Origin of the sequence: Pseudomonas oryzagri, from assembly GCF_020831405.1 — a bacterium.
In the GTDB taxonomy this organism is placed as follows: Bacteria; Pseudomonadota; Gammaproteobacteria; order Pseudomonadales; family Pseudomonadaceae; genus Geopseudomonas; species Geopseudomonas oryzagri.
Genome location: NZ_JAJHPU010000045.1, coordinates 1 through 115,343 on the forward strand (window position 1 = coordinate 1; position 115,343 = coordinate 115,343).

Genomic DNA, 115,343 nt, shown 5'->3' on the forward strand with positions numbered 1-115,343 from the left:
AATTTGTGACAGCTCTGGCAGCTCGATCAGCGCTGGATGGCGGTTGTGTATAACGCCGAGCGCTCCGCGTGGGAGCCCGAGGCCCTGGACGCTCTGCGTCCATCGACCGCGGGAGCGGCCGGCGATGCGTGCCCACGCGGAGCGTGGGCACGATCATGAGCCGCTACTGGCCCCGCGCCAGCGGGCAAGTGGGTAGAATCATCCATCCCTGCCACGGACAGCCCCATGCTCAACATCTTCCTGCTGCTGGCCAGCGCCCTGGTCAGCCTGTCGCTGTCCGCTTCCCCGTTGTCCTTCACCCGCGATGTGCAGCCGATCCTCACCCAGAAATGCGTGGCCTGCCATGCCTGCTACGACGCGCCCTGCCAGCTCAATCTCGGCAGCGGCGAGGGCATCCAGCGCGGCGCCTCCAGGGTATCGGTCTACAACGGCGCGCGTACCCAGGCGCAAGCGACCACGCGGCTGTTCGTCGATGCGCGGGATGAGGCCGGCTGGCGCGCACGCGGCTTCCATTCGGTGCTTGGCGGCGGCGATGCCGCGCTGGTGGCGCGCATGCTGGAGCTGGGGCGCCGGCATGCGCCGCTGCCGGGCGCGAAGCTGGCGGAGGATCTGGATATCGGCATCAACCGGGCCAACCAGTGCCCGCAGCCCGAGCAGTTCGAGGCCTTCGCCGCCAAGAATCCCGGCGCCGGCATGCCCTTCGCGGTCAGCGGCCTCACCGACGACGAGTACGCCACCCTGCGCCAGTGGCTGGCCGAGGGGGCGACCCTGGATGGCCAGCCGCCGCAGGCCAATGCCTCCGAGGCGGCGCAGATCGCCAGCTGGGAGGCACTGCTCAACCGTCCCGGCGCGCGCGAGCAACTGGTGGCGCGCTGGCTGTACGAGCACCTGTTCCTCGCCCACCTGTACTTCGACAAGGGCGCCAGCGGCCGGTTCTTCGAACTGGTGCGCTCGCGCCGGCCTAGCGGCGAACCGGTGGACGTGATCGCCACGCGGCGCCCCAACGACGATCCGGGCACCGCCGTCTTCTACCGGTTGCGGCCGATCCAGGGGGTGATCGTCCACAAGACCCACATCACCTACGCGCTCACCCCGCGCAAGCTCAAGCGGGTCGAGGACTTGTTCTTCGCCGGCGACTGGGCCGCGGACGAGCTGCCCGGCTACGGTCCGCAACGCCGCGCCAATCCGTTCGAGACCTTCGCCGCCATCCCGGCGCGGGCGCGCTACCAGTTCATGCTGGACGACGCGGAGTACTTCGTGCGCACCTTCATCCGCGGCCCGGTCTGCCGCGGACAGATCGCCACCGACGTGATCCGCGACCAGTTCTGGACGCTGTTCCAGGATCCCGGTCACGATCTGTACGTCACCGATGCCGCCTACCGCGAGCGGGTGACGCCGCTGCTGACGCTACCGGGGCTGCACGACGACCTGGCGCAGCTGCCGCTGCTCTGGCGTGCCTACCTGAGCAAGCGCAACGCCTATGCGGCGGAGCGCCGCGCCGCCTATGCCCAGGCGCCGCGGCCCAGTTGGTCGCACATCTGGGCGGGCAACGACGACGCGCTGCTGACGGTGTTCCGCCAGCACGACAGCGCCTCGGTCAGCAAGGGGCTGATCGGCGCGGTGCCGCAGACCCTGTGGTGGATGGACTATCCGCTGCTGGAGCGCACCTACTACGCCCTGGTGGTCAATTTCGACGTGTTCGGCAACGTCTCCCACCAGGCGCAGACCCGTCTGTATTTCGACCTGATCCGCAACGGCGCCGAGCAGAACTTCCTGCGCCTGATGCCGGCCGCAGAGCGCGAGGCGCTGCTCGACGACTGGTATCAGTACAGCGGCAAGCTCAAGCTGTGGCTGAACTACGCGGCCATCGACCAGCAGACGCCCAGCGGCCTGCACCTGCCGGAGGGCGATGCCAAGGGCGCCTTCGCCGCCCGCCTGCTGGAGCGCTACGGCACCCTCAACGCCCGGCCCGACCCGTTCAACCGCTGCGCGGAATGGCGCTGCTACCGGCCCGGCGTCAGCACCAACGTGCAGCAGATCGACCAGCGCCTGAGCAGCTTGGCGGCCAGGCCGCTGGCGGTGCTGCCGGTCATCGAGTTCCTGCCGGAGGCGACGCTGCTGCGCGTCGAGCTGGATGGCGGCGGCCGCGAGGTGTACAGCCTGCTGCGCAACCGCGCGCACAGCAATGTGGCGTTCATGATCGGCGAGTCGCTGCGCTACCAGGCGGAGAAGGACACCCTGACCCTCTACCCGGAGGTGCTGACCAGCTACCCGAACTTCCTGTTCAGCCTGCGCGAGGGCGAGGTCAACGCCTTCGTCGCCTCGCTGCAGCAGGCGCGCAGCGCCGCCGACTTCGAGCACATCGTGCAGCGCTGGGGCGTGCGGCGCAGCGACCCGCGCTTCTGGAGCCTGTTCCACGACCTCGCCGCGCATATCCGCGAGCACGAGCCGGTGGAGGCGGGAGTGCTGGACATGAATCGTTATCAGAACCTGTAGCGATCCCTCTCGCGGCGCTCCGCGCCAGGAGCGGGAAGCACCGCGCGCCGCGGAACCATTCGGGCAGGAATCGGGTCAGTTTGGTGGGGTATTCCTACCAAAATGCTAGGACTTTATCCGCGCCCACGCATCGCGTACACTGCGCCCATCTTTGCGAGGAGTTCCCATGAGCGCCATCACCTTCACCGAAGCGGCCCAGGCCTACCTGGCCGATCTGCTCGAGAAGCAGAACACCCCGGGCATCGGCATCCGCGTGTTCATCACCCAGCCGGGCACCCAGTACGCCGAGACTTGCATCGCCTATTGCAAGCCGCACGAGCAGAAGCCCGAGGACACCGCCCTGGCGCTGAAGGCCTTCACCGCCTGGCTCGACGCGGTCAGCGTGCCCTTCCTCGAGGACGCCGTGGTCGACTACGCCACCGACCGCATGGGTGGCCAGCTGACCATCAAGGCACCGAACGCCAAGGTGCCGATGGTCAATGAGGATAGCCCGCTGACCGAGCGCATCAACTACTACCTGCAGACCGAGATCAACCCCGGCCTCGCCAGCCACGGCGGCATGGTCAGCCTGGTCGACATCGACGACGGCGGCGTGGCCATCCTGCGCTTCGGCGGCGGCTGCCAGGGCTGCGGCATGGTCGACACCACCCTCAAGGACGGCGTCGAGAAGACCCTCATGGAGCGCATCCCCGAGCTCAAGGGCGTGCGCGACGTGACCGACCATACCAACAAGGAAAATGCCTACTATTGAGGCATATTCCTCCTCGTTCGACGAATTACCAGGGGAGTCTCGCCTCCCTTGGTAATTTCGCATATCACGAAACCATCTAAGTTATCCGCCTCGCCTTTGCTAGTTTCATTTCTGCAGCGCCAATGTCTCCTTGGAGAGTATTAGCGAATGACCAGGATGGAACATGCACATTCAAAGGCTTCGTCGGTTGCTCGTCGTCGATTGCGCGGATGAATTCTCCTCGCTTGTTTTCAGGCTTCGCCAGGCCGGTTGGGAAGTAGTTGTCAGTACGCTCGACGAGGCATTCAAGCAGCCGGCGGAAGTTGGCCTGATTCATCTCGGGCCTTATCGGGATGACTTCACGGCGCCGAGCCAACTGGTTGGCCGGCATCCCGCGCTGTGGATCGCGGTGGTATCGCCGGGGGATCTGCTGAACAGCAACCTCGGTCCCTTCATCGGCGAGTGGTTCCACGACTATCACACCCTGCCGCTCAATCTCGATCTGTTGCAAGGCGTTCTCGGCCATGCCCTGGGCATTGCCATGCTGCGCCGGCCCGTGCGACTCGGCGCCGAGGATGGCCAGTTGCTGGGCAGTACGCCGGCGATGTGCGAGCTGCGCACGCTGCTCGCCAAGCTGGGGCCCACCGAGTCGCCGGTGCTGATCCGTGGCGAAAGCGGAACCGGCAAGGAATTGGTGGCCCAGGCGTTGCACCGTCTGTCGCGCCGCGCCAGCGAGCCGTTCATGGCGATCAATTGCGGTGCCATCCCCGAGCATTTGATCCAGTCGGAGCTTTTCGGCCATGAGAAGGGCGCATTCACCGGCGCCCACCAGCGCAAGATCGGGCGGATCGAGGCGGTGGATGGCGGCACCCTGTTTCTCGACGAGATCGGCGATCTGCCCTTGGATCTGCAGTCCAACCTGCTGCGCTTCCTGCAGGAGGGGCAGATCGAGCGGGTTGGCGGCAGCCAGCCGATCCGGGTGAACGTCCGCGTGCTGGCGGCCACTCACGTCGACCTGGAACAGGCGGTGGAGCGGGGCGCTTTCCGCCTGGATCTTTATTACCGTCTGAACGTCCTGCAGGTGTACACCAGTCCGCTGCGCGAGCGCCTGGCCGATGTGCCGGAGCTGGCCCGGCACTTCGCCCGCCTGTACGCCCCCGAGGTCAATCGGCGGCCGCGGCCGTTCAGCGAAGCGGCGCTGTGGACGATGTGCGAGCACGACTGGCCGGGTAACGTGCGCGAGCTGGCCAATCGGGTGCGGCGCGGCCTAGTGCTGGCCGAGGGGCAGCTGATCGAGGCCGAGGATCTGGGCTTTGCGCGAACGGATGTGGCGCTGCGGACCGACTACAGCCTCGAGGATTACAAGCTCAAGGCCGAGCGGCAGGCCCTGAGCGACGTGCTGCTGCAGTACTCGCAGAATCTCAGCCGGGCGGCGAAGGCCCTTGGCGTCTCGCGTCCCACCTTCTATCGCCTGCTCAACAAGCACGGCATCCGTTGAATGCGCGCGCCGGCCTGCCGCCGGGCCCGGGCCGGCAGGCGGTACGGGCCTCAGAAGTAGTAGGGGAACTTGAGGCTGAAGGAGAAATCCGGGGCGTCCGGGGTCAGGCCGACCGACAGGTTGGGCACCATGGTCAGCTTGTCGCTCAGCGCGAAGGTCATGCCGATGTTGAAATAGGCGGCGTTGGCGTCGCTGCTGGCGACCGTCTGCCAAGAGCTGCCGTCGGGCTTGATGCGGCTTTTCTGGCTGATCAGCTGCGAGTAGGAGAAGGACAGGCTCATGCGCTCGTTGAGGGCGAAGGCGGTGCCCAGGCCGTACTGGAACCAGTCGCCGAGCTTGACCTTGCCGCCGAGCTTGGTTCCCTGCTGGGCGCTGATGTCGTCGAAGGATTCCTCGAGGTTGTGGGTATAGGACAGGTTGCCGAAGAGGACGGCCGGATCGACGGTCTTGACCAGCGAGATGCCCGGCGTGATCGACCACACGCCGTTGCCGGTGGGCAGCTCCTCGGGCACGGTGAGGTTGTCGTTCTCCGCCGAGGGGACCAGCTTGATGCCGTAGGGCTCCTGGCCGGTGGGCGCCTTGACCCGCAGGCTGAACACCGCATCCGGCCAGCCGGGGCTTTCGTCATGGAACTTGTAGGCCACCCCGGCGCTGACATCGCCGAGGGTCGGTTCGCGGTCGACGGTTTCCGAGGAAATCTGCGAGGTGGAGCCCCCGGCGCCGGCCGACTCGTAGGTGGTTTCGCGATAGTTGATCGGCGCGTTGAGGTCGAACTGCCAGCGGTTGCCCACGTTGTAGCGGCCGGTCAGGTCGAGGGTGAAGTTGTCGGACTCGATCTGGTCGACGCCGATATTGCCCAGGAAGATGGCATCCAGGGCGAGGAAGCCGTTGAGGAACATCTGCCGGGTATCGTAGTGGCTGTAGGTCAGGCCGGTTTCCACGCTGAACCTGCCTTCGCCGAAGAAGCCGCTGGCCTTGTCGTAGATGTCCTCGACACTGCGCGACGGCGTGTTGTCCTCGCGCAGGCTTTCGCCGTAGCCGCTCGCGCCTTTCGAGGTGGCTGTCGCAGGCGCGGCGGGGGAGCGGGCGAGGCGCTGGGGCTGGGGAGTGGCGGGTTGCGCCTCCACCTCGCGCACCCGCTGCTCCAGCACCATCAGGGCCTTCTGCTGCGCTTCGTAGCGCTGGCGCAATTCGCGCAGTTCCTGCTGCAGTGCGGCGAGTTCTTCGTCGGTGGCCGCCTGCAGGAAGGGGGCCGGCAGCAAGGCAGCGATCCCCAGGGCAATGGACAGCGAGCGAGAGCGTGGCATGGGGCAGTCCCTGTCTTTTCGAATACGGGGTCAGAATAGTTCAATACCCTGCGGGTCGTAGGGCACCCACCTGGCCCAGGTTGATCTGTACCTGGTCGCTGCTCAGGCTGCGCTCGCGCAGCACCACCTCAAGCGCGGTCACGTTGCTCACGGCGTTGCGCGAGCCACCGATATTGGTGTGCTGCTGCAGGCCGCCGTTGCCCAGGTTCTGCACGCTAGAGCCCTGGCCCGCCGCCTGGATCGCGATCTGCAGGCCGCCGCCGCTGGGGCTGATGCGCACGCTGCCGGCACTGGTCATGCTTTCGATGGCGCCGGTGAGGGGTTGCCCTCCGCCGTTCGTCGCCGACGCGGCCTCCCCCCGACGGACGGTGATGGTGAGGTCGTTGCTGGCGCGGTTGAAGTCGCCCGCCGCGCGAACGCTCTGGCTCACGCCATCGACCAGCGCCAGTCCTTCGCCGCCGATGACCTGGCCGTTACCGGCGGCCGGCGGGGGCTGCTCGCCCTGGCGGGTCACGATCGAGGCGGTGAATTGGGGCTCGAACATGCCTTCGCTCATTTGCATGCCGACCCGGCCGCCGAGGACCTGACCCTGGGCATTCTCCCATTGGCTGCTCATGGTTACGCCGAAATGGACGATGAGCCCCGGCATGACGAAGCGGCCGCGCAGCTGCGCAAGCTCCTCGTCGCTTACCTCGATGGGCTGGAGCGGGTCGCTGGCGTGCGCCGGAATACCGGCGGCGAGGCAGCAGGCCACCAGCAGTACCTGAAGTTTCATGTGGACCTCCGCAGGCTTTCTGTCCAGGCCCTTGCAGCTGGCCTGGAGTAGTCGCTGTCAGAAGAAGTCGCTCTGGATGAAGCCATGCTCCATCAGCTCGGCGTCCTTGACCGGATGGAAGCCGTTCAGCCGATTCCTGGCCGTCAGGGGCTCGGGAGGGCTGAGCAGGGCATTGGTCCGGTCGTACTCGGGGCCGATCACGGCGAACACGATGCCGTTCCAGCCGTTGGTGAATTCTTCGAGGGGGTAGCGTTTGTGGCCGAGAACCGGGTCGCCGATATAGGCGTAGCCGTTTCCCGTTCTCTGCAGGACCACGAAGTGCTTGTAGCCGCGCACCTCCTGCAGAACGATGACCGGCACCTTGAGTCGGGCGAGCCCCTCGGCAGACACCCGATAGCCGCGGGCGCGCATGCCCAGGCTCTCGATGTAGCGCTTCATGTCGAGCATGGAAAAGCCCTGGTTGCGGACCAGCTCGTGATCGGCGCCGATCAGCATGCCGTTGATCACGAACGTCTCGTCTACATCCAGGCGATAGGCCTGGCGCAGGATGGTGGCCAGGGCGGCCGCGCCACAACTGAAGTCGGTTTTCTGCTCGACCAGATTGCTGAAGCGCCGTTCGCGGATGCTCTCGACCTGCTTGAATGCAAGCGTGCCTCCCGGCAGTACGGCAAAGGGGGTTTGCGCGGCTGACAGGACGCCGCTCGCGCAGCACAGCAAACAGAAGATGGCCAGGCGCATGGCAGGCACTCTCTCGACCAGGAGGGGGAGCCCTGCTGGGCAGGGCTCCCGTTGGATGGCGACTATGGGTTATTCACTGCAGGCATCGCAGCCCACAGCGATACTCATGGTGTTCATCTGCTGGTTGCTGGTGCCGGCAGCGATGTTGACACCCATGTTGCCGCTGGCGCCGTTGAGTGCGTCAGACAGGCTGACGGTGTTGGTCACCGGGGTGAGGAAGGTATAGCCCTCCGTCAAGGTCACGCTGGTTGCCAGGCTGGTATTTTCCACCTCCTCGATATCCCGGTTGGCGGTGCGGCTCTCGCTGGTGTCTTCGCTGGCAGAGGCGCTGGCCTCCTCGCTGGTGCTGGTGTCGGAGGAGAAGTCGGCGCTCCACTCGCGGGACTCGTCGCGCGTCGAGCTGGACTCCTTGTCTACGTTCGCGGTGACGTCGAGGGAGCTTGACGACTCGCGGGCCGAACTCCTCGAGGCATCGACGGTGACGCCGACATCGAGCTCGGCATCGAGGCTGCTGCTGGAAGTGCGCTCGACGCTGTCGTCGTCCCGATCGACGCCGCTGAAGGTGCTGGTGTCGAGACTGGCGCTGGCACTGGCATCGATATCCAGGCTAGCGCTCGACTCCGAGGAAGAGCTGTGGGACTTGTCCACGGTAACCGACTTGTCCAGCGACGCGCTGTAGGTCTTCGACGAGGACCTCGACGAGTCGTAGCTGGCGCTGGCCGAGGCCGTGGTGCTGCTCGACGAGTCGCTTGCAGACTCGGTCGCAGTGCTTGCGTTGTAGGTCGAGTCGCCCGAGTCGTCCAGTGTGTAATTTCTGCTGGAGTCCCTGGTGGTTTCGGTGGTCGTCTCATAAACGGCACTGGTGGCACGGTTGTCGACCGTGTTGCCGCTCATGTTCTGTTCGCCACCACCCTCGGCGCTGACTTCCCAGCCCCGGGCCGTGGCGATCGCCAGAGCGTTCCCCTGTTGATTGAGGTCGCCGGCGGCCATGTTGAGGCCGACGTTGCCGGATGCGTCGTTGCCAAAACCGCTGGCATCGATGCCATTGACATTGGAAACCTGGGCCACGCTACCGTCGTTGTCCTGGTCGATGGTGATCGCGGCGGTTGCCGTGCCGAAGACGAAGTCCTCGTCGGCGGTAGCGATTACCACATCGTTGCCCTGCTGGTTCAGGCTCCCGGCTGCGAAGTTGGCGCCGACGTTGCCGTCGTTGCCCTCGAGGGAGTCGGAAAGCTCGACGGTGTTCTCCGTGCCCTCGTTGGACACGGTGTTGTCGCCGCCCACGTACTGGTCGCGGCTAACCGATGCGGTAGCATCGCCAGCCCGGCGATCCAGCAAGGGATCGTCATCGTCCCCGTTTTGGGCCTGGACCGCGAGCGCCATTGCCGCAGCAATGGCGAACACTAGCGGTTTCAGGGTCGTTGATACTTTCATGGTGGTTCTCCTTGCATATATGCAGCACACGTTGGGCATGCATCGGGTAACGCGTCATTCCATTACCCTGATGCTGACGGTGTTCGCCGTCCTGTTGCCCACCCCAGCACTCTGGTTCAGCTGAACTACACCACCGCTCCCGGCGAAAGCCTGCCTGTCGATGGCGACGGCACGCTCACCCGGGCCAGATTCATCTGCACCTGAGTTCTTCGAAGACACCACGACCTGTTGCGCAAGGATGCTGTCATCCACGCTTTGCGCCGCAGAACTGATGCTCACTCGAAATGAATTGATCTGTTGAGTGCCGGCGCCTGCCGACTGATTGACGCCCAGAACTCCGGAACCGCTGCTGAAGGCGCTGCCGCCAATGCGTGCCTGCGCGTTCAAGGATTTGTCGACACCGTTCAGTTCCTGGTACTGGCGAAACCGGGTGGTGGCACTGGCGCTCGCGCCAATCGCCAGGGCGCGCCCGTTGATCTGTTGCTGTTGGCTGCCGGCCGCCTGGTTGACCGACAGCGCGCCCTGGTAGCTGGCGCCGCTGTTGGTGATCAGCGCCTGGTTCTCGACCAGTGCGGGTTCGGCCAGGGCCAGCAGGGGCGCGCTCAGCACGGCGAGCAGACTGATGCGATGCATGTCAGCGATCTCCCGAGAGCATTTTCAGGGGCGCCAGGCCTTGCTGGAGGCTGCGATTGACCTGGTTGGAAATGCCGGATCCGGCACTGCCCGCACGCCCGGCGCTCATGCCCGGCAGGCCCTGAGCCGCGCTCGCGCCGGAAGTCCCCAGGCCGGGAAGCTGGCCGTCGGGCAGGATCTGGCGTTGCAGCCCCGATCCGCTGGTGACCCGGGCGAAGTCGCTGTCGCTCAGCTCGAAGGTGTTCACGGCGCGATCGACGGCCGGGGAGGTGTTGGCGTTCGCCGTACGTGGGTTGGGGGCGGGTGCGAGGACCGGGCGGGTAGCGGTCTGGGGTTGGACCGGACGGGTCAGGACGATGATCCCATCGTCCGCCCGGGAGGCGGGGGCCATTCCGTAACCCAGCGATACCAGCAAGATGAACGACAGCGTGCGAGCGAACGTTGAAGCGTTTCGATCCATGGCGGCGGTTCCTGCGTAATGCAGACCTGGTTGCGTGGCGGGTCTATCGCAGGAGCCGTGCCAACTTTTTATATTTCAATTAAATCAATACGTTGCAGTTTTTGAAGAGTTGCCCGCCCTGGAAACTGTCAAATCCGTAAGACACATGAACGGAGTTGTTCGGTGACTGGAGCAGCAAATCCGCGGCTTGCAGGGCAAACGGGGCTGTAGCACGCCTGAGACACGCCACCCGCGAAACAGCCGTGAAACAGCGCGAGCGAAGTATTTAAAGGCCGCGCTCTGTATCATGCATGCAACACCTACTCATCGATGCAACACCGCAGGAACGCCATGCGCCGGACGCAAGGAGAAAACATGCGCCCCTTCACCGATACCCGTCCACCGCATCTGGCCCGGCTGCTCGGTCTGTGCGGCCTCATCCCGTTCATGAGCGCGGCACTGAGCGTCTGGGTAATCCCGGGCGGCTGGCAGCCGCTGGTGGTGGCCTCGCTGCTCAGCTATTCGGCGGTGATCCTCGCCTTCCTGGGGGCGATCCACTGGGGGCTGGCGATGCGCGGCGAACAGGACGACGTGCGTGCGCAGATGCAGTTGGGCTGGTCGGTGATTCCGCCGCTGCTCGGCTGGGCGGTGGTGTCGCTGGCGTCCTTCGGCCTGCCGGCGGCCCTGGCCATTCCGCTGTTCGTGCTGGCCTTCATCGGCATGGACATGGCCGATCTGCGCGCGGTGCGCCTGGGGTTGGCGCCGATCTGGTACCGGCCCCTGCGCAAGCCGCTGACCGTCGCTGTGGTCCTCAGCCTGCTGGTCGCCTGGGTCGGAGTGGTGGTGGGCTGAGCGAGGTGGCTTGCCTGATGGCTTCACCGGGGCGATTTCGGCGCCCAAGGCGCCGAAACTGCGTTGCAAGGCACTAGCAGGTCAGCTGGTCGGCCTGGCGGTACAGCATCAGCAGCTTGCGGGTCACCGTCTGCTGCAGGTCGTTGCGCTCGAACGCCGACAGGTGTGGCAATTGGGTCAGCTGCAGGCGGTGCAGGTGCAGATAGGGCATGCGCTGATCGAACTCGCGCAGGTCGCCCTTGACCAGCACCGGCAGGAACACGTCGCCGCTTTCCTTCAACTTGCTGATGATCTGGGCCAGGGCGCCCTTGAACGGGCGGGCCTGGAGCAGCTCGCCCTTGGGACCCAGGCGGGCCAGCAGCAGGCCCTTGTGGTTCTGGAATTGCCCGGGCAGCACGCACAGACCGGTCTTGCGCACCGAAAGGGGCGAGATGTGGTTCAGGGTGTCATGGAAGGCGTAGGGGTTGGGCAGCACCACCATCTTGCGACCGATCTCGGTCGGGAAGTGCAGGCCGTAGTTGGTGTACAGCTGGCTCACCGATTCGGAGTAGACGCATAGTCGGTTCTCGAACAGGCGGATGAAGCGCTCCGCCAGATCCCGCTTCTCCAGTTGATCCAGATCCCAGATCAGGTCCGGGTTCGGCTTATTGCTCAGGTCGACTTCCTGGAAGCTCATGCGTGCACTCGTTACAGCTGGGCAGTGGGGGGCGTCTCGTCCCGGTACCGTACGGATCGGGAGGGGCGGACGGCAGGGAGTATGCGCAATCAAAATGATATTTCACCAGCCGTCTTCGCCAGATTTGCGATCAAAGTCGTTCCTTTGTGCACCCAAGGAAGCAGCGGTATGCGTGGCTGATCCCGATCAAGACGCTTTGCCGCGGGACCTGCAGCCGACTGTCGGCTCTGATAGGATGCCGGCCGGCCGCCCGGGGTCGGGCTGGCACGAGTTCGAAGGGCATAAAGGCGCGCATGGCGCGCGTGACGGGAGTGATTTCATGGAATTGTGGACCGCCATTCAGGCGCTGATTCTGGGCATCGTCGAGGGACTGACCGAGTTCCTGCCGATCTCCAGCACCGGTCACCAGATCATCGTGGCCGACCTGCTCGGCTTCGGCGGCGACCGCGCCAAGGCGTTCAACATCATCATCCAGCTCGGTGCGATCCTCGCCGTGGTCTGGCAGTTCCGCCAGCGGATCTTCGACGTGGTGCTCGGCCTGCCGCGCGAGCGCGCGGCGCAGAAGTTCACCATCAACCTGCTGATCGCCTTCTTCCCGGCGGTGATTCTCGGCGTGGCCTTCGCCGACCTGATCGAGCACTGGCTGTTCAACCCCATCACCGTGGCCAGCGCGCTGGTGATCGGCGGCCTGGTCATGCTGTGGGCCGAGAAGCGCCAGCATGCCATCGAGGTGCATGCGGTGGACGACATGAGCTGGAAGCACGCCCTGAAGATCGGCTGCGCGCAGTGCCTGGCGATGATTCCCGGCACCTCGCGCTCGGCCTCGACCATCATCGGCGGCCTGATCTTCGGCCTGTCGCGCAAGGCGGCCACCGAGTTCTCGTTCTTCCTCGCCATGCCGACCATGGTCGGCGCCGCCGTGTACTCGGGCTACAAGCACCGTGCGCTGTTCGAGAGCGGCGGCGACCTGCCGGTGTTCGCCCTGGGCTTCGTGACCTCCTTCATCTTCGCCATGCTGGCCGTGCGCGCGCTGCTCAAGTTCATCGCCACCCACAGCTACGCGGTGTTCGCCTGGTATCGCATCGGTTTCGGCCTGCTGATCCTCGCCACCTGGCAGATGGGCATGATCGACTGGAGCACCGCGCAGGGCTGACGCGCGCGGGACAAGGCCATGGAACAGCGCGGCGTATTGAAAAGCTGGAACGACGACAAGGGATTCGGCTTCATCCAGCCGGAGAAGGGCGGCGAGCAGCTGTTCGCCCATATCTCGGCAATGCGCGGCGAACGTAGGCCTGCGCCCGGCGATACGCTGGTGTATGTCGCCGAGCGGGACGCGCAGGGACGATTGCGGGCAAGGCACATGCGCTTCGACGAACTGAGCCTCGATCGTCCCACCATCCGCCGCAAGCCCCGGCCAGTGGCCGCCAGTGCCGAGCCGCAAGCGCGCCGGGAGCGGGCCGGTTCACCCGCCATACGCAATCTGCCGCTCAAGCTGGCGCTGTTCGCCGGGCTCTGTGCTCTGCCCTTGGCCGGCGGCTGGCGGATGTTGCAGGTCTCGGGCTTCGCCTGGCCGCTGATCGGCTATGGGCTGCTCAGCATGATCAGCTTCTTTCAGTACCAGGCGGACAAGAACAGTGCCGAGACCGGGCGCTGGCGGACGCCGGAAAGCTCCCTGCATGCCGTCGAGTTGCTCGGCGGCTGGCCCGGCGCGCTGCTGGCGCAGCAGGCGTTCCGCCACAAGACGCGCAAGGTTTCGTATCAGCTGGTGTTCTGGGCAATCGTCGGGTTGCACCAGGCGTTCTGGATCGACTGGCTGCTGCTGGGCGGACGCTTCATCCGGCAATTGCTGCCGCAGCTGGCCGCCTTCCTTTAATGCACAAGGGGCGCATGGCGCCCCTTGCAATCACCGGCAAGTGCCGCCCGAGCGGGCGGCGCGGTTTCAGGCAGCGACGCCCTGGCTGCGCAGGTAGTCGTCGTAGGTGCCGCTGAAGTCGGTCACGCCGTTTTCCGACAGCTCGATGATGCGGGTGGCCAGCGAGGAGACGAACTCGCGGTCGTGGCTGACGAAGATCAGCGTGCCCGGATAGTTCTCCAGCGCCAGGTTGAGCGCCTCGATGGATTCCATGTCGAGGTGGTTGGTCGGCTCGTCCATCACCAGCACGTTGGGCTTCTTAAGGATCAGCTTGCCGAACAGCATGCGGCCCTGCTCGCCACCGGAGATCACCTTCACCGACTTCTTGATCTCGTCGTTGGAAAACAGCATGCGACCGAGGGTGCCGCGCACCAGCTGTTCGCCGCCCTGGGTCCACTGGCCCATCCAGTCGAACAGGGTGACATCGTCGGCGAAGTCGTCGGCGTGGTCCTGGGCGAAGTAGCCGACGTCGGCGCTCTCGGTCCACTTCACTTCGCCGGCCATCGGCGCCATCTCGCCGACCAGGGTGCGCAGCAGGGTGGTCTTGCCGATGCCGTTGGGGCCGATGATGGCCACGCGCTCGCCGGCCTCGATCTGCAGGTTCAGGTTCTTGAACAGCGCGGTGCCGTCGAAGCCCTGGCTGACGTGCTCGAGGGTCACCGCCTGGCGGTGCAGCTTCTTGGTCTGCTCGAAGCGGATGAACGGGCTGACGCGGCTGGACGGCTTGACCTCTTCCAGCTGGATCTTGTCGATCTGCCTGGCGCGGCTGGTGGCCTGCTTGGCCTTGGAGGCGTTGGCCGAGAAGCGGCTGACGAAGGTCTGCAGTTCGGCGATCTGCGCCTTCTTCTTGGCGTTGTCGGCCAGCAGGCGCTCGCGGGCCTGGGTCGCCGCGGTCATGTACTCGTCGTAGTTGCCCGGGAACAGGCGCAGCTCGCCGTAGTCCAGGTCAGCCATGTGGGTGCACACGCTGTTCAGAAAGTGACGGTCGTGGGAAATGATGATCATGGTGGAGTTGCGCGCGGTGAGCACGCCTTCCAGCCAGCGGATGGTGTTGATGTCCAGGTGGTTGGTCGGCTCGTCGAGCAGCAGTACGTCCGGATTGGAGAACAGCGCCTGGGCCAGCAGCACGCGCAGCTTCCAGCCGGGCGCCACGGCGCTCATCGGGCCGAAGTGCTGGTCCAGCGGGATGCCCACGCCGAGCAGCAGCTCGCCGGCACGCGACTCGGCGGTGTAGCCGTCCATCTCGGCGAACTGCACCTCGAGGTCGGCGACCTTCATGCCGTCGTCCTCGGTCATCTCCGGCAGGCTGTAGATGCGGTCGCGCTCGGCCTTGATGTTCCACAGCTCCTCGTGGCCCATGATCACCGTGTCGATCACGGTCATGTCCTCGTAGGCGAACTGGTCCTGGCGCAGCTTGCCGAGGCGCACGTTGGGCTCGAGCATCACCTGGCCGGCGGACGGCTCCAGATCGCCGCCGAGGATCTTCATGAAGGTCGACTTGCCGCAACCATTGGCGCCGATCAGGCCGTAGCGGTTGCCGTTACCGAACTTCACGGAAACGTTCTCGAACAGCGGCTTGGCGCCGAACTGCATGGTGATATTGGCGGTGGAAATCACGAGTCTGTCCTGCAGGCTGAGGGCGCGGGGGCGCAAAAAGGAGGAGATTGTAGCGTTTTACGTCACCTGCGGCAGCCCGTAGCTGGCGCCGATTCGCAATCTTCACGCAGGCTGTGACGATCCGGCACGAATGGTGCAGTATGATGGCGTTTTCAGATCAATAGGTTACGGCGGTTATCTCATGGACATCACAGCAATGCTGCGCATCCTGGCTAGCCAGGACGGGTCGGACCTCTACCTCTCCACCGGAGCACCGCCCTGCGCCAAGTTCAACGGCGTGCTGCGCGCCCTGAGCAAGGACGTGCTGCAGCCGGGCGATGTGGCGAAAATCGCCCAGGAACTGATGGATCCCGAGCAGCGGGCGGATTTCGAGCGCGATCTGGAGATGAACCTGGCGATCTCGCTGAACAACATCGGTCGCTTCCGGATCAACATCTTCAAACAGCGCAACGAGGTCTCCATCGTCGCGCGAAACATCAAGCTGGATATCCCGCGTTTCGAGGACCTCAAGCTGCCGCCGGTGCTGCTCGACGTGATCCTGGAAAAGCGCGGCCTGGTGCTGTTCGTCGGCGGCACCGGCTCGGGCAAGTCCACCTCGCTGGCTGCGTTGATTGACCACCGCAACCGCACCCACAGCGGGCACATCATCACCATCGAAGACCCGGTGGAGTACGTGCACAAGCACAAGAAGTCGATCATCAACCAGCGCGAGGTGGGCGTGGATACCCGCAGCTTCCACGCCGCGTTGAAGAACACCCTGCGTCAGGCGCCGGACGTCATCCTGATCGGCGAGATTCGCGACCGCGAGACCATGGAGCACGCCCTGGCCTTCTCCGAGACCGGCCACCTGGCGATTTCCACCCTGCACGCCAACAACGCCAACCAGGCGCTGGACCGCATCATCAACTTCTTCCCCGAGGAGCGTCGCCCGCAGCTGCTCAACGACCTCGGCAACAACATCAAGGCCTTCGTTTCCCAGCGCCTGATCAAGACCGTCGACGGCAAGCGTCGGGCCGCGGTGGAAATCCTGCTGGGCACCGCGACCATCCGCGACCTGGTCAAGCGTGGCGACTTCAACCTGATCAAGGAGGTCATGGAGAAGTCGCGACCCCTGGGCATGCAGACCTTCGACCAGGCGTTGATCGACCTGGTCCACGAAGGGGCGATCGACGAAGAAGAGGCGGTGAAGAACGCCGACTCGGCGAACAACGTGCGACTCAAGCTCAAGCTGCATCGCGATGGCGAGAACGGCCAGGCCAAGGCCGACGACACCTCGACCTGGAGCCTGGAGCCGACCATGGAAGAGGAAGAGGAGCTGCCGCAGGTCTGAAGCCTGGCCACTCGAAGACCAACGATGCCGGAGTCGACGCCAGTCGACTCCGGCATTTGCGTTTCAGCGGCGGAGTTTCAGCGGCGGAAATAGACCAGCACCAGGTGCCAGCCGAACTGGGTGCGCAGCGGACCGTGGACCTGGTTCAGCGGCTTGCGGAACACCACGTTCTCGAACGGCTTGACCATCTGCCCCGGGCGGATTTCGCCGAGGTCGCCGCCGCGCTTGCGCGAGGGGCAGAACGAATGGCGGCGGGCCAGGGTGGCGAAGTCCTCGCCCTTGGCCAGGCGTTGCTTGAGCTGCTCGGCTTCGCCGATCGTCTTGACCAGGATGTGGCGAGCCATGGCGACGGCCATCGGAGACTCCTCGGGTGATTGCAGGGGCGCGCAGTGTACCCCAAGCGCCGGCCTTTGCCTGCGCCGGCGGGCGGGGCTCAGCCCGGGCGCTGGCGGGTCCTGTACAGGGAGTACAGCACCCCGCCGGCGAGCAGGGCGAAGGTGACGCCCAGCGACAGCGCCGCCGGGATCGGCCCGAGGATCCCGGCGAGGAAGATCTTCGCGCCGATGAACACCAGCACCAGGGCCAGGGCGTATTTGAGGTAGACGAAACGGTGCAGCATCGCCGCCAGGGCGAAGTACAGGGCGCGCAGGCCGAGGACCGCGAAGATGTTCGAGGTGTAGACGATGAAGGTGTCCTGGGTGATGGCGAAGATCGCCGGGATGCTGTCCACCGCGAACAGCAGGTCGGTCAGCTCGATCATCACCAGGGCGAGCAGCAGCGGCGTGGCCTGGCGCTGTGGCTGGCCGTTGGCATCCGGCAGATGGACGAAGAAATGCGCGCCATGCAGCTCGTCGGTGACCCGCAGGCGCTGGCGCAGGAAGCGCTGTACCGCGTTGCGCGCCAGGTCCGGGGCGTCGTCGGGCGAGCTGCGCAACATGCGCACGCCGGTGCCGAGCAGGAACAGGCCGAACAGCTGGAGGATCCAGGCGAAGCTGTGGATCAACGCCGCGCCCAGGCCGATCATCAGCGCGCGCAGCACGATCACGCCGAGAATGCCCCAGAACAGCACCTGGTGCTGGTAACAGCGCGGGATGCCGAGAAAGCCGAAGATCGCCGCCATCAGGAAGATATTGTCCAGCGATAGCGACTTTTCGATCAGAAAGCCGGTATAGAACTCCAGCGCACGGTCGGCCCCCATCTGGGACCAGACCCAGACGCCGAACATCAGGGCGACGCTGATATACCCGGCGGACAGCCACAGGCTTTCCGCGATGCCGATCTCCCGCCGCTGGCGATGCAGCACGCCGAGGTCGAAGGCCAGCAGGCCGCTGACCAGCAGGAAGAAGCCGAGCCACAGGCCGGTGGCGGTGCCGAGCAGCTCGGTGTCGAGAATGGCCTGCAGCGTGCGCATGGCCCCTCCCTGCCGCATGGGTGCAGTCGGTGACACCGACATGGCGGGGTGCGACCGTCAGAGGGGCCCGGCGTCGTCAGCCTGTGCGGGAGGCCGGGTTGGCCGTTTTTCGTACAGGCCAGCCATGACCTTAGGCCTGCCGGCCGGCGGGAGCAAGCGGCAGCCGCTGCCCGGTAGCCGGGCAACGTCCATGGCGGGTCAGTAGACCCACACTTCGACGCGGCGATTCTTCTTGCGTCCGGTCTCGCTGTCGTTGGAGGCCACCGGCATGGCGTCGCCCAGGCCGCTGATGCTGCGCAGCAGCACGCCGGACTTCACCAGTTCGCGCTGCACCGCCATGGCGCGCAGCTTGGAGAGCAGTTCGGTGCGAGCGGGGTCGTTGTTGCGCGGATCGGCGAAACCGACCAGGACCACCTGGCTCATCATCTTGTTGTTGTCCTTCAGGTAGCGCACCACGCGGCGCACGTCGCGCAGGGCCTTGCTGTCCAGCTCGGCGCTACCCTCGTCGAAGCGGAAGTTGACCGCCAGACGCTGGGCATGATCGATCAGTTCGCGATAGGCCGGCGGCATCTCGCCGTTCGCCTCGACCTGCATGGCCTTGACCGTCTGGCTGACGAAGCCGTTCCTGGCGACGATCTCCTGGCCGCTCGGGCTGTGGGCGAAGCGCACCAGCGCCTGGGCCCACAGGTTGCTTTCGCTGGGCTTCATGTAGAAGAACAGGCGGCGCGACAGCGGATAGTCCTCGGTGGCCACCAGCTCGGCGGTCGGCGGCATCGGCTGCGAGTCGCCGGCGCTGATCGCCAGCGGCTTGGCCTGGCGGATGTAGGGCAGGCCGATGAAGCCGATGCCCTGCGGGTCCCTGCTCACCGCATCGGACAGCTGGTTGCTCGACTCGAAGCGCTGGGCGCCGGCGGCAAGGCTCTTGCCGTGGCTGGCCAGCACCAGCTCCTTGAAGGTGTCGAAGGTACCGGAATTGTCGTCGCGGGCGTACAGGCGGATGGCGCCGCCGCGGCCGCCGAGCTCTTCCCAGGTTTTCACCTCGCCGGCGAATACCTGGGCCAACTGCTCGACCGACAGGGATTGCAGCGGGTTGGCCGGGTGGAGGATCACCGCCAGGCCGTCGATGGCGATCACCTGCTCGCCCTCGGGGCTCTTCAGATCGCCCAGAGCGGCGAGGCTGGCGGCCTCGCTGTCCTTGATCGGTCGCGAGGAGGCGGCCAGCGCGGCGCTGCCCTGGCCGAGGGCGACGAAGCCGGTGCCCGAACCGTGGGCGGCGACCTCGATATTGACCATGCGGCCCTGGGCATCCTGACCGGTCACGCGCTGTTCGTTGAGGCCGCTGTCCTCGATGCGCACGTTGGAGAAGCCTTCCTTCTCCAGCAGGCCGCCGACCAGCGCCGGGCCGAGCTTGGCGCCGATGGTGTTGGAACCCTGGATGTGCAGGGCCGGCTGGCCGCTGGCCGGCAAGGGCAGGGCGGCGAGGGTGGTAAGGGGCGCGGTGAGGGCCAGAAGCCCGCCGAGCAGCAGGCGGGCGGTACGAGCAGGAGAGAGGCGCAGCATGGCGACAGGGAACCTTGTTGGTCAGGTCTGGGATGCCGCGCAGATTAAGTCAGTGCGATGACCGTTCTGTTACATGCCGGGCTTTCGAGTGTGAACTGGTTCACGCCAGCTCGAGCCACACCGGGGCATGGTCCGAGGGCTTGTCCATGCAGCGCACGTCGTAGTCGATGCCGGCGCTGCGCAGGCGCGGTCTGAGCCCTGCCGAGGCGAGGATCAGATCGATGCGCAGACCGCGCTTGGGTTCGTCCTCGAAGCCGCGGCTGCGATAGTCGAACCAGCTGAAGCGGTCGCATACCTCAGGGTGCAGTTCGCGGTAGCTGTCCACCAGGCCCCAGGCATGCAGGCGGGCCATCCACTCGCGCTCCTCGGGGAGGAAGCTGCACTTGCCGCTGCGCAGCCAGCGCTTGGCATTCTCCGCGCCGATGCCGATATCCAGGTCCTGCGGCGAGATATTGAAGTCGCCCATCACCACCAGGGCCTGCTCGGGGCTGAACTGCTCCTCGAGCAGGCGCTGCAGGTCGGCGTAGAACTGCGTCTTGGCCGGGAACTTGACCGCATGGTGGCGGCTTTCGCCCTGCGGGAAGTAGCCGTTGAACACCTGCAGCGGCTGACCCTGGGCATCGGTGAAGGTGGCGCCGATGAAGCGGCGCTGGGACTCCTCGCCGTCCCAGGGAAAGCCCTTGACCAGGTTCTGTGGCGCCTGACGCGACAACAGGGCGACGCCATAGTGGCCCTTCTGGCCGTGGTACTCGACGTGATAGCCGAGCGCCTTGATCTCGGCGCACGGGAACTGTTCGTCGGCCACTTTGGTTTCCTGAAGGCCGATCACGTCCGGCTGATGGCGCTCGATGAGTTCGATGAGTTGATGAGGACGTGCACGCAATCCATTGATATTGAAAGAAACTAATTTCATGAGGCGAGAGTTCCGGGACCTGAGCAGGAGCCGGCGATGCTAGCCGATCGAGGCGTTTCGAGTAACAGCGCAAAGTGCGTGGATTTGCTCTTCGGGGTGCGTGCTAGTCTTCTGGCGATAGGTGCGGGCGATCCGCAAGCCGGCACAAGAGCCGCGCAAAAGTTTGCGGCAAGCTAGATAATTTGCGTGCAACCTACTGATCTAAAAGGAGAAAGCAATGAGCCAAGTGACCCTGAAAGGCAATCCGGTGCGCGTCGACGGCAATCTGCCGCAGGTTGGCAGCCAGGCTCCGGCCTTCCGCCTGGTCGGGTCGGATCTGTCCGACCACACCCTCGCCGACTTCGCCGGCAAGCGCAAGGTGCTGAACATCTTCCCGAGCGTCGACACCCCGACCTGCGCCACTTCGGTGCGCAAGTTCAACTACGAGGCGGGCAACCTGGACAACACCGTGGTGCTGTGCATCTCCGCCGATCTGCCGTTTGCCCAGAAGCGCTTCTGCGCCAGCGAAGGTCTGGACAACGTGATCAACCTTTCCATGCAGCGTGGCCGCGAATTCCTCAAGGACTATGGCGTAGCCATCGGCGAAGGCCCGCTGGTCGGCCTGGCCGCCCGCGCGGTGGTGGTGCTCGACGAGCACGACAAGGTCCTGCACAGCCAGTTGGTCAACGAAATCGCCGACGAGCCGGATTACGAGGCAGCGGTCGTTGCCCTGGGCGGCCGGGCCCCGGAAACCAGCAACCTGTAAGTTGTCGGTCGTTCCTGGTTGCTCATCGAGCCGCGGGCAACCAGGAACGACCCGCCGTGGGGCAAGACTTCCAGCGCTACGGAGTTTGTCCCCGTCGCCGAAGCCCATCGGCTTCCCCCTTCCGGGTCTGGCGCCTGCCGCTACCACGCCCCCTCGGCAATTCCCTTCTTCTCCCGCGCCGCTCCCTCGCGGTGCCGCCGCGACGGCACTGCGCAAACCCGTTCCCGCCGTACCGCATGCGCCATCCCTGCCACTTGTCAGGGCGCGAACCGCCTGCGCGGCATGCAGCCTTTGCTCCATCAGCTAGCGTTTAAGGGCGGAGTCGCATTCAAGGAGACACGGAGAATGGCCAAACGAGAGAAAAAGAAAGCGGCGAGCCTCGCAGAGACGAAGGAAAGACTGAGCCGCAGCGAATACGAGGAAGAGCTGAAGAAGCTGCACGTCGAGCTGGTCAAGTTGCAGCAATGGGTGGTGGCCAAGGGCCTCAAGGTGTGCATCGTCTTCGAGGGGCGCGACGGCGCGGGCAAGGGCGGCACCATCAAGGCGATCACCGAACGGGTGAGTCCGCGGGTATTTCGCGTGATAGCGCTGCCGGCGCCATCCGACCGGGAAAAGAGCCAAATGTATGCCCAGCGTTACCTGCGCCACCTGCCGGCGGCCGGCGAGGTGGTGATCTTCGACCGCAGCTGGTACAACCGCGCCGGCGTCGAACGGGTGATGGGCTTCTGCACCGAGGAGCAGGTGGAGCGCTTTCTCGTCGTGACGCCGCTGTTCGAGAAGCTGATGGTCGAGTCGGGAATCATCCTGCTCAAGTACTGGCTTGAAGTGAGCGCCGAGGAGCAGCAGCGCCGCCTCGAGGATCGCATCAACGACGGCCGCAAGATCTGGAAGCTGTCGCCCATGGACCTCAAGTCCTTCAGCCGCTGGGACGAATACACCCGTGCCCGCGACGACATGTTCGCCGCCACCGACAGCGACTGGGCGCCTTGGTATATGGCGCTTTCGGAGGATAAGCGGCGGGTACGCCTGAACATCATCAGTCATCTGCTCGAGCAGATTCCCTACGAGGATCTGACCCGCAAGACCAAGGTTAAGCTGCCCAAGCGCACCGAGATCGGTCGTTACCGGTCGATGGCCTATCCGTTCAAGATGGTGGAGGAGCGCTTCTGAGCCGCCTTTCCGACGGGAGGGAAGCCGTTCGGCAAACGCCTGCCGCCAGCCAGGGCTCTCGGGCCCTGGCTGGCGGACGACGCTCCTCAGCGGTAGGTCAGGCCCGCTTGCTCGGTGGTGACACGGGTGCCGGCACTGCCCTGGACGATCGCCTCGATTTCCGGCAGTGAACCGATGACCGCCACCTTGCCGGTGTTGCGGGCGAACTCGCAGGCGGCCTGCACCTTGGGCCCCATGGAGCCGGCGGCGAAGCCGAGGCGCTCCAGTTCGTCCGGGTGCGCCTGGGCGATGGCCTTCTGCGTGGGCTTGCCCCAGTCGACGTAGGCCGCGTCGACGTCGGTGGCGATCACCAGCAGGTCGCTGTTCAGCTGTTCGGCCAGTAGCGCCGAGCACAGGTCCTTGTCGATCACCGCCTCGATACCCTTGAGCGTGCGGCCCTCATACATGGTTGGGATGCCGCCGCCGCCGGCGCAGATCACCACCGAGCCCTTTTCCAGCAGCCACTGGATCGGGCGGATCTCGAAGATCCGTTTGGGTCGGGGACTCGGCACCACGCGGCGGAACTTGTCACCGTCGGGGGCGATGCTCCAGCCTTTGTCCCTGGCCAGGCGCTCGGCTTCTTCCTTGCCGTAGACCGGGCCGATCGGCTTGCTGGGCTTCTGGAACGCCGGGTCGGCCGGGTCCACCTCGACCTGGGTGAGGAGGGTGGCGAAGGGCACTTCGAACGGCAGCAGGTTGCCCAGCTCCTGTTCGATCATGTAGCCGATCATGCCTTCGGTTTCGGCGCCCAGCACGTCCAGCGGGTAGGGGTTGCTGGCATCGTAGGCCGCGCCCTGCAGGGCCAGCAGACCAACCTGCGGGCCGTTGCCGTGGGCAATCACCAGTTCGTTGCCGGCCGCTACCTTGGCGATCTGCTCGCAGGCGACGCGCACGTTGTCGCGCTGATTCTCCGCGGTCATGGCCTCGCCTCGGCGCAGCAGGGCGTTGCCGCCCAGAGCTATGACTAATCGCATGCGGGTTCTCCTCTCAGACATCCGCCAGGGTCGATACCAGAATCGCCTTGATGGTGTGCATGCGGTTCTCGGCCTGCTCGAAGGCGATGCAGTAGGGCGACTCGAAGACGTCCTCGGTCACCTCGATGCCATTGGCCAGGTTCGGATACTGCGCGGCGATCTGCTTGCCGACCTTGGTCTCGCTGTTGTGGAAGGCCGGCAGGCAGTGCATGAACTTGACCCGCGGATTGCCGGTGGCCTTCATCAGCTCCATGTTGACCTGGTAGGGCAGCAGTTGCTTGATGCGTTCGCCCCAGGCCTCCACCGGCTCGCCCATCGACACCCACACGTCGGTGTGCACGAAGTCCACGCCCTGGACCGCCTCCCTGGCATCCTCGGTGAGCAGCAGGCGGGCGCCGCTGTCCTCGGCGAACTTCTGGCAGGCGGCGACGTGTTCGTCGCTCGGCCACAGCGCCTTGGGCGCGGCGATGCGCACGTCCATGCCCAGCTTGGCGCCGATCAGCAGCAGCGAGTTGCCCATGTTGTTGCGCGCATCGCCCAGGTAGGCGTAGCTGATCTCGTGCAGCGGCTTGTCGCTGTGCTCGCGCATGGTCAGCACGTCGGCGAGCATCTGGGTCGGGTGGTACTCGTCGGTCAGGCCGTTGAACACCGGCACCTCGGAGTACTGCGCCAGCTCCTCGACGATCTCCTGGCTGAAGCCGCGGTACTCGATGGCGTCGTACATGCGGCCGAGCACGCGGGCGGTGTCCTTCATGCTCTCCTTGTGGCCGATCTGCGAGGAACCCGGATCGATGTAGGTGACGTTGGCGCCCTGGTCGTAGGCGGCCACCTCGAAGGCGCAGCGGGTGCGCGTGGAGGTCTTCTCGAAGATCAGCGCGATGTTCTTGCGCTTGAGATGCTGTTGTTCGGTGCCGGTGTACTTGGCCCGCTTGAGGTCGCGGGACAGGTCGAGCAGGTAGCGCAGTTCGCGGGTGGTGTGGTGCATCAGGCTGAGCAGGTCGCGGTTGTGCATGTTGAAAGCCATGACGGGTCACCTCTTGGCAGTTTGAACGTGAACCAGTACGGGTGGATGGACAACAGCAAGTGCGGCGGCCGGCAGCCGCCGCGTTTGGTCTCAATAGGCGATCGGGTCGCGGATGATCGGGCAGGTCATGCAGTGGCCACCGCCACGGCCTCGACCCAGTTCGCCGGCACTGATGGTGACCACCTCCACGCCGGCCTTGCGCAGCAAGGTGTTGGTGTAGGTGTTGCGGTCGTAGCCGACCACCACGCCGGGGGAGAGGCAGACCACGTTGTTGCCGTCGTCCCACTGCTCGCGCTCGGCCTCGTAGGTGTCGCCGCCGGTCTCGACCACGCGCAGTTTCTTCAGGTTGAGGGCCTCGGCGACCACCTGGAGGAAGTGCTTTTCCTCGCGGCGGATGTCCAGGGCGCCCGGCTTGCTGTCGTCGGGACGAAGGCTGAACGGCACGATCTGGTTGACCACCTCCGGGAAGACGGTGACCAGGTCGCGGTCGCAGAAGGTGAACACCGTGTCCAGGTGCATGGCGGCGCGCGACTTGGGCAGGCCGGCGACGATCACCCGCTTGGCCGCGCCCTTGGCGAACAGCACTTGGGCCACCTGGCCGATGGCCTGGCGGGAGGTGCGCTCGCCCATGCCGATCAGCACCACACCGTTGCCAATCGGCATCACGTCGCCCCCTTCGAGGGTGGCGGCGCCATGGTCTTCGTCCGGATTGCCCCACCAGATATCGAACTCGGCGTTCACGAAGTCCGCGTGGAACTTGTAGATCGCCGTGGCCAGCAGGGTTTCCTGACGGCGAGCCGGCCAGTACATCGGGTTCAGGGTCACGCCGCCGTAGATCCAGCAGGTGGTGTCGCGGGTGAACTGGGTGTTGGGTAGCGGCGGCAGGACGAAGCTGGCGTTGCCAAGGAAGTCGACGAGCATCTTCAGCACGCTGCTCTCGCCCAGGCCCTTCAGCACATCGGCGGCCGAGACGCCGCCGATCAGGAAGTCGGCCAGCTGACGGGCTTCCAGGCCTTCCAGCCAGCTGCGGATTTCCTCGCCGTAACCGACGCCGATCAGGTTGGGCGACAGCTTGCGGTCGAGGATCCACTTCAGCGCTTCCGGGTTCTGCACGGTCTCGGTCAGCAGCTTGTGCATCTCCACCACCTCGACGCCGCGGTCCTGCATCTTGGAGATGAAGTCGAAGTGATCGCGCTTGGCCTGCGACACCCAGAGCACGTCGTCGAACAGCAGTTCGTCGCAGTTGCCCGGCGTCAGGCGCTGGTGCGCCAGGCCCGGCGAGCAGACCATCACCTTGCGCAGCTTGCCGGCCTCGGAGTGAACGCCGAGTTTTATCTTGGACATTGTGGACCCCCTTCTCGTGGTGGTTGAAGCCGGCGTACAGGCCGCGGGCGGCAGGGCCCGCCGCGCTGGCTACGCCAATGAAATCCAGTCCTTCACGGTGGCACCTTCCGCTTTGCTGCGTCCGCGGCAGGCCTTGGTCCTGATGAAGCATCGACCTGCCCGGCGTTCGCCAGTTCCCTGGAAAAACGGCGTCGGCTCAGGGCGTCCAGTCCACCCCGTGGTCGTCCACATAGGCGTCCACCGCGGCGCCCACGGTGGGCTGGAAGCAGCCTTCGCCGATGATCGCCAGCAGGCCGAAGCGCCTGAGCTTGTCCTTGACCGGGTCCTTCATTTCGGCGAAGTGCAGTTCGATGCCGCGTTCGCGCAGGCGGGCCAACAGCTCCTCGAGCATGTCGGCGGAAGTGACGTCGACGCTGGTGACCGGCTCGGCTGCCACCACCACCCGGCGTACCGGCGTCGGCGACTCCTCGATGGCCTCCAGCAGGCATTCGCGGAACAGCTCGGCATTGGCGAAGAACAGCGGAGCGTCCCAGCGGAACAGCACCAGCCCGGGCACCCGGCGGGCGTCCGGGTAGCGCTTGATGTCGTGATAGCCGCGCAGGCCGTCGACCCGGCCGAGAATGGCGAAGTACGGACGCCAGCCGTCCCACAGGAACTCGAGCACGGCGATGACGATCGCCAGGCAGATGCCGGGAATTGCGCCGAACACCGCGACGCCGGCGAAACAGGCCATCGACAACCAGAACTCCCAGCGCTGGATGCGGTAGATGCGCTTGAGATCGGCGAATTCGAACAGGCCGATGACCGCGGCGATCACCACCGCGGCCAGCGCGCTGTTGGGCAGGTAGCGCAGCAGGTCCGGGGCGATCAGCAGCAGGGCGGCCACCGCCAGGGCGCCGACCACGCCGGTCAACTGGGTCTGCGAGCCGGCCGCCTCGGCCACCGGGGTGCGCGAGGAGCTGCTGCTGATCGGGAAGCCCTGGAACAGCCCGGCGGCCAGGTTGGCCGCGCCCAGGCCGACCATCTCCTGATTGGGGTCGACATGGGCGCCGGTGCGCGCGGCGTAGGTGCGCGACAGCACGCTGGTGTCGGCGAACGACACTATCGCCACGGCGGCGCCGCCCAGCACCACCGTGGCGATGTCGACGCCGCTCAGCCAGGGCAGGGCGAAGGTGGGCAGGCCCTGCGGCAGCTCGCCCAGCACCTTGACGCCGAAACGACCGAGATCGAAGAAGCTCACCGCCAGGGTGGCCAGGATCACCACGATGAGGATGCCCGGCAGGCGCTTGAAGGGCTTGAGCAGCAGGATCAGCACCAGGCTGCCGGCACCCACCGCGAAGCTGTACCAGTTGGCCTTGCCGGCGGCGATGGCTTCGACCAGTTCCCAGAAGTCGCGCAGCGGCCCGTCGCCCTCGATGGAGATGCCGAACAGCTTGGGGATCTGGCTGGCCAGCACCGCCAGGGCGATGCCGTTCATGTAGCCATAGCGGATCGGCTTGGACAGCAGTTCGGTGACGAAGCCCAGGCGCAGCAGGCCGGCGAGGATGCAGACCAGGCCGGAGACCACCGCCATCATGCTGGCCAGGGTGATGGCGCGCATCGGGTCGCCGCCGGACAGCGGCAGCACCACGGCGAGGATGGGCGCGGCCAGCGAGGAATCCGGGCCGAGCACCAGGATGCGACTGGGGCCGAACAACGCGTAGGCCAGCAGCGGAACGATGGTGGCGTACAGGCCGTAGATGCCGGGCACCCCGGAGGCTTCGGCGTAGGCGATGCCGACCGGCACCAGCATCGAGGTGAGCACCAGGCCGGCGGCCAGGTCCTTGGGCAGCCAGTCGAGGTGGTAATTCTTGAGCATCAGCACGCCTGGCAGCCAGCGCAGCCAGGTCGATTCCGCTGGATTGGGGCTGTTTTCCGGCATCGGACTCCGCTCTATCAAATGGACATCCCTGAATGGCACCGCTGCCTTCCCCGGCAGCGCAGGTGGTGCCAATTACGAGAAGGCTAGGCCGAGAATCGCGGATCTGCCCGCAAGTCGTGCCGGGTGGGCGGGCTGTCGTGGACATGTCGCCGCAGGCAGCAGCGGCTGGCCGGGCTATTGGGACGTGGTCATGGGCGCGACGTCCCGCTTGATCAAAAGCAAGCAGCGCCTGCGGATGAATGGCGCTTGGTGGCCGTTTCGCTATTAGCGGCTACGCTGCAAATGCCGGGCAGGAAGTTGTGAATCGAGCCGCCTGTTGTCTCTGCTTGTGTTGTCTGGTTGTCGCTACCCCGGCCCATTTACCGCGTTGCGGATACGGACGAACAAAGGGTGCAGGACTCATGATCGGACGGACCAATATCCAGCGATGGATTCGCATGCTGCTGGTCGACGACGCCTTCGGCAAGGGGGTCGGTAGGCGGGGCCGGGTAATCGACGCTCCGCTGGAAGAGTTCCACGACCGCACCGTCGAAGCGACCAGGGCCGCCCTCGGCGAGGACGGCCTGGCCGCGCTGATCGCCGACTCGGCGCTGCGCGGTCGCTACGTCGGGCGCAACGACGCCGTGATCCATGCCAGGACCCTCGAGCGCCCGCTGCCACCCTTCGCCGGTGCGCATCCGCTTCGCCATCGCCGCGGCGCTCGTATTGCCCCGGCTCGATCCCCAGTCCATCGCCACCACTCGCCGGGTGTCCCCACCGTCATGCCCGAGGAGCGCAGGGGAGCGGCGGACGGCCCGTGGATCGCCCGCATCGAGGCGCTGCGCGAGCGGGGCAAGCGTTTCCCGGAGTTCGAGAAGGAAGTAGCGGGAATCGTGCACACGCACGGCGACTGCCGCTTCCGATGCCTGAAGTGACGTCGCTATCCCTCGTCGCGGCAACGCCGTAGGCGGCCGTGGCCAGACCTTGCCAAGGAGCCTTTCATGAGTCACTCGCAAACCCCGCTACCCCCCTCGCTGGCGCAGCGCTACCCGGTGCTGGTGGTGGTCGATACCCACGGCCTGGAACTCGACAGTTTCCTCACCCACAGCGCCCAGGCGGTCGGTCAGGCGCTGCGCGCCCACGCTCTGGAGGTGGAACTGGTCGGCTCCCTGGCGGATGCGGAAATCGCCTTCCGGGCCGACCCGGCCTACTGCTGCGTGATCATCGGCTGGGGGCTGTGCGAGCAGGACCTCGACAAGGCACTGCAGGTCATTCGCCTGATCCGCCGACGCACCGCCCAGCTGCCGATCATGCTGGGCATGAGCCAGCACCATCAGGGGCGGGTGCCGCTGGCGTTCGTCGAGGAGATGGACGGCTTCATCTGGCAGCCGGAGGACAGCCCCGAGTTCATCGCCGGGCGCATCGCCGCGGCTGCCCGGCGTTACCTGGACACCATCCTGCCGCCATTCTTCGGCGCCATGGTCAACTTCGCCGACACCCACGAATACTCCTGGCACACCCCTGGCCATACCGGCGGCACCGCGTTCATGAAGACCGCGGTGGGGCGCAGCTTCCTCGACTTCTACGGCGAGCAGATGCTGCGCTCCGACCTCAGCGTGTCGGTCGGCGAGCTGGGCTCGCTGAACGACCACTCGGGTCCGATAGCCGCCGCCGAACGCTACGCCGCCCATGTGTTCGGCGCCGACTACACCTTCTTCTCGGTGGGCGGCAGCTCGGCCAGCAACCAGATCATCCTGCACTCGGCGGTAACCGACGGCGACGCCGTGCTGGTCGATCGCAACTGCCACAAGTCGCTGAACTACGCGCTCAACCAGTCCGGCGCGGTGCCGCTGTACCTGCGCCCGCGGCGCAACGCGCGCGGCCTGATCGGGCCGGTGCCGCAGAGCGAACTGGCCCCCGCGGAAGTGGCGAAGAAGATCGCCGAGAGTCCGCTGGCGCGCGACAAGAGCGCGCGGCCGGTGCTCGCCGTGCTGACCAATTCGACCTACGACGGCCTCTGCTACAACGTGCAGATCACCACCCGCGAGCTGAGCAAGAGCGTCGATCGCATCCACTACGACGAGGCCTGGTACGCCTACGCGCGCTTCAACGCCCTGTACGAGGGACGCTACGGCATGCACCGCGGCGAGCGGCACGCCGACGACGCCACGGTGACCGTGACCCACTCCACCCACAAGCTGCTCGCCGCGCTGTCGCAGGCGTCGATGATCCACATCCGCTCGGGCAAGGTGCCGGTCAAGCCGGCGCTGTTCAACGAAGCCTTCATGATGCACACCTCGACCTCGCCGCAGTACAGCATCATCGCCTCCACCGACGTTTCCGCGAAGATGATGGACGATGCGGGCGAGTACCTCACCGACGAGTCGATCGGCGAGGCCATCGCCTTCCGCCAGGCCATGGTGCGCCTGGGCAACGAGATGCGCGCGCGCGAGGCCGGCGACTGGTGGTTCGGCGTCTGGCAGCCCGACGAGGTGGATGGCATACCCTTCGCCGACCTCGACCCGCAGGAGCTGCACCACGGCGCCGCCTGGGTGCTCAAGCCCGGCGCCAGCTGGCACGGTTTCGGCGACCTCGGCGCCGACTACTGCATGCTCGACCCGATCAAGGTCACCGTGCTGACCCCGGGGCAGACCCTCGAGGGCGAGATGGAGAGCAGCGGCATCCCCGGGCCGCTGGTGTCCCGCTTCCTTTCCAGCCGCGGCATCGTGGTGGAGAAGACCGAGCCGTATTCGATCCTGCTGCTGTTCAGCGTCGGCATCACCCGCGGCAAGTGGGGCTCGCTGGTCGCCGGCCTGATGGAGTTCAAGCGCCACTACGACGCCAACACGCCGCTGGAGCACGTGCTGCCCGAGCTGGCCGACGCCTACCCCGAACGCTACGCCGGCATGGGCCTGCGCGACCTGGCCGGAGCGATGCACGAGGACATGCTGTCCTCGCGGATGCTCGAGAACATGGACGCGGCCTTCACCCTGCTGCCGGACCCGGTGTCCTCGCCGCGCGAGACCTACGCCCGGCTGGTGCGCGGCGAGGTCGAGCAGATCCCGGTGCGCGACATGCAGGACCGCACCGTGGCCGTGCAGCTGGTGCCTTATCCGCCGGGCATCCCCTTGATGATGCCGGGCGAGAAGGCCGGCGCCGACAAGCGCGCGGTGATCGACTACCTGCTGGCGATGGAGAGCTTCGACGGCCGCTTCCCGGGCTTCGAGCACGACAACCACGGCGTCGAGATCCACCGCGACGACCAGGGCCGTCCCGTCTACATGATCTACGTGGTCAAACAGTAACGCCCACTCGCTCATCCCGCGGCGCAGTGCCGGCCGCGGGCTCCGGGTCAGCGCAACGCAAGGAGTCTGGTATGGCTGAGTCAAGCAAGAAAATGGGCCTGGTGGGCCTCACCACCCTGGTGGCGGTCAACATGATGGGCTCGGGCATCATCATGCTGCCGACCAACATGGCGAAGCTGGGCGCGGTCTCGCTGCTGTCGTGGATCATCACCGCGGTCGGCTCGATGGCCATCGCCTACTGCTTCGCCCAGTGCGGCATCTACTGCAACAAGTCGGGCGGCATGTCGGCCTACAGCGAGGAGGCGCACGGCAAGTCGGAGTTCTTCCTCTGCTCGTTCCTCTACTTCCTGTCGCTGGCGATCGGCAACGTGGCCATCGGGATCTCCGCGGTCGGCTATCTCACCGCGTTCATCCCCTGGCTGGGCAGCGGCGCCATCCCGCTGTGCATCGGCACCATCGTGCTGCTGTGGATCACCACCTTCGCCAACTTCGGCGGGCCGAGCATCACCGGCAGGATCGGCACGATCACCGTCTGGGGCGTGATCATCCCGGTGGCCGGCCTCAGCGTGATCGGCTGGTTCTGGTTCGACCGAGAGGTGTTCGCCGCCGCCTGGAACCCGAACAACATCGCCGTCAACGACGCCATCACCCAGAGCATCCCGTTGACCCTGTGGGCGTTCCTGGGCATGGAGTCGGCGGCGCAGAGCTCCGACGCGGTGGAGAATCCCAAGCGCAACGTGCCGCTGGCCTGCCTGTTCGGGACCCTCGGCGCCGCGGTGGTCTACGTGCTGTCGACCACGGTGATCCAGGGCATCGTGCCGAACGCCGAGTTGGCCAACTCCTCGGCGCCGTTCGCCTACGTGTACGCGCAGATGTTCAACCCCACCATCGGCAACATCATCATGGCGCTGGCGGTGATGGCCTGCATCGGCTCGCTGCTCGGCTGGCAGTTCACCCTGGCGCAGACCGCCAAGATGACCGCCGACCAGGGCATGTTCCCGCGGCTGTTCTCCAGGGTCACCGCCGCGAATGCGCCGATCATCGGCATGCTGGTCTGCGGCGTGCTGCAGACCCTGCTGGCGCTGTCGACCATCTCGCCCAATGCCAGCGAGCAGTTCGGCAAGCTGGTCAGCCTGGCCGCGGTGACCAACCTGATCCCCTACGTGACCGCGCTCACCGGCCTCCTGGTGATCATGCACAAGGCCAACGTCGGCGCGGGCGTCTACACCCGCAACGTGGTGGCGCTGCTGATCGCCATGGCCTACTCGTACTACGCGATCTACGCCTCGGGCAAGGATGCGGTATTCGGCGCCACCATCGTGCTGGCGATCGGTTACCTGCTCTACGGCTTCATCGCCAAGAACTTCGTGGAGGAGCGGCCGGTGGTCGTGGCCGAGCGGGTGAGGGTCTAGCCATGTTTCTGCGGATTGCCAAGACCTCTGAACGTAGGGACCAGGATATGAACATGAAGCCACACAAATCAGTCAGTCTGCTGCTCGTCGGCCTGTTCGCACTGCTGCCCGCACTGGCCGGCGCCGCCACCCTCGACCGCGTGCGTTCGAGCAATACCATCACCCTGGGCTACATCCCCGACCTCGCGCCGTTCAGCAGCGACGAGGGCGGCAACATCGTCGGCTATGCCATCGAGGTGTGCCAGAGGATCGCCGAGAAGGTGCAGACCGGCCTGGGCATGAGCAACATGGACGTGCGCTTCCAGGCCGTCAGCGGCGAGCAGGCCGTCGCCGCCATCACCTCGGGGACGATCGACCTGCTGTGCACGCCCACCCCGGAAACCCTGGAGCGGCGCAAGTCGGTGAGCTATTCGCGACCGGTGTACACCGCCGGGCTTTCCGTGGTGGTGCGCAAGGATGCCTCGCCGGAGCTGCTGCGCGTGCTCAACGGCGAAGTGGCGCACACCGGCCCGACCTGGCGCGCCACCATCAACCAGGGCCTGGCCAACCACACCTATGCCACGCTCGAGGGCGGCGTTACCGAGCAGTGGGTACGCGAGCAGATGCGCGACCTCGGCGTGATCGCCACCCTGGTCACGGTGCGCAGCCACGAAGAGGGCATGCAGCTGGTCGCCGCCGGCAAGGCGCACGCCTTCTTCGCCGAACGCATGCTGCTGCAGAACGACCTGGCGAAGAGCAAGGACGGCGGGCAGATGATGGTCATCGGCCGCATCTTCGACTTCGTCCCGGTGTCGATGGCCCTGCAGCGCGGCGACGAGGACTTCCGCCTGGTGGTGGATACCGTGATCAGCGAGATGTACCGCTCGGGCGAGATGGACCAGCTGTATCGCAAGCATCTCGGCGAGCAGGGCGAGGGCTCCAGGCTGCTGACCCGGGTGTACGCGCTGCCGTAACGGCTCCCGTGGCTGACCGGTGCGCGTGCCGATGCCCGCACCGGGATGTCCGGGGGGCCGCGGGGCGTCGCCAGCGGCCAGCGGCCCTCAGCGCTGGCCCGTATCCGCCAGATCCGCCTCGCCGCAATGGGCGAGGATCGCGCTGCGGGCTTGCTCGCGCAGGGCCAGCGCGGCGTGCCAGTCGGCGCCGGTGGGGGCGAGCGGCGCGCAGACGGTGACCGCCAGCGGCCCGCGGCGCGGGCGCCAGGAGCCGTCCGGCAAGACCTGGCGGGTGCCGGCGAGCGCCACCGGCACCACCTGCAGGTTGCGCTGTACGGCGATATGGAAGGCGCCGAGGCGGAACGGCCGCAGCCCCGGCTGTGCGCCGATGGTGCCCTCGGCGAAGATCAGCAGCGGCGCCGAGCCGCGGGCCTGCGCGGCGAGGGTCTGCACATCCTCCACACTCTGCAACGCGTCGCCACGCTCGACGAAGTGGCTGCCCATGCGTTCGAACAGCCAGCGCAGCAGCGGCTGGCGCTTGAATTCGGCCTTGGCGACGAAGCCGACCGGCTGTGGCAGGACGGCGACCAGCAGCAGGGCATCTATATAGCTGGCGTGATTGGCGACCAACACGCAGGGATGGTGCGGCTGGCGCTCCAGTCCGGCGCCGCTCAGCGGGCACGCGCACAGGCGCGCGAGCAGGCGCAGCAGCCGATGGATCGCCGTCCAGCGCAGCGACAGGTTCGGCAGCAGCAGGATGGCCAGCGCGGCGGGCGGCGCCAGCACGGCGCAACAGCCCCAGGCCCAGGCGCCGTAGAGCCGGGCGAGCAGGTAGTCGATCCCCTTGCGCAGACGTCCCGGCAGGCTGGCGCCGGCCAGGTGCAGCACCTGCAGCCAGGGCGCCCGGGCCGAGGCGCCGAGCGTGCCCTGCTCGAAGGCCTCGCGGATCGCCGCGCGGCGGATCTTGCCGCTGGAGGTCTTCAGCACGCTGTGCGGCGGCGCCAGCACCACCACGTCCGGCGGCAGGCCGAGCTGGTCGGCGGCCAGCGCGACGATGCGCCGCTCCAGCGCCGCGCGGCTGGTGGGGTCGCGCTCTCGGGTTTCGGCGACCACTACCAGGCGCTCGCCGGCACCCGCCGTGGCGGGAATGCCGAACACCGCCACGCAGCCGCGGCGCGCGCCCGGCAGTTCGCCGACCGCCTGCTCCAGATCGTAGGGATAGAAATTGCGTCCGCCGCGGATGATCAGGTCCTTGCTGCGCCCGGTGATGTGCACCTCGCCGCCGGCGAGGTAGGCGTAGTCGCCGGTCTCCAGCCAGTCGCCACGCAGCAGTCCGGCGCTGGCCGCCTCGTTGCGATAGTAGCCGGCGGTGGCCGAGGGGCCGCGGAACTCCAGGTGGCCGACCTGGCGTTCGGCGAGCGGCACGCCGGCGTCGTCGACGATGCGCAGCGCATGGCCGGGCAGCGCCGGTCCGCAGGAAACGAAGCGCAGCGCCTGGGCATCGTCGGCCGCCGCCGGCTCGGCCAGGCCCCGGGTCATGAACGGCTCGCGGGCCACCCGGTCGACCTGCACGCCGCGCCCCGGCGGCGGCACGGCCAGCCCCACGGTGGCCTCGGCCAGGCCATAGGCCGGGGTGAGGATCTCGCGACGCAGGCCGTAGCGGGCGAAGCAGTCGGCGAAGCGCCCCAGGGTGTCCGGGCTGACCGGCTCGGCGCCGTTGGCCGCCAGCCGCCAGGACGACAGGTCCAGACCGCTCAGCTCCTTGTCGGCGAGCCGGCGCACGCACAGGTCGTAGGCGAAGTTCGGCGCCGCGGCGACCGTGCCGCGATGGCGGTGGATGGCCCACAGCCAACTCTCCGGCCGGGCGAGGAAGTCCAGCGGCGACATCAGCACCAGCGGGCAGGCGTGATACAGGCTGCCCAGCCAGGCGACGATCAGCCCCATGTCGTGATACAGCGGCAGCCAGCTGACGCAGACGTCGGTCGAGGACAGCGCGACCGCGCCGCCCCAGGCGCGAATGTTGGCCAGCACGTTGCGGTGGGCGAGGGTGACGCCCTTGGGGTCGCCGGTCGAGCCCGAGGTGTACTGGATCAGCGCCAGCTCGTCCGCGCTGGCCGGGTGCGCGCCCCGCGGCGCGGCGGCCTGCAGCTGCGCCGGCAGCAGCACCTGGCGCAGGTCGGGGGCGAGGCCGGTGAGCAGGCGGGCCAGCGGGCGCACCAGTTCGGAGGTGATCAGCAGCGGCGCCTGGCAGTTGCGCAGGATGCCGGCCTGGCGGCGCAGGTGGTCCTCGAGCTGGGCCGGGCGGGCCGGCGGGTACATCGGCACCGGGATGCCGCCGGCGAACAGGATGCCGAAGAAGCAGCGGAAGAAATCCAGCCCCGAAGGCAGCATCAGCGCCACGCATTGGCCCGGACGCAGGCCGTCGGCCGCCAGCGCGGCGGCGATCCGCCCGGCTGCCTCGGCGAGCTGGGCGTAGGTCAGGGTGTCGGTACTCTGCTCGTCCCGGTAGAAGATCACGTGGGGGCGATCGGGGTGGCGGGCGACATGCCATTGCAGCACCTCGATCAGCGTCGCCTGGTCCTCGGGGCGGCCCTCGGCCCGCTCCGGGGCGGACTGGCGGGCTTGCGCTGCGGGGGCGGGGGCGGGCTGCAGGCCGGCGGCCTCGAGGGCGGCGAGCAGCTGGCGCGGGGTGAGCGCGGTGGCCACGGTCTCGTTGGCCAGACGCAGGCCGAACGTCGCCTCGACGCGGGCGAGCAACTCGACCCGGGCCAGACTGTCGAGACCCAGATCGCGGTCGAGCGCGCTGTCGAGCGTGGCGCGCAGCGGAGTGCCGGGCTGTACTTCGAGGATCAGCTGATCGACCAGCGCCAGCAACCGGGCGGCCTCGGACGGTGGAGCGGACGGCGTGGAGCGAGGCATGCCCCAGTGTGGGGAGCGGGTGGGGGCCTGACAAGTGGGCGTGCGCGCCAGGCTGCCAGGCGGTGCTGCGCCGTCGTCGTCCGTAAGCCCCTGGCCCGACGGGAATCGTCGCGGCGAGGCGATGGATGCGGTTTTCGAGCGTGAGCGAGCGGTGCCTTCGATAAAAGCAAAAAATCTAAGCAGAGATTTAGCTTTACGCGCGGACAGGCGCATGTTGAGAGGATTCGGAGCCCGCGTTGCGTTTTTCCCTGCCCATGGCTGGCCCGGCGGTCGAAGCCCCTTGGCTGTCAGTCACTTGTCGCCGACAGGTAAAGTGCAGGTAAAGAACCTTTGCGCTCCAACTGAGAAGCCTTATCGTTCAGGCTCCCAAGGAAAGTGACCCGCCCCATGTCCGAAATCAACCTCCCAACCCGTTCTTCCCGTAATCGCTGGCTGGCCAGTGGTGGTGTCGTTCTGCTGGCTGTGGCGCTGGCCTGGTGGCTGTGGCCCAAGGGCGAGCAGGGCACTCAACCGGAAGGTGCCCGCGCCCCGGGCAGCGGCGGCAGCCTGAGCGGCCCGCCGGCGGGCCGGCCGCGTTTCCGCGATATGCGCGGCAGCGGCGCGGTGCCGGTGAAACTGACCGAGGCGGTGCGCGGCGACTATGCGGTGGAACTCAAGGCCCTCGGCACCGTGACCGCCTTCAACACGGTCAACGTGCTGCCGCGCGTCGACGGCCAGCTGGTCAAGGTGCTGTTCGAGGAAGGCCAGCAGGTCAAGGCCGGCCAGGTGCTGGCGCAGATCGACCCGCGTCCCTACCAGGCCGCCCTGCTGCAGGCCGAGGGCAATCTGCAGCAGAGCCGCGCCGAGCTGAAGAACGCCGAGGTGGACCTGGTGCGCTACCAGGGCCTGTTCGCCGAGGACTCCATCGCCAAACAGACCCTCGACACCCAGCAAGCCAAGGTCGAGCAGCTGCGCGGCACCCTGAAGAGCCTGGAAGGCAGCGTCGCCGAGGCGCGCCTCAACCTCGACTACACCGAGGTGCGCGCGCCCATCGCCGGGCGCCTCGGCCTGCGCCAGGTGGACGTCGGCAACCTGGTCAGCTCCTCCAGCACCACGCCGCTGGTGACCATCACCCAGACCGCGCCCATCGCGGTGAGCTTCACCGTGCCGGAGGCCGAGCTGCCGCAGGTGCTCAAGCGCTTCCGCGCCGGCGAGAAGCTGGCGGTCGAGGCCTGGGACCGCGGCGAGCGCGAGCGCCTGTCGGTAGGCACGCTGGCCAGCCTGGATAACCAGATCGATACTGCCACCGGCACCGTGAAGCTCAAGGCGCGCTTCGAGAACGCCGACGAGCTGCTGTTCCCCAACCAGTTCGTCAACGTGCGCCTGCGTGTGGACACCCGCCGCGACGCCACCCTGGTCCCCGTGGCGGCCGTGCAGTTCGGCTCCAGCGGCACCTTCGTCTACGTGGTGGGCGAGGACAGCAAGGTCAAGGTGCGCCCCGTGGTGGTCAGCGCCAGCAACGGCGAGCAGAGCGTGATCGGCGAGGGCCTGGCGGCAGGCGAGCGGCTGGTGCTGGAAGGCACCGACCGCCTGCGCGACGGCAGCCAGGTCGAGGTGGTGGACGGCGCGGCCAAGCCCGCCGAGCCGGCCACCCGGGTGTCCGACAAGGCGCCGCAGGGCCAGCGCGGCCCGGCCGACGGCGCCCCGGCAGGGAAGCCCGCGGCATGAGCCTGTCGCGCCCGTTCATCCTGCGCCCGGTGGCCACCACCCTGCTGATGGTGGCGATCTTCCTGGTCGGCGCGATCGCCTACCGCCTGCTGCCGGTCTCGGCGCTGCCGCAGGTCGACTACCCGACCATCCGCGTGCTGACCCTGTATCCCGGCGCCAGTCCCGAGGTGATGGGCAGCGCGGTGACCGCGCCGCTGGAGCGCCAGTTCGGCCAGATGCCGGGCCTGGCCCAGCTGTCCTCGACCAGCTCGGGCGGCGCCTCGGTGATCACCCTGCGCTTCAACCTCGAGGTCGAGCTGGAGGTCGCCGAGCAGGAAGTGCAGGCGGCGATCAACGCGGCCAACAATCTGTTGCCCAACGATCTGCCGGCGCCGCCGGTGTACAACAAGGTCAACCCGGCCGATACCCCGGTGCTGACCCTGGCGATCACTTCCTCGACCCTGCCGCTGCCCGAGGTCAACGACCTGGTGGACACCCGCATGGCGCAGAAGCTCGCGCAGATCAGCGGCGTCGGCCTGGTCAGCCTGGCCGGCGGCCAGCGCCCGGCGGTGCGCATCCGCGTCAACCCGCAGGCCCTGGCGGCCTACAACCTCAACCTCTCCGACGTGCGCAGCCTGATCAACGCGGCCAACGTCAACCAGCCCAAGGGCAGCTTCGACGGCCCGACCCGCGTCTCCCAGCTCGACGCCAACGACCAGCTGCGTTCGGCCGCCGAATACCGCGACCTGGTGCTGAACTACAGCGCCGGCGCCACCCTGCGCCTGGGCGACATCGCCGAGGTGGTCGACGGCGCCGAGAACGAACGCCTGGCCGCCTGGGCCAACCAGAGCGCCGCGGTACTGCTCAACGTGCAGCGCCAGCCGGGTGCCAACGTCATCGAGGTGGTCGACCGCGTCCAGGCGCTGCTGCCGAGCATCACCGCCAGCCTGCCGGCCGGCGTCCAGGTGCAGGTGCTCAGCGACCGCACCCAGACCATCCGCGCCGCGGTGCACGACGTGCAGTTCGAGCTGTTGCTGGCGGTGTGCCTGGTGGTGCTGGTGACCTTCCTGTTCCTGCGCCGCCTGGCGGCCACGCTGATTCCCTCGGTGGCGGTGCCGCTGTCGCTGGTCGGCACCTTCGCGGTGATGTACCTGGCCGGCTTCTCGATCAACAACCTGACCCTGATGGCGCTGACCATCGCCACCGGCTTCGTGGTCGACGACGCCATCGTCATGCTGGAGAACATCGCCCGCCACCTGGAGGAGGGCGACACGCCGCTCAATGCCGCCCTGAAAGGAGCGAAGCAGATCGGCTTCACCCTGGTATCGCTGACCTTCTCGCTGATCGCCGTGCTGATCCCGCTGCTGTTCATGGCCGACGTGGTGGGGCGATTGTTCCGCGAGTTCGCCATCACCCTGGCGGTGGCCATCCTCATCTCCCTGGTGGTGTCGCTGACCCTGACGCCGATGATGTGTGCGCGCCTGCTCAAGCACCAACCGGAAGACGAGCAGGGCCGCTTCTACAAGGCCAGCGGCGCCTGGATCGACTGGCTGATCGCCCGCTACGACCGCGGTCTGACCTGGGTGCTGCGCCATCAGGGCAAGACCCTGGTGGTCGCCGTGCTCACCCTGGGCCTCACCGTGGTCATGTACCTGGCCGTTCCCAAGGGCTTCTTCCCGGTGCAGGACGTGGGCGCCATCCAGGGCATCAGCCAGGCGCCGCAGAGCATCTCGTTCCGTGCCATGAGCGAGCGCCAGCAGCGCCTGGCCGAGGTGATCCTGCGCGATCCGGCGGTGGCCAGCCTGTCGTCCTATATCGGTATCGACGGCGACAACGCGACCCTCAACAGCGGTCGCCTGCAGATCAACCTCAAGCCGCACGGCGAGCGCGAGGTCAGCGCCGCCGAGGTGATCGAGCGGCTCAAGCCCGAGCTGGCCCAGGTGCCGGGCATCGAGCTGTTCCTGCAGCCGGTGCAGGACCTGACCATCGAGGACCGGGTCAGCCGCACCCAGTTCCAGTTCAGCCTGGAGTCGGCCGACGAGGCCCTGCTGGAGGAGTGGACGCCGCGCCTGGTCGAGGCGCTGGCCGAGCGCGAGGAGCTGGCCGACGTCACCAGCGATCTGCAGAACCGCGGTTTGCAGGCCTTCCTGCGCATCGACCGCGACCAGGCCGGGCGGCTCGGCGTGGCCATGGGCGATATCGACGACGCCCTGTACGACGCCTTCGGCCAGCGGCAGATCTCCACCATCTTCACCCAGACCAGCCAGTACCGCGTGGTGCTGGAGAGCGACGGCGCCCGCGACCAGGGCCTGGCCGCGCTGCGCGAGATCCACGTGGCCGGCGAAGACGGCAGCCAGGTGCCGCTGGCCAGCCTGGTGCGGGTCGAGGAGCGCGCCGCGCCCCTGGTGATCAACCATATCGGCCAGTTCCCGGCGGTGACCCTGTCGTTCAACCTGGCGCCCGGCGTGTCGCTGGGCGAGGCGGTGGCGCTGATCGAGCAGGTCGAGGCTGAGATCGGCCTGCCCGAGGGCATCCAGAGCCGCTTCCAGGGCGCCGCCGAGGCCTTCAGCGCCTCGCTGTCCAGCACCCTGTGGCTGATCCTGGCCGCCATCGTCACCATGTACATCGTGCTCGGCGTGCTCTACGAGAGCTACATCCACCCGATCACCATCCTCTCGACCTTGCCCTCGGCGGGCGTCGGTGCCTTGCTGGCGCTGCTGGTCAGCGGCAACGACCTCGGCCTGATCGCCATCATCGGCATCATCCTGCTGATCGGCATCGTCAAGAAGAACGCGATCATGATGATCGACTTCGCCCTCGAGGCCGAGCGCCACCAGGGCATGGAGCCGCAGGCGGCGATCCACCGTGCCGCACTGCTGCGCTTCAGGCCGATCCTGATGACCACCCTGGCCGCGCTGTTCGGCGCCATTCCGCTGATGTTCGCCTCGGGTTCCGGCGCCGAGCTGCGCCAGCCGCTCGGCCTGGTGATGGTCGGCGGCCTGTTGGTCAGCCAGGTGCTGACCCTGTTCACCACCCCGGTGATCTACCTGTGGTTCGACCGCCTGAGCCGGCGCTTCATGGGCCGCAGCGCGGCCGGGGTGGCGGTGGACGGCAAGCTGGTCGAGGGCGGGCGATGAACCTCTCCGCACCCTTCATCCATCGCCCGGTCGCCACCCTGCTGCTCAGCCTGGCGATCCTGCTGGCCGGCCTGCTCAGCTTCGGCAAGCTGCCGGTGGCGCCGCTGCCGCAGATGGACTTCCCGGTGATCACCGTGGAGGCCAGCCTGCCCGGCGCCAGCCCGCAGGTGATGGCCTCCAGCGTGGCGATGCCGCTGGAGCGCTCGCTCGGCACCATCGCCGGCATCACCCAGATGAGCAGCCGCAGCACCCTGGGCTCGACGCGCATCATCCTGATGTTCGACCTCGGTCGCGACGTCGATGCCGCCGCCCGCGAGGTGCAGGCGGCGATCAACGCCTCGCGCAAGCTGCTGCCCAGCGCCATGCGCAGCATGCCCACCTACCGCAAGGTCAACCCGTCGCAGGCGCCGATCATGGTGCTGTCGATGACCTCGGACGTGCTCGGCAAGGGCCAGCTGTACGACGCCGCCTCGACCATCGTGGCGCAGAAGCTGTCGCAGGTCGGCGGCGTCGGCGAGGTGCAGGTCGGCGGCAGTTCGCTGCCGGCGGTGCGCATCGAATTGTCGCCGCGCCTGCTCGAGCACTACGGCATCGCCCTCGACGAGGTGCGCGAAACCATAGACGCGGCCAACGTGCGCGGTCCCAAGGGCGCCCTGGAGGACGCCGAGCGGCACTGGCAGGTGCGCAGCAACGACCAGCTGGAGAAGGCCGCCGACTACATTCCCCTGGTCATCCGCCATCAGGAGGGCGCGGTGGTGCGGTTGGGCGACGTTGCCAAGGTCAGCGACGGCGTCGAGGACACCTACAACAGCGGCTTCTACAACGACCGCCAGGCCGTGCTGCTGGTGATCAACCGCCAGGCCGGTGCCAACATTATCGAGACCATCGAACAGATCCGCGCCGAGCTGCCGGCGCTGCGCGCGGTGCTGCCGGCGAGCATCGAACTGGCGGTGGCCAGCGACCGCTCGCCGGGCATCCGCGCCACCCTGCACGAGGCCGAGCGCACCCTGCTGATCGCCGTCGGCCTGGTGATCCTGGTGGTGCTGGCCTTCCTCGGCCACTGGCGCGCCGCGCTGATCCCGACCCTGGCGGTGCCGGTGTCGCTGGTCGGCAGCTTCGCGGTGATGTACCTGTGGGGCTTCTCGCTCAACAACCTGTCGCTGATGGCGCTGATCATCGCCACGGGCCTGGTGGTCGACGACGCCATCGTGGTGCTGGAGAACATCGCCCGGCACATCGAGGCCGGCGAGAAGCCCATGCAGGCCGCGCTCAAGGGCGCGCGCGAGGTGGGCTTCACCCTGCTGTCGATGAACGTCTCGCTGGTCGCGGTGTTCCTCTCCATCCTGTTCATGGGCGGCATCGTCGAGCGGCTGTTCCGCGAGTTCTCGATCAGCCTGACGGTGGCCATCGTCATCTCCCTGATCGTCTCGCTGACCCTGACGCCCATGCTGTGCGCCCGCTGGCTGCGCGCCGAGACCGAGCAGCGCACGCCCGGCCGTCTGCAGCGCCTGGGCAGCCGGGTGCAGGAGCGCGTGCTGGCGGCCTACCGGGTCAGCCTGGAGTGGGCGCTCAGGCATTCGCTGCTGACCCTGCTCAGCCTACTGGCGACCATCGCCCTCAACGTCTGGCTGTTCGTCAACGTGCCCAAGACCTTCTTCCCGCAGCAGGACACCGGCCAGCTGATCGGCTTCGTGCGCGGCGACGACGGCCTGTCGTTCCAAGTCATGCAGCCGAAGATGGAGATCTTCCGCCGCGCGGTGCTCAACGACCCGGCGGTGGAGAGCGTGGCCGGCTTCATCGGCGGCAAGGGCGGGGTGAGCAACGCCTTCATGCTGGTGCGCCTGAAGCCCGTGGCCGAGCGCGACCTGTCCGCGCAGCAGGTGGCCGAGCGGCTGCGCAAGAGCCTGCCCAAGGTGCCCGGCGGCCAGCTGTTCCTGATGCCCGACCAGGACCTGCGCTTCGGCGGCCGCGAGGGCGGCAGCTCGGAGAACGAATACGTGCTGCTGGCCAGCGAGATCGCCGACCTGCGCGAATGGCTGCCCAAGGTGCGCGACGCGCTCAAGGCGCTGCCGGAGCTGACCGACATCGACGCCAAGGAGGGCGAGGGCGCCCAGCAGATCCGCGTGGTGGTCGACCGCGACGCCGCCAAGCGTCTGGGCGTGGACATGGACATGGTCACCGCGCTGCTCAACAACGCCTTCAGCCAGCGCCAGGTGTCGACCATCTACCAGAGCCTCAACCAGTACAGCGTGGTGATGGAGATCGACCCGCGTTACGCGCAGAGCCCCGAGGCGCTCGAGCAGGTGCGCCTGATCGGCACCGACGGCCAGCTGGTGCCGCTGTCGACCATCGCCCGCTGGGAGCTGAGCCTGGAGGACGACAGCGTCAAGCACGACGGCCAGTTCGCCGCGGAAAGCATCAACTTCGCCCTCGCTCCCGGGGTGAGCCTCGACAAGGCCAGCGCCGCCATCGCCGACGCGGTGGCCCGCGTCGGCCTGCCCACCGCGGTGCAGGGCAAGATGGGCGGCACCGGCGGGGTCTTCCAGCAGAGCCAGCAGGCCCAGCCGCTGATGATCCTCGGCGCGCTGCTGGTGGTGTACATCGTCCTCGGCATCCTCTACGAGAGCTACATCCACCCGCTGACCATCCTCTCCACCCTGCCTTCGGCCGGCGTCGGCGCGCTGCTGGCGATCCGCCTGACCGGCGGCGAGTTCAGCCTGATCTCGCTGCTCGGCCTGTTCCTGCTGATCGGCGTGGTGAAGAAGAACGCCATCCTGATGATCGACCTGGCCCTGCAGTTGGAGCGCCAGGAGCGGCTCAGCCCGGCCGAGTCGATCCGCCGCGCCTGCCTGCTGCGTTTCCGGCCGATCCTGATGACCACCCTGGCGGCCATCCTCGGCGCGCTGCCGCTGCTGCTGGGCAGCGCCGAGGGCGCCGAGATGCGCCGGCCGCTCGGCCTGACCATCGTCGGCGGGCTGATCCTCAGCCAGCTGCTCACCCTCTACACCACCCCGGTGGTCTACCTGTACCTCGACCGCCTGCGCCACCGAGTCAACCGCTGGCGCGGCCGGCCCAGCGATGCCGCATTGGAAGCTCCGCTATGACAGTTCCCGTCTCCCGATTTGCCATCCCTGCAGGGGCGAACTCGTTCGCCCGCCTGATCGGCATGGCAACCAAGGCGAATAAATTCGCCCCTACATTGATGTTGTCGCTCGCCCTGGCCGGTTGCGCCATCGGCCCGGACTACGAGCGTCCCGAGCTCAATACCCCGGCCGCCTTCAAGCAGGCGCAGGGCTGGAAGGCCGCCGAGCCGGCCGACGCCCTGGCGCGCGGCGCCTGGTGGGAGCTGTATGGCGACGCCACCCTCAACGAGCTGCAGCAGCGCCTGGAAAACGCCAACCAGAGCCTCGCCGAGTCGCTGGCGCAGTACCGCGAAGCGCAGGCGCTGGTGCGCGGCACGCGCGCCTCGTTCTTCCCCACGCTGTCGGGCAACGCCAGCAAGACCCGCTCGGGCGAGGGCACTGGGCAGAGCACGGTGCGCCTGGCCGACGGTTCGACGGTGACCAGCGGCGTCAGCACCGGCGGCATCTCCACCAGCTACGACCTGACCTTCGGCGTCGACTGGGAGCTCGACCTGTGGGGCAAGCTGCGCCGCCAGCTGGAGGCAGACAATGCCAGCCTTGGCGCCAGCGCCGGCGATCTCGCCGCGGTGCGCCTGAGCCTGCAGTCGGAGCTGGCGCAGAACTACCTGCAGCTGCGCGTGCTGGACGAGGCGCAGCGTCTGCTCGACGCCACGGTGGCCGCCTACGCCCGCTCGCTGCGGCTCACCGAGAACCAGTACGAGGCCGGCATCGTGCCGAAATCCGACGTCACCCAGGCGCGCACCCAGCTCAAGAGCACCGAGGCGCAGGCCATCGACCTCAAGTACCAGCGCGCCCAGCTCGAGCACGCCATCGCCGTGCTGATCGGCGTGCCGCCGGCCGAGTTCGAGCTGGCCGTGGTGGACAGCGTGCCGCAACTGCCGGCGGTGCCGGTCAGCCTGCCTTCGCAGCTGCTGGAGCGGCGCCCCGACGTGGCCAGCGCCGAGCGCGCGGTGATGAGCGCCAACGCCGACATCGGCGTGGCCAAGGCCGCCTGGTTCCCCAGCCTGAGCCTCAGTGCAACAGGCGGCTATCGCAGCGACACCCTCAGCCAGTGGATCAGCACGCCCAACCGCTTCTGGTCGATCGGCCCGCAGTTCGCCATGACCCTGTTCGACGCCGGGCTGATCCGCTCGCAGGTCGACCAGGCCGAGGCGCGCTACGACCAGACCGTGGCCGCCTACCGGCAGACGGTGCTGGACAGCTTCCGCGAGGTCGAGGACTACCTGGTGCAGCTCGACGTGCTGGAGCAGGAGAGCGGCGTGCAGCAGGAGGCGCTGGAAGCCGCCCGCGAGTCCCTGCGCCTGATCGAGAACCAGTACAAGGCCGGCACCATCGACTACAACAGCGTGGTCAGCGTGCAGACCGCGGCGCTGTCCAACGAGCGCACCAGCCTGACCCTGCTCGGCAGCCGGCTGACCGCCAGCGTGCAGCTGATCGCCGCGCTGGGCGGCGGCTGGGACGGTGTGGCGCCGGAGCAGGAGCGCCTCGCCGGGAGCGAGTAAGCCTGGCGTTGCCGGTCCGCGTAGTGGATTCCCGATTGTACGGGGGATGACGGGGCATTGAGGGCAGCCTGACAGGCCACCCTGATGTCCAGCCCCGGCATCCCCGCGAAAGCGGCGGCCAGGCTTGGGGGCGCCGCCGGTACTTCTGGACTCTTACCTGCGCGGGAGTTGGAGGGGCGAATACCGATGATGCCCCTGCCCACCCCAGAACGTCGTCCGCTTCGCAAGCCCCCAAAGGATGCTCCGCGGGGGAAATGCTGGCATCCTAGCGCCCCGGCCTGGACCGCCCGTTAGGCGTTCAGGTCAGCCGCAGGGACGATCGTTTTCTCAGGGTTCCGTTTTCCGACTACGCCCCTCTGCGGCAGACCCTTGCCGGCCATCGCCGGCAATCCGCAGACCAAGGGAAAATACGCGTGAACCAGCAAAACCTCGCCGACTTCATCTGGAACGTGGCCGACGTGCTGCGTGGCGACTTCAAGCAGTCCGAGTTCGGCCGCATCATCCTGCCGTTCACCGTGCTGCGGCGGCTGGAGTGCGTGCTGGAGCCGACCCGCGATGCCGTGCGCACGCAGTACCAGGCGCTCAAGGCGAGCGGCGTGGATCTCGATCTGCTGCTGCCCGGCACCGCCGGCGCCACCTTCTACAACGTCTCGCAGTTCTCCCTGGCCAGCCTCGGCTCCACCAGCACCCGCGCCAACCTCGAGGACTACATCGCCAAGTTCTCCGCCAACGCCCGCCAGGTGTTCGAGCACTTCGCCTTCGATGGCTGGCTGGAGAAGCTGGAGAAGGCCAACCTGCTGTACCTGGTGACCCAGAAGTTCGCCGCTATCGACCTGCACCCGGCCACCATCAGTAACCACGAGATGGGCCTGGTGTTCGAGCACCTGATCCGCAAGTTCGCCGAGTCGGCCAATGACACCGCCGGGGAGTTCTTCACCCCGCGCGACGTGGTGCGCCTGGCTACTACCCTGGTGTTCGCCCCCGACCATCAGGCGCTGAACGGCGAAGGCGTGGTGCGTACCGTGTACGACTGCGCGGCCGGCACCGGCGGCTTCCTGTCCTCGGCCATCGAGCAGGTCGCCGAGTGGAACCCCAACGCCCGCTTGGTGCCCTACGCCCAGGAGCTGAACCCCGAGACCTACGCCATCTCGGTGGCCGACAAGCTGATCCAGGGTTTCTCGACCCAGAACATCAAGCTCGGCAACACCCTGTCCAACGACCAGCTGCCCTTTGAGCAGTTCGACTACTGCCTGGCCAACCCGCCGTTCGGCGTGAAGTGGGAGAAGGTGCAGAAGCAGGTGCAGGATGAGCACACGCAGCAGGGCTACGCCGGCCGCTTCGGCCCCGGCCTGCCGCGGGTCGGTGATGGCTCGCTGCTGTTCCTCATGCACCTCTTGTCCAAGCGCAAGCCGGTCGATCCTTCATTGCAGAGCGGGGGCGGCACCCGCATTGGCATCGTCCTGTCCGGTTCGCCGCTGTTCAACGGCGGCGCCGGTTCCGGCGAGTCGGAGATCCGCCGCTGGATTCTGGAGAACGACTGGCTGGAGGCGATCGTCGCCCTGCCCACCGACCTGTTCTACAACACCGGCATCGGCACCTACGTGTGGATTCTCTCCAACCACAAGGACGCGCTGCGCAAGGGCAAGGTCCAGCTGATCGACGCCAGCGCCATGCACGCACCGATGCGCAAGAGCCTGGGCAGCAAGCGCAAGTACCTGTCCGACGAGCAGATCGCCGAGATCGCCAAGCTGCACGAAGCGTTCGAGCAAGGCCCGAACAGCAAGATCTTCGCCACCACCGATTTTGGCTACCGGCGCATCACCGTCGAGCGTCCGCTGCGCCTGCGCTTCTCGGTCACTGCGGACAAGCTCGCCGCCTACCAGGCCACCAAGGGTTCCGATCAAGCCGAAGCCTTTGCCGCGTTGGAAGGCAACTTCGACAACCTGCCGGCCTTCCTCAAGGCCGCGGGTATCAAGAAACTTTCCAAGGGCGCACAGAAAGCCGTACTGGCCTGCTTCGGCGACCGCGACGCCGATGCCCAGCCGGTGTTGGACGACAAGGGTAATATGCAGGCCGATAGCGATCTGCGTGAGTTCGAGAACGTGCCGCTCGGCCAGTCCATCGACGCCTACTTCGAGCGCGAGGTACTACCCCACGTGCCGGATGCCTGGATCGACACCGGCAAGCTTGATGCAAAGGACGGCCAGGTCGGCATTGTTGGCTACGAGATCAACTTCAACCGTTACTTCTACGTCTACCAGCCGCCGCGCCCGCTGGCGGAGATCGACGCCGATCTGAAGGCGGTGGAGGCCGAGATCGCCGCACTGCTGGGCGAGGTGACGGCATGAGCCACTACAAGCCGTATCCGGCTTACAAGGATTCCGGAGTGGAGTGGTTGGGGAGGGTGCCGGAGCATTGGGAGCAGGTGCCACTGAAGCGACTGGTGCGCAGCATCGAGCAAGGCTGGAGTCCGGAGTGTGAGTCTTGGCCGGCGACTGGTGATGAATGGGGCGTACTGAAAGTCGGCTGCGTTAATGGGGGCAGTTTTCGTCCGGAAGAAAATAAGGCATTACCCGCATCCCTTGAGCCAAGGCCAGAGCTGGCAGTGTGCAAGGGGGATGTACTGGTTTCTCGTGCCAATACGCGGGAACTGGTGGGCAGTTGTGTGTCTGCTCCACAGAATTATCCGAACCTGCTGCTGTGCGACAAGATTTACCGTATTCGTGCTGGCGAACGGGTCACGCCGGAATTTCTGGCTGCGCTGATTTCAGTGCATGGTCGCAGAGCCGTCGAGATCGAGGCGACGGGCGCCAGTTCTTCGATGCTCAATATTTCGCAGTCGGTGATTCTTGATCTGCCTGTCGCATTGCCAGAGCCTGCGGAGCAGGATCAGATCATGGCTGCTGCTACCCGCGAAACCGCCCGCATCGACGCGCTGGTGGCGAAGAAGACCCGCTTTATCGAACTGCTGCGCGAAAAGCGCCAGGCGCTGATCACCCATGCCGTCACCAAGGGCCTCGACCCGAACGTGAAGATGAAGGACTCCGGTGTGGAGTGGCTGGGGGAGGTGCCGGAGCATTGGGCTGTTAAGCCCTTCAAGGTCTGTATCGACTTTCAAGAGGGGCCAGGCATCATGGCTGCCGACTTCTGTGATGAGGGTATTCCTCTTCTCCGTGTCGCAGGCGTCCAAAATCGGTGGGCAAGCCTTGAAGGTTGTAATTACCTCAGTCCAGACAAAGTTGAGCGGCAGTGGAGACATTTTCGACTGGAACAAGGCGATCTTTTGATTAGCGCCAGTGCCAGTATGGGGACAGTTTGCGAGGTGGCCGCTGAGACAGTTGGGGCAGTTGCTTATACAGGACTGATCCGTCTGCGAGAAAAAAACAGCGTCATGCTCAAAGAATACATCCGGTCTCTGGTGGTATCTGATCTTTTTTCGACGCAGATCGATTTTTTCAAGGCCGGCTCTACGATTCAGCACTTTGGGCCGACGCATCTCAGTCAGATGTTCGTTGTATGCCCGCCGTTGGATGAGCAGGGTGCGATAGCTCGCCACATTGAGAGTGAAACGCAGCGGATAGACGAACTTGTGACTAAGACCGAACGCAGCAGCGAACTCCTCAAAGAACGCCGCTCCGCCCTGATCACCGCTGCCGTCACCGGCCAAATCGACCTGCGGGAGGAGGTATGAGTCAGGGTCGCAGCATTCGCCTGTTTCTGGTGGACGGGACTCCCAACGGGCTGCTGACCGCCGAGATCATGAACTGGACCGGCCATGTGCTGACCGGCCCGCGCAGCAAGCTGGCCGAGCTGGTGCAGCGTCCCGAGTGCGCGCGTACTGGCGTGTACTTCCTGGTCGGTCCCGACCCGGACGACAGCCTGCGCACCCGGGTGTATGTCGGCGAATCGGACGACGTGGCCCAGCGCCTCAAGCAGCACAACCGCCCCGAGGAGCAGGGCGGCAAGGACTTCTGGGAGCGGGTCTGCCTGGTCACCAGCAAGGACCAGAACCTGACCAAGGCCCATGCGAAGTACCTGGAAAGCAAGCTGATCGGCATCGTCGCCAGTGCCGGCCGCTGCGTGCTGGGCAACGGCACCGCCCACGACTACGGCAACCTGCCGGAATCCGACCGCGCCGACATGGCATTCTTCCTGGAGCAAATCCGCACCGTGCTGCCGGTGTTGGGGTTCGACTTTCTACGCGAGCTGGCCAGGCCCTCGACCGTCAGCGCGCCAAGCCCGGCAGCGCCGGTCTCCCGCTCCCCGTTGTTCACCCTGGAGGTGCCGCGCTATCGCATCACCGCGCAGGGTCAGGAGATCGACGGCGAGTTTTTCGTTCTCAAGGGCTCCAAGGCACGGGCGGACTGGGTTGGCACCGAGCGCGGCTATCGGGGACTGTTCCGCCAACTGGTGGCCGAGGACGTGCTGGTCGCCGAAAGCCCCGAGCATCTGGTGTTCAGCGACGATTACGCCTTCAGCAGCCCGAGTGCGGCAGCGGCCGTGGTCTGTGGGCGGGCGGCCAACGGCCGTACCTCCTGGCTGGTGGACGGTACCGGGCAAACCTATGCAGCATGGCAGGACCAGCAGCTGACCAGCCTTGACCCCGTGGCGGAGGCCGAATGAGCAAGCCGAAACCGAGCGATCTCAATCTGCCGCTGCAGCCCCTTTTAAGCAGCCTCGGCGAGCTGATTCGCCAGGCCCGCCAGCGGGCGCTGCGCGCCGTGGATGCCATCCAAGTACAGACCTGCTGGGAAGTCGGCCGGCATATCGTCGAGTTCGAGCAGGGTGGTGAGGCCCGTGCGGCCTATGGCAAGAAGTTACTGCCGAGCCTGGCCAAGGTGCTGAGCGCTGAGTTCGGCAGGGGCTTCGATGCGTCGAACTTGCGCTATATGCGCTTGTTTTACCAAGCCTTCCCGATTTGTGACGCGCTGCGTCACGAATTGAGCTGGACCCACTACCGCACCCTGCTCAAGGTAGACAGCGACAGCGCGCGCCACTGGTACATGAACGAGGCAGCCGAGCAGGGCTGGACCACTCGTGCCCTGGACCGGCAGATCGGTACCCTCTACTACGAGCGTCTACTGGCCAGCCAAGACCGTGTGGCGGTGGAGCAGGAAGCCGAGGCCAACCTGCGGGTGATGGGCAAGAGCCCGCGCGAGTTCGTGCGCGATCCGGTACTGCTGGAATTCCTTGGCCTGCCCAGCGCAGGCACCCTTCTGGAAAGCGACCTGGAACAGGCGCTGATCGGCCAGCTGCAGGGGTTCCTGTTGGAGCTGGGCAAGGGCTTCGCCTTCGTGGCGCGGCAGCAGCGCATCAGCACCGAGAGCAAGGATTTCTACATCGACCTGGTGTTCTACAACTACCTGCTCAAATGCTTCGTGATCTTCGACCTCAAGCGCGGCGAGCTAACCCACCAGGACATCGGCCAGATGGACATGTACGTGCGCATGTACGACGACCTGAGGCGCGGTCCGGACGACAATCCGACGGTGGGCATCATCCTCTGTGCGCAGAAGGACGCATCGGTGGTGCGCTACTCGGTGCTGCACGGCAGCGAGCAGTTGTTCGCCAGCAAATACAAGCTGGTGCTGCCCAGCGAGGAGGAGCTGCGCGCTGAGCTTGACCGCGAGCGGGCCTTGTTGGCGGAGCAGAAAGCCTTTACGCAAGACGAGAGCTGATTGCTCAACTTTGTGTCCGGAAATTGGCGAGATCTCGGACACAAATCGATTTATGTATGGCCAGACGGACACATGGCAGCTGTTCGGGGCCGATGGTTTCGAGTCAAGAAGGACCGCAGATGAGCCACATCCACCACGAATGCGAACTGGAACGCTACATCGTCGAGCAACTGGAGGCTGCGGGGTGGCTGGTGGGCAAGTCCGCCGGCTATGACCCGGCGCGGGCGCTGTACCGGGAGGACGTACTGGGCTGGCTGGATGAAACCCAGCCGCAGGCCATGGCCAAGCTGCGCGCCATCAATGGAGCAGGCGAGGGCACCGAGACGGTGATCCTCGACCGGCTGGTCAAGCAGCTGGAGAACAAGGCCGAAGGCGGCACGGTGAACGTGCTGCGTTACGGCTTCGCGGTGGCCGGTGGTGGCACCCTGGCGATGAGTCAGGGCCTGCCCGAGGACGAGCGCAACGACACGGTAATCCAGCGCTATGCGGCCAACCGCCTGCGCGTGGTGCCGCAGCTGCGCTATTCGCTGGACAAGGCCGACGAAATCGATCTGGCCTTGTTCATCAACGGTATTCCGGTGGCCACGGTGGAGCTGAAGACCGACTTCACCCAGTCGGTGCAGGCGGCGATGCAGCAGTACCGCATGGACCGCCGCCCCGAGCGCAAGAGCGGCGGGCTGGAGCCGCTGCTGACCTTCAAGCGCGGTGCGGTGGTGCATTTCGCCATGAGCGACAGCGACATCCGCATGACCACCCGGCTGGCCGGGGATGCAACCTTCTTCCTGCCGTTCAACCGCGGCAACGACGGCGCGGCCGGCAACCCACCCTGCGAGGATGGCTATCCGGTCAGCTACTTCTGGGAGCACGTGCTGCAGAAGGGCAACTGGCTGCACATCTTCCAGCGCTTCGTGCTGCAGGAGCGCAAGGAGGCCCAAGACGCCAGCGGCAAGACCTACTACAAGGAGGCGCTGATCTTCCCACGCTTCCACCAGTGGGAAGGCGTGACACGGATGATCGACGCGGTGCGCGTCGAGGGCGTCGGCCAGCCGTACCTGATCCAGCACAGCGCCGGTTCCGGCAAGACCAACACCATCGCCTGGACTGCGCACTCGCTGATCCGCGTGCGCCGCCCGGACGGCGAGCCGTACTTCCACAGCGTGATCGTGGTGACCGACCGCCAGGTGCTCGACCAGCAGCTGCAGGACGCCATCCAGCAGATCGAGCACCAGGCCGGGGTGGTGTGCGCCATCGACCGCCAGCAGTCCAGCCTGCCGAAGAGCCAGCAACTGGCCAAGGCGATGCTGGAGGGTGTGCCGATCATCGTCTGCACCCTGCAGACCTTCCCCCACGCGCAGAAGGCCATCCTCGGCGAGCAGAGCCTGCGCGACCGCCGCTTCGCGATCATCATCGACGAGGCGCACAGCTCCACCGGCGGCAGCACCGCCGACGACCTGCGCTATGTGCTGACCGGAGAGAGCGAGGAGGAGTGGGAGAAGCTCAGCAAGGAGGAGCGCTTGTCGGTCTGGCAATCGTCGCGGCAGCGGCCGGGCAATGCCAGCTACTTCGCCTTCACCGCCACGCCCAAGCATTCGACCCTCAGCCTGTTCGGTCGCCCGCGCAATCCGGCGCTGCCGGTCAGCCAGGACAATCCGCCGGCGCCGTTCCACCTCTACACCATGCAGCAGGCCATCGAGGAGGGATTCATCCTCGACGTGCTGAAGAACTACACCAGCTACCAGGTGGCCTTCAAAATCGGCAGCGAGTTCGTCGACGACAAGCGCGTGGACGAGAAGAGCGGTAAGCGTGCGCTGGCCAAGTGGCTGTCGCTCAACCCGGTGAACGTCGGCCAGAAGGTCGAGCTGATCGTCGAGCACTTCCGCAAGAACGTCGCCCACCTGCTCGGTGGCCAGGCCAAGGCCATGGTGGTCACCGGCTCGCGGGCAGCGGCGGTGAAGTACCACCTTGCGCTGCAGGACTACTGCCGGCGCAAGGGCTACGACAACGTGCAGGCCATGGTGGCGTTCTCCGGCGAGGTGCCGAATGCCGAGGTTCGGGAGCCGAGTCTGCCGACGGACCATCCGTTCAGCGAGGGCAACCTCAACCCAGGCTTGAACGGCCGCGACATGCGCAAGGTGTTCGACACGCCCGATTACCGGGTGATGATCGTCGCCAACAAGTACCAGACCGGCTTCGACCAGCCCAAGCTGGTGGCCATGTACCTGGACAAGAAGATCTCCGGGGTGGAGGCGGTGCAGACCCTCTCGCGGCTGAACCGCACCTTCCCCGGCAAGGACAAGACCTATGTGATCGACTTCGCCAACGAGGCGGAGGAGATCCTCGCCGCGTTCAAGACCTTCTACCGCGACGCCCAGGTAGCGGATGTCCAGGACCCGAACATCGTCTACGACATCAAGCAGCGCCTGGACGGCATGTTCATCTACGAGCAGGCCGAGGTGGCGGCGTTCGGCGAGGCCATCGTCGACAAGAGCGTCACCCACCAGAAGCTCTACAGCCTGACCCAGGCGGCTACCGACCGTTTCAACAAGAAACTGAATGCGCTGACCGATGCCATCGACCAGTGGGAGAAGGCCTGGGAGTCTGCCCACGACAGCGGCGACGAGCAGGGAATGCAGTACGCCGACGTGCAGCGCGCGGAGTACTGCAAGAAGCGCGACGAGCTGATGATCTTCAGCGAGAGCCTGTCCAAGTTCGTGCGCAGCTACGAGTACATCGCCCAGCTGGTGGAGTTCGGTGACCCGACACTGGAGGCCTTTGCCAGCTATGCCCGGCTGCTGCGCAAGCGTCTGAAGGGCATCAGCGCCGAGCAGGTGGACATGGGCGACCTCAAGCTCAGCCACTACAAGATCAAGAAGGGCGAAGGACTGGTCGGCGTCGGTGTGCAGGCCGAGGTGCCGGGCCTGTACGGCATGACCGACAACGGCCTGCGCGAAGCCCGTGATCGCGAGAAGAAGTACCTCTCCGACCTGATCGAAAAGCTCAACAACGCCTTCGGCCAGGGCATCGGCGACACCGACCAAGTGGCCTTCGCCGTCCACGTGTCCGAGAAGCTGCGCGCCGACAGCGTGGTGATGGCCCAGGTGCAGAACAACCCCATGGAACAGGCCATGAAGGCCGACCTGCCGATCAAGGCCATCCAGGCCATCTCCGGCGCGATGAGCAGCCACCAGGCGATGGCAACCAAGCTGCTCAGCGACGAGGCGACGCGCGAGGTGTTCCTGATGGTTCTGTATGAGCTGTTGCGCAAGGACTCGGCCAGAGCGCTGCTGGGACAGGCGCGCTGACCTGCGGAGCGTGCAGCACTGTCCAACGTCGGCAGCCGCACGCGTTCTGGGCTAGCTTTCTTGGGAATGGAGGAGGCGTCTCGCTTCCCTCCGCGAGCGGCTGCCGGCAGGCGGCGTTCGTGGAGCCCCGGCGCAGGGCGGCGCAGCAGGCCGGTTCGCCGGCCTGGACAGCCACCCGCCCGGTACGCGCTGACCATGAAAGAGAAAGAACTGCGGCTGGCGCTCGTCTACTTCGGCGGGGTATCGCTGGCCGTCTATCAGCACGGCATCAACCGCGAAATCCTCAATCTGGTGCGCGCCTCCAAGATCTACCACGCCGGCCGTTCCGGCGAGGACGAGGACCTCGCCAAGCGCAGCTTCCATGAGCTCTATCCCGACGAGCCGGAGCGCTCCACCGGCGATGTCTACCGCGAATTCCTCGACGTCCTCGGCAAGGACATCGCCCTGCGGGTGATCGTCGACGTGATCGCCGGCTCCTCGGCGGGGGGCATCAACGGCATCACCCTGTCGACCGCCCTGGCTCACGACCGCACGCTGATGCCGATCACCAACATGTGGCTCGAACAGGCCGACATGCTCAGCCTGCTGGCTCCCGAGGCCAAGGCGCGGATGTGGAGCAAGTGGTACTTCTGGCCGCTGATGCGCCCGCTGCTGGCGCGCCTGGGCCGCGAGGGGCTGCTGCCGGGACGGGCCGACACCGAGATGGCCAAGCGCATCTCGGTATTCCTGCGCTCGCGCTGGTTCAAGCCGCCGCTCGACGGCCGCCGCCTGAGCACCCTGCTGCTCGACGGCCTGACGGCGATGAACAGCCAGGCGGTGGAGTGGGAGTCGCTGCTGCCCAAGGGCGACCGGCTCGATCTGTTGGTCACGGTGACCGACTTTCGCGGTCTGGAGCGGCCGATCTTCATCCACGATCCGCCGGTGGCCTACGAGCGCGAGCACCGCCACCTGCTGCGCTTCACCCTGGAACACCGCAAGACCGGCCATCTGCAGAGCGACTTCGACGTCGACAACTTCCCCTCGCTGGCCTTCGCCGGGCGGGCTTCGGCCTCCTATCCGGGGGCCTTCCCGCCGGCCCAGCTGCGCGAGATCGACGACCTGCTCGCCCAGCGTCACATGCCCTGGCCGGGGCGCTCGCGTTTCCTGGCGGGCAGCTTCCGCGACTACCTGGCGCGCGGCGAGAACCCCGAGGATGCGGTGCTGGTGGACGGCAGCGTGCTCGACAACAAGCCGATCATGGCCTGCGTCGAAGCCATCTACACCCACGGCGCGCTGCGCGAGGTGGATCGCCGCCTGGTGTACATCGACCCGCATCCCAAGGGCAGGCGGCAGGCGGGCACCGGGGTGCCGGGCTTCTTCGCCACCCTGCGCGGCGCCCTCAGCGATCTGCCGCGCCAGGGGCCGGTGTACAACGAACTGGTGGCGATCAGCCACTACAACATCCAGGCGCGCCGGCTCAAGGCGGCCATCCTCAACGCCCGGCCGCAGATCTCCCGGCTTATCGAGGAGGAGACCGCCGGCAAGCTCAAGAGCGGCTTCAGCGTGGAGGATCTGCGCCACTGGCGGCTGTTGTCGATCACCCTGCTGTCCGGCACGGCGATCGTCTACGACGCCTGGATGCGTGCGCTGATCTTCGAGGCGCTGGACTTCGTCGCCAAGCTGATCGGCGCGGCCTGCGAGTACACCGCCGATTCGCCGCAGGCGCGCCGGGTGCAGGAGGTGATGGAAGTCTGGGCGCAGCGCCAGGGCATCATTGCCGAAACCTACAAGATGCCCGAGCATCTCTACAGCAATGCCGATCTGCCGCTGTTCGCACGGATGGTCCTGGACTTCGGGCTGATCTACAAAAGGCGCCGGCTGAACTTCGTGCTGCACGAGATCAACGAGCTGTATCCCGACCTCAGCAGCGGCAGCGCCGCCGAGGCGGAGACCGAAGCGCTCGACCTGCTGAAGATCAAGATCTACAAGTGCGTCACCGAACTGCTGGTCTACGACGACCTCGACTTTCTCAGTCGCCATGCGGTGACCGCCTGCCGCGAGCTGTTCCTCGGCGAGGACGGGACCGACACGCTCACGGTCGAGCGCCTGGACGCCGACGCCTGCGCGGAAATCTCCCGCCTGGTCGAGCGCCTGGCCCAGGAGTGCGACATGGCCCGCACGGTCGACAATGTCGACGCCGTGCTGGCCTCGTCGCTGGTGCAGAAGCTGCCGGAGGCGAGCCGGATCGCCATCCTTACCGGCTACCTGGGCTACTTCTTCTGGGACATCATCCTGCGCCCGACCGCCAGCGCGCTGGCGCTGGAGGCCGGTCCGATCGAGGAGATCCTGGTCGACCGCATCAGCCCCGAGGATGCCAGCAGCCTCGTCCTGGGCGACGGCAAGCCGGTGCTGCTCGGCAGCTCCTTCGCCGGTTTCGGCGGCTTTCTCGGCCGCGCGGTGCGCGAGAACGACTACCTGTGGGGGCGGCTGCACGCGGTGGACCGCCTGTTCGACATCCTGCTCAGCACGGTGCCGGCCAACCTGCGCGGCGGTCTGGCGGTCGAGGCGCTGAAGAAGCGCGCCTTCGAGCGCGTGCTGGAGGAGGAGGGCCGGCGCCTGCAGCTGGTTCCCGAGTTGCTCGCCCGCCTGAGCGAGGCGGTCGGCCGGCTGTAGGCGGACGACTCCACGCCGCGACTTCCTGGACTAGCTTTCTGGGAAGTGCAGGTTCCCCTCGCTCCTAGGGGCGGGATTCACCCGGTACTGGCGCATGAAAGAGAAAGAACTGCGGCTGGCCCTCGTGCTGTTCGGCGGCGTTTCGCTGGCGGTCTATCAACATGGCATCAACCGGGAAATCCTCAACCTGGTGCGCGCCTCGAAGCTCCATCACACGCCCGCCGCGGGCGAGGGCGAGGCTGCCTGCGCCGGCTTTCACCAGCGCTATGCCGACGAGCCGGAATGCTCGACCGGCGATGTCTACCTCGAGTTCCTGCGGACGCTGGGCAAGGACATGGACCTGCGGGTCATCGTCGACGTGATCGCCGGATCGTCGGCGGGGGCGATCAACGGGGTCACGCTGGCCGCGGCCCTGGCGCACGACCGCCCCCTCAAGCCGATCACCGACCTGTGGCTGGAGCAGGCCGACATGCTCAACCTGCTGGCGCCGGAAGCCCGGGCGCGGCTGTGGAGCAAGTGGTACTTCTGGCCGCTGATGCGGCCGCTGATGAACCGGCTGGGGCGCGAGGGACTGCTGCCGGGCGACGGCGACGCCGACATCGCCAAGCGCATCTCGGTGTTCCTGCGCTCGCGCTGGTTCAAGCCGCCGCTGGACGGCGCGCGCTTGGCCGGGCTGATCCTCGACGGGTTGCGCGCGATGGACGTCTCGACCTCGAAGTGGGAGTCGCTGCTGCCCAAGGGCGCCAAGCTCGATCTGCTGCTGACGGTGACGGATTTCCATGGGCTCGAACGGCCCATCTTCATCCACGACCCGCCGGTCGCCTACGAACGCGAGCACCGGCACCTGCTGCGCTTCGGTCTCGAGCACCGTACCACCGGGCATCTGCTCAGCGAGTTCAACGTCGACAACTTCCCCTCGCTGGCCTTCGCCGGGCGGGCGTCGGCCTCCTACCCGGGAGCGTTTCCGCCGGCCCGGATCGGCGAGATGGACGATCTGCTGGCCGCGCGGCACATGCCCTGGCCGGCCCGTTCGCATTTCATCGAGCAGAATTTTCGCCACTACCGCGAGCGCGGCGAGAATCCCGAGAAGGCGGTGCTGGTCGACGGCAGCATCCTCGACAACAAGCCGATCATGGCCTGCGTGGAGGCGATCAGGACGCACGGCGCGTTCCGCGAGGTGGATCGCCGGCTGGTGTACGTCGATCCGCGGCCCAAGGGCCGACGCGCGACCTCCGGTTCCGGGGTCCCCGGCTTTTTCTCCACCCTGCGCGGGGCGCTGACCGACCTGCCGCGGCAGGAGCCGGTGTACAACGAGCTGGCCATGCTCAGCCGGCACAATGTGCAGGCGCGCCGGCTCAAGGAGGCGATCCTCAGCGCCCGGCCGCAGGTCGTCGAGCACCTCGAGCAGCAGACCGAGGGGCGCCTGAAGGGTGGCTACACCACCGACGATCTGCAGCACTGGCGGATGATCGGCTTCCGGCCGGTCCCCGGGCTGTTCATCGCCTACGACGCCTGGATGCGCTCGCTGGCGTTCGAGGCCCTGGACTTCGTGGTGCAGATCATCTGCTGGGCGTGCCAGTACATCCCCGATTCTCCCGAGGCGCGTCGCGTGCAGGATGTGATCGAGGCTTGGGCCAGGCAGCTGGGCGTCATCACCGACACCTATCGGATTCCCGAAAACGTCTACCGCAACGAGGATTTGCCGCTTTTCTCCAGGATGATCACGGACTTCGGGGTGATCTACAAACGCCGGCGGCTGAACTTCGTGCTGCACGAGATCAACGACCTGTACCCCGAGGTGGCGGGCGGGTCCGTCGCGGATGCCGAGTCGGAAACCCTGGATCTTTTGAAGATCAAGATTCACAAGTGCATCAGCGACCTGGCCTTTTGCGACGATCCCGATTTTCTCAGCCGCCAGGCGGTGACCGCCTGCCGCGAGATCTTCCACCGCGACGAGGCGCGCCAGGAGTACTCGCCCGAGATGGTGCGCGTCGATCCGCTGGCCTGCGCCGAGCTGTCGCATCTGATCGAACGCCTGAGCCAGGAGTACGACCTCGCGCGGATGGTCGACAATTCCGACGCGGTGCTGGCCTCGGCGCTGTTCATGAAGCTGAAACAGGACAGCCGTATCGCGATACTCACCGGCTATCTCGGCTACTTCTTCTGGGACATGATCCTGCGTCCCACCGCCAGCGCTTTGTCGCAGGAGGCCGAGACCATCGACGAGATCCTGGTGGACCGCATCAGCCCGGACGATGCCAGCAGCATCGCCTTCGACGCGCGCAAGGAAGTCCTGCTGGGCAGTTCCTTCGCCAGCTTCGGTGGTTTTCTCGGCCGCTCGATCCGCGAGAACGACTACCTGTGGGGGCGTCTGCATGCGGTGGACCGGCTCTTCGACATCCTGATCAGCACGGTGCCGAGCTACCTGCGGCAGAAGCTCGACGTCGCCGCACTCAAGAAGAAAGCCTTCGAGAATGTGCTGGCGGAGGAGCGCCCTGCGCTGGGCTGCGTGCAGGAGCTGATCGACAAGCTCAGCGAGTCGGTAAGCCGGCTCTAGGGGGGGCGCTTCGCAGGCTGTGCCGGCGAAGGATCCCCGGCGTCGCCGGGGATCAGGCGTCACAGGGAGCGGTTGGCCGCCTTGGCGGCGCGCATCACCAGCGGGCCGATCTCCGCCTCGTACTGCTGCCACACCGGCTGCATGGCGTTGCGCCAGGCGCTGCGCTCGGCGTCGCTCAGGGCGATGATGCGGCTGGTGCCGGCGGCGGCCACGCGCGCGCGATCGGCCTCGTTGAGGCGCGCCGCCTCGCTGTTCACCGCCAGGGTCACCTCGTCGATGATGGCCTCCAGTTCGCTGCGGATCTCGTGGGGAATGCCGTACCAGAAGCGCGCGTTGCTCACCAGCATGTAGTCCAGCACGCCGTGGTTGGTTTCGCTGATGTAGGGCTGCACGGTGTGCAGCTGCTGGCTGTAGATGTTCGACCAGGGGTTCTCGGCGCCCTGCACCTTGCCGCTTTTAAGGGCGCCTGCGACCTCGCCGAACGGCAGCTTGACGCTCTGCGCCTGCAGCGCGGCGAACTGCGCCTCGAGTACCCGGGACGACTGGATGCGGAAGCCCAGGCCCTTGGCGTCGCCCGGCAGGCGCAGCGGCTGGGTGGCCGACAGCTGCTTCATGCCGTTGTGCCAGTAGGCCAGGCCGACGATGTTGTGCTCGTGCATCGACATCAGCAGGTCGCGGCCGGTGGGCTTCTGCTGGAAGCGCGCGACCGCCTCGTGGTCGTCGAACAGGAACGGCAGGTCGAACACCTGCAGCTTGGGCGTGTACTGCTGGAACTTGGCCAGCGACGGCGCCAGTAGCTGGACGTCGCCGCGCTGCAGGGCGGCCAGCTCCTCGGCGTCGCCGTACAGGGAGGAGTTGCCGTGGACTTCCACCCGCACCCGGCCGCCCAGCCGTTCCTCGACCAGCTTCTTGAGCAGCAGGGCGCCGTGGCCCTTGGGCGTGTCGTCGGCGACCACATGGGCGAAGCGGATCAGGATGGGCGCCTGGTCGGCGGCATTGGTGGCGGCCCCAGGCAGGAGCAGTCCGAGGGAGAGGCACGCGGCCAGCATTGTCTTGAACATGGGAGATCCCTTTTTTCTTCTGGTTTTCCGCCCGGTCCGGGCGGCCGGCGCCATCGCAATAGCTGTGCCAGGCGTGCGGATCCGCGCCGGGAAGCGGAAAAGGGTGAAGTGCGTCACAAAGTGCCGGCGGAGATCCGCCGTCCCGCCCGGGCGATCTGGCGAAGACCCGCCGCCTTGCGGGGGCGCCGGAAAGCCGCTCCGGGCATGCTAGGATCGGGAGCATGAAGAGGATTTTCATTGCCGCCTCGCTTCTGCTGTTGGCTTTGCTCGTCGGCACCGCCGCGGCGGCCGATGCAGAGCTGGAAGTGCTGCTCAACCCCAAGCAGAAAGCCTTGCGCGAAAACGTCGAGGCTCACGTCGGCGCGCTCAACGGCCGGGATGCCGCCGCCCTGCGCCGCTTCGCGCCCGCGGCCGAGCTGTCGGCGGCCCAGGCACTGCAGGCCCTGGGCTACTACCACGGGCGCATCCGCAGCGAGGTGGTCGAGGAGGGGAACAAGGCCGTATTGCGCCTGCATATCGAGCAGGGCGAGCCGGTCCGTCTGCGCAGCGTGGAGATCCGCGTGGAGGGCGAGGCGACGCAGATGAAACACTTCCGCCAGCCCTCCAGCCCCCTGCTGCGCCCCGGCGCGGTGCTCAACCACGGCGCCTACGAGGACGCCAAGAAGCTGATCCGCAACCAGGCGCTGCGCTACGGCTTCTTCGATGGCGCCTTCGTCGAGCAGAGCCTGGCGATCGACCCCGAGGCCGGGTTCGCGGATATCCGCCTGGTTTACCGCAGCGGCGCGCGCTATCGCTTCGGCGCCATCGTGTTCAGCGGCGACACACCGTTCGACGACCGCATGCTGCAGCGCCTGGTGCCGTTCAAGGCCGGCGAGGGCTACGACGCCGACCGTCTCGGCGAGCTCAACCGGGCGCTGGTGTCCACCAACTACTTCAGCGATGTGCGGGTGGACGCCACGCCGGAAGGGGCGGTGGACCGGGTCATCCCGGTACAGGTCCAGCTGCAGGCGCGCAAGCCGCGCACCCTGGCCGCCGGCCTCGGCTACTCCACCGACGTCGGCCCGCGCCTGCGCGGCACCTGGACCCGCCACTGGCGCGGCGCGCAGGGCCATCGGCTGGGTGCCGATTTCGAGTTCTCCAGCCCGCGGCAGAACCTCGGCACCTGGTACGAGATTCCCCTCGACCCGCCCCTGATCGAGAGCCTGCGCTTTTCCACCGGCTACCAGATGGAGGATCTGGTGGACACCGAGAGCGAGCGCTTCACCATCGGCACCCAGTGGCAGCACCAGCCGGAGAACGAGTGGCAGCGCATCGTTTCGCTGCGCTGGGAGCAGGAGAACTACCGGACCGGCGACGACGAGGGGCAGAGTACGCTGCTGTTGCCGGGCATCGGTTTCAGTCGCCTGCACAGCGACAACAAGGTCGACCCCAACCGCGGCTACCGTCTGCAGGCGGACCTGACCGGAGCCAGTCAGGCCCTGCTGTCGGATGCCGACCTGCTGCACCTCAACCTGCAGGCCCGGGGCCTGATCACTGTCGGCGCCGGCCATCGCTTCCTGTTGCGCACCCAGCTCGGCGGCATCGCCACCAACGCCTTCGAGGTCATCCCGCCGTCGCTGCGTTTCTTCACCGGCGGCGACCAGAGCGTGCGCGGCTACGGTTACCAGACGCTGTCGCCGCGCGACGACGAAGACGAGCGGGTCGGCGGTCGCTATCTGGTGGTCGGCAGCTTCGAGTACCAGTACCCGCTGCGCGATCGCTGGCGTCTGGCCACCTTCGTCGACCACGGCAACGCCATCGACGGCTTCAGCGACCCGCTGGTGACCGGCGTCGGCATCGGCGTGCGCTGGGTATCGCCGGTCGGCCCGATCCGCCTCGACCTGGCCCATGCCTTGGACGAGGACGAGGGCTCGGGCTTTCGCATCCACTTCTCCATGGGGCCGGAACTGTGAGGCGCCGGCTGCGCCTCGGCCTGCTGGCGCTGCTGCTTCTGGCGCCGCTCGGCCTGCTCGTCCTGCCGGCCAGCGAGTCGGGCAGTCGCTGGCTGCTCGCCCGGATGCCGGGGCTCGTGGTGGAGGACTTCCGTGGCCGCCTGCTCGGCAACTGGAGCGCGGCGCGGCTGCGCTGGCAGTCCGGCGCCAGCCGCGTGGAGCTGGAGCAGCTGCGGGTGGTCAACCGCCTGGCCTGCCTGCGCACGGGCACACTGTGCCTGGACGAAGTGAGCGCCGCGCGCCTGCGCCTCGACCTGCCGCCCTCGACCGAGCCGCAGCCCGCCGAACCGCTCGCCCTGCCGGAGATCCGCCTGCCGCTGGCGGTGCGCATTCAGCGCCTGCAGTTGGGCAGCCTGGTCGTCAACGACGTCGAGCAGCTGCGGGGTCTCGTCCTGGCCGCCGACCTCGACCGCCACGGTCTGCGGCTGAGCGCCGTCGAGCTGCAGCGCGACGGCATGCGCCTGGCGGTCAGCGAACTGAACCTGCTGCCGCACGGCGACTGGCCGCTCCACGCCCGCGCGCGGCTCGACCTGCCGCCGGTGGAGGGGCAGGCGTGGCAGCTCGATCTGACCCTGGACGGCCCGTTGCGCCAGCGTCTGGCGCTGGAAGCGCACAGCCAGGGTTATCTGCCGGGACGCCTGAGCGGCTGGTTGAGCCCGTTGGCCCGCGATCTGCCGCTGGCGCTGGAACTGCAGGTCGGTGACTTCCTGGCGCGCGCCGATCTGCCGCCCAGCCTGCGCATCGCCAGCCTCGCGCTGCGCGCATCCGGCACGCTGCGCGAGGGCTGGGCGGTGGACGGGCAGGCGAGCCTGGCCGGGCGCGACCGGTCGGTGGCCGTCGAGCTGCGCGGCGCGCTGACCACCACGGGGGCACGCATCAAGCCGCTGCGCCTGGTCGACGGCAAGGGCGAACGCCTGGAGCTGGCCGGCACGCTGGACTGGCGCGCGGGACTCGTCGCCCGGCTCGGTCTGCAGGGCGGCGCGTTCGACTGGCAGCAGCTCTACCCGCAGCCCGCCGTGAACATGCAACTGAACAAGGTGCAGGCGGCGTTCAGCTACGCCGAGCAGCGCTACGAGGGCGATGTCGACCTGCAGCTGAACGGCCCGGCCGGGCCGCTGCGCCTGAGCACGCCCGTGCAGGGCGACGCGGGCCGCGTGGAGCTGCCCGCGCTGCGCCTGGAGGCCGGCAAGGGCCGGGCGGAAGGCGAGCTGACGGTGGAGTTCGCCGGGGCGCTCGCCTGGCAGACGCAGCTGCGGCTCAGCGACCTCGACCCGGCCTACTGGCACGCGGCTTTCCCCGGACGCATCGGCGGCGAGCTGGCCAGCCAGGGACAGCTGCAGGGCGGGCAACTGAACGTGAATGCCGACTGGGCACTCGACGGCGAGCTGCGCCGCCAGCCGCTGGCGTTCAAGGGCCGGCTGAGCGGCGAGGGCGCCCACTGGCAGGTGCCCGAGCTGGACCTGCGCCTGGGCGACAACCGTGTCGACGGCCAGGGCGAATGGAACCGGAAGCTCAGTGGCGGCCTGCGCCTTGCCCTGCCGCGTCTCGACCAGCTGTGGCCCGGGCTGCGCGGGGCGCTCGAGGGCACGCTGGCGCTCGCCGGTACCGCGCAGGCGCCGCAGGGCAGCCTGGTCCTGCGCGGCCAGCGCCTCGCCTATGCCGAGCAGGAGCTGGCCACCCTGCGCCTGGATGCCAACCTGGACGCCCGCCAGCGCGGCGAACTGCACCTTACGGCCGACGGCCTGCGCCGTGGCGACAGCGACTACGGCCAGCTCGAGCTGCGCGGCGCCGGCACCCGGGAGAATCACAGTTTCGATTTCGAGCTGGCCGGCAAGCCGCTGCAGCTGGACCTGGCGCTGGCCGGCGGCCTGCGCGGGAGGGCCTGGCGCGGCAGCCTGAACCGCGGCGAGGTCGGTGTCGCCGGCCTGGACTGGCGCCTGCAGCAGCCGGTCAGTCTGGAGCGCACGGCGGCCGGGCGGGTGACCCTCGGCGCGCACTGCTGGGCGTCGGAGCGGGCCAGTCTGTGCGCCGATGCCCAGCGCCTGCAGCCCGAGCCGCAGCTGCGCATGCGCCTGCGCGACTTCGACCTGGCGCGCCTGGCTCGCCTCTTGCCCGACGGCTTCGCTCTGGTCGGCCAGCTCAATGGCGATCTGCGCCTCGATCTGCCGGCCGGCGGCCCGCGCGGCGAGATCAACCTGGACGCCGGCAGTGGCCAGCTGCGCCTGCGCGATCCGCACGATGCCGAGGGCGACTGGCAGACGATTCCCTACCAGGCGCTGCGTCTCACCAGCCGACTGCAGCCCAAGCGCATCGACAGCGAGCTGCGGGTGGCCGGACCGGGGCTCGGCAGCCTGACTCTGCAGGCCAGCATCGACCCACTGCCGGCCACCCGGCCGCTGACCGGCAGCTTCCGCATCGACGGCCTGGATCTGGGTCTGGCGCGCCCCTTCGTGCCCCAGGTCGAGCGCATCGAAGGCCGCATCGACGGCAGCGGCCGACTGTCCGGCTCCCTGCTGGCCCCGGTGGTCGACGGGCGCCTGGCGCTGCGCAATGGCCGGCTCGGCGGCGGCGAGCTGCCGCTGAGCTTCGAGGCGCTGCAGCTGGCCATGACCATCGCCGGCCAGCAGGCGCAACTGGAGGGCAGCTGGCGCAGCGGCGAGCAGGGGCAGGGCAGCCTGACCGGCAGCCTGGACTGGTCCGCCGCGCCGCAGATGGATGTGAAGATCCGCGGCCAGCGCCTGCCGGTGGTGGTCGAACCCTACGCCAATGTCGAGGTCGATCCGGACCTCGAAATCGGCCTGCGCGACCGCCAGTTGAGCATCGGCGGCCAGGTGGCCATTCCGCGCGGCCAGATCAAGGTGCGCGAGCTGCCGCCCCAGGCGGTGAAGGTGTCGAAGGATGCGCAGATCGTCGGCGAGCAACCGCGCGAGACCGGAATGGCGGGGCTGAAGATGAACCTCAGTCTGCTCATCGGCGAGGAGCGCCTGCGCTTTGCCGGCTTCGGCCTGACCGCCGACCTCAAGGGCAACCTGCGCATCCGCGACAACCTCGACAGCCGCGGCACCCTGCAACTGGAAAACGGTCGCTACCGCGCCTACGGCCAGCGCCTGACCCTGCGCCGCGCGCGGCTGATCTTCGCCGGTCCGATCGAGCAGCCGCTGCTGGACATCGAGGCGATCCGCACCGTCGACGAGGTGGTCGCCGGCCTGCGCCTGACCGGCCGCGCCGATGCGCCGATCAGCGAGGTGTTTTCCGAGCCGGCGATGAGCCAGGAGCAGGCGCTGTCCTACCTGGTGCTCGGCCGCGCCCCCGACACCAGCGGCGAGCAGAGCATGGTCAGCCAGGCGGCCCTGGCCCTGGGGCTGGCCGGTGGCGCCCCGGTCGCCGGCGCTCTGGCCGAACGCCTCGGCATCAAGGACTTCCTGCTCGACACCGAGGAGAGCGGTGGCGACAGCAGCGTGGTGGCCAGCGGCTACCTCTCCGATCGCCTCAGCCTGCGCTATGGCGTGGGCATGTTCGAGACCGGCAACGTCGTCGCCCTGCGCTACGAACTGAGCAAGAAGCTCTATCTGGAGGCGGCCAGCGGCCTGGCCAGCTCGCTGGATATTTTCTACAAAAAGGACTTTTGAGTTCGTCTCTCCGCGCCGGCTCTCGATGATCCGGCGAGCCCTTCTACACAGGCTGTTGCCGGCATGCAGGGATATGCGCGCGTGGCCGCGGTGTTCTTTGCAGTTAATGCTGCGAGCCGGCAGTGCACTATCCGATTTGAACTGCCGAGGTTGTGGAAACAATGCGAACTTGTCGTTGGTAGCGGACAAGTACGCACTTTTTGAGTGCACTCCGCGGATTGTTCTCACATTAATGAAGTAGCGCGCGCGGCGACTTCATGGCAGCCCCGCAAGGACGAAATTCGATTATTCCGCTTTGCCGGAAAGCATGCAGAACCTGTATTGACTCTGACCCTAGGGGGCGAGTTTAGAGTGCCCGCGCTGAATCCGGAACTGTCTTCGCGGATGAAGCGAAACGGACACACAAGCTCGTGGAATACATGGAGTTGCATCTTGAACAATCCCCTGGAACTGGATGTCGTGCTGACCAGCACGCGTGAAATTCTTGCCCAACTACTGGTTCTGGAAGTCGAGGATATCGACGCCGACAATAGTGTCGTCGAGGACTTGTCAGCAGACTCTCTGGATATCGTCGATCTGAGCTTCCAGCTGGGCCGGCTGTATGGCTGCACCCTGCCGAAGATCAGTGTGCTGGATCATGCCCTGGCGATTTGTGGCGATCTCTCGGCATTCGTCGGCGACAGCGGGCTTACCGCGGCCGGCAAGGCGCTACTGGAAAACAGCCTCAGCGCCTATGCGCCGGACCAGCTCAGCGTCGGCATGAAGCCGGCGGATGTGTTTGCCGCGACCACGGTGCGCAATTGGGCGCAACAATGCCGCAACATCTTCAATTACCTGCCTGATGCCTGTCCTGCCTGCGGTGGCAGTCATGCCCTGGTGAAAAACCAGCAGGTCGTCTGTTCGGCGTGCAGCGCGCGGCTCACTCCGCCGGATGGCGATGAGATTTCCCGGCGCCTGGTCAAGACCTTCGTCGCCTCCCGCCTGGCCGAATTCGCCTAGGAGGGATCATGCGGGCGCGCGAAGTCTATGTAACCGGTTACGGGCTGGTGGCGCCTACCGTGCTGGATGGTGAGAGCCTGTTCCACCGGATTTGCGAGAAGCGGTCCTGTGTGCGCGAACATCCGTTGTTCGCCGAACTGGGTTTTCCCAACCGGGCCGCCGGCTATATCGACGACTTGCAGTGGCAACATGTGCAGCAGGCATTCGCCGGCGACGCACATTCCCTGCCACGCCAGTCGCTGCTGGCGGATTTCGTCGCGCAACAGGCGCTGCGCCATGCCGGACTGTCGCCGGCGGCGCTGCGCGATGCGGCCAGCGGATTGTTCGTCGGTGCCAACAAGCACTGCGCCACCAGCCACGACCTGGAACAGTTGGCGGGCTGCCTCGATTCCCACGGGCGACTCGACCTCGACCGCTACCTGCAGCACCAGTCGGCTCGGCAGGCGCCGTTTTCCCTGCGGGTGGACCAGCAGACCTTCCATCTGGCGCACACCCTGGGCATCCGCGATCACATCTCCACCCACTCCGATGCCTGTGCCGCCGGCACCGTTGCGATCGGCAGCGCCTACCGGGCGATCGAGCGTGGTGACCTGGATCTGGCCATCTGCGGCGCCGTCGAGCTGATGGCCAACGAATTGCCCTACTACATGTTCAGCAGCCTGGGCGCCCTGTGCCAGCAGTCCGAACTCGAGCCCGGACACCAGAGCCGGCCCTTCATGCGCGGGCGCAGCGGTTTCGTGCTCAGCGAGGGCGCGGCGCTGCTGGTTCTGGAATCCAGGGAACACGCCGAGCGCCGCGGCGCGCGGCCGCTGGGTCGGGTGCTGGGCTATGCCAATTTTTGCGAGGCGGAAAAGATGACGGCGAGCAGCCGGGACGGCAGCAAATACGCGTACTGCATGGAGGCGGCGCTGGAGGATGCCGGTTTGCTTCCCCATGCGGTCCAGCACGTGAACACCCATGGCACCTCGACCCAGGTCAACGACAGCTGCGAAGCGCATGCGCTCAAGCATGTCTTCGAGCGGTTGCTGGATGGCGTGACGATGACGGCGAACAAGTCGGCTCTGGGGCACTCCCTGGCCAGCAGTGGCGCCATCGAGGCGGTGCTGTCGCTGATCAGCCTGCGCGAAGGCGTGCTCCTGCCAACCCTGAACTACGACGCGGCGGATGCGGAGTTTCCCGAATTGCGCTTCCTGTCCGAGCCCGTGCGCCAGTCGATCGGGGTGGTGCTGTCCAACTCGTTCGGTTTCGGCGGGATCAACAGTTCCCTCGTGCTGGGGAGGGCCTGAGCATGACCGCCTACCAGGCACGTCCTGTCTATATCGCCGATGCGGCGGTGCTCAACGCGGCCGGCGAGCAGCTCCTCGACCTGCATGGCCACGCGCCCGAGGCCAAGCCGCTGCCGTTCGACCAGCGTCACCAGGCGCACCCGGTGAAGGTGCCGCGCCTGCCGGGCGATCTGTTCGACCGCAAGATCCAGCGCAGCGTGGAGGCGCAGGGCTTGCGTCTCCTGCATTGCGCCGCCCGTCTGGCTCCGGCGTTGCGGGCCCTCGAGCTGCCCTCCGAGCGGGTCGCCCTCACCGCGGCGATTCCGGAGGTGGATGCGCCCAGCCCCTGCTGGGATGCGGTCGAGGCCATCCAGCGCGAGCCCGACCGACTGCTTCCCCAGTTGTTCGCCAATACACCGCCGCTGCACGCCCTGACCCTGCTGAACAGCACGGTGATGGCCTATGTCGCCGAGGCCCTGCAATGCAACGGGCCCATGGGGGCCTACTGTTCGCAGGCCAATGCCGGCGTGGATGCGCTGATCGAGGCGGTGATGCAGATCGCCGAGAACAAGGCCGACGCGGCGCTGGTGGTCAGCAGCAGTCCCAACCTGACGCCGGCGTTATATCTGCGTGACGGCGACCCGGCCTCCGGCCCTGTCCGCGGCGAGGGCGCGGCCGCCTTGTTGTTGACCGCCGCTCCGGCGCCGGGCGCCCGGCAGATGACGGTGCGGGTCGCCGGTCTGGCCCGTGGCTACGTCGCCGATGAGACGCGGGCGGAAGCGGTGGCCGCGCAGGTGCTGGCCAAGGTGCTGAAGGCCGAGCGGCTGGCGCCGAGCGACGTCGACATGCTGCTGATCGCCGAACACGACGAGTTGCTGGCCGGCCTGCTCGGTCAGCCGGAGAAGCGGCGGCAGAGCAGCCAGGGCATCACCGGCGATCTGGGCGCCAGCAGCATGCTCACGGATATCGCCTATGCGCTGGGCTCGCCGGGAGGCGGGGAGGCGTGCCGGCCGCGCTACGTGCTGGCCATGAATCGCAGCAAGGGCGGGCATTTCGCTGCCGTGCTGCTGGCTACCGCCGAGATGAGGGCTGAGGTATGAACGGCGCCCGGGTAGTGATCACCGGCCTGGGGGCGGTGACCGGCTTCGGCTTCACCTGGCAGCGCATGTGGTCGGAAATGTTGCGCGGCAGCCACTGCATTCGCCCCTGGCAACCCGACGAGGTGAGCGACGGCAGCTTCCCGGTCGGTTTCGCCGCCCCGGTGGACATGGCGCTGTTGCCGCCCCACCTGGACGAGCACCCGGCCTGGCGGCTGCCGCTGGAGAAACGCAGCCGCTATGGCTGGGTGGCGGCGAGCCAGGCGGTTGCCGATAGCGGACTGGATGCCGCCGACCTGCGCGAGGCGGCCGTGCTGAGCGCCTCCGGCGCGCCCCATCACATGCTGGACGACATGCGTCTGGCGCTGGCCGAGGAGCCGGGCGCTGGCGCGGACTGGGCCTACCTGATGCGCCGGGCCGACCGGGTGCATGCCGGTGGCTCGCTGCGCCAGGCCAGCGACCGGCTGGCGCGGGTGATTGCCGGGCATTTCGGTTGCGAGGGGCCGGTAGTCAATATCAGCAGCGCCTGCGCGGGGGCGGCACAGGCCATCGGCAACGCCTTCCAGATGATCCGGCGCGGCGAGGTCGAGCTGGCGCTGGCTGGCGGCGCCGACTCGGTGCTCAACCTGGACACCATGGGCTCGCTCTACCTGCTGGGTGCGGCCACCAGCGAGCAGCGCTTCGGCGCCGACCTGTGCCGGCCGTTCGACCGCCATCGCAGCGGCCTGGTCGCTGGCGAAGGCGGGGGATTCGTCGTGCTCGAGCGCCTCGACCGCGCGCTGGCCCGTGGTGCCACGCCGTACGCCGAAGTGGTCGGCTACGGCAGCAGCCTGGACGGCTACAAGGTGACGGCGCCCGACCCGCAGGGCCGCGGCGCGGCGCTGGCCATGCAGGCAGCCCTCGACGACGCGGGGCTGGACCCGCAGCAGGTCGACCTGATCAACGCCCACGGCACTTCGACTCCGCTCAACGACGTGGCCGAAACCCTGGCGATCAAGACGGTGTTCGCTCGTGACGAGCATTACCGCAGGCTGGCGGTCAGCGCCAACAAGTCGCAGTTCGGCCACCTGATCGCGGCGGCCGGGGCGCCGGAGGTGATAGTCACCGCGCTCTCCTGCCGGGAAGACCGGATCACTCCGACGGTCAACCTGCACGAGCCGGATGGCGACTGCGACCTCGACTACTGTGCCAATCAGGCGGTCCACCGCTCCGTAGAGGTCGCGCTGAGCAACTCGTTCGGCTTCGGCGGCCTCAATACGTCGCTGGCCCTGCGCAAGTACCGGAGGAGCCGCTGATGGGAGCTTTCACTCAGACGATTGCCATTGCCGGTGCCGGCTGCGTTCTGCCGGGCGGCGCGGGCGTCGAAGACTTCTGGAACAGCCTGTGCGCGGGGCGTAGCGGCATCGTGCCGCTGCAGTCCAGCCTGTTCCATGGCAACCGGGTGGCAGCCTTCGGCCAGATCCCCGAAGAGGTCCGCCAGGCCTGCCGCCAGGATGTGCCGCGCAACCTGCAGCGTTACTGCACGCCTGCCGTCGTCCTCGGCGTCGCCGCGGCACGGCAGGCCCTGCAGGAAGCCGGCGTGGACCCGCGTCAGGGGCACCTGCGCTTCGGCCTCTATTGCTGCCAGGGCGGCTACACCCATCCGTCGCTGGACGCCTATGCCGAATTGCTCCAGGAGTGCCGAGGCGGGGACGACGGACTGGACCTGCGCCAGCTGAGCGCCCGGGTGCTGGAGACGCGCGCCCTCGATCCGTTCCTGGTGCTCAAGAGCCTCAGCAACGGGCTGTCGGGGGTCGTGAGCCTGGCGTTCGACCTGGAGGGCGAGTGCAACGCCTACATGCAGGGGGTGGCCGGCAACCAGGCCGCCCTGCGCGAGGCCTGTGCCGCCTTGCGCAGCGGGCGCATCGATGCCGCCCTGGTGGTGGCCGCCGGCAGCGAACTCGATGCCCTGGCGCTCGCCGAGCTGGCGCGGGCAGGCATCATCGGCACGAACGGCGCGCGCGCCTTCCGGCCATTCGACCTGGACGGCGAGGGTGGTGTGGCCGGCGAGGGCGCGGCGGCGCTGCTCCTGCGGCGCAGCGAGGATATGGCGGCGGGGCCCCGGGTCGCGATCGGCACGATTGCCGCGCAGGCCGAGCTGGCCGCCCTGGAGCTGCCCGGCGAGCCGGTGGATCTGCTGGTGTGCCACGGCACCGGCGTACCGGCGGTGGACCGGCGGCTGAGCGCGGTCCTGGCCCGCAGCCGCCCCCGCCATGCCACCTGCGCCCAACCGGTCACCGGGCTGCTCAGCGCCGCCCCCGGCCTGGCGGATCTGATCGTGGCCAGAAGCAGCCTGCTGCGCCAATGCGTGCCCCCGGTTGCCGGCCTCGAACGACCGGTCAGCGCGGACCTGCCGTTCGTCACCGGTGCGCCGCAAGCCGCACGGCTGCGCAGTTGCGCCGTCGTCGGGCGCGACGACAACGGCTTCGGTGCCTGCTACCGACTCGACTACGCGGACGCTCGCTAGGCATTCGGGCTAGCGCAACGGTTCCGCACCGGATCACCACAGATTGTTCAGTTCAAGGATATGACTGTCATGGATTACCGCGATTACGTACGCCCCAAATATGTCGACCTGATGCAGGCGCTGGGACTGGAGTGCCAGTTCCACCGCGCCAGCGGCAGCAAGCTGTTCTATCGCGATGCCCAGGGCCGCGAAGTGGCGGTCACCGACTTCCTGGGTGGCTACGGGGCGGCGTTGTTCGGCCACAACGACCCGGAATTCGTCGACGAACTGTGCGCGCTGCTGCGCGAAGAAACGCCCTTCAATGCCCAGATGTCGGTGCGTGCGGCCGCCGGCGAACTTGGCCGTCGCCTGAGCGAGGCGCTCAACCGCGAACTCGGCAGCAGCGAGAAGTTCATCTCGACCTTCTCCAACAGCGGCGCGGAGGCGGTGGAGATCGCCATCAAGCATGCCGAATATCGTCGCCAGAAACGGCTGCAGAAGCAGTTCGACGAGGTGGATTTCGAGCTGGCGCAACTGGCGGCCAGCGAGCGGGCCTACCTCGAGCTGGAGGTCGACGGGCTCGACCTGCCGGCGGGCCTGCTGCCCGAGCATGTGACGCTGGTGACCCTGCGCCAGCTGCTCGAGGCGGTGCGCCAGTACAACCTGGCCCTGCAGTACAGCGAGCCGGTGTTCGTCGCCCTGCGCCGCAGCTTCCACGGCAAGCTGGTCAGCAGCGTGCAGCTGACCCATGGCAAGCAATACCGCCAGCCGTTCGCGCGCTTCGGCCTCAACGTCGAGTTCGTCGACCCCAGCCAGCCGCAGCAGCTCGAGGAGCTGCAGGCACGTCATCGCCGCGCCTGGCTGCTGCCGGTATGGGAGGACGGGCGCGTGCAGTTGCGTCGTCAGGAGTTCAGCGCGATCACCGCCGTGCTGCTCGAGCCGATCCAGGGAGAGGGCGGGATCAACGAGTTTTCCGCGGACACCTTCCTCGCCCTGCGTCGCTTCGCCAACCAGCAGGATTGTCCGCTGGTGGTCGACGAGATCCAGTCCGGTTTCGGCCGCACCGGCAGCCTGCTCGCCAGCAGCCACTACGGCCTGCGCGGCGACTACTACTGCCTGTCCAAGGCGCTGGGTGGCGGCCTGACCAAGATCGCGGCCACCGTGATCCGCGATAGCCACTACGAGGCGGACTTCAGCTACATCCACAGTTCGACTTTCGCCGAGGACGACCTGTCCTGCCGCATCGCCCTGCGTGCGCTGGAGCGCCTGTCCTGCGATGACGGCGCGATGCTCCGCGAGGTGCGGGAGAAGGGCGAGTACCTGAAGAACTCCCTGCTCGAGCTGCAGAAGTTCTATCCGGACGTGATCGCCGACGTGCGCGGCCGCGGCCTGCTGCTGGGCTTCGAGCTGCACGATCTGAGCGCCAGCAGTTCGGTGGTGCAGGCCTCGGCGCAGTACAACGAGGCGCTGGGCTACATCGTCGCCGGCTACCTGCTGCAGCACGAGCGACTGCGCGTGGCGCCCTCCGGCAGCAACGCCAACGTCATTCGCCTGGAGCCGCCGGCGTGCATCAGTTTCGCCGAGATCGACGAGCTGACCGGCGCGCTGCAGCGGGTCTGCGAGATGCTGCGCCGGCGGGATGCCTTCCCGCTCGCCGCCGGCGTCTGCGCCGACCAGATCAGCGAGGTGCCGCCGCGTACCGACAACTTCGTGATGGAGCAGACCTTCCCAAAGGCTGACAAGGGTACGCAGGTGGTTGCCCGGGTCGCCTTCATCAACCACCTGATCGATGCCGACATGCTGAGCGACGTCGACCCGTCGCTGGCGCCCCTCACCGCCGAGCAGAAGCGCACCTTCATCCAGCGCATGGCGCCCGAGCGGCGTACCGCGCCCATCGGCCCGGTGCTGATCCGCTCGCGCCTGGGCACGGCGGTCGAATTCGCCCTGTATCCGCTGTGCATGGACTCCAGCGCGATGGCCGAGTACATGGCCAGCGGCGACCTGGAGACGATCCGCGAGGAAATCGCCGGCCGCATTCGCGATGCGCGCAGCGACGGCTACAGCGTCGCCGGCCTGGGCATGTACACCTCGATCGTCACCAACAATTGCCAGGCGCTGAAGATCCCGGACGTGGCGCTGACCTCCGGCAATGCCCTGACCATCGGCATGGGCCTGGAGGCGATCGAGCAGGGCTGCGTGCGTCAGGGCATCCGCCTCGAACAGGAGACCGCGGCGGTGGTGGGGGCGGCCGGCAACATCGCCTCCACCTACGCCTCGCTGCTGTCGGAGAAGGCCGACCACCTGCTGCTCATCGGCAGCGGGCGCGAAGGCTCCACCCGGCGCCTGGAAAAGACCGCGCAGCTGATCTATGCCGACGCCGCGCGCTCGATTCTCGCCGGTCGTACCGCAGAGGACCGTCTCGCGGCGCGCCTGCAGCGCCTGCCGGGCATCGACGGCCTGCTGGAGACCTACGGCGACAGTGCCGAGCTGGGGGCGCGGCTGTTCCGCTTCGTCGAGGAGCAGGTGGGCGCCAACGCGTTCATCACCATCAGCAACGACCTGCAGTTGCTGCGCAGGGCGCGCGTGGTGCTCTGCGCCGCCAACGCACCGGAGGCCTTCCTCGACGCGGAGCATTTCGCCGAGAACGCGGTGATCTGCGATATCGCGGTGCCGCTCAACGTCGACCAGCAGCTGACCGGCCAGCGCCCGGACGTTCTCTACATGCACGGCGGCATCGTGCAGACCCCGCTCGGCGACGGCCTGCAGGCGAATGTGCGCGCCTACCTCAAGGAAGGGCAGCTGTACGCGTGCATGGCCGAGTCGGTGCTCATGGGGCTGTCGGGCATGAAGCAGCACTACTCCTACGGCGATATCACCCGCGAGCAGGTGCAGCGCATTCGCGCCATCGCGGCCTGCCATGGCTTCGGCCTGGCGCAGTTCAAGACGGACAATTCTTTCTGAGGTAGGGGCATGGAGCACAAGACTGCGGTAGTGACCGGCGGCAGCCGCGGCATCGGCAGGGCCGTTGTCAGGGCGCTGGCCAAGGCGGGGTATCGGATCGCCTTCAGCTACGTGCGTGACGAAGCCGCGGCCATGGCGCTGCTGGACGAGTTGCACGGGCAGGGCAGCCAGTGCCTGGCCCTGCGCTGCGACGTCGGCGATGCCGGTAGCGTGGCGGGTTTCTTCGAGCGGATCGAGCGCGAGTTCGGGCGGATCGACCTGTTGGTCAACAATGCCGGCATCACCCGCGACGGTCTGCTGGCGACCCTGTCGCTGGACGACATCGCCGAGGTCATCCGCACCAATCTGGTGGGCACGCTGCTCTGCTGCCAGGGCGCGCTGCCGTGCATGCTGCGCCAGCGCAGCGGCTGCATCGTCAACCTGAGCTCGGTCGCTGCCCAGCGGCCGGGCAAGGGGCAGAGCAACTACGCCGCGGCCAAGGGCGGGGTCGAGGCGCTGACCCGCGCGCTCGCCGTCGAGCTGGCGCCGCGCAACATCCGCGTCAACGCCGTGGCGCCGGGCATCGTCAACACCGAGATGAGCGCGGCGCTGGTCGGCAGCATGGCGCAGGAAATCCGCGACCGGCTGCTGATCAAGCGCTATGCCGAGCCCGAGGAGATCGCCGAAGCGGTGCTGTTCGTCGCCGAGCGGGCTCCCTACCTGACGGGCGAGGTCCTGCCGGTCAACGGCGGATTGAAGATGCCATGACCCAGATGCGCACCATTCTCATCACCGGCGCGGCCAAGGGCATCGGCCGCGCGGTTGCCGAATCCTTCGCCGGCGAGGCCGGCAACCGGCTCGTCCTGGTGGATTTCGATCATGCCGAACTGCAGCGCTGGGTGGCGGAGGCGGCCATGCCGGCCGCCGTCGAAACCCATGCGGTCGACATCGCCGACCTCGCCGGCCTGCAAGCCCTGTTCACCGGGCTGGCCAGTCGCCTGGGCCAGATCGACGTGCTGGTCAACAGCGCGGGGATCTGCAACGAGAACGAGCCCGGCGACCTGGACAACTGGCACCGGGTGATCGCCGTCAACCTGCACGGCACCTTCTACGTCACCTCGCTGTGCCTGCCGCTGATGCCCCGGCAGGGGCGCATCATCAACATGGCGTCGATCCTCGGCCGCGCCGGCAAGGTGCGCAACACCGCCTATTGCGCCTCCAAGCACGGCATCGTCGGCATGACCAAGGCGCTGGCCCTGGACCTCGCTCCGCGGCAGATCACCGTCAACGCGATCCTGCCGGCCTGGGTGGATACGCCGATGCTGCAGCAGGAGCTGGCGGCGCAGGCCGGCATCGCCGGGCTCAGCACCGAGCAGAGCCAGCGCAACGCCAAGAAACGGCTGCCGCTGCGCCGCTTCATCGAGGGGGCCGAGGTGGCGGCGATGGTCCGCTACCTGGCCAGCCCCGAGGCCGGCGGGGTCACCGCGCAGAGCCTGATCATCGACGGTGGTGTCGGGCTGGGGATGTAGCGATGGGCAATCTGCGTTTCTGTCGCGGCCTGTTGGCCGCGCTGGTCGCGTGCGGCCCCGCGGCTGCGTTCGGCTTGCCGGCCAGCGCCTACTGGGATGGCGAAGTCGGCCTCGCCGCGGCGCTGCGCCTGCACGGCGATGACCGCGTCACACAGCAGGCCGTCTACTTCAAGGCGAATCTCGAGGACAGCTGGGACACGGGCTACTACAAGGCGCGCGGCCGGGTCCGCTACGACACCGTCTACGAGGGCGACCAGCCCTACAGCGACGAGGCTCGCGACGAATACCGCTTCACCGCCGACTGGCGCCACCTGTACTTCGGCCATTACGTCGGCGATGGCGAGCTGACCGTCGGCTGGCAACAGGTGGTCTGGGGGCGGGCGGACGAGCTGCGCGTGCTCGACCAGATCAACCCCATCGACTACCGCGAAGGGGTGACGCCGCTGCTCGAGGAAAGCCGCATCGCCGTGCCGATGGTGCGGCTGACCCAGCCGGTCGGCGACTGGGAGCTGGAGGCCATCTGGATCACCGATTTCCTCAAGAACAAGCCGCCGGTCGCCGGCAGCGAGTTCGACTCGTCGCTGTTCGCCGTGCCCGATCCCGACTACTTCGTGGTCGACTCGACGCCCGACTACGAGGGCGACGACGGCTTTTCCTACGGATTGAGCGCCAACGGCCGGATCGGCGCCATCGATGCCAGCCTGGTCGCCCTCAATGCCCGCCAGCAGGACCCGGTGTATGCCGTGGAAGGGCTGGCCGACGACGGCCGCGTGCGCCTGGAGCGCCAGTTTCCCCGCTACACCATGGGCGGCGGCGGGCTCGCCATCGACCTCGGCCACAGCATCGTGGTGCGCGGCGAGGTGGCCTACTTCGACGACTGGCGGCTGACCAACCCGCTGCGCAGCCAAGGCAGCGACGAGAGCCCGCTGGTCAAGTCGCTGCTCGGCGTCGACTACCTGGTGCGCGACTGGATGATCTCCGCGCAGTGGCAGGCGCAGCAGATCCTCGACTGGCAGCCGGGGATGCTGCAGGAGGAGCGCGATCACCTGTTCACCCTGTCCGGCGAGGGCAGCCATTTCCAGGACCGCCTGAAGAGCCGCCTGGTGCTGGCCTTCACCCCGCCCATGCGGGACGACGCCCTGCTGCAGGGCATCTTCACCTACAAACCGGTCGACTGGCTGAAGCTGGGCCTGGAGGTGGATGTCTTCTTCGGCAAGCGGGACAACCTTTTTGGCACTTACGACGCAAGGGACCAGCTGCGTCTGTCGGCCGGCTATCTGTTCTGAGCCTTCGCGGGCGTAACGGACAGACCGGCACCTATCAGCAGAAAGCAAGGAGATTTCACATGTCGCCGATCATCAAGGGTATTGCCGCCGCCATCCTCGTCATGGGAGGGGCCGCGGCGCATGCCGCCGGGCCGCTCGGCGCGGACGAGATCATGACCGCCGCCAGGGACCGCAACGACGGCAAGAGCTTCATGTCGCAGGTGTCGCTGATCCTGCACGACAAGAACGGCAATACGCGGGTTCGGGAATTCACCTACCTGCAGAAGGATTATGCCGACAGCGACAAGTTCACCATGTTCTTCACCACCCCCAACGACGTCCGCGACGTCGCCTTCCATATCGAGAACCCCCACGAGGTGCTCGGCAAGGAAGACAGCCAGTGGATGTACCTGCCGGTGAGCCGCCAGACCCGACGGATCTCCACCAGCGACAAGCGCGGCGCCTTCATGGGCAGCGAGTACTCCTACGCCGATCTCGACAAGATCCGCGTGAAGGACTACCGCCAGACCCTGGTCGGCGAAGAACAGGTGCTGGGGCGCGACTGCTATGTCATCGAGCGTGAGCCGGCCTCGCCCGAGGTGCTCACCAAGACTGGCTACAACAAGCTCAAGGTGTGGATCGACAAGCAGAACAGCCTGGTGATGCGCCAGGACTTCTTCGATGTGAAGGGCGTGCTGGTCAAGCAGATGCGCACCCGCGAGGTCGCCACCGTCGGCAAGATCGACAGCATCATGCTCAGCGAAACCGAGCATTTCATCGACGGCACCCGCTCGGAGATGCGCTTCAGCCAGCTGCAGTACGACGTCGAACTGGACGACCGGCTGTTCACCCAGACGGCGATCCGCCGCGGCTTGAAGACCGGAGACGTGCCGGCATTCGCCTCCTCCTCACTGTAAGGGCCGGTACGGATAATCATGGAAAGATATCTGGACTTCGTGGAGCGCAACGCCCGCGGCATCATCCTGCTGCTGCTGGCGATCACCGCGTACTTCACCTACGTGCTCGGTTCGCTGACCTCCGACACCAACCCCTACTTGCTCAAGGAGTCGCATCCGGCGCGCAAGACCATCATCGACCTGCAGGGCGAGTTCACCGGCACCTTCGACTCGGTGATGCTCGCCCTGCACAACCCCGATGGCGTGTTCAACAAAGAGTCCCTCAACGCGCTGTATTCGATGTCGCAGTCGGCGCGGCGCATCATCCTCACCAATGAGGACGACGGCCGCGAGCTGCAGCGCCTCGCCGCCCTGCATGCCGACGACGCCGAGGCCGGCAGGCTGGCCGCGGACATCCTCAAGGACGGCTTCACCCAGAACGACTACCAGCAGGCCAAGGCGCTGCGCGACCATGCCGCCAGTCGCCACTGGTCCGCGCGCGAGCAGCAGTTCCTGACCTTCCTGGCCGAGCGGATCAACCCGATCCGCGAGATGGCCTCGATGGGCGATCTGGAGAACATCGTGCTCGCCAACGGCGGGGAGCTGCTGATTCACAAGACCCTGCGCGCCTACGACATGGACCCGGCCGAGGTCGAGGCGGAAATCATGGGCAACGAGCTGATGCTCGATGGCGTGGTTTCGCGCGACAAGACCGCGGCCCTGCTGGTCGCCGAGCTGGGTACCAAGCAGGACGACGCCCAGGCGCAGTTGCGCGCCTACGGGATCTTCCGGCAGATCGTCGCCGACTATCAGGCCCAGCATCCGCAGTTCAAGGACGAAGTCTTCATCGCCGGCATGCCGATCTTCATCGCCGCGCAGCAGGAGATCATCGATCACGACCTGGCCCTGCTGTTCCCGATCGTCTTCCTGCTGGTCACCTCGCTGCTGCTGTTCTTCTTCCGCCGCCCGCTCGGCCTCCTGCTGCCGCTGTTCAACATCCTGTTCTGCACGATCTGGACGCTGGGGCTGATGGCGCTGTTCGAGGTGCCGGTCGACCTGCTGACCAGCGTCCTGCCGGTGTTCCTGTTCACCATCTGCTGCTCGGACGCGATCCACATCATGTCCGAGTACTACGAGCAGAAGCGCTCCGGCAAGAGCAACCGCGAGGCCAACCGGGAAACCATGCGCCTGATGGTGACCCCGGTGGTGCTCACCACGGTGACCACCATCGCCACCTTCCTGATCTCGACCACCACCAACATCGTCAGCATCCGCAACTTCGGCATCTTCATGTCGATCGGCCTGACCGCGGCGCTGATCATTTCCCTGCTGCTGATTCCCGCGTGGATTTCGCTGTGGGGGCGCGACGAGAAGGTGCAGGCCAAGGAACACAAGGAGTCGCTGCTCTCCCTCTGGCTGGTGCGCGCCTGCGCCCGCCTGGTCGCCCGGCGCCGGGTGGCGCTGCTGGTGACGCTGCCGGTGATGGCGCTGCTGAGCGTGCTGACCTTCTTCGTCGATATCGAGGATTCGGGGATCGCCTACTTCAAGGCCGACAGCCCGGTACGGGTCTCCGACCAGTTCATCAACGCCCACGTCGCCGGCACCGCGCCGGGCTGGATCGCCATCGACAGCAAGGTGCCGAGGGGCGTGCTGACCACCGACGTGGTGCAGTTCATCGACAAGCTCGACCGCTTCCTGCGCGAGCAACCGGAAATCAGCTACGGCTATTCGCTGGCGACCTACATCAAGCGGATGAACCTGGTGCTCAACGACATGGACCCGGCCTACCTGCGCGTGCCCGAGGCGCGCGAGCAGGTGCGCTCCGTGGACGAGGAGGGCAGGGAGGAAATCTTCGAGGTGGAGGGCAACGCGCTGATCGACCAGCACGTGATGCTGTTCGAGAACGGCGGCGGCTCGGACCTGACCAACGTGCTGAACGCCGACTACTCCAAGGCCATCACCCTGTACACCATGACCACCTCGGTGGCCGGCGACTACCAGAGCCTGCTCGATCGCCTGGATGCCTGGCTGGCGGTGAACAAGCCGGCGAATCTGGAGATCACCCACGCCGGCACGCCGGTGATCTGGACCGGCGTGCTGCAGGAAATCACCCGCGGCCAGGTGCTGAGCTTCACCCTGGCCACCCTGGTGGTGACCCTGATGATGATGTTCTGGCTGCAGTCGGTGCGTCTGGGCATCCTCGGCATGCTGACCCTGCTGGCCACGTCGGCGACCCTGTACGGCTGCATGTTCCTGCTGGATATCGAGCTGAACATCGGCACCGCGCTGGTCACCTTCCTGGTCGTGGGGGTGGTCGACTACGCCGTGCACCTGCTGTCGAGGATCAAGATCTTCGTCCTCCAGGGCATGCCGATCGACGATGCGCTGCTGCAGGCGATGGCCAGCGTGGGGCGCTCGACCATCGTCAACGTGACCATCTTCTCGGTCGGCTTCCTGGCCCTGCTGTTCTCCGACTTCAAGCCGGTCGTCGATCTGGGCATGCTGGTCGCCCTCGCCCTGTTCACCAGCGGGGTGATGACCATCCTGGTGGTGACGCTGGTCGCTCCCTGGTTCTTCGCGCCCCTGGCGAAGCAGGCGCAGGCGGAGCGCGTGGTGTGTGCAGTCATCGATAACCGTCGTCATCGCGAAGCGGAGGTGCCCGCCTAGGTGTGATCTCTCAGTAGGTTGTTCATCCGGGGCATTCCCGGAATTCTGGAAGCGCGACCCACACAGCCTTCCAGGAGCCCCGGATGAACCTGCATAAACATGCCCGTCTTACCCCGCGCGGTCGAGCCCTTCTAGTTCAACGCATGCTCAACGGCCTGCGGGTCGAGGACGCGGCGCAGGCCGCTGGGGTGAGTGTCCGCACGGCCTACAAGTGGCTCCGGCGCTTTCGTGAGGAGGGCGAAGCGGGCTTGATGGATCGTTCTTCACGCCCGCACGCCTGTCCGCATGCCACGCAGGGCAGCATGATCGAGCAATTGATCGAGCTGCGCCGGTTGCGCAAGACCTACCGACAGATCGCCCAGATGCTGGGACTGGCCGTCAGCACGGTCGCTCGCCACCTCAAGCGCGCAGGGCTTCATCGGTTGGCCGAGCTGGAGCCGGCCCCGGCGGTGGAGCGCTACGAGTACGCCAATCCCGGCGACCTCCTGCATCTGGACATCAAGAAGCTCGGCCGCTTCTGGAAGCCCGGACATCGGGTCACCGGCGATCGTCAGCAAAACTCCGGCGGTGCAGGCTGGGAGTTTGTCCACGTCGCCATCGACGATGCCTCCCGGCTGGCCTTCACCAGCCTGCATTCGGACGAGCGTGGCACCAGCGCTTGCCGGGCCCTGCTTCAGGCCTTGCGCTACTACCGCGGGCTGGGCATCCGCTTCCGGCGGGTCATGACCGACAATGGCTCCTGCTATCGGTCCAGAGCGTTCCGGCGCTTATGCCGCCGCCTGGGGCTGCGGCATGTCCGCACGAAGCCCTATACGCCTCGCACCAACGGCAAGGCCGAGCGCTTTATCCAGACGAGCTTGCGCGAGTGGGCCTACGCCCGCCGCTATGAAAGCTCCGAGCAGCGAGCGGCCCACTTGCCTGCCTGGCTGCATCACTACAACTGGCACAGGCCGCATGCCAGTCTCGGCTACTACCCGCCGATCAGCCGCGTTGCACTTTCGCTGAACAACGTACTGGGTTTACACACCTAGGGCGCCGCGGGCGAAAGGCCTTGCAAGCCGCCGGCGCGGGCCGGCGGCTTGCAAGGCGGCGCGAATCCTGCGAAAAACCCGCCCCCGGGCAGCCACCTGCGGCTACCCCCGAGCGAGAGCAGACGATGAGCAGCGAATTGCAGATTGAGGACATCCGCCTGGGCGACGGCAAGGCGGTGGTCAAGGGCGCCCTGATCACCACCCAGTACAACGGCTGGCTGGAGGACGGCACCCAGTTCGACTCCTCCTGGGACAAGGGCCGGCCCTTCCAGTGCGTGATCGGCACCGGCCGGGTGATCAAGGGCTGGGACCAGGGGCTGATGGGCATGCAGGTCGGCGGCAAGCGCAAGCTGTTCGTGCCGGCCCATCTGGCCTACGGCGAGCGGCAGATCGGCGCGCACATCAAGCCCAACTCCAACCTGATCTTCGAGATCGAACTGCTGGAAGTGCTGACCCGCGACGACTGAGGGCGAGTCGCCCGGCCACCGGCGCGCCGCGCAGCCACCGGCCCTGGCGGCGCCGGTCAGCGCGGCAGCACCTGGCGGACCACGCAAAAACTGACGCAAGTCAATTCCGCCCGCGATCCGGCGGGAAATCCCCGCGATTAGTCATGAAATGAAAAGACCCTGTCGCCGAATGAAAGGTCGGCGGCAGGGCGCATCCATAAATTTCTCCTCACGGCCTGCCCGGCGATTCGCCCGCCGGCGGCCCGCACGGTCGGCGCAACGCCCGGCCGCATGCCCTTCGCCATGAGGAGAACAACAAGATGCGCGTAGAACAACTCACCTGCAGTGTCGGCGCCGAACTGGTCGGCGTGAACCTCGCCGACGCCGTCCGCGACGACGGCCTGTTCGACGAGATCAAGGCGCTGCTGCTGCAGCACAAGGTCCTGTTCCTGCGCGATCAGGACATTTCCCGTCCGGATCACGTGGCCTTCGCCCGTCGCTTCGGCACGCTGGAAGACCACCCGATGGCGCCGACCCACCCGGAAGCGCCGGGCCTGGTGCAGATCTACAAGCGTCCCGACCAGCCGATCGATCGCTACGAGAACGCCTGGCACACCGACGGCACCTGGCGCGAGACCCCGGCCATGGGCTGCGTGCTGCGCTGCGTGGAGTGCCCGCCGGTGGGCGGCGACACCATGTGGGCCAACATGGCGCTGGCCTACGAGAAGCTGCCGCAGGCGATCAAGCAGCAGATCGAGGACCTGCGCGCCAACCACAGCTTCGAGTCCTCCTTCGCCGCCGCCATGCCGCTGGAAAAGCGCCTGGCGATGAAGGCCCAGTATCCGGACGCCGAGCACCCGGTGGTGCGCACCCATCCGGAAACCGGCGAGAAGATCCTCTTCGTCAACGCCTTCACCACCCACTTCACCAACTTCCACACCAAGGAGCGCGTGCGCTTCGGCCAGGACTACAACATGGGCGCCGCCGAGCTGCTGCGCTACCTGGTCAGCCAGGCGTACGTCCCCGAGTACCAGGTGCGCTGGCGCTGGAAGCCCAACAGCATCGCCATCTGGGACAACCGCAGCACCCAGCACTACGCGGTCATGGACTACCCGGCCTGCCATCGCAAGATGGAGCGCGCGGCCATAGTAGGCGACAAGCCCTTCTGATCCTCCCGGAGCCAGCCCCCGATCTGCTGCGCGTCGGCCATGCGGCGTTGAAATCGGTTTCGGAATGCTCATTTGCAGCGAGCAAACTCCGCTTCCTCAACCGATTTCGCCTTGCCTGGCTCTAGCTCGCGAGATCGTGGGCAGGCTCCTCAGCACACCACGCACAACCCCAACCAATTCTAGGAACACGCCATGAACTTCATCGATGGGTCCCTGTTCGTCGAGAACATGCAGAAACTGGTCATCACCGCCGCCCCCTACGGCCCGGAATGGCAGCCGTCCGACTTCCCGGAGGACATCCCGGTCTCGCTCGACGCCCAGATCCAGAAGGCCGTCGACTGCTACAACGCCGGCGCCACCGTGCTCCACGTGCATGGTCGCGAAGCCGATGGCAAGGGCTCCAAGCGCCTGTCCTTCACCAACCAGCTGGTCGCCGGCATCCGCGAAGCCTGCCCGGACATGATCCTGCAGATCGGCGGCTCGATCTCCTTCGCCCCGGAAAACGACGGCGACGTCGCCAAGTGGCTGTCCGACGACACCCGCCACATGCTGGCCGAGATCAAGCCGACGCCGGACCAGGTGACCATCGCCATCAACACCAACCAGATGAACGTGGTCGAGCAGATGTGCGCCGCCGACGTGCGCGGCACCTCGCTGGATGTCGGTACCCCCGGCTACGCCGCCTACCGCGAGATGACCATCCCGGCCGGCCCCGAGTGGGTCGAGGAGCACATCAAGCGTTTGTCCGCCAACAAGATCCAGACCCACTTCCAGCTGGCCAACATCGCCCAGCTGGAAACCGTCGAGCGCATGATGCGCCGCGGCGTCTGCAACGTGCCGCTGATCCTCACCTGGGTGGCCATCGGCGGCGGCTTCGAAGCGCCGAACATCTACAACCTGGCCAACTTCGTGCGCGCCTGCCCGGACGGCTCGGTGCTGACCCTGGAAACCTCCATGCTCAACACCCTGCCGCTGAACATGATGGCCATGGCCCTGGGCCTGCACGTGCGCTGTGGCATCGAGGACAACATCTGGACGCAGAAGCGCGATCGCAAGATGACCACCGTCGAGCAGATCGAGCAGCTGGTGCGCATCTCCCGCGAGTTCGGCCGCGACATCGCCAACGGCCAGGAAGCCCGCGAGATCTACAAGATCGGCACCTTCTACAAGGACGCCGACGAGACCCTGGCCAAGAACGGCTTCGCGCCGAACCGCAAGCCGGGGCAGAAGGGTTTCACCCACTTCGCGTGACGAGTTAGACCGGCCAGTGTCAGGGCGCTGGCCGGTCCTTGCGCCGGCAGGCGCGTCGGGTCCCTTGGCAGCGGGGACCCGGCGGCGTCTGCCGGCCTTTTTTCGTCCGGCGGCCGGGCAGGGCGCCAATCGGCAAGCGCTGTCATGAAAGGGGCTGTCACGAAATGGCTGTCATGAAATGAAAAACGGCTGTCGCCCGATGAGAAGCGCCGCACAGGACAACTCCCTAAATTCCCTACTACACGAGCGGTATTGCTCAACAAGAATGAATTTGGGAGACAAACATGGCCAAAGCCGTACGCTTCTATGAAACCGGGGGGCCCGAGGTCCTGCGCTACGAGGACGTCGAGGTGGGTGAACCCGGTCCCGGTCAGGTCCGCCTGCGCCACGTGGCGGTCGGCCTGAACTACGCCGACACCTACTTCCGCAACGGCACCTATCCGATCCCGCTGCCCAACGGCATGGGCGTGGAAGCCTCCGGCGTGGTGGAAGCGGTGGGCGAGGGCGTCACCAACGTGGCGGTCGGCGATCGCGTCACCTACACCGGCTTTCTCAACACCCTCGGCGCCTACTCGACCGAGCGCCTGATTCCGGCCGCGCCGCTGATCAAGCTGCCGGAGACCATCTCCTTCGAGACCGCCGCGGCGATGACCATGCGCGGCCTGACCTCCGCCTACCTGATGCGCCGCATCTACGACTTCAAGGCCGGCGACACCGTCCTGCTGCACGCCGCCGCCGGCGGTGTCGGCCTTATCGTCGCGCAGTGGGCCAAGCTGCTCGGCCTCACCGTGATCGGCACCGTGTCCACCGAGGCCAAGGCGGAAGTCGCCCGCGCCCACGGCTGCGACCACACCATCAACTACAGCGTTGAGGACGTCGCCAAGCGCGTGCGCGAGCTGACCGACGGCGTCGGCGTCAACGTGGTGTTCGACAGCGTCGGCAAGAACACCTTCATGTCCTCGCTGGACTCGCTCAAGCGCCGCGGCCTGCTGGTCTGCGTCGGCACCGCCTCCGGGGCGATCCCGCCCTTCGACCCGGTGCTGCTGGCGATGAAGGGCTCGCTGTACATGACCCGTCCGGCGCTGGCCGACTACATCGCCGATCCGGCCGAGAAGGCCGACCTCGCCGGCGAGCTGTTCGACCACGTCGGCAGCGGCCGCATCAAGATCGAGATCAACCAGCACTACGCCCTGCAGGACGCTGTGGAAGCCCACCGCGACCTGGAGTCGCGCAAGACCACCGGCTCGTCGATCTTCGTCATCTGAGGAGGCCCCGCCATGCAAGTCGAACAACTGACCTGCGCCATCGGCGCCGAGCTGGTCGGCGTCAGGCTGGCCGACGCCATCCACGACGACGGCCTGTTCGCCGAGATCCGCGCCCAGCTGCTCAAGCACCGCGTGCTGTTCCTGCGCGACCAGGACATCAGCCGCGCCGAGCACGTGGCCTTCGCCCGCCGCTTCGGCGAGCTGGAGGACCATCCGGTGGCCGGCAGCGATCCGGAGCATCCGGGCCTGGTGCAGATCTACAAGCGCCCCGACCAGCCGATGGACCGCTACGAGAACGCCTGGCACACCGACGCCACCTGGCGCGAGGCGCCGCCGCTGGGCTGCGTGCTGCGCTGCGTGGAGTGCCCGCCGGTGGGCGGCGACACCATGTGGGCCAACATGGTGCTGGCCTACGACAAGCTGCCGGCCGAGGTGAAGGCGAAGATCGAAGGGCTGCGCGCCCGCCACAGCATCGAGGCGAGCTTCGGCGCCGCGATGCCGATCGAAAAACGCCTGGCACTCAAGGCCCAGTTCCCGGACGCCGAGCACCCGGTGGTGCGCACCCATCCGGAAACCGGCGAGAAGGTGCTGTTCGTCAACGCCTTCACCACCCACTTCAGCAACTTCCACACCCCCGAGCACGTGCGCTTCGGCCAGGACTACAGCATGGGCGGCAGCGACCTGCTGCGCTACCTGGTCAGCCAGGCGTACGTCCCGGAGTACCAGGTGCGCTGGCGCTGGAAGCCCAACAGCATCGCCATCTGGGACAACCGCAGCACCCAGCACTACGCCGTCATGGACTACCCGCCGTGCCATCGCAAGATGGAACGCGCCGGGATCATCGGCGACAAGACCTTCTGAATCGCGCATCACCCCGCGTGCATGCAAATGCCGCCCCGACCCGAACGGGGCGGCCAAATAACAAGACCGAGGATCACAACATGCAATTCTTCGACGATTCCCTGCATCCCGAAAACATGGAGAAGGTGGTCATCACCGTCGCCCCCTACGGCCCGGAATGGATGCCCGAAGACTTCCCGGAAGACATCCCGGTGACCATGGACGAGCAGGTGCAGAAGGCCGTCGACTGCTACGAGGCCGGCGCCACCGTGCTGCACCTGCACGTGCGCGAACTGGACGGCACCGGCTCCAAGCGCCTGTCCAAGTTCAACGAGCTGATCAAGGGGGTGCGCGAGGCCGTGCCGGACATGATCATCCAGGTCGGCGGCTCGATTTCCTTCGCGCCGGAAGGCGAGGGCGAGGCGGCCAAGTGGCTCTCCGACGACACCCGCCACATGCTGGCCGAGCTGACCCCGAAGCCAGACCAGGTCACCGTGGCGATCAACACCACCCAGATGAACATCATGGAGCTGCTCTATCCGGAATACCTGGAAGGCACCTCCCTGGCCAACCCGGCCTACCAGGCCGCCTACAGCGAGATGACCGTGCCGGCCGGCCCGGCCTGGGTCGAGGAGCACCTGAAGCGCCTGTGCGCCAACGGCATCCAGCCGCACTTCCAGCTGACCGGCATGCATGCCCTGGAAACCCTCGAGCGCCTGGTGCGCAAGGGCGTCTACAAGGGCCCGCTGAACCTGACCTGGATCGGCATCGGAGGCGGCTTCGACGGCCCCAACCCGTTCAACTTCTTCAACTTCATCCACCGCGCGCCGGACGGCTGCACCCTGACGGCCGAGTCGCTGCTGAAGAATGTCCTGCCGTTCAACGCCATGGCCCTGGCCATGGGCCTGCACCCGCGCTGCGGCATCGAGGACACCATCGTCGACCAGCACGGCAAGCGCTTCACCTCCGTGCAGCAGATCCAGCAGACCGTGCGCATCGCCCACGAGCTGGGCCGCGAAGTGGCCAACGGCAAGGAAGCCCGCGAGATCTACCGCATCGGCGTGCAATACGACACCGTCGAGGAAACCCTGCTGGCCAACGGCATGGCGCCGAACCGCAAGCCGGGGCAGAAGGGCGTGCCGCAGCGCGGCTGAGTCCGGGGCGGGCCGGCGCCATGCCGGCCCGCCTACGCTTCATAGAGGTTGCGCAAAGGCTTCACCCCCGTGGCGAAGCCTTTGCAGAACCCGGTCAGGCATGACCCATAACAACAAGACACCCGCCAGACAGACAGAAGGAGGCAGCATGGCCGCCTACCACCCCACCGCCGACGACGGCGAGGACACTTCCATCGGCATCCCGCGCCGCTATGCCTGGATCGTCTTCGCCCTGACCTTCGGCCTGCTGATCTCCGACTACATGTCGCGGCAGGTGCTCAATGCCGTGTTCCCCCTGCTCAAGGGCGAATGGGCGCTCTCCGACACCCAGCTCGGCCTGCTCAGCGGCATCGTCGCCCTGATGGTCGGCCTGCTGACCTTCCCGCTGTCGCTGATCGCCGACCGCTTCGGCCGGGTCAAGAGCCTGGCGCTGATGGCCGTGCTGTGGAGCCTGGCGACCCTGGGCTGCGCGCTGGCGCAGGACTATCAGCAAATGTTCGTCGCCCGCTTCCTGGTCGGCGTCGGCGAGGCCGCCTACGGCAGCGTCGGCATCGCCGTGGTGGTCTCGGTGTTCCCCCGCGAGATGCGCGCCACCCTCTCCGGCGCCTTCATTTCCGGCGGCATGTTCGGCTCGGTGCTGGGCATGGCCCTGGGCGGGGTGATGGCCCAGCACTTCGGCTGGCGCTGGGCGTTCGCCGGCATGGCGCTGTTCGGCCTGGCGCTGGCGGTGCTCTATCCGGTCGTCGTCCGCGAGGCGCGCATCGCGCCCAAGCGCCTCTCCGATGCCGCCAGCAAGGCGGCGCTCAAGGCCCGGCGCCCGCTGCGCACCCTCTACTCCAGCCGCTCGGTGCTGTCCGCCTACATCGGCAGTGGCCTGCAGCTGTTCGTCGGCGGCACCGTGATCGTCTGGATGCCCAGCTACCTCAACCGCTACTACGAGATGGGCACCGACAAGGCCGGTGGAGTCGCGGCCATCATCGTGCTGTGCAGCGGTATCGGCATGATCCTCTGCGGCATGCTCAGCGACCGCATGTGCCGCAACCGCCCGGACCGCAAGATCGCTCTGGCGATCGGCTACTGCCTTAGCAGCTGCCTGCTGCTGTCGCTGGCCTTCGCCCTGCCGGTCGGCCCCGCCCAGCTGGCGCTGATCTGCCTGGGCATGCTGATCGCCGCCGGCACTTCCGGTCCGGCCGGCGCGATGGTCGCCAACCTGACCCACTACACCGTGCACGGCACCGCCTTCGCCACCCTGACCCTGGCCAACAACCTGCTGGGCCTGGCCACCGGCCCGCTGCTCACCGGCAAGGTGTCCGACCTGATCGGCCTCGACCATGCCTTCCAACTGGTGCCGCTGGTCAGCATCGCGGCGGCGGCGGTGTTCTTCTACGCCAAACGCCACTACCTCAACGACATGGCCCGCCTGAAAGGCGAGGGCGTCGAGGAGACGGCGACCCACGCCGCGATGGAGGCCCAGTCGTGAACCGTATCCTGCACATCGAAGTGTTCTTCGACTTCATCTGCCCTTGGTGCCTGATCGGCAAGCGCCAGCTGGATCGCGCGCTTGAGCGCCTGCGCGCCGGCCGGCCGGATGTCGAGGTGAGCCTGGAGTGGCGCGGCGTTCAGCTGCTGCCGGACTTGCCTGCTCAGGGGGTGCCGTTCGCCGAGTTCTACCGGCGCCGGCTGGGCAGCGAGCAGGCCGTGAGTATGCGCCAGGCCCAGGTACGCGAGGCGGCTGCCACCGCCGGGCTGGACATCGACTTCACGCGCATCGCACGGATGCCCAACAGCGCCGACGCCCACCGCCTGCTGCAGCGCGCCGCCGCGCTGGGCCGTCCGGAGCAGATCGAGGCCCTGCTGGAGCGGCTGTTCGCCGCCTATTTCCACAACGGCGAGGATCTCGGCGATCCCGCCACCCTGCTGCTGATCGCCGAATCCTGCGGCTTCGCCTTCGCGGACCTGGCCGGCAGCCTGCACGGCAACGGTCGCCCGTTCCGCTCGGCGGCCGCCGCACAGGCAGTCGGCGGGGTGCCGTATTTCGTCTTCGACCGCCACCTGGCGCTGTCCGGCGCGCAGTCGACCGAAGTGCTGCTCGGCGCCATGCACGCCGCGCTGGCGCGCCGCGAAGCCGAGGCGCTGACGGCATGACTCTGCGCATCGAAGTCCCGGACGCCAAGGTGCCGGCACCCGGTGGTCGCGCGCTGATCGAGTCCGCCGGCAAGAGCCTGGCGCTGTTCAACGTCGAGGGTCAGTTCTACGCCATCGACGACAGCTGCCCGCACCAGGGCTCCTCGCTGTGCGGCGGCCGCCTCGACGGCAAGGTGATCCAGTGCTGCGCCCACGGCCTGCGCTTCAATCTGGCCAGCGGCTACCTGCTCAACTCGACCGCGCTCAAGGTCGGCAACTATCCGGTCGAAGTGCAGGACGGCCGGGTGTTCATCGTCATCGCTTCCGAGGAGTCCGCGTCATGAGCGCCATCGCTCTCGTTTCCATCAACTGTCGCGTGCGCGAACTGGCGCCGGGCTTCATGGTCAGCCTGATCGTCGCCGCGGCGGCGACCTTCCTCTCCGAGCACTACGGCGCGCCGGTGATGCTGTTCGCCCTGCTGCTGGGCCTGGCGCTCAACTTCCTGTCCGCGGACGGCAAGTGCAAGGCCGGCATCGAGTTCACCGCGCGCACCGTGCTGCGCATCGGCGTGGCCCTCTTGGGCATGCGCATCACCCTGGAGCAGATCGCCGCCCTCGGCTGGAAGCCGGTGGCGCTGGTGGTGATCCTGGTGGCGGTGACCATCAGCCTGTCGGTGGTGGCGGCCAAGGCGCTCGGCTTCCAGCGCCTGTTCGGCATGCTCACCGGCGGCGCCACCGCCATCTGCGGCGCCTCGGCCGCGCTGGCGCTGGCCGCCGCGCTGCCCAACCACCCGCAGAAGGAGCGCGCCACGCTGTTCACGGTGATCGGCGTGTCGGCGCTGTCCACCGTGGCGATGATCCTCTATCCGATGATCGCCAACTGGTTCGGCCTGTCGCCGCAGGAGGCCGGGGTGTTCCTCGGCGCCACCATCCACGACGTCGCCCAGGTGGTCGGCGCCGGCTACAGCATGTCGCCGGAGACCGGCGACACCGCCACCGTGGTCAAGCTGATGCGCGTCGCCATGCTGCTGCCGGTGATCGTCACCGCCGCCATGATCACCCGCATGCAGGGCGCCGACCCCACCGGCAAGCGCCCGCCGCTGCTGCCCTGGTTCGCCGTCGGCTTCCTGATCCTCGCCTGCGTCAACAGCACCGGCTGGGTGCCGACGGTGGTGCAGGGCGGGGTCAACGAGTTGTCGCGCTGGTGCCTGGTCATCTCGATCAGCGCGCTGGGCATGAAGACCCAGCTCAAGGAACTGGCCTCGGTGGGCATCAAGCCGATCCTGCTGATGGTGGGCGAGACCGCCTTCCTGGTCGCGCTGGTGCTAGCGCTGATGCACTGGGGACTGTGATTCCAAGGCAGTTGTAGGGGCGAATTCATTCGCCTTGACGGGGCGTGTTGGCGAATGAATTCGCCGCTACAGCGAGTGCCCGGGCGCGTGTAATCAACAAGAAAGAGAAGGTGCGATGAACAAGATTTATCCCAACGCCTACGCCGCCCTCGACGGGCTGGTGGGGGACGGCATCACCCTGGCGGTCGGCGGCTTCGGCCTGTGCGGCATCCCCGAGGAGCTGATCGCCGCCCTGCGCGAGACCGGCAAGCGCGGCTTCACCATCATCAGCAACAACTGCGGGGTGGACGACTTCGGCCTTGGCCCGCTGCTGTACAGCCGGCAGATCGCCAAGATGATTTCCTCCTACGTGGGCGGCAACAAGGAGTTCGAGCGCCAGTACCTGGCCGGCGAGCTGCAGCTGGAGTTCACCCCGCAGGGCACCCTGGCCGAGAAACTGCGCGCCGGCGGCGCCGGCATCCCGGCGTTCTTCACCAAGACCGGCTACGGCACCCTGGTCGCCGAAGGCAAGGAAACCCGCGAGTTCGACGGCCACTGGTACGTCATGGAGCGCTCGCTGACCGCCGACGTGGCGCTGATCAAGGGCGCCAAGGCCGACAAGGCCGGCAACCTGATGTTCGACAAGACCGCGCGCAACTTCAATCCGCTGTGCGCCAAGGCCGGCAAGGTGTGCGTCGCCGAGGTCGAGGAGATCGTCGAGATCGGCGAGCTGGACCCGGACCAGATCCATCTGCCGGGCATCTACGTGCAGCGCCTGGTGCTCAACGCCAACCCGGAAAAACGCATCGAAGTCCGCACGGTGAGGAACTGAACATGGCCTGGACCCGCGAAGAAATGGCGCAGCGCGCCGCCCACGAGCTGCAGGACGGCTTCTACGTCAACCTCGGCATCGGCCTGCCGACCCTGGTCGCCAACTACATCCCCGAGGGCATGGACGTCTGGCTGCAGAGCGAGAACGGCCTGCTCGGCATCGGCCCGTTCCCGACCGAGGACGAGGTCGACGCCGACCTGATCAACGCCGGCAAGCAGACCGTCACCACCCTGCCAGGCAGCAGCTTCTTCGACAGCGCCGAGAGTTTCGCGATGATCCGCGGCGGCCACATCAACCTGGCCCTGCTCGGCGCCATGCAGGTGTCGGAGAAGGGCGACCTGGCCAACTGGATGATCCCCGGCAAGCTGGTCAAGGGCATGGGCGGCGCCATGGACCTGGTGGCCGGCGTGCGCCGCGTGGTGGTGCTGATGGAGCACACCGCCAAGAACGGCGACCACAAGATCCTCGCCCGCTGCGACCTGCCGCTGACCGGCGTCGGCGTGGTCGACCGCATCATCAGCGACCTGGCCGTGCTGGACGTCACCGTCGACGGCCTGAAGCTGGTGGAGATGGCCCCGGGCGTCGACTTCGACGCGCTGCAGGCCGCCACCGGCTGCACCATCCTGCGCTGATTCGCTGTTTTCCCGCTGTCCAGGCGGCGCCTTGGGGGTGCCGCCGGGCCGCGCTCGCCCGGACGCACGCCGGGCACCGCCGATCCATGGGTCGGCCGCATGACCGGACAGAACAACAAAACGAAGAGGGAAGGGACTATGCGATCCAAACTGCTGCTCTGCGCACTGCTCATGCTCGATTCGCAGGTACACGCCGACGAACACAGCATGCTGCAACTGAGCGAGCTGGACAGCCGCGGCCAGCTGCTGTGCGCCAGCGCCATGCTGTATTTCGATCCCAAGGATCGCATGCCCGATCCGCGCCATCTCACCTCGGTATTCCACCACCTGCAGACGATGCAGACCGACGTCCAGCAACTGGGCCAGCCGGCCGACCTCGACGCCCCGGTGCAGGCCATGAAGAAGGTGTTCACCGAGCTGGACGGGATGCCGGCGACGCGCCGCCAGGAATATCCGCTGCTGGTGCGACAACTGCTGGCCCACCAGCAGGAGCTGCACGAGGCGGCCACCGTCGCCCATGCCGGCGCGGTACGCGAGCTGCCCGCCGAGACTTCCGCCTTGTTGTTCAGTGCGCAGAGCCGCGCCCTGGCCAGCTACCTGTTCGACTACCAGCTGCGCCACTACCCGGTGACGGACAAGGAGCCGTGGCTGCTGTCGGCCGACGAGCTGCAGGCCCTCGATCAGGACATCGAGGCGCGCTTCGCCCAGCTGCGCCAGCGCCATGCCGAGCTCGCCGCCGAGCTCGACAAGATCCGCAGCAGCTACCAGTTCGTGCGCGGCCAGCTGCACAAGGACAGCAAGCGCGCCAACGGCGGTGCCGAGTTCTACCTGGGCCGCGCGGTGACCGATCTCGACGAACTGGCGCTGGCGGTGGCGCAGAACAGCCGTTGAACCCCGGCCCGCCGACCGGAAAGCCCCTGCGAGACCCGGCAGCTTTTTCGTCGACCTGAAGTACGTGGCTGCTTCAGGTGAGACGGACGCCCGCCGTCAAGGGCGGGCGCGACCCGAGCGCCAGCGGGGCGGGCAGAGCCAGGCTCCTTCTCCTTTTTCGGCGCTGGTTCGAGCACGGAAGGCCGCGGCGCGGTCTTCCTGTCCCTCAGTACCACCTGCTGACCCACCTATTTCCCAGTCCCAGAGCCAGAAAACAATAATCATGGAATTCGAGCACACCCTTATTGCTGCCGCCCTTGCCCTGGCCATCGCCGGTCAGGCCCAGGCCGCCGTCTCCGCCGATGAAGCCGCCAGGCTCGGCACCAGTCTGACCCGGGCCGGCGCCGAGGCCGGCGCCAGCGCCGACGGCGCCATCCCCGCCTACCAGGGCGGCCTGACCACGCCGCCGGCCGGCTTCAGGAGCGGCGACAGCATGCGCCCCGATCCCTTCGCGGGCGAAAAGCCGCTGCTGAGCATCGACGGCAAGAACGTCGACCAGTACCAGGACCAGCTGACCGCCACCACCGCCGAACTGGCCAGGCGCTTCCCGACCTTCCGCGTCGACGTCTACCCGACCCACCGCAGCGTGGCGCTGCCACAGTCGGTGCTCGACAACACGCTGAAGAACGCCACCCACGCTCAGTCCAAGGAAGGCGGTGCCGCGCTCGACAACGTGCTGCCGGGCATTCCATTCCCGATCCCGAAGACCGGCGCCGAGGCGATGTGGAACTTCCTGCTGCGCTACCAGGGCGTGAGCATCGCCTCCGAATACGACTCCTGGAACGTCGATGCCGCCGGCAGGGCGAGCCTGTCCTCGACCGGCCAGGCGCACATCAGCTACCCGATCTACGAGAACCTGTCCAAGCCGATCGGCGCCAGGGACACCTACTACCAGATGAAGCTGGCCTACAGCGCGCCGGCCCGTCGCGCCGGCGAGGCCATCATGCTGCGCGACGCCGCCAACCCGCTGGTGCAGCGGCGCAGCGCCTGGCAGTACCTGCCCGGCCAGCGCCGGGTGAAGCTGGCGCCGAACCTGGCCTACGACACCCCCAACCCCGGCACCTACGGCGCCAGTACCTACGACGACGTGTTCGTGTTCAACGGTGCGCTGGATCGCTACGACTGGACCCTGGTCGGCAAGAAGGAAATGTATGTGCCATACAACACCTATAAGCTGACCTACGTTACGGACATCAAGCCGCTGACCACGCCCAACCATCTGGCCGCGGACTACGTGCGCTGGGAGAAGCACCGGGTGTGGGTGATCGAGGGCACGCTGAAGGCCGACGCCCGCCACATCTACCACAAGCGTCGCTTCTACCTGGACGAGGACAGCTGGGTCGCCCTGGCTTCCGACCAGTACGACGCCCGTGGTCGGCTATTCCGTGGCTCCTTCGCCTTCCTGACCCAGAGCTACGACAAGCAGACCCCCGACGCCACCCCGTTCATGATCTACGACCTGATCGAGGGCACCTACAACGTCAATGGCGTGGTCGGCCCGTACGGCGGTATCCGCTACATCGAGCCGTTGTCGAAGACCCAGTGGTCGCCGGAGGCCCTGGCGGGGGCTGGCATCCGCTGATCGCAGCGTGACCAGTGCCCTCCGGCCCGCTGGCGCAGGATGGTGGTCGAACCCCGGGCCGGCCGTACGACGGCCTGCCCGCCGACCGGACCGGCCCTACGAGACCAGAATGCCTTGCCGATGAATCCACCCCAGCTGTTTGTCGTCCTGATCGCCGGCCTCGCCTCGCTCGGCCAGTTCGCCATCGCCACCTACCTGCCGGCGTTCGACGCCATAGGCGCGGAGCTGGCCGCCAGTGCGACGCAGATGCAGCAGTCGCTCACCGCCTATCTGCTGCCATTCGCCCTGGCCATCCTCTGGCACGGCGCGATCTCCGATGCCATCGGCCGCCGCCGCTTCATCCTCGCCGGCCTGCTGCTGTTCACGACCGGCTCGCTGGTCTGCGCGCTGGCGCCGAGCATCGCCTGGCTGTTCGCCGGGCGGGTCCTGCAGGGGCTGTCCGCCGGCATCGGCATCGTGGTCGGCCGCGCCATGCTGCGCGACCGTTTCGAGGGCGCACAAGCGCAGAAGCAGCTGGCCACGGTGGCCATCCTGTTCTGCCTGGCGCCGGCCCTGGCGCCGGTGTGCGGCGGCTGGCTTCTGCCGGTAGTCGGCTGGCGCGGCATCTTCGCCTTCCTCGCTTTGCTCGGCGCGCTGCTGTGCCTGGGTTGCTGGCGCCATCTGCCGGAGACCCTGCCGGCGGAGCGGCGTCAGTCGCTGCATCCGCTCGAGCTGACGCGCGCCTTCGCCGCGCTGCTGCGCGACCGCCGCTACCTGCTGATCTGCCTGGCCAACGCCGGGGTCAACACCGCCATCTACCTCTACGTCCTGAGCGCGCCGGTGTTCGTCACGCGCCATCTGGGCCTCGGTCCGCAGTCCTTCGCCTGGCTGTTCCTGCCGATCGTCGGCGGCCTGCTGGCCGGCTCCTTCGCCGCCCGCCGCGCCGCCGGGCGGCTGCCCGTGGAACTCGCGGTGCAGAGCGGCTACGTCGTGATGCTGGTGGCCGCGGCGCTCAATATCGGCGCCGCGCTGTGGCTGCCGGTCGGCGTGCCCTGGTCGCTGGTGGCGCTGCCGCTGTTCGGCCTGGGCCTGATGCTCACGCAGCCCGGCCTGCAGCTGCTGGCCCTCGAACGCTTTCCCGCGCGTCGCGGCCTGGCCGCCAGCGGCTACGTGACCCTCCAGCAGACCGGCAACGCGCTGTCCGCGGCGCTGCTGGTGCCGCTGCTGCTGGGCAGCACGCTCGGTCTGGCGCTGGGCATGGCCGTGCTGGCCTGCCTGGCGATGCTGGCGTTTCGCCTGGCGCAGCGCGGGTTGAGCGGAGAGCAGCCGCTGTCCGGCGAGCAAAATGCCTGAAACCCAGGCGCGGCGGATGGGGGAGGGGCAGGGCCGACCGAGGGCCGGCCCGCCAGGGCTGCCCTACTTGCGCGGCACGATGTTGTGCTCCGTCCGCCAGGCGGCCGGCGGCATGCCGAACTGGGCGATGAACCAGCGGGTGAAGGAGCTGGGCATCGAGTAGCCGAGCATGTCGGCGATGCGGCCGAGCGAGTAGCCGGGGTTCTCCAGGTAGCGGATCACCAGGTCGCGGCGCACCCCGTTGATCAGGTCGCTGAAGGTCGCGCCCCCTTCCTCCAGGCGGCGCTGCAGGGTGCGCACGTTCATGCCCTGGGTCTGGGCGATCTGTTCGATGGTGGCGCGGCCCATCGGCAGCAGCAGGTAGATGGTCTTGCGCACGTCGAACACCAGCGAGTGCTCGCCCTCGGTCTGCAGCGAATCCAGGTAGCGCCGGGCGTGGCGCGCCATCGCCTCGTTGGCCAGCGGGTTGGCGGCGTCGAGGTCGGCGGCGGCGCAGACGATGCCGTTGAACTCGCTGCCGAACTCCACCTTGCAGCCGAAGATGCGCCGGTGCACGGTCAGGTCCGCCGGCGGCTCGTGGGTGAAGTTGACGCTGATCGGATGCCAGTGGGCGCCGAGCAGGGCGGCGCAGAAGCGGTGCATCGTGCCGACCGCCAGTTCGCTGGCCTGGCGGTTGCGCGTCGGTTCGTCGGTGATCACCTCCTCGCGGATGATCACCGTCTTGCCGGCTTCCTCGATATGGATCGCCAGCGAATCGTTGAGCAGATGGCGGTACTGCACGATCACCTGCAGCGCGTCGCGCAGGCTGCGCTGGTGGCTGAGCAGCAGGCTGACCTCGCCGAAATCCGACAGCTGGCGCAGTTCGGCCATGCGCAGGCCGAAGGTTTCGCAGCCGCTGACCCGTGCCGATTCCTCGAGCAGGTTGATCGCCGCGGCTACCGGGATGCGCTGCTTGGGATCGGCCAGCTGGCTGGCGCTCAGACCGGCCTCGGTGAGCAGATTGTGGGTATTGAGGCCCAGGTGACGGGCGACTTCCGGATAGTTGGTGAGCACGGCGGCTCGGGCGAGTGCAGTCATCTTGTTATATCCGCTCGTTGTCAAAAGGCGTCCCGCTACGCCGGCGGTCTAAAACTTATAGCGCTCGCGTCACTAAATGAAAAGCAATTATCGGCAATTATCGGTTTCTCGGCCGGTCGCAGGCCTGCTCGCCGGTGTTTGTCATCAAATGAGAAATGCCTGACGCGGAATGTAAAGCGACCGGGGGGTGCGCTCTTTACTGTGGATCTCGAGGGGATCGGTTGACAGACCGACCCGAATATCCAGAGCAAGGGTGCTGACGTGGAAAAACTGCAAACCGCCGCAACAGTCCTGATCGTTCCCGGTCTGCGCGACCATGTTGCCGAGCATTGGCAAACGTTGCTGCAAGCCCGCCTGGCCAAGGTCCGTTCGGTACCGCCGCTGCAAACCGACAAGCTCAGCTGCGCTGCGCGGGTCGAGGCGATCCAGCACGAACTGGAGCAGATCGACGGCCCGGTGATCCTGGTGGCGCACAGCGCCGGCGTGCTGATGGTGGCCCACTGGGCGGCCCGCCACAGCCATGCCATCAAGGGCGCGCTGCTGGCCGCGCCGCCGGACCTCGAGGCCAGCTGGCCGGAGGGCTATCCGACCCCGGATACCCTGCGCGCCCACGGCTGGGACCCGCTGCCCAACGGACCGCTGCCGTTTCCCAGCATAGTCGCGGCAAGCAGCAACGATCATCTGGCCAGCTTCGAGGCGGTCGCCCGCATGGCCAAGGACTGGGGCAGCGAACTGGTCAATTGCGGTGCCGTCGGCCATCTCAATCCGGCGGCGGGCTTCGGCCCCTGGCCGCAGGCCGAGCAGTTCGTCGAGGCATTGGATCGCCAGCAAGGGAGTTGCCTGGTCCGCCGTACCGCCGTTGCCAGCAACTGATGCCAGCTAACCTTCAACAACAATAAAAACAATCGGAGCCAACGCAATGCATTACCACCGGATCCACAGCGTCACCCCCATGCGCCGCAGCCTGCTGGCCACCGCCATCATGCTGGCCGCGCTGCCTGCGGCCCAGGCCTTCGAGGTCGATACCGGCAACCCGGACTGGGCGGTGCGTTTCGACAACACCGTCAAGTACAACTACGGTGTGCGCACCGAGAGCGCCGGCAAGCGCTTCCTGGGGACGCCGAACAACAACGACGGCGACTACAACTTCCGCAAGTCCGGCACCAACATCACCAACCGCGTCGACCTGCTGTCCGAGCTGGACGTGATCTACAAGGAGTCGATGGGCTTTCGCGTCAGTACCGCCGCCTGGTACGACAAGGCCTACGACAACACCGGCTCCAACTCCAACCCGTTCGTAAACGGCAACGGCGCGCGGTCGGGCATCAATCCGGACCTCGGCCTGCCGGGCACCGGCGTGCCGCTGGGCAGCCCGCACCTGAGCAACTACGCGCAGCGCTACTACAGCGGCCCGTCCGGTGAAGTTCTCGATGCCTTCGTGTTCTACAAGACCGACGTCGGCGAGCAGTCGGTATTCAGCACCAAGATCGGCCAGCACAACCTGTTCTGGGGCGAGACCCTGCTCAACCCGGTGCACTCGCTGAGCTACGGCCAGTCGGGTCTGGACCTGGCCAAGCTGGCCGCCTCGCCGGGCACCGAGGCCAAGGAGCTGTTCGTCCCGCGCAACCAGATTTCCGCGTCCTTCCAGGTCAACCCCGAACTGACCCTGGGCGCCCAGTACTTCCTCGAGTGGGACGAAGCCCGCCTGCCCGAGGCCGGCACCTACTACGGCGGTTCCGACCTGGTGGGCGAGGGCGCGCAGAGCTTCCTGCTCGGCCACACCGGCACCCCGGGCCTGATCCCGGTGCGCGGCGCGCTGACCACCATCCGCCGTGGCAACGACCTGACTCCGGACAAGCGCGGCGACTGGGGCGTGATGGCCAAGTGGTCGCCGGAGTGGCTGGACGGCACCCTGGGCGTCTACTACCGCAAGACCTCGGAAGTGCTGCCGCAGGCCTGGCTCGACGCCCGCGGCATGACCGTGGCGACCGGTCCGTTCGGCACGCCGCCGACCACCCAGCGCGCGGCCATCGGCAACCTGTACAACTCGCTGCAGACCGCCACCTACCAGTTCGCCTACGCCGACGACATCGATGTCTACGGCCTCAGCCTGTCCAAGGACGTCGCCGGCATCAGCGTCGGCAGCGACCTGAACATCCGCCACAACATGCCGCTGGCCAGCATCCCGGCCATCGTCAGCTCGACCAGCCCGGCGGGCCTGGGCTCCGGCTTCGGCGTACTGCCGGACCGTACCGCGGCCACCGGCGTGATCTACGCGGTGCCGAGCGACGGCGACAGCCTGAGCGCCCGCGGCGACACGCTGCACTGGACCCTCAACGGCCTGATGACCATCGGCGACACCCCGGTGTTCGACGGCGCGACCCTGCTGGCCGAGCTGTACTACAGCAACCTGCTGGAACTCGATAACGACAACGAGGCGCTCTACAAGGGCAAGAGCTCCTACCGTGGCATCGACAAGCCGACCCGCGACAACTGGGGCATCGGCGTCAACTTCACCCCGACCTGGTATCAGGTCTTCCCCGGCGTCGACCTGAGCGCGCCGGTTTCCGTCAACCTTGGCCTGGATGGCATTTCCCCGGTGCAGGGCGGTGGCGCGGAGGACACCGGAAACTATGCGGTCGGCCTGAGTGCCGCCATCTACAACAAATACTTCGTCGACCTGAAATACGTGGATGCCTTCGGCGAAGCCGATGCCTGCCACGACGGGCAAACGGACGGCGCAACCCCGAACGCCTTCGATGGCGAGCAGGACTACACCTGCTACGGCGGCGGCTACTCGTCCTTCTCCGGTGGTGGTTCGACCACGGAAGACCGCGGCGCGGTCTACCTGACCCTCAAGACCACCTTCTGATCCGCGTATTTCTTCGCAACAGAGCAGGAACACCAGAACATGAAATTCGTGCATACCCTGATCGCTGCCTCCCTCGCCGTCGCTATTGCTGGCCAGGCCAACGCTGCCGTATCCGCCGATGAAGCCGCCAAGCTCGGCACCAGCCTGACCAAGGTGGGGGCCGACATGGCCGCCAGCGCCGACGGCTCCATCCCCGCCTACCAGGGCGGCCTGACCACCCCGCCGGCCGGCTTCAAGTCGGGCGACAGCATGCGTCCGGACCCCTTCGCCGGCGAGAAGCCGCTGCTGACCATCGACGGCAAGAACGTCGACCAGTACAAGGACCAGCTGAGCGCCACCACCGTCGAACTGGCCAAGCGCTTCCCGACCTTCCGTGTCGACGTCTACCCGACCCACCGCTCCGTGGCGCTGCCGCAGAACGTGCTGGACAACACCCTGAAGAACGCCGCCAACGCGCAGTCCAAGGAAGGTGGCACCGCCGTCGACAACGTGCTGCCGGGCATTCCCTTCCCGATCCCGAAGACCGGCGCCGAGGCGATGTGGAACTTCCTGCTGCGCTACCAGGGCGTGAGCATCGCCTCCAAGTACGACTCCTGGAACGTCGACGCCGCCGGCACCGCGACCCTGTCCACCACCGGCCAGGCGCACATCAGCTACCCGATCTACGAAGACATGTCCAAGCCGATCGGCGCCAAGGACACCTACTACCAGATGAAGCTGGCCTACACCGCCCCGGCCCGCCGCGCCGGCGAGGCCATCATGCTGCGCGACGCCGCCAACCCGCTGGTGCAGCCGCGTAGCGCCTGGCAGTACCTGCCCGGCCAGCGTCGCGTGAAGCTGGCGCCGAACCTCGCCTACGACACCCCGAACCCCGGTACTTCCGGCTCCGGCACCTACGACGACGTGTTCGTGTTCAACGGCGCGCTGGACCGCTACGACTGGACCCTGGTCGGCAAGAAGGAGATGTACGTCCCGTACAACACCTACAGCCTGACCTACCAGGCCGATCCCAAGAAGCTGACCACGCCGAACCACCTGAATCCGGACCACGTGCGCTGGGAGAAGCACCGCGTATGGGTGGTCGAGGGCAAGCTGAAGGGTAATGCGCGCCACATCTACCACAAGCGTCGCTTCTACCTGGACGAGGACAGCTGGGTCGCCCTGGCTTCCGACCAGTACGACGCCCGTGGCCAGCTGTATCGCGGTTCCTTCGCCTTCCTGACCCAGAGCTACGACAAGCAGACCCCGGACGCCACCCCGTTCATGATCTACGACCTGATCGGCGGCACCTACAACATCAACGGCGTGGTCGGCCCGTACGGCGGCATCCGCTACATCGACCCGCTGTCCAAGACCCAGTGGTCGCCGGAGGCCCTGGCCGGCGCCGGTATCCGCTGAGGTCGAGCGACGGGCGCCATCCGCTGCGCTTCGCGAGAGGCGGGCGGATGGCGACAGGGAGCGAGCGCTCCCGATCGGACGCCGGGCGGCACCGACGGTGTCGCCCGGCACGGCTTTCCCAAGAGGACGCGGTAATGGGTTCCTTCAAGAAGTGTGCGCTGCTGGCGCTGGGTATCGCGCTGGGCTCCTCGCTGCAGGGCATCGCCCAGGCGGGCAGCTACGTCGATGTACTGGACCTGCCGGCCAAGCCGAGCGCTCTGGCCGTGCGCAGCCCGCTGCGCGACGTGGCCCAGGCCGGCCAGCGCCTGGTGGCGGTCGGCCAGCGTGGCCACATTCTCTACTCCGACAACGGCGGCAAGGACTGGCAGCAGGCCCGCGTGCCGGTCAGCGCCGACCTCAACTCGGTGCATTTCCCCACCCCCCAGCAGGGCTGGGCGGTCGGCAACGACGGCGTGATCCTGCACAGCAGCGACGCCGGCGCCAGCTGGAACAAGCAGCTCGACGGCCGGCAGATCGGCGAACGCGTGCTGGCCCACTACCAGGCGCTGGCCGCGGCCGAGCCGGCCAACGAGACCTGGGCGCAGTACGTCGCCGAGGGCCAGCGGCTGGTCGACGAGGGCGCCGACAAGCCGCTGCTCGACGTCTGGTTCGCCGACGCCCGGCGCGGCTACGCGGTCGGCGTGTTCAACCTGATCCTGCATACCGAGGACGGCGGCCAGAGCTGGGCGCCCCTGCAGGATCGCACCGACAACCCGCAGAGCCTGCACCTCAACGCCATTAGCGCGGTGGGTGAGGAGCTGTATATCGCCGGCGAACAGGGCCTGCTGCTCAAGTGGGATGCCGCCCAGCAGCGCTTCGCGGCCCTGCCGACGCCCTACCAGGGCACCTGGTTCGGCGTGGTCGGCAAGCCGGGCGAGCTGCTCGCCTACGGCCTGCGCGGCCACGTGTTCCGCAGCGGCGACGGCGGGCAGAGCTGGAATCAGGTGGAGACCGGCCTGCCGGTCAGCATCACCGCCGGCGCCGTGGATGCGCGTGGCGACATCTGGCTGTTCAGCCTGGCCGGCCATGCCCTGCGCGGCACGGGCGACGGCGCGGGCTTCGCCGTGGTGGCGCAGGAGGCGCTGGCCCCGGTGGCCGGCGTGGCGCAGGACGGCGCGAACCAATTGGTCCTGGTGGGCGAGCGTGGCGTGCGCACGCTGGCCCTTCAATAAGACAAGAAGAATTACAAAGAGTACCTAGCGATGGCCAACATCAAGCAAGACACCATGCCGGTGATCCGCGACCTGCGCGATTTCGATCAACGCTCCGGCAATGTGCTGGAGCGACTGGTCTTCAATTACCGCCCGCTGTTCGTGGTGTGCATGGTGCTGGTCACCCTGGTGCTGGGCTACATGGCGCTGACCCGCCTGGAGCTGCGCCCCAGCTTCGAGAAGATGATTCCGCAGAGCCAGCCCTACATCCAGAACTTCCTGGAGAACCGCAAGTCGCTGCGCGGCCTGGGCAACTCGGTGCGCGTGGTGGTGGAGAACACCCAGGGCGACATCTTCGACCCCGAATACCTGGACGTGCTCAAGCAGATCAACGACGAGCTGTTCCTCGCCCAGGGCGTCGACCGCGCCTGGATGAAGTCGCTGTGGAGCCCGGCGGTGCGCTGGACCGAGGTCACCGAGGAGGGCTTCCAGGGCGGCACGGTGATGCCCGACAACTACGCCGGCGCGCCGGCCGACATCGAGCAGCTGCGCCAGAACATCAACCGCGCCGGCATCGTCGGCAGCCTGGTGGCCAAGGACCTCAAGTCGAGCATGCTGATCGTGCCGCTGCTCGACCAGGACTCGGCCACCGGCCGCGGCATCGACTACCACCAGTTCTCGCGGATGCTCGAGGAGAAGCTACGCGTCAAGTACGAGTTCGCCGGCGACGCCAAGGCGGCCGCCAGCGGTGAGGAGGGCAGCGGCAAGTACAAGATCCGCGTGATCGGCTTCGCCAAGCTGATGGGCGATCTGATCGACGGCCTGATCCAGGTGATGATGTTCTTTGCCCTGGCCGTGGTCACCTCGCTGGTCATCATCTACCTCTATACCCGCTGCGTGCGCAGCACCCTGCTGGTGGTGTTCTGCTCGCTGACCGCGGTGGTCTGGCAGCTGGGCATCGTCGCCTGGCTGGGCTACGCCATCGATCCCTACTCGATCCTGGTGCCGTTCCTGATCTTCGCCATCGGCGTGTCGCACGCGGCGCAGAAGATGAACGGCATCATGCAGGACATCGGCCGCGGCACCCACAAGCTGATCGCCGCGCGCTACACCTTCCGCCGCCTGTTCGTCGCCGGGGTCACCGCGCTGCTGGCCGACGCCGTGGGCTTCGCCGTGCTGATGCTGATCGACATCCCGGTGATCCAGGATCTGGCGATCACCGCCAGCATCGGCGTGGCCGTGCTGATCTTCACCTCGCTGCTGTTGATGCCGGTGGCGCTGTCCTACATTGGCGTGGGCCGCAAGGCCGCCGAGCGCGCCATGCGCATCGACACCAACGCCGCCGACCACCGCGGCTTCGGCAAGCTGTGGGATATGCTCGACCTGTTCACCACCCGCAAATGGGCGACCGGCGCCGTGCTGGTGGCGACCCTGATGGGCGTCGGCGGCTTCCTGGTCAGCCTCAACCTCAAGATCGGCGATCTGGACAGCGGCGCCCCGGAGCTGCGCGAGGACTCGCGCTACAACCGCGACAACGCCTACATCACCGGCCACTACGCGCTGTCCAGCGACACCTTCGCGGTGATGATCAAGACCGCGCCCGAAGGCTGCCTGAACTACCAGACCCTGGTCCTCGCCGACCGCCTGGCCTGGGAGCTGCAGCAGCATCCGGGGGTGCAGACCACCGTGTCGCTGGTCAACGCAGTGCGCCAGATCACCGCTGGCACCTTCGAGGGCAACCCGAAGATGAACAGCATCCAGCGCAACCAGGACATGCTCAACTACGCCGCCCAGCAGGCCTCGGTGAACGCTCCCGAGCTGTTCAACACCGACTGCTCGGTGATGCCGGTGATCGCCTTCCTCAAGGATCACAAGGCCGAGACCCTCGACGAGGTGGTGGCCATCGCCGACAAGTTCGCCCAGGAAAACAGCACGCCCGAGCGCCAGTTCCTGCTCGCCGCAGGCTCAGCCGGCATCGAGGCGGCCACCAACATCGTGGTGCGCGAGGCCAACCGCACCATGCTGCTGTTCGTCTATCTCGCGGTGACCGTGTTCTGCCTGTTCACCTTCCGCAGCTGGCGGGCGACCCTGGTGGCGCTGCTGCCGCTGGTGCTCACCTCGGTGCTCTGCGAGGCGTTGATGGTGGCCATGGGCATCGGCGTCAAGGTGGCGACCCTGCCGGTGATCGCCCTGGGCGTGGGCATCGGCGTGGACTATGCGCTGTACCTGCTCAGCGTGCAGCTGCACTACCAGCGCAAGGGCATGAGCCTGTCGGACTCCTACGAGAACGCCGTGGCCTTCACCGGCCGGGTGGTCGGCCTGGTCGGCATCACCCTGGCCGCCGGCGTGGTGGGCTGGGCCTGGTCGCCGATCAAGTTCCAGGCCGACATGGGCATCCTGCTGACCTTCATGTTCCTGTGGAACATGCTCGGCGCGCTGATCCTGATCCCGGCCCTGTCGTACTTCCTGCTGCCCGACAAGCGCAGCGGCGCGGTCGCCGCCAAGCAGGTGGAGACTGCTTCCACCCAGGCCCAGGCCCAGGTCAACCCGCAAATCCACCCCAAGTTCGAAGCATGCGCCGAGGGTGGCTTGCTAAAAAATCAACGGTGAATGGCCGCATCGTGACTCCGTCACCGTGTAATCAACGGCCGAAACAACAATCAGAAATCAGTTGAGTGTTCCAAATGTCTGACTACAAAGCGCCTATCCGTGACATGGACTTCGTCCTCAATGAAGTTTTCGAAGTTTCCAACCTGTGGGCCGAGCTGCCGGCGCTGGCCGAGGTCGTCGACATCGACACCGCGCGCGCCATCCTCGAGGAAGCCGGCAAGGTCACCGCCGGGGTGATCGCCCCGCTCAACCGCAGCGGCGACGAGGAAGGCTGCTCCTGGCACGACGGCGCGGTGAAGACCCCGGCCGGTTTCCCGCAAGCCTGGAGCACCTACGCCGAAGGCGGCTGGGTCGGCGTCGGCGGCGCGCCGGAGTTCGGCGGCATGGGCATGCCCAAGGTGATCGGCGCCCAGGTCGAGGAGATGGTCAACTCGGCCAACCTGTCCTTCGCCCTGTACCCGATGCTGACCGCCGGCGCCTGCCTGGCGATCCTCAACCACGCCAGCGAGGAGCTCAAGGCGCAGTACCTGCCGGCCATGTACGAAGGCCGCTGGGCCGGTTCCATGTGCCTGACCGAGCCGCACGCCGGCACCGATCTGGGCATCATCCGCACCAAGGCCGAACCGCAGGCCGACGGCAGCTACAAGGTCAGCGGCACCAAGATCTTCATCACCGGCGGCGAGCAGGACCTGTCCGAGAACATCATCCACCTGGTGCTGGCCAAGCTGCCGGACGCCCCGGCCGGTGCCAAGGGCATCTCGCTGTTCCTGGTGCCCAAGGTGATGGTCGAGGCCGACGGTTCGCTGGGCGCGGCCAACGCGGTGAGCTGCGGCTCCATCGAGCACAAGATGGGCATCAAGGCCTCGGCCACCTGCGTGATGAACTTCGACGGCGCCACCGGCTACCTGGTCGGCGAGGTCAACAAGGGCCTCAACGCCATGTTCACCATGATGAACTACGAGCGCCTGGGCGTCGGCATCCAGGGCCTGGCCCTCGGCGAGCGCTCCTACCAGAACGCCGTCGAGTACGCCCGCGAGCGCATCCAGAGCCGCGCGCCGACCGGCGCGGTGGCCAAGGACAAGGCGGCCGACCCGATCATCGTGCATCCGGACGTGCGCCGCATGCTGCTGACCATGAAGGCGCTTAACGAAGGCGGCCGCGCCTTCTCCAGCTTCGTCGCCCTGCAGCTCGACCTCGCCAAGTACGCCGAGGACGCCGCGGAGCGCAAGCGCGCCGAGGAGCTGGTCGCCCTGCTGACCCCGGTGGCCAAGGCGTTCCTCACCGACATGGGCCTGGAGACCACCATCCACGGCCAGCAGGTGTTCGGCGGCCACGGCTACATTCGCGAGTGGGGCCAGGAGCAGCTGATCCGCGACTGCCGCATCACCCAGATCTACGAAGGCACCAACGGCATCCAGTCGCTGGACCTGATGGGCCGCAAGGTGGTCGCCAGCGGCGGCAGCTTCTACCGGCACCTGTCCGAGGAGATCAACGCCTTCGTCGCCGGCGCCGATGCTTCTCTCGCCGAGTTCACCGCGCCGCTCAAGGCCGCGGTGGACAACCTCGACGAGCTGACCGCCTGGGTGCTGGACAAGGCGCAGACCAACCCCAACGAGATCGGCGCCGCCTCGGTCGAGTACCTGCACGCCTTCGGCTACACCGTGTACGCCTACCTGTGGGCGCGCATGGCCGCCGTCGCGCTGGCCAGGCAGGGCGACGACGACTTCTACGCCAGCAAGCTCGGCACTGCGCGCTTCTACTTCGCGCGCATCCTGCCGCGCATCCACTCGCTGAGCGCCTCGGTCAAGGCCGGCAGCGACAGCCTCTACCTGCTGGACGCCGAGCAGTTCTGACCGCCGGCCTCCGGCACGCTCAGGCGGTCGCCACGCTCCCGTCGCGGGGGCGTGGCGAAAGCTTCCTCCGATCTCTCGACTTCCGCGCCCCGGCGGCGGCCCGCGCACGTCTGCAGTGACGCCGCTTGTCATCAAATGGAAAGTGTCTGACGTGGGATGTGAAGCGGTCGAGGAGAGGGATCTCTAGTGTTCGTTGCATCGGGAAACCAGGCTGTCCGGACGACCGCTTCGGCCCGGGCGAATGCCGGTCTCCGCGCATGCAGCGAAGCGAAATTTCAGAATGGCAACGTTGGGAAAACAACCATGGCGAAGACAAAAATAATCCCGCCCGCGCAAGGTGCCTACGACTACCAACTGCTGATCAAGCGCCTGCTGCTGTCCGGCGTGCGCTACCAGCCGGACCAGGAAATCGTCTACTCCGACAAGCTGCGCTACAGCTATCGCACCCTCAACGAGCGCATCCAGCGCCTGGCCAACGCGCTGAGCGCGGCCGGCATCAAGGCCGGCGACACCGTGGCGCTGCTCGACTGGGACAGCCACCGCTCGCTGGAATGCTTCTTCGCCGTGCCGATGCTCGGCGCCGTGCTGCACACCGTGAACGTGCGTCTGTCGCCGGAGCAGATCGTCTACACCATGAACCACGCCGAGGACGACATCGTCCTGGTGCACGACGACTTCCTGCCGCTGCTGGAGCAGATCCACGGCGAGCTGAACACCGTCAAGGGCTACGTGCAGCTCACCGAGAACATCGCCCAGCCGACCGGGCTGCCGGTGCTGGGCGAGTACGAGGCGCTGCTGGACGGCGCCGCCAGCCACTTCGAGTTTCCCGACTTCGACGAGAACTCGGTGGCGACCATGTTCTACACCACCGGCACCACCGGCAATCCGAAGGGCGTGTACTTCACCCATCGCCAGCTGGTGCTGCACACCCTCAACGAGCTGGGCACCTTCGCCGCCTACGAGGGCCAGCCGCTGCTGCGCTCGGGCGACGTGTACATGCCGATCACGCCGATGTTCCACGTGCACGCCTGGGGCGTGCCCTATGTGGCCACGGCGCTGGGCGTCAAGCAGGTCTACCCCGGCCGCTACGAGCCGAACATGCTGGTCCGCCTGTTCCGCGAGGAGGGGGTGACCTTCTCCCACTGCGTGCCGACCATCCTGCAGATGATGCTGGACTGCGAGGAGGGCAAGCGCACCGACTTCGCCGGCTGGAAGATGCTGCTCGGCGGCAGCGCGCTAACCCTTGGCCTCGCCCGCCAGGCGAGCCAGAAGGGCATGCTCATCCATGCCGGCTACGGCATGTCCGAGACCTGCCCGCTGCTGACCCTGACCCACCTGCGCGGCGAAGACCTCGCCCTGCCGATGGACGCGCAGCTGCCCGAGCGCATCAAGACCGGCGTGCCAATCCCGCTGGTCGACCTGCGCATCGTCGATGCCGCGGGCAACGACGTGGCGCACGACGGCGAGGCCCTCGGCGAGATCGTGGTGCGCGCACCCTGGCTGACCCAGGGCTACCTGAAGGAGCCGGAGAAGGGCGCCGAACTCTGGGAAGGCGGCTGGCTGCACACCGGCGACATGGCCTCGATCGACGCGCGCGGCATCGTGGAAATCAAGGACCGCATCAAGGACGTGATCAAGACCGGCGGCGAGTGGATCAGCTCGCTGGAGCTGGAGAGCCTGATCAGCCAGCACGCGGCGGTCGCCGCGGTCGCCGTGGTGGGCATTCCCGACCCGCAGTGGGGCGAGCGGCCGCTGGCCCTGGTGGTCTGCACGCCGGGCGAGTGCCTCGACCAGAAGGCCATCGAGGTGCACCTGCAGCAGTTCGTGGAAAGCGGGCACATCAACAAGTGGGCGATCCCGCGGCAGATCCGCTTCGTCGCCGACATCCCCAAGACCAGCGTCGGCAAGATCAACAAGAAGCTGATCCGCGAGAGCGAACTGGCCGGGGCCGTTGCCCATGGCTGAGTGATGGGCGGACGACAGCCCGGCCGGAACCGGGGATTCCGGCCCGGGCTGCCGAGGGTGCGCGCCTGACGTTGGCCAGGCGGCCCTTTCGGTGCAGGGAGGCGTTTCCAGCGACAACCAGGGATTTCCCTGGTTGTCGCGTTTGCGCGCGCAGTGCGGGCGCAGCTTGAGCACGGTGCCGCCGGCGGGCCCGGTGGAGCGGTGGCGATGGCCGCCGGCGAATCGAAGAAACGGGCAACTTTGCAACGAGAGGGTTATATGAACGATCTGTTCCGCATGGGAATTCTGCTGGGCGCACTGGCCCTGCCGGTGGCGGCGATGGCCGCCGAGGCCGCTCCGCCGGTGGCGGAAAGCTCGCGCTACGCGCAGGACCGGCAGGCGGCGCGCGACCTGCTGGACAAGGCGGTCGCCTACTACCGCCAGGAGGGCGACCAGGCCCTGGCGGTGTTCAGCCGCAAGGGGCCGTTCACCGTCGGCAACCTGTACGTGTTCGTGGTCGATGCGCAGGGCAAGCTGGTGGCCAGCGGCGGGCCGTCGATGCTCTTGGCGGGCCAGGACATCGGCGTGGCGGTCGGTCCCGAGGCGCGCGCCCGGCTGATGGCCGATACCGCGCAGGACGGCCAGGTCGGCGAGATCGAGTATCCGTTCAGCGACTGGAGCCTGGGTGGGGTGGTGGCGCGCAAGCACACCTTCTTCCAGCGCGTCGGCGAGCACATCCTGGCGGTCGGCTACTACATGGCGCGTGCCGAGGTCGCCGAGGCCCGGCAACTGCTCGACCAGGCCGCCGAGGCGATGGCCAGCCAGCCGCAGCAGACCCTCAAGGCGATCAACGCCCACGACCGGCGTTATCTGCAGGACGATCTCTACGTCTACGTCGTCGATCTGGTCAGCAAGCGCTTCGTCGCCCACGGCTTCAACCCGCGCCTGGTGGGCAGCGACTTCGCCGCACTGACCGCCCCGGACGGCAAGGGCATCGGCCAGGCGATGCTCGACATCGCGCAAAAGCAGGGGCAGGGTGGGTACGACTACCTGTGGCCCAATCCGGTCACCCACATCAACGAACCCAAGCACGCGCTGATCCGTCGGGTCGGCAACCACATGGTGGTTGTGGGCTACTACCTGGCGAAGTAAGAGTGTCGCTGGCATGACCGCACGCGGCTGCTCGGCACCTGCCTGCAGCTCGTCCACCGGGCCGTCCTCGGCTGGCTCGAAACCGCTCGAACCGGCGCTCAGAAACCGAGCAGCTGGCCGACCTGCTTGCCCTGGGGGTCGTCGCTGCGGGTGACCAGGGCGTAGTTGTAGCCGCCCTCGCTCCAGTAGCGCGTCATCAGCTCGCCGTCCAGGCGCTGGCCGTGGGGCAGGGGATGGCGGCCGGCTCCCGGCGGGCGGATGAAGAAGCTCAGCCGGTGGCCCTGGGCGTCCTCGTAGATCACCAGCGCCGCGGCGCCCTGTTCGGTGGCCAGCAGGCGCGCGCCGACGCTGCGCAGGCCGAGGCGGTCGAGATCGGCCGGCAGGCTGGCGTTTTCCAGGTAGCGGCCGAGCCAGCCATGCAGGCTTTCGCCGTCACGGGTGTCGAGCGGCGCGGCGCTGCCGTTGGCGGCGAACAGGCGATAGGCCTGCACCGCGTCCGCCATGGGCTTCTCATGTTCGGCCAGGGTCAGGTCGCGGGCCTGCCAGCCGCCCAGGCTGCCCACGCCCAGCGCCACCAGCAGCGCGGCGGCCACGCCCAGGCGCGAGCGCCGGCGGGCACGCAGGCGCTGGCGGATGTGCGCCGGCTCCAGCGCCAGGCTGGCCGGTGGCAGCGCGCGGCTGGCTAGGGCGGCGCGCAGGGCCTGCGCGTCCTGCTTCCAGCCCTCGACGCGGCGGGCATCCTGCGGGTGGCAGGCCAGCCAGGCTTCGATCCACTGCCGGCGTTCCGCGTCCAGTTGGCCGTCGACGTAGGCGTGCAGGTCGCTTTCGCCAGGAATCAGTTCGCTCATTTGAGTACCCGTAGGGCAGGGGCGCCGCTGCTGCCTTCGCTGAGCGCGCGCAAGGCCTGGCGGGCGCGGGACAGGCGGGACATCACGGTGCCGATGGGAATCTGCAGGGCTTCGCCGACCTCGCGATAGCTCAGGCCCTCGACGCTGACCAGGGTGAGCAGGGCGCGCTGCTCGGCGGGCAGGCGCTCGAAGGCCTCCAGGGTCGAGTGGGCGCTGACGATGTCCTCGGTGGACGGGCTGCGCTCCTCCTCGCCGCCGAACAGCGCGAGGATGCGCGCGTAGCGCCGGGCGCGGCGCTGGCCGTCGACGAACAGCCGGTAGAGGATGGCGAACAGCCAGGCGCGCAGGTCGCCGTCGCCGCGCTTGCCGCGCCACGCCCCCAGCGCCTTTTCCAGGGTGGCCTGGACCAGGTCGTCGGCGCTCGCCGCATCGCGCGTCAGGGAGAGCGCGAAGCGCCGCAGGCGGGGCAGCAGTTCGCGCAGGTGGTGGTCGTCCAGTTCGTTCATCGCGATTCGGGCGCAGGCCGGCTCGTTGGTTCGTCGAGCCCGTGGGACGCCTGGGCGGCGAGATTATTCCACCGAAATTCGCATTTTCGAGGATTTTTTCGCTCCGGGAATAAGCCGGCTCGCGGTGCGTCGTACGGGCTCATCCAACGCAGCCCAATGAGGACGCCCCATGACCCGATCCACTTCGGCACCGCCGAACCTGCCCGTGCGCCTGGCGGCCATCGCCGTCGCGGTGGGCGGCCTGGCCGCCGCCTTCGGCTACGCCGCCGGCTGGTTCAGCCCGCAGCGCCTGACCCCGGCCCGGCTGGTGGACACCCTGGAGCAGAACTTCGGTGTCCACCCGGCCTACCGCCGCAACCACGCCAAGGGCCTCTGCGTGGTCGGCCATTTCCAGAGCAACGGCGCCGGCAGCGAGGTGTCCCGCGCGGCGCTGTTCGCCAGGGGCTCGGTGCCGGTGGTCGGCCGTCTGGCGATTCCCGGCGGCAACCCCGCCGGCAGCGACGGCGCGGCACCGCTGCGCAGCCTGGCCCTGCGTTTCCTGCCCGAGCACGGCCAGGAATGGCGCACCGCGATGAATGCCGCGCCGGTGTTCGTGGTCAACAGCGTCGAGGGTTTCTACGCGCTGCAGCAGGCCTCGCGGCCGCAGGCGGACACCGGCAAGCCCGATCCGGCGAAGCTGGCCGCGTTCTTCCAGGCCCACCCGGAAACCGGCGCCTTCCGCGAATGGGCGAAAACCGCGACGCCCTCGTCGAGCTACGCCAATAGCGCCTACCACGGCCTGCATGCCTTCTTCCTGGTGGATGCCAACGGCCGCGAACGCCCGGTGCGCTGGTCGGTTCAGCCGGTGGCCGAGTACCAGCCGATCGCCGCGCAGCAGCGCGGCGATGCCGACTTTCTCGCCGCCGAACTGCACCAGCGCCTGGCCCGGGGGCCGCTGCGCTGGCGCCTGCAGCTAACGCTCGGCGAGGCCTACGACCCGACCCACGACGCCACCCGCGCCTGGCCGGCGCACCGGCGCAGCATCGATGCCGGCGAGCTGGTCATCGAGCGCGCCCAGGCCGAGCAGGGCGGCCCCTGCCAGGACGTGAACTACGACCCGCTGGTCCTGCCCGACGGCATCCGCGCCTCGGACGACCCGCTGCTGAGCGCGCGCTCGGCCGCGTACTCCGAATCCTTCAATCGCCGCACCCGTGAACAGGCCGCCCTGGCGGCCAAGGAGCCCCAGTCGTGAAAGCCCGGCCCGCGTACTTCCCCCTCTCGCTGCGCATCCTCCACTGGCTGATGGCACCGCTGGTGATCGCCATGCTGCTGATCGGCGTAGGCATGGTCGCCAGCGTCTCGCCGCGCCACGCGGCGCTGGTGGCGATCCACAAGCCCCTGGGCGCGGTCCTGCTGGTGCTGGTATTGCTGCGTCTGACCGTGCGCCTGAGCCAGCGCGTGCCGGCATTGCCGGGTGAGATCCCGGCATGGCAGCAGCGCCTGGCCCACGCCTCGCACTGCCTGCTGTACGCGCTGCTGATCCTCCAGCCGCTGGTGGGCTGGGCCATGCAATCGGCCGGCGGCTACCCGGTGGTGCTGTTCGAGGGCCTGCAGCTGCCGGCGCTGCTCGCCCCGTCGGTGTGGCTGCACGGCGTGCTGCGCGGCGCCCATGGCGTCATCGCCTACCTGCTGATGGCGTCCATCCTGCTGCACCTCGCGGCAGCGCTGTTCCACGGCCTGATCCGCCGCGACGGCGTGCTGGCCAGCATGACCGGCGGACGCCTGCCGGCTGCAGCTCCTGCTTCTCCGCCGGGGGAGGGTTGATGGGCCAGTGGCCGTTGGATGGTCACTCCCGCGCGGGTACCGCCGCATCCCCTGCGGGGAAGTCGCCGGCCGGATCCAGTCACCAGGCGACTATTCGCCTGGGCTCTTGAGGCAAAGGGTCTAAAAAGTACAGAGCCTAAAAAACACAGGGCCACCGAAGTGGCCCTGTGGGGTGCGAGCGGGGTCGAAAGTAAAAAAGCCGACAAAAAATTTTAATTCGACACCGCCCGTACTCGGTTGCCAGCCCCGGACTCAGCCGTTGCTGGGGAAGGCGAATTGCGCCGCCTCGTGGCTGGCCCGCTTGGGCCAGCGCTGGGTGTAGAAGCGCACACCGTCGGGACCGTAGGCGTGCAGGTCGCCGAACAGCGAGCGCTTCCAGCCGCCGAAGCTGTGGTAGGCCACCGGCACCGGCAGCGGTACGTTGACGCCGACCATACCCACTTCGATCTCGTCGCAGAAGAGGCGCGCCGCCTCGCCGTCGCGGGTGAATATGCAGGTGCCGTTCCCGTACTCGTGGTCGTTGATCGGCGCCATGGCTTCTTCCAGGCTGTCGAGCCAGTGGCACGCTGCACGACCCCGACAACAAAAAGCCGGCGCCCCCCGAAG

The 115,343-nt window shown here is 67.2% G+C and carries 85 protein-coding genes and 1 pseudogene; 64 read left to right on the forward strand and 22 right to left on the reverse strand.

The window, feature by feature from the left end; all coding sequences use genetic code 11:
• Positions 1 to 225 precede the first annotated feature (225 nt).
• The 3 genes from LMJ29_RS19810 (at position 226) to LMJ29_RS19820 (ending at position 4,724) form a co-directional block, all read left to right on the forward strand.
• The gene (locus LMJ29_RS19810) at positions 226 to 2,496 is read left to right on the forward strand and encodes a fatty acid cis/trans isomerase (protein WP_229607256.1); all 2,271 of its coding nucleotides are present in this window, start codon (positions 226 to 228) and stop codon (positions 2,494 to 2,496) included.
• A 166-nt stretch (positions 2,497 to 2,662) separates the two neighbouring features.
• On the forward strand, positions 2,663 to 3,247 hold the full coding sequence (nfuA, locus tag LMJ29_RS19815; protein WP_229607257.1) for a Fe-S biogenesis protein NfuA: 585 nt from the start codon (positions 2,663 to 2,665) through the stop codon (positions 3,245 to 3,247).
• Positions 3,248 to 3,410: 163 nt separating this feature from the next.
• Positions 3,411 to 4,724, forward strand: a complete 1,314-nt coding sequence (locus LMJ29_RS19820) for a sigma-54 dependent transcriptional regulator (protein WP_229607258.1) — start codon at positions 3,411 to 3,413, stop codon at positions 4,722 to 4,724.
• Between the two features lie 50 nt (positions 4,725 to 4,774).
• Here LMJ29_RS19820 and LMJ29_RS19825 read toward each other — a convergent pair whose 3' ends face one another.
• From LMJ29_RS19825 to LMJ29_RS19850, 6 genes are all read right to left on the reverse strand, one after another.
• The gene (locus LMJ29_RS19825) at positions 4,775 to 6,031 is read right to left on the reverse strand and encodes a hypothetical protein (protein WP_229607259.1); all 1,257 of its coding nucleotides are present in this window, start codon (positions 6,029 to 6,031) and stop codon (positions 4,775 to 4,777) included.
• 40 nt (positions 6,032 to 6,071) lie between these two features.
• On the reverse strand, positions 6,072 to 6,806 hold the full coding sequence (locus tag LMJ29_RS19830) for a hypothetical protein (protein ID WP_229607260.1): 735 nt from the start codon (positions 6,804 to 6,806) through the stop codon (positions 6,072 to 6,074).
• A gap of 57 nt (positions 6,807 to 6,863) precedes the next feature.
• Entirely contained in the window at positions 6,864 to 7,544 is a 681-nt protein-coding gene (locus LMJ29_RS19835) for a C39 family peptidase (protein ID WP_229607261.1), read from the reverse strand.
• Positions 7,545 to 7,613: 69 nt separating this feature from the next.
• Positions 7,614 to 8,978 (reverse strand): hypothetical protein, encoded by a 1,365-nt coding sequence (locus LMJ29_RS19840; RefSeq protein WP_229607262.1) that lies wholly within the window; start codon positions 8,976 to 8,978, stop codon positions 7,614 to 7,616.
• Between the two features lie 54 nt (positions 8,979 to 9,032).
• Complete coding sequence (locus LMJ29_RS19845; protein ID WP_229607263.1) at positions 9,033 to 9,611, reverse strand: adhesin; 579 nt, start codon at positions 9,609 to 9,611, stop codon at positions 9,033 to 9,035.
• Position 9,612: 1 nt separating this feature from the next.
• A complete protein-coding gene (locus LMJ29_RS19850; protein WP_229607264.1) occupies positions 9,613 to 10,071 on the reverse strand; it encodes a hypothetical protein in 459 nt (152 codons plus the stop codon).
• Between the two features lie 354 nt (positions 10,072 to 10,425).
• Between LMJ29_RS19850 and LMJ29_RS19855 the strand changes: the two genes are divergently transcribed.
• On the forward strand, positions 10,426 to 10,902 hold the full coding sequence (locus tag LMJ29_RS19855) for a DUF3429 domain-containing protein (RefSeq protein WP_229607265.1): 477 nt from the start codon (positions 10,426 to 10,428) through the stop codon (positions 10,900 to 10,902).
• Between the two features lie 73 nt (positions 10,903 to 10,975).
• Here the strand turns inward: LMJ29_RS19855 and LMJ29_RS19860 are convergent, their stop codons facing one another.
• Entirely contained in the window at positions 10,976 to 11,578 is a 603-nt protein-coding gene (locus tag LMJ29_RS19860; RefSeq protein ID WP_229607266.1) for a hypothetical protein, read from the reverse strand.
• A gap of 319 nt (positions 11,579 to 11,897) precedes the next feature.
• On the opposite strand from LMJ29_RS19860, the gene LMJ29_RS19865 reads away from it, so the two are divergent.
• Both LMJ29_RS19865 and LMJ29_RS19870 read left to right on the forward strand, forming a co-directional pair.
• Positions 11,898 to 12,731, forward strand: coding sequence for an undecaprenyl-diphosphate phosphatase (locus tag LMJ29_RS19865; RefSeq protein ID WP_229607267.1), 834 nt, complete (start codon positions 11,898 to 11,900; stop codon positions 12,729 to 12,731).
• An 18-nt stretch (positions 12,732 to 12,749) separates the two neighbouring features.
• Positions 12,750 to 13,451 carry a DUF1294 domain-containing protein gene (locus tag LMJ29_RS19870; protein ID WP_229607268.1) on the forward strand — a complete coding sequence of 234 codons (702 nt, stop codon included), beginning with the start codon at positions 12,750 to 12,752 and terminating at the stop codon, positions 13,449 to 13,451.
• Positions 13,452 to 13,517: 66 nt separating this feature from the next.
• Here LMJ29_RS19870 and LMJ29_RS19875 read toward each other — a convergent pair whose 3' ends face one another.
• Positions 13,518 to 15,107, reverse strand: coding sequence for an ABC-F family ATPase (locus LMJ29_RS19875; protein WP_229607269.1), 1,590 nt, complete (start codon positions 15,105 to 15,107; stop codon positions 13,518 to 13,520).
• A gap of 181 nt (positions 15,108 to 15,288) precedes the next feature.
• Between LMJ29_RS19875 and LMJ29_RS19880 the strand changes: the two genes are divergently transcribed.
• Complete coding sequence (locus LMJ29_RS19880) at positions 15,289 to 16,437, forward strand: PilT/PilU family type 4a pilus ATPase (protein ID WP_229607270.1); 1,149 nt, start codon at positions 15,289 to 15,291, stop codon at positions 16,435 to 16,437.
• A 77-nt stretch (positions 16,438 to 16,514) separates the two neighbouring features.
• On the opposite strand, the gene LMJ29_RS19885 is transcribed toward LMJ29_RS19880, so the two are convergent.
• The 4 genes from LMJ29_RS19885 to xthA form a co-directional block, all read right to left on the reverse strand.
• Entirely contained in the window at positions 16,515 to 16,793 is a 279-nt protein-coding gene (locus tag LMJ29_RS19885) for a peptidylprolyl isomerase (RefSeq protein WP_229607271.1), read from the reverse strand.
• A 77-nt stretch (positions 16,794 to 16,870) separates the two neighbouring features.
• Positions 16,871 to 17,848, reverse strand: coding sequence for a TerC family protein (locus LMJ29_RS19890; RefSeq protein WP_229607272.1), 978 nt, complete (start codon positions 17,846 to 17,848; stop codon positions 16,871 to 16,873).
• A 198-nt stretch (positions 17,849 to 18,046) separates the two neighbouring features.
• Positions 18,047 to 19,408, reverse strand: a complete 1,362-nt coding sequence (locus LMJ29_RS19895) for a phosphate ABC transporter substrate-binding/OmpA family protein (protein ID WP_229607273.1) — start codon at positions 19,406 to 19,408, stop codon at positions 18,047 to 18,049.
• A 100-nt stretch (positions 19,409 to 19,508) separates the two neighbouring features.
• Positions 19,509 to 20,321: an exodeoxyribonuclease III gene (gene xthA, locus LMJ29_RS19900; protein ID WP_229607274.1), complete on the reverse strand. Its 813-nt coding sequence runs from the start codon at positions 20,319 to 20,321 to the stop codon at positions 19,509 to 19,511.
• Positions 20,322 to 20,538: 217 nt separating this feature from the next.
• On the opposite strand from xthA, the gene tpx reads away from it, so the two are divergent.
• Both tpx and ppk2 read left to right on the forward strand, forming a co-directional pair.
• Positions 20,539 to 21,066 (forward strand): thiol peroxidase, encoded by a 528-nt coding sequence (tpx, locus tag LMJ29_RS19905; protein WP_229607275.1) that lies wholly within the window; start codon positions 20,539 to 20,541, stop codon positions 21,064 to 21,066.
• Between the two features lie 345 nt (positions 21,067 to 21,411).
• Positions 21,412 to 22,236, forward strand: coding sequence for a polyphosphate kinase 2 (gene ppk2 / locus LMJ29_RS19910; protein ID WP_229607276.1), 825 nt, complete (start codon positions 21,412 to 21,414; stop codon positions 22,234 to 22,236).
• An 86-nt stretch (positions 22,237 to 22,322) separates the two neighbouring features.
• On the opposite strand, the gene arcC is transcribed toward ppk2, so the two are convergent.
• The 4 genes from arcC to LMJ29_RS19930 all read right to left on the reverse strand — a co-directional run bounded on the left by arcC (position 22,323) and on the right by LMJ29_RS19930 (position 27,538).
• On the reverse strand, positions 22,323 to 23,249 hold the full coding sequence (gene arcC / locus LMJ29_RS19915; RefSeq protein ID WP_229607277.1) for a carbamate kinase: 927 nt from the start codon (positions 23,247 to 23,249) through the stop codon (positions 22,323 to 22,325).
• Between the two features lie 13 nt (positions 23,250 to 23,262).
• Positions 23,263 to 24,273: an ornithine carbamoyltransferase gene (locus LMJ29_RS19920; RefSeq protein WP_229607278.1), complete on the reverse strand. Its 1,011-nt coding sequence runs from the start codon at positions 24,271 to 24,273 to the stop codon at positions 23,263 to 23,265.
• Between the two features lie 90 nt (positions 24,274 to 24,363).
• The gene (gene arcA, locus LMJ29_RS19925; protein ID WP_229607279.1) at positions 24,364 to 25,617 is read right to left on the reverse strand and encodes an arginine deiminase; all 1,254 of its coding nucleotides are present in this window, start codon (positions 25,615 to 25,617) and stop codon (positions 24,364 to 24,366) included.
• A gap of 196 nt (positions 25,618 to 25,813) precedes the next feature.
• The gene (locus tag LMJ29_RS19930) at positions 25,814 to 27,538 is read right to left on the reverse strand and encodes a SulP family inorganic anion transporter (protein ID WP_229607280.1); all 1,725 of its coding nucleotides are present in this window, start codon (positions 27,536 to 27,538) and stop codon (positions 25,814 to 25,816) included.
• Here LMJ29_RS19930 and LMJ29_RS19935 point away from each other — a divergent pair.
• The 5 genes from LMJ29_RS19935 to LMJ29_RS19955 all read left to right on the forward strand — a co-directional run bounded on the left by LMJ29_RS19935 (position 27,468) and on the right by LMJ29_RS19955 (position 33,187).
• On the forward strand, positions 27,468 to 27,806 hold the full coding sequence (locus LMJ29_RS19935) for a hypothetical protein (RefSeq protein ID WP_229607341.1): 339 nt from the start codon (positions 27,468 to 27,470) through the stop codon (positions 27,804 to 27,806). The two genes, LMJ29_RS19930 and LMJ29_RS19935, sit on opposite strands and share 71 nt — an antisense overlap.
• Positions 27,807 to 27,975: 169 nt before the next feature.
• The gene (locus LMJ29_RS19940) at positions 27,976 to 28,452 is read left to right on the forward strand and encodes an Orn/Lys/Arg family decarboxylase (RefSeq protein WP_229607281.1); all 477 of its coding nucleotides are present in this window, start codon (positions 27,976 to 27,978) and stop codon (positions 28,450 to 28,452) included.
• Between the two features lie 66 nt (positions 28,453 to 28,518).
• A complete protein-coding gene (locus tag LMJ29_RS19945; protein ID WP_229607282.1) occupies positions 28,519 to 30,822 on the forward strand; it encodes an Orn/Lys/Arg family decarboxylase in 2,304 nt (767 codons plus the stop codon).
• A gap of 71 nt (positions 30,823 to 30,893) precedes the next feature.
• Entirely contained in the window at positions 30,894 to 32,234 is a 1,341-nt protein-coding gene (gene potE, locus LMJ29_RS19950) for a putrescine-ornithine antiporter (protein WP_229607283.1), read from the forward strand.
• A gap of 47 nt (positions 32,235 to 32,281) precedes the next feature.
• Positions 32,282 to 33,187 (forward strand): amino acid ABC transporter substrate-binding protein, encoded by a 906-nt coding sequence (locus LMJ29_RS19955; protein ID WP_229607284.1) that lies wholly within the window; start codon positions 32,282 to 32,284, stop codon positions 33,185 to 33,187.
• Positions 33,188 to 33,274: 87 nt separating this feature from the next.
• On the opposite strand, the gene LMJ29_RS19960 is transcribed toward LMJ29_RS19955, so the two are convergent.
• Positions 33,275 to 36,085: an AMP-binding protein gene (locus tag LMJ29_RS19960; protein WP_229607285.1), complete on the reverse strand. Its 2,811-nt coding sequence runs from the start codon at positions 36,083 to 36,085 to the stop codon at positions 33,275 to 33,277.
• A 387-nt stretch (positions 36,086 to 36,472) separates the two neighbouring features.
• Here LMJ29_RS19960 and LMJ29_RS19965 point away from each other — a divergent pair, with 387 nt between their 5' ends.
• The 11 genes from LMJ29_RS19965 to LMJ29_RS20015 all read left to right on the forward strand — a co-directional run bounded on the left by LMJ29_RS19965 (position 36,473) and on the right by LMJ29_RS20015 (position 59,742).
• On the forward strand, positions 36,473 to 37,792 hold the full coding sequence (locus LMJ29_RS19965) for an MdtA/MuxA family multidrug efflux RND transporter periplasmic adaptor subunit (RefSeq protein ID WP_229607286.1): 1,320 nt from the start codon (positions 36,473 to 36,475) through the stop codon (positions 37,790 to 37,792).
• Positions 37,789 to 40,908 (forward strand): MdtB/MuxB family multidrug efflux RND transporter permease subunit, encoded by a 3,120-nt coding sequence (locus LMJ29_RS19970; RefSeq protein ID WP_229607287.1) that lies wholly within the window; start codon positions 37,789 to 37,791, stop codon positions 40,906 to 40,908. The genes LMJ29_RS19965 and LMJ29_RS19970 overlap by 4 nt, the downstream gene beginning before the upstream one ends.
• Positions 40,905 to 44,012, forward strand: a complete 3,108-nt coding sequence (locus LMJ29_RS19975; RefSeq protein ID WP_229607288.1) for an efflux RND transporter permease subunit — start codon at positions 40,905 to 40,907, stop codon at positions 44,010 to 44,012. Before LMJ29_RS19970 ends, LMJ29_RS19975 begins: the two co-directional genes overlap by 4 nt.
• A gap of 98 nt (positions 44,013 to 44,110) precedes the next feature.
• Positions 44,111 to 45,553, forward strand: coding sequence for an efflux transporter outer membrane subunit (locus tag LMJ29_RS19980; RefSeq protein ID WP_319942236.1), 1,443 nt, complete (start codon positions 44,111 to 44,113; stop codon positions 45,551 to 45,553).
• A 413-nt stretch (positions 45,554 to 45,966) separates the two neighbouring features.
• Positions 45,967 to 47,901: a type I restriction-modification system subunit M gene (locus LMJ29_RS19985; RefSeq protein ID WP_229607290.1), complete on the forward strand. Its 1,935-nt coding sequence runs from the start codon at positions 45,967 to 45,969 to the stop codon at positions 47,899 to 47,901.
• On the forward strand, positions 47,898 to 49,244 hold the full coding sequence (locus LMJ29_RS19990) for a restriction endonuclease subunit S (protein WP_229607291.1): 1,347 nt from the start codon (positions 47,898 to 47,900) through the stop codon (positions 49,242 to 49,244). Before LMJ29_RS19985 ends, LMJ29_RS19990 begins: the two co-directional genes overlap by 4 nt.
• Positions 49,241 to 50,176 carry a GIY-YIG nuclease family protein gene (locus LMJ29_RS19995; RefSeq protein WP_229607292.1) on the forward strand — a complete coding sequence of 312 codons (936 nt, stop codon included), beginning with the start codon at positions 49,241 to 49,243 and terminating at the stop codon, positions 50,174 to 50,176. Before LMJ29_RS19990 ends, LMJ29_RS19995 begins: the two co-directional genes overlap by 4 nt.
• Entirely contained in the window at positions 50,173 to 51,231 is a 1,059-nt protein-coding gene (locus LMJ29_RS20000) for a PDDEXK nuclease domain-containing protein (protein ID WP_229607293.1), read from the forward strand. The genes LMJ29_RS19995 and LMJ29_RS20000 overlap by 4 nt, the downstream gene beginning before the upstream one ends.
• Before the next feature lie 119 nt (positions 51,232 to 51,350).
• Positions 51,351 to 54,533, forward strand: a complete 3,183-nt coding sequence (locus LMJ29_RS20005; RefSeq protein WP_229607294.1) for a type I restriction endonuclease subunit R — start codon at positions 51,351 to 51,353, stop codon at positions 54,531 to 54,533.
• 195 nt (positions 54,534 to 54,728) lie between these two features.
• A complete protein-coding gene (locus LMJ29_RS20010; RefSeq protein WP_229607295.1) occupies positions 54,729 to 57,185 on the forward strand; it encodes a patatin-like protein in 2,457 nt (818 codons plus the stop codon).
• Between the two features lie 94 nt (positions 57,186 to 57,279).
• On the forward strand, positions 57,280 to 59,742 hold the full coding sequence (locus tag LMJ29_RS20015; RefSeq protein ID WP_229607296.1) for a patatin-like protein: 2,463 nt from the start codon (positions 57,280 to 57,282) through the stop codon (positions 59,740 to 59,742).
• Between the two features lie 59 nt (positions 59,743 to 59,801).
• On the opposite strand, the gene LMJ29_RS20020 is transcribed toward LMJ29_RS20015, so the two are convergent.
• On the reverse strand, positions 59,802 to 60,803 hold the full coding sequence (locus LMJ29_RS20020) for a DctP family TRAP transporter solute-binding subunit (RefSeq protein WP_229607297.1): 1,002 nt from the start codon (positions 60,801 to 60,803) through the stop codon (positions 59,802 to 59,804).
• 221 nt (positions 60,804 to 61,024) lie between these two features.
• Here LMJ29_RS20020 and LMJ29_RS20025 point away from each other — a divergent pair, with 221 nt between their 5' ends.
• The 29 genes from LMJ29_RS20025 (at position 61,025) to LMJ29_RS20165 (ending at position 97,484) form a co-directional block, all read left to right on the forward strand.
• Positions 61,025 to 62,755: an autotransporter assembly complex protein TamA gene (locus LMJ29_RS20025; protein ID WP_229607298.1), complete on the forward strand. Its 1,731-nt coding sequence runs from the start codon at positions 61,025 to 61,027 to the stop codon at positions 62,753 to 62,755.
• Complete coding sequence (locus LMJ29_RS20030; RefSeq protein WP_229607299.1) at positions 62,752 to 66,423, forward strand: translocation/assembly module TamB domain-containing protein; 3,672 nt, start codon at positions 62,752 to 62,754, stop codon at positions 66,421 to 66,423. The genes LMJ29_RS20025 and LMJ29_RS20030 overlap by 4 nt, the downstream gene beginning before the upstream one ends.
• Positions 66,424 to 66,855: 432 nt before the next feature.
• Positions 66,856 to 67,422: an acyl carrier protein gene (locus LMJ29_RS20035; RefSeq protein ID WP_229607300.1), complete on the forward strand. Its 567-nt coding sequence runs from the start codon at positions 66,856 to 66,858 to the stop codon at positions 67,420 to 67,422.
• Between the two features lie 8 nt (positions 67,423 to 67,430).
• Positions 67,431 to 68,708: a beta-ketoacyl-[acyl-carrier-protein] synthase family protein gene (locus LMJ29_RS20040; RefSeq protein ID WP_229607301.1), complete on the forward strand. Its 1,278-nt coding sequence runs from the start codon at positions 67,431 to 67,433 to the stop codon at positions 68,706 to 68,708.
• A 2-nt stretch (positions 68,709 to 68,710) separates the two neighbouring features.
• On the forward strand, positions 68,711 to 69,787 hold the full coding sequence (locus tag LMJ29_RS20045; RefSeq protein WP_229607302.1) for a beta-ketoacyl synthase: 1,077 nt from the start codon (positions 68,711 to 68,713) through the stop codon (positions 69,785 to 69,787).
• Positions 69,784 to 71,079 (forward strand): beta-ketoacyl-[acyl-carrier-protein] synthase family protein, encoded by a 1,296-nt coding sequence (locus tag LMJ29_RS20050; protein WP_229607303.1) that lies wholly within the window; start codon positions 69,784 to 69,786, stop codon positions 71,077 to 71,079. Before LMJ29_RS20045 ends, LMJ29_RS20050 begins: the two co-directional genes overlap by 4 nt.
• Positions 71,079 to 72,290, forward strand: coding sequence for a beta-ketoacyl synthase N-terminal-like domain-containing protein (locus tag LMJ29_RS20055; protein WP_229607304.1), 1,212 nt, complete (start codon positions 71,079 to 71,081; stop codon positions 72,288 to 72,290). The genes LMJ29_RS20050 and LMJ29_RS20055 overlap by 1 nt, the downstream gene beginning before the upstream one ends.
• 69 nt (positions 72,291 to 72,359) lie before the next feature.
• Entirely contained in the window at positions 72,360 to 75,230 is a 2,871-nt protein-coding gene (locus LMJ29_RS20060) for an aminotransferase class III-fold pyridoxal phosphate-dependent enzyme (RefSeq protein ID WP_229607305.1), read from the forward strand.
• Between the two features lie 9 nt (positions 75,231 to 75,239).
• Entirely contained in the window at positions 75,240 to 75,977 is a 738-nt protein-coding gene (locus LMJ29_RS20065; RefSeq protein WP_229607306.1) for an SDR family NAD(P)-dependent oxidoreductase, read from the forward strand.
• A complete protein-coding gene (locus tag LMJ29_RS20070) occupies positions 75,974 to 76,738 on the forward strand; it encodes an SDR family NAD(P)-dependent oxidoreductase (protein WP_229607307.1) in 765 nt (254 codons plus the stop codon). Before LMJ29_RS20065 ends, LMJ29_RS20070 begins: the two co-directional genes overlap by 4 nt.
• Before the next feature lie 2 nt (positions 76,739 to 76,740).
• Positions 76,741 to 78,024, forward strand: a complete 1,284-nt coding sequence (locus LMJ29_RS20075; RefSeq protein WP_229607308.1) for a DUF1302 family protein — start codon at positions 76,741 to 76,743, stop codon at positions 78,022 to 78,024.
• Positions 78,025 to 78,083: 59 nt separating this feature from the next.
• The gene (locus LMJ29_RS20080; protein WP_229607309.1) at positions 78,084 to 78,920 is read left to right on the forward strand and encodes an outer membrane lipoprotein-sorting protein; all 837 of its coding nucleotides are present in this window, start codon (positions 78,084 to 78,086) and stop codon (positions 78,918 to 78,920) included.
• 18 nt (positions 78,921 to 78,938) lie between these two features.
• Positions 78,939 to 81,566: an efflux RND transporter permease subunit gene (locus tag LMJ29_RS20085; protein ID WP_229607310.1), complete on the forward strand. Its 2,628-nt coding sequence runs from the start codon at positions 78,939 to 78,941 to the stop codon at positions 81,564 to 81,566.
• Positions 81,567 to 81,649: 83 nt separating this feature from the next.
• Positions 81,650 to 82,597 (forward strand): IS481 family transposase, encoded by a 948-nt coding sequence (locus LMJ29_RS20090; RefSeq protein ID WP_229607311.1) that lies wholly within the window; start codon positions 81,650 to 81,652, stop codon positions 82,595 to 82,597.
• A gap of 125 nt (positions 82,598 to 82,722) precedes the next feature.
• The gene (locus LMJ29_RS20095; protein WP_229607312.1) at positions 82,723 to 83,064 is read left to right on the forward strand and encodes an FKBP-type peptidyl-prolyl cis-trans isomerase; all 342 of its coding nucleotides are present in this window, start codon (positions 82,723 to 82,725) and stop codon (positions 83,062 to 83,064) included.
• 299 nt (positions 83,065 to 83,363) lie between these two features.
• Positions 83,364 to 84,212 carry a TauD/TfdA dioxygenase family protein gene (locus LMJ29_RS20100; protein ID WP_229607313.1) on the forward strand — a complete coding sequence of 283 codons (849 nt, stop codon included), beginning with the start codon at positions 83,364 to 83,366 and terminating at the stop codon, positions 84,210 to 84,212.
• Positions 84,213 to 84,404: 192 nt separating this feature from the next.
• Positions 84,405 to 85,463, forward strand: a complete 1,059-nt coding sequence (locus LMJ29_RS20105; RefSeq protein WP_229607314.1) for a BKACE family enzyme — start codon at positions 84,405 to 84,407, stop codon at positions 85,461 to 85,463.
• A 284-nt stretch (positions 85,464 to 85,747) separates the two neighbouring features.
• Complete coding sequence (locus LMJ29_RS20110) at positions 85,748 to 86,728, forward strand: quinone oxidoreductase family protein (RefSeq protein WP_229607315.1); 981 nt, start codon at positions 85,748 to 85,750, stop codon at positions 86,726 to 86,728.
• A 12-nt stretch (positions 86,729 to 86,740) separates the two neighbouring features.
• Positions 86,741 to 87,589 carry a TauD/TfdA dioxygenase family protein gene (locus tag LMJ29_RS20115; protein ID WP_229607316.1) on the forward strand — a complete coding sequence of 283 codons (849 nt, stop codon included), beginning with the start codon at positions 86,741 to 86,743 and terminating at the stop codon, positions 87,587 to 87,589.
• A gap of 80 nt (positions 87,590 to 87,669) precedes the next feature.
• Complete coding sequence (locus LMJ29_RS20120) at positions 87,670 to 88,722, forward strand: BKACE family enzyme (protein ID WP_229607317.1); 1,053 nt, start codon at positions 87,670 to 87,672, stop codon at positions 88,720 to 88,722.
• A 148-nt stretch (positions 88,723 to 88,870) separates the two neighbouring features.
• Positions 88,871 to 90,202, forward strand: a complete 1,332-nt coding sequence (locus LMJ29_RS20125) for an MFS transporter (protein ID WP_229607318.1) — start codon at positions 88,871 to 88,873, stop codon at positions 90,200 to 90,202.
• Positions 90,199 to 90,867, forward strand: a complete 669-nt coding sequence (locus LMJ29_RS20130; RefSeq protein ID WP_229607319.1) for a DsbA family oxidoreductase — start codon at positions 90,199 to 90,201, stop codon at positions 90,865 to 90,867. Before LMJ29_RS20125 ends, LMJ29_RS20130 begins: the two co-directional genes overlap by 4 nt.
• Complete coding sequence (locus tag LMJ29_RS20135) at positions 90,864 to 91,190, forward strand: Rieske (2Fe-2S) protein (RefSeq protein WP_229607320.1); 327 nt, start codon at positions 90,864 to 90,866, stop codon at positions 91,188 to 91,190. Before LMJ29_RS20130 ends, LMJ29_RS20135 begins: the two co-directional genes overlap by 4 nt.
• A complete protein-coding gene (locus LMJ29_RS20140; RefSeq protein WP_229607321.1) occupies positions 91,187 to 92,197 on the forward strand; it encodes a YeiH family protein in 1,011 nt (336 codons plus the stop codon). The genes LMJ29_RS20135 and LMJ29_RS20140 overlap by 4 nt, the downstream gene beginning before the upstream one ends.
• A 115-nt stretch (positions 92,198 to 92,312) precedes the next feature.
• Entirely contained in the window at positions 92,313 to 93,008 is a 696-nt protein-coding gene (locus tag LMJ29_RS20145; RefSeq protein ID WP_229607322.1) for a CoA transferase subunit A, read from the forward strand.
• 2 nt (positions 93,009 to 93,010) lie between these two features.
• The gene (locus LMJ29_RS20150; protein ID WP_229607323.1) at positions 93,011 to 93,640 is read left to right on the forward strand and encodes a CoA transferase subunit B; all 630 of its coding nucleotides are present in this window, start codon (positions 93,011 to 93,013) and stop codon (positions 93,638 to 93,640) included.
• A gap of 138 nt (positions 93,641 to 93,778) precedes the next feature.
• Positions 93,779 to 94,531: a hypothetical protein gene (locus LMJ29_RS20155; RefSeq protein WP_229607324.1), complete on the forward strand. Its 753-nt coding sequence runs from the start codon at positions 93,779 to 93,781 to the stop codon at positions 94,529 to 94,531.
• Between the two features lie 262 nt (positions 94,532 to 94,793).
• Positions 94,794 to 96,152, forward strand: a complete 1,359-nt coding sequence (locus tag LMJ29_RS20160; protein ID WP_229607325.1) for a DUF1329 domain-containing protein — start codon at positions 94,794 to 94,796, stop codon at positions 96,150 to 96,152.
• 120 nt (positions 96,153 to 96,272) lie between these two features.
• Positions 96,273 to 97,484 carry a multidrug effflux MFS transporter gene (locus LMJ29_RS20165; protein WP_229607326.1) on the forward strand — a complete coding sequence of 404 codons (1,212 nt, stop codon included), beginning with the start codon at positions 96,273 to 96,275 and terminating at the stop codon, positions 97,482 to 97,484.
• 63 nt (positions 97,485 to 97,547) lie between these two features.
• Here the strand turns inward: LMJ29_RS20165 and LMJ29_RS20170 are convergent, their stop codons facing one another.
• Entirely contained in the window at positions 97,548 to 98,561 is a 1,014-nt protein-coding gene (locus LMJ29_RS20170; protein ID WP_229607327.1) for an AraC family transcriptional regulator, read from the reverse strand.
• Positions 98,562 to 98,822: 261 nt separating this feature from the next.
• On the opposite strand from LMJ29_RS20170, the gene LMJ29_RS20175 reads away from it, so the two are divergent.
• The 8 genes from LMJ29_RS20175 (at position 98,823) to LMJ29_RS20210 (ending at position 111,580) form a co-directional block, all read left to right on the forward strand.
• Positions 98,823 to 99,434 carry an RBBP9/YdeN family alpha/beta hydrolase gene (locus tag LMJ29_RS20175; RefSeq protein WP_229607328.1) on the forward strand — a complete coding sequence of 204 codons (612 nt, stop codon included), beginning with the start codon at positions 98,823 to 98,825 and terminating at the stop codon, positions 99,432 to 99,434.
• 46 nt (positions 99,435 to 99,480) lie between these two features.
• Positions 99,481 to 101,433: a DUF1302 domain-containing protein gene (locus LMJ29_RS20180; protein ID WP_229607329.1), complete on the forward strand. Its 1,953-nt coding sequence runs from the start codon at positions 99,481 to 99,483 to the stop codon at positions 101,431 to 101,433.
• A gap of 39 nt (positions 101,434 to 101,472) precedes the next feature.
• The gene (locus LMJ29_RS20185) at positions 101,473 to 102,831 is read left to right on the forward strand and encodes a DUF1329 domain-containing protein (RefSeq protein ID WP_229607330.1); all 1,359 of its coding nucleotides are present in this window, start codon (positions 101,473 to 101,475) and stop codon (positions 102,829 to 102,831) included.
• A 134-nt stretch (positions 102,832 to 102,965) separates the two neighbouring features.
• Positions 102,966 to 104,042 carry a WD40/YVTN/BNR-like repeat-containing protein gene (locus LMJ29_RS20190; RefSeq protein ID WP_229607331.1) on the forward strand — a complete coding sequence of 359 codons (1,077 nt, stop codon included), beginning with the start codon at positions 102,966 to 102,968 and terminating at the stop codon, positions 104,040 to 104,042.
• A 30-nt stretch (positions 104,043 to 104,072) separates the two neighbouring features.
• Complete coding sequence (locus LMJ29_RS20195; protein ID WP_229607332.1) at positions 104,073 to 106,631, forward strand: efflux RND transporter permease subunit; 2,559 nt, start codon at positions 104,073 to 104,075, stop codon at positions 106,629 to 106,631.
• A gap of 74 nt (positions 106,632 to 106,705) precedes the next feature.
• Positions 106,706 to 108,484, forward strand: coding sequence for an acyl-CoA dehydrogenase C-terminal domain-containing protein (locus LMJ29_RS20200; protein ID WP_229607333.1), 1,779 nt, complete (start codon positions 106,706 to 106,708; stop codon positions 108,482 to 108,484).
• Positions 108,485 to 108,787: 303 nt separating this feature from the next.
• Positions 108,788 to 110,449 (forward strand): fatty acid--CoA ligase, encoded by a 1,662-nt coding sequence (locus LMJ29_RS20205; protein ID WP_229607334.1) that lies wholly within the window; start codon positions 108,788 to 108,790, stop codon positions 110,447 to 110,449.
• Positions 110,450 to 110,707: 258 nt separating this feature from the next.
• Positions 110,708 to 111,580 carry a cache domain-containing protein gene (locus tag LMJ29_RS20210; protein WP_229607335.1) on the forward strand — a complete coding sequence of 291 codons (873 nt, stop codon included), beginning with the start codon at positions 110,708 to 110,710 and terminating at the stop codon, positions 111,578 to 111,580.
• A gap of 98 nt (positions 111,581 to 111,678) precedes the next feature.
• On the opposite strand, the gene LMJ29_RS20215 is transcribed toward LMJ29_RS20210, so the two are convergent.
• Both LMJ29_RS20215 and LMJ29_RS20220 read right to left on the reverse strand, forming a co-directional pair.
• The gene (locus tag LMJ29_RS20215; RefSeq protein WP_229607336.1) at positions 111,679 to 112,428 is read right to left on the reverse strand and encodes an anti-sigma factor family protein; all 750 of its coding nucleotides are present in this window, start codon (positions 112,426 to 112,428) and stop codon (positions 111,679 to 111,681) included.
• On the reverse strand, positions 112,425 to 112,934 hold the full coding sequence (locus LMJ29_RS20220) for a sigma-70 family RNA polymerase sigma factor (RefSeq protein ID WP_229607337.1): 510 nt from the start codon (positions 112,932 to 112,934) through the stop codon (positions 112,425 to 112,427). Before LMJ29_RS20220 ends, LMJ29_RS20215 begins: the two co-directional genes overlap by 4 nt.
• Before the next feature lie 169 nt (positions 112,935 to 113,103).
• Between LMJ29_RS20220 and LMJ29_RS20225 the strand changes: the two genes are divergently transcribed.
• Both LMJ29_RS20225 and LMJ29_RS20230 read left to right on the forward strand, forming a co-directional pair.
• Positions 113,104 to 114,165 (forward strand): catalase family peroxidase, encoded by a 1,062-nt coding sequence (locus tag LMJ29_RS20225; protein WP_229607338.1) that lies wholly within the window; start codon positions 113,104 to 113,106, stop codon positions 114,163 to 114,165.
• Positions 114,162 to 114,737, forward strand: coding sequence for a cytochrome b (locus LMJ29_RS20230; RefSeq protein ID WP_229607339.1), 576 nt, complete (start codon positions 114,162 to 114,164; stop codon positions 114,735 to 114,737). Before LMJ29_RS20225 ends, LMJ29_RS20230 begins: the two co-directional genes overlap by 4 nt.
• Before the next feature lie 252 nt (positions 114,738 to 114,989).
• Here LMJ29_RS20230 and LMJ29_RS20235 read toward each other — a convergent pair.
• Positions 114,990 to 115,292, reverse strand: a pseudogene (locus tag LMJ29_RS20235) (aldehyde dehydrogenase family protein); the annotation flags it as partial.
• Between the last annotated feature and the right edge of the window lie 51 nt (positions 115,293 to 115,343).

What these genes read in the sequence shown, in the direction of transcription:
- LMJ29_RS20140 (WP_229607321.1), top strand. Translation starts at nt 91,187, where the DNA reads ATGAGCGCCATCGCTCTCGTTTCCATCAACTGTCGCGTGCGCGAACTG.
- LMJ29_RS19970 (WP_229607287.1), top strand. Translation starts at nt 37,789, where the DNA reads ATGAGCCTGTCGCGCCCGTTCATCCTGCGCCCGGTGGCCACCACCCTG.
- LMJ29_RS19980 (WP_319942236.1), top strand. Translation starts at nt 44,111, where the DNA reads ATGTTGTCGCTCGCCCTGGCCGGTTGCGCCATCGGCCCGGACTACGAG.
- LMJ29_RS19880 (WP_229607270.1), top strand. Translation starts at nt 15,289, where the DNA reads ATGGACATCACAGCAATGCTGCGCATCCTGGCTAGCCAGGACGGGTCG.
- arcC (WP_229607277.1), bottom strand. Translation starts at nt 23,249, where the DNA reads ATGCGATTAGTCATAGCTCTGGGCGGCAACGCCCTGCTGCGCCGAGGC.
- LMJ29_RS19820 (WP_229607258.1), top strand. Translation starts at nt 3,411, where the DNA reads ATGCACATTCAAAGGCTTCGTCGGTTGCTCGTCGTCGATTGCGCGGAT.
- LMJ29_RS19845 (WP_229607263.1), bottom strand. Translation starts at nt 9,611, where the DNA reads ATGCATCGCATCAGTCTGCTCGCCGTGCTGAGCGCGCCCCTGCTGGCC.
- LMJ29_RS20125 (WP_229607318.1), top strand. Translation starts at nt 88,871, where the DNA reads ATGGCCGCCTACCACCCCACCGCCGACGACGGCGAGGACACTTCCATC.
- LMJ29_RS20110 (WP_229607315.1), top strand. Translation starts at nt 85,748, where the DNA reads ATGGCCAAAGCCGTACGCTTCTATGAAACCGGGGGGCCCGAGGTCCTG.
- LMJ29_RS20000 (WP_229607293.1), top strand. Translation starts at nt 50,173, where the DNA reads ATGAGCAAGCCGAAACCGAGCGATCTCAATCTGCCGCTGCAGCCCCTT.
- LMJ29_RS20215 (WP_229607336.1), bottom strand. Translation starts at nt 112,428, where the DNA reads ATGAGCGAACTGATTCCTGGCGAAAGCGACCTGCACGCCTACGTCGAC.
- LMJ29_RS20005 (WP_229607294.1), top strand. Translation starts at nt 51,351, where the DNA reads ATGAGCCACATCCACCACGAATGCGAACTGGAACGCTACATCGTCGAG.
- xthA (WP_229607274.1), bottom strand. Translation starts at nt 20,321, where the DNA reads ATGAAATTAGTTTCTTTCAATATCAATGGATTGCGTGCACGTCCTCAT.
- LMJ29_RS20095 (WP_229607312.1), top strand. Translation starts at nt 82,723, where the DNA reads ATGAGCAGCGAATTGCAGATTGAGGACATCCGCCTGGGCGACGGCAAG.
- LMJ29_RS20150 (WP_229607323.1), top strand. Translation starts at nt 93,011, where the DNA reads ATGGCCTGGACCCGCGAAGAAATGGCGCAGCGCGCCGCCCACGAGCTG.
- LMJ29_RS20180 (WP_229607329.1), top strand. Translation starts at nt 99,481, where the DNA reads ATGCATTACCACCGGATCCACAGCGTCACCCCCATGCGCCGCAGCCTG.
- LMJ29_RS20160 (WP_229607325.1), top strand. Translation starts at nt 94,794, where the DNA reads ATGGAATTCGAGCACACCCTTATTGCTGCCGCCCTTGCCCTGGCCATC.
- LMJ29_RS19945 (WP_229607282.1), top strand. Translation starts at nt 28,519, where the DNA reads ATGAGTCACTCGCAAACCCCGCTACCCCCCTCGCTGGCGCAGCGCTAC.
- LMJ29_RS19940 (WP_229607281.1), top strand. Translation starts at nt 27,976, where the DNA reads ATGCTGCTGGTCGACGACGCCTTCGGCAAGGGGGTCGGTAGGCGGGGC.
- LMJ29_RS20220 (WP_229607337.1), bottom strand. Translation starts at nt 112,934, where the DNA reads ATGAACGAACTGGACGACCACCACCTGCGCGAACTGCTGCCCCGCCTG.
- LMJ29_RS19930 (WP_229607280.1), bottom strand. Translation starts at nt 27,538, where the DNA reads ATGCCGGAAAACAGCCCCAATCCAGCGGAATCGACCTGGCTGCGCTGG.
- LMJ29_RS20055 (WP_229607304.1), top strand. Translation starts at nt 71,079, where the DNA reads ATGGGAGCTTTCACTCAGACGATTGCCATTGCCGGTGCCGGCTGCGTT.
- LMJ29_RS20070 (WP_229607307.1), top strand. Translation starts at nt 75,974, where the DNA reads ATGACCCAGATGCGCACCATTCTCATCACCGGCGCGGCCAAGGGCATC.
- LMJ29_RS20040 (WP_229607301.1), top strand. Translation starts at nt 67,431, where the DNA reads ATGCGGGCGCGCGAAGTCTATGTAACCGGTTACGGGCTGGTGGCGCCT.
- LMJ29_RS20100 (WP_229607313.1), top strand. Translation starts at nt 83,364, where the DNA reads ATGCGCGTAGAACAACTCACCTGCAGTGTCGGCGCCGAACTGGTCGGC.
- LMJ29_RS19810 (WP_229607256.1), top strand. Translation starts at nt 226, where the DNA reads ATGCTCAACATCTTCCTGCTGCTGGCCAGCGCCCTGGTCAGCCTGTCG.
- potE (WP_229607283.1), top strand. Translation starts at nt 30,894, where the DNA reads ATGGCTGAGTCAAGCAAGAAAATGGGCCTGGTGGGCCTCACCACCCTG.
- ppk2 (WP_229607276.1), top strand. Translation starts at nt 21,412, where the DNA reads ATGGCCAAACGAGAGAAAAAGAAAGCGGCGAGCCTCGCAGAGACGAAG.
- LMJ29_RS20020 (WP_229607297.1), bottom strand. Translation starts at nt 60,803, where the DNA reads ATGTTCAAGACAATGCTGGCCGCGTGCCTCTCCCTCGGACTGCTCCTG.
- LMJ29_RS19975 (WP_229607288.1), top strand. Translation starts at nt 40,905, where the DNA reads ATGAACCTCTCCGCACCCTTCATCCATCGCCCGGTCGCCACCCTGCTG.
- LMJ29_RS19870 (WP_229607268.1), top strand. Translation starts at nt 12,750, where the DNA reads ATGGAACAGCGCGGCGTATTGAAAAGCTGGAACGACGACAAGGGATTC.
- LMJ29_RS20200 (WP_229607333.1), top strand. Translation starts at nt 106,706, where the DNA reads ATGTCTGACTACAAAGCGCCTATCCGTGACATGGACTTCGTCCTCAAT.
- LMJ29_RS20165 (WP_229607326.1), top strand. Translation starts at nt 96,273, where the DNA reads ATGAATCCACCCCAGCTGTTTGTCGTCCTGATCGCCGGCCTCGCCTCG.
- LMJ29_RS19825 (WP_229607259.1), bottom strand. Translation starts at nt 6,031, where the DNA reads ATGCCACGCTCTCGCTCGCTGTCCATTGCCCTGGGGATCGCTGCCTTG.
- LMJ29_RS19920 (WP_229607278.1), bottom strand. Translation starts at nt 24,273, where the DNA reads ATGGCTTTCAACATGCACAACCGCGACCTGCTCAGCCTGATGCACCAC.
- nfuA (WP_229607257.1), top strand. Translation starts at nt 2,663, where the DNA reads ATGAGCGCCATCACCTTCACCGAAGCGGCCCAGGCCTACCTGGCCGAT.
- LMJ29_RS20195 (WP_229607332.1), top strand. Translation starts at nt 104,073, where the DNA reads ATGGCCAACATCAAGCAAGACACCATGCCGGTGATCCGCGACCTGCGC.
- LMJ29_RS20170 (WP_229607327.1), bottom strand. Translation starts at nt 98,561, where the DNA reads ATGACTGCACTCGCCCGAGCCGCCGTGCTCACCAACTATCCGGAAGTC.
- LMJ29_RS20115 (WP_229607316.1), top strand. Translation starts at nt 86,741, where the DNA reads ATGCAAGTCGAACAACTGACCTGCGCCATCGGCGCCGAGCTGGTCGGC.
- LMJ29_RS20155 (WP_229607324.1), top strand. Translation starts at nt 93,779, where the DNA reads ATGCGATCCAAACTGCTGCTCTGCGCACTGCTCATGCTCGATTCGCAG.
- LMJ29_RS20190 (WP_229607331.1), top strand. Translation starts at nt 102,966, where the DNA reads ATGGGTTCCTTCAAGAAGTGTGCGCTGCTGGCGCTGGGTATCGCGCTG.
- LMJ29_RS20185 (WP_229607330.1), top strand. Translation starts at nt 101,473, where the DNA reads ATGAAATTCGTGCATACCCTGATCGCTGCCTCCCTCGCCGTCGCTATT.
- LMJ29_RS20010 (WP_229607295.1), top strand. Translation starts at nt 54,729, where the DNA reads ATGAAAGAGAAAGAACTGCGGCTGGCGCTCGTCTACTTCGGCGGGGTA.
- LMJ29_RS20085 (WP_229607310.1), top strand. Translation starts at nt 78,939, where the DNA reads ATGGAAAGATATCTGGACTTCGTGGAGCGCAACGCCCGCGGCATCATC.
- LMJ29_RS19850 (WP_229607264.1), bottom strand. Translation starts at nt 10,071, where the DNA reads ATGGATCGAAACGCTTCAACGTTCGCTCGCACGCTGTCGTTCATCTTG.
- LMJ29_RS19840 (WP_229607262.1), bottom strand. Translation starts at nt 8,978, where the DNA reads ATGAAAGTATCAACGACCCTGAAACCGCTAGTGTTCGCCATTGCTGCG.
- LMJ29_RS20090 (WP_229607311.1), top strand. Translation starts at nt 81,650, where the DNA reads ATGAACCTGCATAAACATGCCCGTCTTACCCCGCGCGGTCGAGCCCTT.
- LMJ29_RS19965 (WP_229607286.1), top strand. Translation starts at nt 36,473, where the DNA reads ATGTCCGAAATCAACCTCCCAACCCGTTCTTCCCGTAATCGCTGGCTG.
- LMJ29_RS20210 (WP_229607335.1), top strand. Translation starts at nt 110,708, where the DNA reads ATGAACGATCTGTTCCGCATGGGAATTCTGCTGGGCGCACTGGCCCTG.
- LMJ29_RS19885 (WP_229607271.1), bottom strand. Translation starts at nt 16,793, where the DNA reads ATGGCCGTCGCCATGGCTCGCCACATCCTGGTCAAGACGATCGGCGAA.
- LMJ29_RS20080 (WP_229607309.1), top strand. Translation starts at nt 78,084, where the DNA reads ATGTCGCCGATCATCAAGGGTATTGCCGCCGCCATCCTCGTCATGGGA.
- LMJ29_RS19830 (WP_229607260.1), bottom strand. Translation starts at nt 6,806, where the DNA reads ATGAAACTTCAGGTACTGCTGGTGGCCTGCTGCCTCGCCGCCGGTATT.
- LMJ29_RS19960 (WP_229607285.1), bottom strand. Translation starts at nt 36,085, where the DNA reads ATGCCTCGCTCCACGCCGTCCGCTCCACCGTCCGAGGCCGCCCGGTTG.
- LMJ29_RS19835 (WP_229607261.1), bottom strand. Translation starts at nt 7,544, where the DNA reads ATGCGCCTGGCCATCTTCTGTTTGCTGTGCTGCGCGAGCGGCGTCCTG.
- LMJ29_RS20105 (WP_229607314.1), top strand. Translation starts at nt 84,405, where the DNA reads ATGAACTTCATCGATGGGTCCCTGTTCGTCGAGAACATGCAGAAACTG.
- LMJ29_RS20050 (WP_229607303.1), top strand. Translation starts at nt 69,784, where the DNA reads ATGAACGGCGCCCGGGTAGTGATCACCGGCCTGGGGGCGGTGACCGGC.
- LMJ29_RS19855 (WP_229607265.1), top strand. Translation starts at nt 10,426, where the DNA reads ATGCGCCCCTTCACCGATACCCGTCCACCGCATCTGGCCCGGCTGCTC.
- LMJ29_RS20075 (WP_229607308.1), top strand. Translation starts at nt 76,741, where the DNA reads ATGGGCAATCTGCGTTTCTGTCGCGGCCTGTTGGCCGCGCTGGTCGCG.
- LMJ29_RS20015 (WP_229607296.1), top strand. Translation starts at nt 57,280, where the DNA reads ATGAAAGAGAAAGAACTGCGGCTGGCCCTCGTGCTGTTCGGCGGCGTT.
- LMJ29_RS20120 (WP_229607317.1), top strand. Translation starts at nt 87,670, where the DNA reads ATGCAATTCTTCGACGATTCCCTGCATCCCGAAAACATGGAGAAGGTG.
- LMJ29_RS19995 (WP_229607292.1), top strand. Translation starts at nt 49,241, where the DNA reads ATGAGTCAGGGTCGCAGCATTCGCCTGTTTCTGGTGGACGGGACTCCC.
- LMJ29_RS20065 (WP_229607306.1), top strand. Translation starts at nt 75,240, where the DNA reads ATGGAGCACAAGACTGCGGTAGTGACCGGCGGCAGCCGCGGCATCGGC.
- LMJ29_RS20145 (WP_229607322.1), top strand. Translation starts at nt 92,313, where the DNA reads ATGAACAAGATTTATCCCAACGCCTACGCCGCCCTCGACGGGCTGGTG.
- tpx (WP_229607275.1), top strand. Translation starts at nt 20,539, where the DNA reads ATGAGCCAAGTGACCCTGAAAGGCAATCCGGTGCGCGTCGACGGCAAT.
- LMJ29_RS20225 (WP_229607338.1), top strand. Translation starts at nt 113,104, where the DNA reads ATGACCCGATCCACTTCGGCACCGCCGAACCTGCCCGTGCGCCTGGCG.
- LMJ29_RS20135 (WP_229607320.1), top strand. Translation starts at nt 90,864, where the DNA reads ATGACTCTGCGCATCGAAGTCCCGGACGCCAAGGTGCCGGCACCCGGT.
- LMJ29_RS20025 (WP_229607298.1), top strand. Translation starts at nt 61,025, where the DNA reads ATGAAGAGGATTTTCATTGCCGCCTCGCTTCTGCTGTTGGCTTTGCTC.
- LMJ29_RS19895 (WP_229607273.1), bottom strand. Translation starts at nt 19,408, where the DNA reads ATGCTGCGCCTCTCTCCTGCTCGTACCGCCCGCCTGCTGCTCGGCGGG.
- LMJ29_RS19955 (WP_229607284.1), top strand. Translation starts at nt 32,282, where the DNA reads ATGAACATGAAGCCACACAAATCAGTCAGTCTGCTGCTCGTCGGCCTG.
- LMJ29_RS19990 (WP_229607291.1), top strand. Translation starts at nt 47,898, where the DNA reads ATGAGCCACTACAAGCCGTATCCGGCTTACAAGGATTCCGGAGTGGAG.
- LMJ29_RS20060 (WP_229607305.1), top strand. Translation starts at nt 72,360, where the DNA reads ATGGATTACCGCGATTACGTACGCCCCAAATATGTCGACCTGATGCAG.
- LMJ29_RS19865 (WP_229607267.1), top strand. Translation starts at nt 11,898, where the DNA reads ATGGAATTGTGGACCGCCATTCAGGCGCTGATTCTGGGCATCGTCGAG.
- arcA (WP_229607279.1), bottom strand. Translation starts at nt 25,617, where the DNA reads ATGTCCAAGATAAAACTCGGCGTTCACTCCGAGGCCGGCAAGCTGCGC.
- LMJ29_RS19890 (WP_229607272.1), bottom strand. Translation starts at nt 17,848, where the DNA reads ATGCGCACGCTGCAGGCCATTCTCGACACCGAGCTGCTCGGCACCGCC.
- LMJ29_RS20045 (WP_229607302.1), top strand. Translation starts at nt 68,711, where the DNA reads ATGACCGCCTACCAGGCACGTCCTGTCTATATCGCCGATGCGGCGGTG.
- LMJ29_RS20205 (WP_229607334.1), top strand. Translation starts at nt 108,788, where the DNA reads ATGGCGAAGACAAAAATAATCCCGCCCGCGCAAGGTGCCTACGACTAC.
- LMJ29_RS19860 (WP_229607266.1), bottom strand. Translation starts at nt 11,578, where the DNA reads ATGAGCTTCCAGGAAGTCGACCTGAGCAATAAGCCGAACCCGGACCTG.